General features: G+C 70.6%; 77 protein-coding genes and 1 pseudogene (1 of these 78 running past the window's edge). 36 read left to right on the top strand and 42 right to left on the bottom strand.

The annotated features are described in order from the left end of the window. A protein-coding gene (locus ABZ911_RS11465; RefSeq protein WP_358054425.1) for an AarF/UbiB family protein crosses the window boundary here: on the top strand, positions 1-1,690 show its 3' portion. 257 nt of this gene lie to the left of the window's left edge; 1,690 of the gene's 1,947 nt are visible here — the last part of the coding sequence; its start codon lies beyond the left edge, outside the window; it ends in the stop codon at positions 1,688-1,690. A gap of 5 nt (positions 1,691-1,695) precedes the next feature. Here ABZ911_RS11465 and ABZ911_RS11470 read toward each other — a convergent pair whose 3' ends face one another. Both ABZ911_RS11470 and ABZ911_RS11475 read right to left on the bottom strand, forming a co-directional pair. Continuing rightward, on the bottom strand, positions 1,696-1,998 hold the full coding sequence (locus ABZ911_RS11470) for a transcriptional regulator (RefSeq protein WP_358054426.1): 303 nt from the start codon (positions 1,996-1,998) through the stop codon (positions 1,696-1,698). Beyond that, positions 1,995-2,438 carry a hypothetical protein gene (locus ABZ911_RS11475; protein WP_358054427.1) on the bottom strand — a complete coding sequence of 148 codons (444 nt, stop codon included), beginning with the start codon at positions 2,436-2,438 and terminating at the stop codon, positions 1,995-1,997. Before ABZ911_RS11475 ends, ABZ911_RS11470 begins: the two co-directional genes overlap by 4 nt. Positions 2,439-2,616: 178 nt before the next feature. Here ABZ911_RS11475 and ABZ911_RS11480 point away from each other — a divergent pair, with 178 nt between their 5' ends. Beyond that, entirely contained in the window at positions 2,617-4,242 is a 1,626-nt protein-coding gene (locus ABZ911_RS11480; protein WP_358054428.1) for an FAD-binding protein, read from the top strand. Positions 4,243-4,280: 38 nt separating this feature from the next. Here the strand turns inward: ABZ911_RS11480 and ABZ911_RS11485 are convergent, their stop codons facing one another. Both ABZ911_RS11485 and ABZ911_RS11490 read right to left on the bottom strand, forming a co-directional pair. Further along, on the bottom strand, positions 4,281-4,874 hold the full coding sequence (locus ABZ911_RS11485) for a YdeI/OmpD-associated family protein (protein WP_358054429.1): 594 nt from the start codon (positions 4,872-4,874) through the stop codon (positions 4,281-4,283). 145 nt (positions 4,875-5,019) lie between these two features. Then, positions 5,020-5,448 (bottom strand): VOC family protein, encoded by a 429-nt coding sequence (locus tag ABZ911_RS11490; RefSeq protein WP_358054430.1) that lies wholly within the window; start codon positions 5,446-5,448, stop codon positions 5,020-5,022. A 115-nt stretch (positions 5,449-5,563) separates the two neighbouring features. On the opposite strand from ABZ911_RS11490, the gene ABZ911_RS11495 reads away from it, so the two are divergent. Next, positions 5,564-5,830 (top strand): hypothetical protein, encoded by a 267-nt coding sequence (locus ABZ911_RS11495; protein WP_358054431.1) that lies wholly within the window; start codon positions 5,564-5,566, stop codon positions 5,828-5,830. 177 nt (positions 5,831-6,007) lie between these two features. Here the strand turns inward: ABZ911_RS11495 and ABZ911_RS11500 are convergent, their stop codons facing one another. The 3 genes from ABZ911_RS11500 to ABZ911_RS11510 form a co-directional block, all read right to left on the bottom strand. After that, complete coding sequence (locus ABZ911_RS11500; RefSeq protein ID WP_358054432.1) at positions 6,008-6,448, bottom strand: DUF3995 domain-containing protein; 441 nt, start codon at positions 6,446-6,448, stop codon at positions 6,008-6,010. A 448-nt stretch (positions 6,449-6,896) separates the two neighbouring features. Then, positions 6,897-7,490: a DUF6879 family protein gene (locus tag ABZ911_RS11505; RefSeq protein ID WP_358054433.1), complete on the bottom strand. Its 594-nt coding sequence runs from the start codon at positions 7,488-7,490 to the stop codon at positions 6,897-6,899. Beyond that, positions 7,483-7,752 carry a hypothetical protein gene (locus ABZ911_RS11510; RefSeq protein ID WP_358054434.1) on the bottom strand — a complete coding sequence of 90 codons (270 nt, stop codon included), beginning with the start codon at positions 7,750-7,752 and terminating at the stop codon, positions 7,483-7,485. Before ABZ911_RS11510 ends, ABZ911_RS11505 begins: the two co-directional genes overlap by 8 nt. A gap of 344 nt (positions 7,753-8,096) precedes the next feature. Here ABZ911_RS11510 and ABZ911_RS11515 point away from each other — a divergent pair, with 344 nt between their 5' ends. After that, entirely contained in the window at positions 8,097-8,960 is an 864-nt protein-coding gene (locus tag ABZ911_RS11515) for a hypothetical protein (RefSeq protein ID WP_358054435.1), read from the top strand. Then, positions 8,954-11,689, top strand: coding sequence for a PQQ-binding-like beta-propeller repeat protein (locus ABZ911_RS11520; protein ID WP_358054436.1), 2,736 nt, complete (start codon positions 8,954-8,956; stop codon positions 11,687-11,689). Before ABZ911_RS11515 ends, ABZ911_RS11520 begins: the two co-directional genes overlap by 7 nt. Positions 11,690-11,820: 131 nt before the next feature. Here the strand turns inward: ABZ911_RS11520 and arfB are convergent, their stop codons facing one another. Then, a complete protein-coding gene (arfB, locus tag ABZ911_RS11525; RefSeq protein WP_358054437.1) occupies positions 11,821-12,228 on the bottom strand; it encodes an alternative ribosome rescue aminoacyl-tRNA hydrolase ArfB in 408 nt (135 codons plus the stop codon). A 162-nt stretch (positions 12,229-12,390) separates the two neighbouring features. Between arfB and ABZ911_RS11530 the strand changes: the two genes are divergently transcribed. The 3 genes from ABZ911_RS11530 to ABZ911_RS11540 all read left to right on the top strand — a co-directional run bounded on the left by ABZ911_RS11530 (position 12,391) and on the right by ABZ911_RS11540 (position 15,351). Then, entirely contained in the window at positions 12,391-13,209 is an 819-nt protein-coding gene (locus tag ABZ911_RS11530; protein ID WP_358054438.1) for a hypothetical protein, read from the top strand. A gap of 61 nt (positions 13,210-13,270) precedes the next feature. Continuing rightward, positions 13,271-14,782 carry an alkaline phosphatase D family protein gene (locus ABZ911_RS11535; protein ID WP_358054439.1) on the top strand — a complete coding sequence of 504 codons (1,512 nt, stop codon included), beginning with the start codon at positions 13,271-13,273 and terminating at the stop codon, positions 14,780-14,782. Further along, positions 14,779-15,351 carry an HAD-IA family hydrolase gene (locus tag ABZ911_RS11540; RefSeq protein WP_358054440.1) on the top strand — a complete coding sequence of 191 codons (573 nt, stop codon included), beginning with the start codon at positions 14,779-14,781 and terminating at the stop codon, positions 15,349-15,351. Before ABZ911_RS11535 ends, ABZ911_RS11540 begins: the two co-directional genes overlap by 4 nt. 12 nt (positions 15,352-15,363) lie before the next feature. On the opposite strand, the gene ABZ911_RS11545 is transcribed toward ABZ911_RS11540, so the two are convergent. Continuing rightward, a complete protein-coding gene (locus ABZ911_RS11545; protein WP_358054441.1) occupies positions 15,364-16,755 on the bottom strand; it encodes an FG-GAP repeat protein in 1,392 nt (463 codons plus the stop codon). A gap of 83 nt (positions 16,756-16,838) precedes the next feature. Here ABZ911_RS11545 and ABZ911_RS11550 point away from each other — a divergent pair, with 83 nt between their 5' ends. The 6 genes from ABZ911_RS11550 to ABZ911_RS11575 all read left to right on the top strand — a co-directional run bounded on the left by ABZ911_RS11550 (position 16,839) and on the right by ABZ911_RS11575 (position 23,766). Further along, complete coding sequence (locus ABZ911_RS11550) at positions 16,839-18,068, top strand: cytochrome P450 (RefSeq protein ID WP_358054505.1); 1,230 nt, start codon at positions 16,839-16,841, stop codon at positions 18,066-18,068. 103 nt (positions 18,069-18,171) lie between these two features. Next, the gene (locus ABZ911_RS11555; RefSeq protein ID WP_358054442.1) at positions 18,172-19,839 is read left to right on the top strand and encodes an ABC transporter substrate-binding protein; all 1,668 of its coding nucleotides are present in this window, start codon (positions 18,172-18,174) and stop codon (positions 19,837-19,839) included. A 37-nt stretch (positions 19,840-19,876) separates the two neighbouring features. Beyond that, on the top strand, positions 19,877-20,818 hold the full coding sequence (locus ABZ911_RS11560; protein ID WP_358054443.1) for an ABC transporter permease: 942 nt from the start codon (positions 19,877-19,879) through the stop codon (positions 20,816-20,818). Then, a complete protein-coding gene (locus ABZ911_RS11565; RefSeq protein ID WP_358054444.1) occupies positions 20,815-21,795 on the top strand; it encodes an ABC transporter permease in 981 nt (326 codons plus the stop codon). The genes ABZ911_RS11560 and ABZ911_RS11565 overlap by 4 nt, the downstream gene beginning before the upstream one ends. Further along, positions 21,792-22,736 (top strand): ABC transporter ATP-binding protein, encoded by a 945-nt coding sequence (locus ABZ911_RS11570; protein ID WP_358054445.1) that lies wholly within the window; start codon positions 21,792-21,794, stop codon positions 22,734-22,736. The genes ABZ911_RS11565 and ABZ911_RS11570 overlap by 4 nt, the downstream gene beginning before the upstream one ends. A 130-nt stretch (positions 22,737-22,866) precedes the next feature. Then, entirely contained in the window at positions 22,867-23,766 is a 900-nt protein-coding gene (locus ABZ911_RS11575) for an ABC transporter ATP-binding protein (protein WP_358054506.1), read from the top strand. On the opposite strand, the gene ABZ911_RS11580 is transcribed toward ABZ911_RS11575, so the two are convergent. The 3 genes from ABZ911_RS11580 to ABZ911_RS11590 form a co-directional block, all read right to left on the bottom strand. Further along, positions 23,748-25,151, bottom strand: coding sequence for an MFS transporter (locus ABZ911_RS11580; RefSeq protein ID WP_358054446.1), 1,404 nt, complete (start codon positions 25,149-25,151; stop codon positions 23,748-23,750). The genes ABZ911_RS11575 and ABZ911_RS11580 overlap by 19 nt on opposite strands. A 375-nt stretch (positions 25,152-25,526) precedes the next feature. After that, complete coding sequence (locus tag ABZ911_RS11585) at positions 25,527-26,120, bottom strand: TetR/AcrR family transcriptional regulator (RefSeq protein ID WP_358054447.1); 594 nt, start codon at positions 26,118-26,120, stop codon at positions 25,527-25,529. Positions 26,121-26,129: 9 nt separating this feature from the next. Then, positions 26,130-26,768, bottom strand: coding sequence for a biliverdin-producing heme oxygenase (locus tag ABZ911_RS11590; protein ID WP_358054448.1), 639 nt, complete (start codon positions 26,766-26,768; stop codon positions 26,130-26,132). A 784-nt stretch (positions 26,769-27,552) separates the two neighbouring features. On the opposite strand from ABZ911_RS11590, the gene ABZ911_RS11595 reads away from it, so the two are divergent. From ABZ911_RS11595 to ABZ911_RS11645, 11 genes are all read left to right on the top strand, one after another. Beyond that, on the top strand, positions 27,553-33,222 hold the full coding sequence (locus ABZ911_RS11595) for a hypothetical protein (RefSeq protein WP_358054449.1): 5,670 nt from the start codon (positions 27,553-27,555) through the stop codon (positions 33,220-33,222). 102 nt (positions 33,223-33,324) lie between these two features. Further along, positions 33,325-35,682, top strand: a complete 2,358-nt coding sequence (gene lon, locus ABZ911_RS11600; RefSeq protein ID WP_358054450.1) for an endopeptidase La — start codon at positions 33,325-33,327, stop codon at positions 35,680-35,682. Between the two features lie 169 nt (positions 35,683-35,851). After that, entirely contained in the window at positions 35,852-36,649 is a 798-nt protein-coding gene (locus tag ABZ911_RS11605; protein ID WP_358054451.1) for an SAM-dependent methyltransferase, read from the top strand. Between the two features lie 76 nt (positions 36,650-36,725). After that, positions 36,726-37,853 carry a Fic family protein gene (locus ABZ911_RS11610; protein ID WP_358054452.1) on the top strand — a complete coding sequence of 376 codons (1,128 nt, stop codon included), beginning with the start codon at positions 36,726-36,728 and terminating at the stop codon, positions 37,851-37,853. Positions 37,854-37,921: 68 nt separating this feature from the next. Continuing rightward, positions 37,922-39,208, top strand: coding sequence for an MFS transporter (locus ABZ911_RS11615; protein ID WP_358054453.1), 1,287 nt, complete (start codon positions 37,922-37,924; stop codon positions 39,206-39,208). Positions 39,209-39,526: 318 nt separating this feature from the next. After that, entirely contained in the window at positions 39,527-40,477 is a 951-nt protein-coding gene (locus ABZ911_RS11620; RefSeq protein WP_358054454.1) for an ATP-binding cassette domain-containing protein, read from the top strand. Continuing rightward, entirely contained in the window at positions 40,474-41,130 is a 657-nt protein-coding gene (locus ABZ911_RS11625) for a methionine ABC transporter permease (protein WP_358054455.1), read from the top strand. The genes ABZ911_RS11620 and ABZ911_RS11625 overlap by 4 nt, the downstream gene beginning before the upstream one ends. Before the next feature lie 54 nt (positions 41,131-41,184). Then, positions 41,185-41,988 (top strand): MetQ/NlpA family ABC transporter substrate-binding protein, encoded by an 804-nt coding sequence (locus ABZ911_RS11630; RefSeq protein WP_358054456.1) that lies wholly within the window; start codon positions 41,185-41,187, stop codon positions 41,986-41,988. Positions 41,989-42,120: 132 nt separating this feature from the next. Continuing rightward, entirely contained in the window at positions 42,121-42,711 is a 591-nt protein-coding gene (locus tag ABZ911_RS11635) for a hypothetical protein (protein ID WP_358054457.1), read from the top strand. A 118-nt stretch (positions 42,712-42,829) separates the two neighbouring features. After that, positions 42,830-43,042: a hypothetical protein gene (locus ABZ911_RS11640; protein ID WP_358054458.1), complete on the top strand. Its 213-nt coding sequence runs from the start codon at positions 42,830-42,832 to the stop codon at positions 43,040-43,042. A 107-nt stretch (positions 43,043-43,149) separates the two neighbouring features. Beyond that, entirely contained in the window at positions 43,150-44,688 is a 1,539-nt protein-coding gene (locus tag ABZ911_RS11645; RefSeq protein ID WP_358054459.1) for an AMP-binding protein, read from the top strand. 42 nt (positions 44,689-44,730) lie between these two features. Here ABZ911_RS11645 and ligA read toward each other — a convergent pair whose 3' ends face one another. Genes ligA through ABZ911_RS11660 form a run of 3 tightly spaced genes read right to left on the bottom strand, consistent with a single transcriptional unit; the run spans position 44,731 to position 48,945 of the window. Continuing rightward, positions 44,731-46,800, bottom strand: coding sequence for an NAD-dependent DNA ligase LigA (gene ligA, locus ABZ911_RS11650; protein WP_358054460.1), 2,070 nt, complete (start codon positions 46,798-46,800; stop codon positions 44,731-44,733). 60 nt (positions 46,801-46,860) lie between these two features. Continuing rightward, positions 46,861-48,201, bottom strand: a complete 1,341-nt coding sequence (locus ABZ911_RS11655) for a hypothetical protein (RefSeq protein ID WP_358054461.1) — start codon at positions 48,199-48,201, stop codon at positions 46,861-46,863. 42 nt (positions 48,202-48,243) lie between these two features. Then, positions 48,244-48,945: a hypothetical protein gene (locus ABZ911_RS11660; protein WP_358054462.1), complete on the bottom strand. Its 702-nt coding sequence runs from the start codon at positions 48,943-48,945 to the stop codon at positions 48,244-48,246. A gap of 295 nt (positions 48,946-49,240) precedes the next feature. Here ABZ911_RS11660 and ABZ911_RS11665 point away from each other — a divergent pair, with 295 nt between their 5' ends. Then, positions 49,241-49,804, top strand: coding sequence for a DUF4352 domain-containing protein (locus ABZ911_RS11665; RefSeq protein ID WP_358054463.1), 564 nt, complete (start codon positions 49,241-49,243; stop codon positions 49,802-49,804). Between the two features lie 154 nt (positions 49,805-49,958). Next, a complete protein-coding gene (locus ABZ911_RS11670) occupies positions 49,959-50,081 on the top strand; it encodes a hypothetical protein (protein ID WP_358054464.1) in 123 nt (40 codons plus the stop codon). An 18-nt stretch (positions 50,082-50,099) separates the two neighbouring features. Here ABZ911_RS11670 and ABZ911_RS11675 read toward each other — a convergent pair. After that, a pseudogene (locus ABZ911_RS11675) lies at positions 50,100-50,657 on the bottom strand (NAD(P)H-binding protein); the annotation flags it as partial. A 191-nt stretch (positions 50,658-50,848) separates the two neighbouring features. Here ABZ911_RS11675 and ABZ911_RS11680 point away from each other — a divergent pair. Together ABZ911_RS11680 and ABZ911_RS11685 are read left to right on the top strand one after the other, a co-directional pair. Continuing rightward, positions 50,849-51,253 (top strand): helix-turn-helix domain-containing protein, encoded by a 405-nt coding sequence (locus tag ABZ911_RS11680; RefSeq protein ID WP_358054465.1) that lies wholly within the window; start codon positions 50,849-50,851, stop codon positions 51,251-51,253. A gap of 612 nt (positions 51,254-51,865) precedes the next feature. Continuing rightward, positions 51,866-52,441 (top strand): hypothetical protein, encoded by a 576-nt coding sequence (locus tag ABZ911_RS11685; RefSeq protein ID WP_358054466.1) that lies wholly within the window; start codon positions 51,866-51,868, stop codon positions 52,439-52,441. 154 nt (positions 52,442-52,595) lie between these two features. Here ABZ911_RS11685 and ABZ911_RS11690 read toward each other — a convergent pair whose 3' ends face one another. From ABZ911_RS11690 to ABZ911_RS11705, 4 genes are all read right to left on the bottom strand, one after another. Beyond that, a complete protein-coding gene (locus ABZ911_RS11690) occupies positions 52,596-52,898 on the bottom strand; it encodes a hypothetical protein (protein WP_358054467.1) in 303 nt (100 codons plus the stop codon). A gap of 290 nt (positions 52,899-53,188) precedes the next feature. Next, entirely contained in the window at positions 53,189-54,040 is an 852-nt protein-coding gene (locus tag ABZ911_RS11695; protein ID WP_358054468.1) for a helix-turn-helix transcriptional regulator, read from the bottom strand. A gap of 9 nt (positions 54,041-54,049) precedes the next feature. Further along, the gene (locus ABZ911_RS11700) at positions 54,050-54,568 is read right to left on the bottom strand and encodes a DUF6879 family protein (protein WP_358054469.1); all 519 of its coding nucleotides are present in this window, start codon (positions 54,566-54,568) and stop codon (positions 54,050-54,052) included. Beyond that, a complete protein-coding gene (locus ABZ911_RS11705) occupies positions 54,569-54,766 on the bottom strand; it encodes a hypothetical protein (RefSeq protein ID WP_358054470.1) in 198 nt (65 codons plus the stop codon). Between the two features lie 467 nt (positions 54,767-55,233). On the opposite strand from ABZ911_RS11705, the gene ABZ911_RS11710 reads away from it, so the two are divergent. Continuing rightward, positions 55,234-56,502 (top strand): trypsin-like peptidase domain-containing protein, encoded by a 1,269-nt coding sequence (locus ABZ911_RS11710; protein WP_358054471.1) that lies wholly within the window; start codon positions 55,234-55,236, stop codon positions 56,500-56,502. A 71-nt stretch (positions 56,503-56,573) separates the two neighbouring features. On the opposite strand, the gene ABZ911_RS11715 is transcribed toward ABZ911_RS11710, so the two are convergent. The 8 genes from ABZ911_RS11715 to ABZ911_RS11750 form a co-directional block, all read right to left on the bottom strand. Continuing rightward, entirely contained in the window at positions 56,574-57,317 is a 744-nt protein-coding gene (locus tag ABZ911_RS11715; RefSeq protein WP_358054472.1) for an ABC transporter permease, read from the bottom strand. Continuing rightward, positions 57,307-58,191, bottom strand: coding sequence for an ABC transporter ATP-binding protein (locus tag ABZ911_RS11720; protein WP_358054473.1), 885 nt, complete (start codon positions 58,189-58,191; stop codon positions 57,307-57,309). The genes ABZ911_RS11715 and ABZ911_RS11720 overlap by 11 nt, the downstream gene beginning before the upstream one ends. Then, entirely contained in the window at positions 58,188-58,508 is a 321-nt protein-coding gene (locus ABZ911_RS11725) for a transcriptional regulator (RefSeq protein ID WP_358054474.1), read from the bottom strand. The genes ABZ911_RS11720 and ABZ911_RS11725 overlap by 4 nt, the downstream gene beginning before the upstream one ends. Continuing rightward, positions 58,508-59,128 carry a hypothetical protein gene (locus tag ABZ911_RS11730; RefSeq protein ID WP_358054475.1) on the bottom strand — a complete coding sequence of 207 codons (621 nt, stop codon included), beginning with the start codon at positions 59,126-59,128 and terminating at the stop codon, positions 58,508-58,510. Before ABZ911_RS11730 ends, ABZ911_RS11725 begins: the two co-directional genes overlap by 1 nt. Positions 59,129-59,209: 81 nt before the next feature. Then, positions 59,210-60,892 (bottom strand): thiol reductant ABC exporter subunit CydC, encoded by a 1,683-nt coding sequence (gene cydC / locus ABZ911_RS11735; protein WP_358054476.1) that lies wholly within the window; start codon positions 60,890-60,892, stop codon positions 59,210-59,212. Then, complete coding sequence (cydD, locus tag ABZ911_RS11740; protein WP_358054477.1) at positions 60,889-62,568, bottom strand: thiol reductant ABC exporter subunit CydD; 1,680 nt, start codon at positions 62,566-62,568, stop codon at positions 60,889-60,891. The genes cydC and cydD overlap by 4 nt, the downstream gene beginning before the upstream one ends. Before the next feature lie 7 nt (positions 62,569-62,575). Next, positions 62,576-63,340: a cytochrome d ubiquinol oxidase subunit II gene (locus ABZ911_RS11745; RefSeq protein ID WP_358054478.1), complete on the bottom strand. Its 765-nt coding sequence runs from the start codon at positions 63,338-63,340 to the stop codon at positions 62,576-62,578. 10 nt (positions 63,341-63,350) lie between these two features. Then, the gene (locus ABZ911_RS11750; RefSeq protein ID WP_358054479.1) at positions 63,351-64,520 is read right to left on the bottom strand and encodes a cytochrome ubiquinol oxidase subunit I; all 1,170 of its coding nucleotides are present in this window, start codon (positions 64,518-64,520) and stop codon (positions 63,351-63,353) included. A 69-nt stretch (positions 64,521-64,589) separates the two neighbouring features. Here ABZ911_RS11750 and ABZ911_RS11755 point away from each other — a divergent pair, with 69 nt between their 5' ends. Beyond that, complete coding sequence (locus ABZ911_RS11755; RefSeq protein WP_358054507.1) at positions 64,590-64,940, top strand: helix-turn-helix transcriptional regulator; 351 nt, start codon at positions 64,590-64,592, stop codon at positions 64,938-64,940. On the opposite strand, the gene ABZ911_RS11760 is transcribed toward ABZ911_RS11755, so the two are convergent. Together ABZ911_RS11760 and ABZ911_RS11765 are read right to left on the bottom strand one after the other, a co-directional pair. Beyond that, positions 64,882-65,568, bottom strand: coding sequence for a permease prefix domain 1-containing protein (locus ABZ911_RS11760; protein ID WP_358054480.1), 687 nt, complete (start codon positions 65,566-65,568; stop codon positions 64,882-64,884). The genes ABZ911_RS11755 and ABZ911_RS11760 overlap by 59 nt on opposite strands. A gap of 67 nt (positions 65,569-65,635) precedes the next feature. Next, positions 65,636-67,030: a pentapeptide repeat-containing protein gene (locus tag ABZ911_RS11765; RefSeq protein WP_358054481.1), complete on the bottom strand. Its 1,395-nt coding sequence runs from the start codon at positions 67,028-67,030 to the stop codon at positions 65,636-65,638. Positions 67,031-67,158: 128 nt separating this feature from the next. On the opposite strand from ABZ911_RS11765, the gene ABZ911_RS11770 reads away from it, so the two are divergent. From ABZ911_RS11770 to ABZ911_RS11785, 4 genes are all read left to right on the top strand, one after another. Beyond that, entirely contained in the window at positions 67,159-69,495 is a 2,337-nt protein-coding gene (locus tag ABZ911_RS11770; protein ID WP_358054482.1) for an ExeM/NucH family extracellular endonuclease, read from the top strand. 59 nt (positions 69,496-69,554) lie between these two features. Further along, entirely contained in the window at positions 69,555-70,337 is a 783-nt protein-coding gene (locus ABZ911_RS11775; RefSeq protein WP_358054483.1) for a nucleotidyltransferase domain-containing protein, read from the top strand. 53 nt (positions 70,338-70,390) lie between these two features. Then, positions 70,391-70,765, top strand: coding sequence for a thioredoxin domain-containing protein (locus tag ABZ911_RS11780; RefSeq protein WP_358054484.1), 375 nt, complete (start codon positions 70,391-70,393; stop codon positions 70,763-70,765). A 130-nt stretch (positions 70,766-70,895) separates the two neighbouring features. Next, on the top strand, positions 70,896-71,912 hold the full coding sequence (locus ABZ911_RS11785; RefSeq protein WP_358054485.1) for a hypothetical protein: 1,017 nt from the start codon (positions 70,896-70,898) through the stop codon (positions 71,910-71,912). Here the strand turns inward: ABZ911_RS11785 and ABZ911_RS11790 are convergent, their stop codons facing one another. The 4 genes from ABZ911_RS11790 to ABZ911_RS11805 form a co-directional block, all read right to left on the bottom strand. Beyond that, complete coding sequence (locus tag ABZ911_RS11790; RefSeq protein WP_358054486.1) at positions 71,913-72,689, bottom strand: SAM-dependent methyltransferase; 777 nt, start codon at positions 72,687-72,689, stop codon at positions 71,913-71,915. It lies immediately after the preceding gene. A gap of 119 nt (positions 72,690-72,808) precedes the next feature. After that, the gene (locus tag ABZ911_RS11795) at positions 72,809-74,146 is read right to left on the bottom strand and encodes a class II 3-deoxy-7-phosphoheptulonate synthase (RefSeq protein WP_358054487.1); all 1,338 of its coding nucleotides are present in this window, start codon (positions 74,144-74,146) and stop codon (positions 72,809-72,811) included. Between the two features lie 65 nt (positions 74,147-74,211). Continuing rightward, positions 74,212-75,411 carry an FAD-dependent oxidoreductase gene (locus ABZ911_RS11800; protein ID WP_358054488.1) on the bottom strand — a complete coding sequence of 400 codons (1,200 nt, stop codon included), beginning with the start codon at positions 75,409-75,411 and terminating at the stop codon, positions 74,212-74,214. A gap of 137 nt (positions 75,412-75,548) precedes the next feature. Beyond that, positions 75,549-76,490: a LysR family transcriptional regulator gene (locus tag ABZ911_RS11805; RefSeq protein WP_358054489.1), complete on the bottom strand. Its 942-nt coding sequence runs from the start codon at positions 76,488-76,490 to the stop codon at positions 75,549-75,551. A gap of 106 nt (positions 76,491-76,596) precedes the next feature. Here ABZ911_RS11805 and ABZ911_RS11810 point away from each other — a divergent pair, with 106 nt between their 5' ends. Continuing rightward, on the top strand, positions 76,597-78,900 hold the full coding sequence (locus ABZ911_RS11810; RefSeq protein ID WP_358054490.1) for a M64 family metallopeptidase: 2,304 nt from the start codon (positions 76,597-76,599) through the stop codon (positions 78,898-78,900). Positions 78,901-78,908: 8 nt separating this feature from the next. On the opposite strand, the gene ABZ911_RS11815 is transcribed toward ABZ911_RS11810, so the two are convergent. The 8 genes from ABZ911_RS11815 to cobF form a co-directional block, all read right to left on the bottom strand. After that, positions 78,909-79,883, bottom strand: a complete 975-nt coding sequence (locus ABZ911_RS11815) for a phosphotransferase (protein WP_358054491.1) — start codon at positions 79,881-79,883, stop codon at positions 78,909-78,911. Between the two features lie 14 nt (positions 79,884-79,897). Further along, a complete protein-coding gene (locus ABZ911_RS11820) occupies positions 79,898-80,776 on the bottom strand; it encodes an aldose 1-epimerase family protein (protein ID WP_358054492.1) in 879 nt (292 codons plus the stop codon). A gap of 47 nt (positions 80,777-80,823) precedes the next feature. After that, complete coding sequence (locus ABZ911_RS11825; RefSeq protein WP_358054493.1) at positions 80,824-81,831, bottom strand: LacI family DNA-binding transcriptional regulator; 1,008 nt, start codon at positions 81,829-81,831, stop codon at positions 80,824-80,826. Between the two features lie 24 nt (positions 81,832-81,855). After that, positions 81,856-83,253: a GH1 family beta-glucosidase gene (locus ABZ911_RS11830; protein WP_358054508.1), complete on the bottom strand. Its 1,398-nt coding sequence runs from the start codon at positions 83,251-83,253 to the stop codon at positions 81,856-81,858. Positions 83,254-83,255: 2 nt separating this feature from the next. Further along, complete coding sequence (locus ABZ911_RS11835) at positions 83,256-84,110, bottom strand: carbohydrate ABC transporter permease (RefSeq protein ID WP_358054494.1); 855 nt, start codon at positions 84,108-84,110, stop codon at positions 83,256-83,258. Then, on the bottom strand, positions 84,107-85,054 hold the full coding sequence (locus ABZ911_RS11840) for a sugar ABC transporter permease (RefSeq protein WP_358054495.1): 948 nt from the start codon (positions 85,052-85,054) through the stop codon (positions 84,107-84,109). The genes ABZ911_RS11835 and ABZ911_RS11840 overlap by 4 nt, the downstream gene beginning before the upstream one ends. Positions 85,055-85,115: 61 nt before the next feature. Continuing rightward, on the bottom strand, positions 85,116-86,441 hold the full coding sequence (locus tag ABZ911_RS11845; RefSeq protein WP_358054496.1) for an ABC transporter substrate-binding protein: 1,326 nt from the start codon (positions 86,439-86,441) through the stop codon (positions 85,116-85,118). 249 nt (positions 86,442-86,690) lie between these two features. Then, positions 86,691-87,449 (bottom strand): precorrin-6A synthase (deacetylating), encoded by a 759-nt coding sequence (cobF, locus tag ABZ911_RS11850; protein WP_358054497.1) that lies wholly within the window; start codon positions 87,447-87,449, stop codon positions 86,691-86,693. Positions 87,450-87,700: the final 251 nt, after the last annotated feature.

Consider the following 87,700-nt stretch of genomic DNA (forward strand, 5'->3'; position numbering starts at 1 on the left):
CCCCATGGTCATCCTGGTGGTCGCCGAGGCGCTGGTGCCGCCGGGCTCCATCCCCGGCCCGATCGAGTTCGCCCGCTCCCTGCGCGGCCGGATGTCCAGAGCCCGCCGCTACTCCCAGATCACCCGCATCGCCTTCAGGCACGGCCTCGGGCCGTACCTGCGCGGCCGCGGCGACCGCCTCGACGACCAGAGCGGCCGGGTACGGCTGGCACGCTCGCTGCGCGCCGCCCTCGACGACGGCGGCGTCACCTTCGTGAAACTCGGCCAGGTGCTGTCCACCCGCCGCGACCTGCTGCCCGCCGAATTCGTCGACGAGCTCGGCAAGCTGCAGGACCACGTCGCCCCCGCACCCTGGGAGCAGATCGAGCGGGTCCTCACCGCCGAACTCGGCGGCCCCGTCGACGAGGTCTTCGCCGCGTTCGACCGCCGCCCGCTGGCCGCCGCCTCCATCGCCCAGGCGCACACCGCCCGCCTGCACACCGGCGAGGACGTCGTGGTCAAGGTCCAGCGGCCCGCCATCCGCGCCGTCGTCGCCCGCGACCTCGACATCGTCGCCAGGCTCGCGCACACCCTGGAGACCAGGACCCGGTGGGGCCGCGCGCTCGGCCTGCGCGACCTGGCCGAGGGCTTCGCCACCGCCATCCGCGAAGAGCTCGACTTCAGGATCGAAGCCGGGAACATGGCCGCCGTCGCCGCCTCCGGCACTGTCACCTACCCCGCCCCGCATGTCGAGCTGTGCACCGAACGCGTCCTCGTCATGCAGCGCCTGACCGGCGGCCCGCTGTCCGGCGCGACCCGCGAGCAGGGCCCCGAACTGGCCCGCACGCTGCTCGACTGCCTGCTACGCCAGATCCTGCTCGAAGGCGTCTTCCACGCCGACCCGCACCCCGGCAACATCATGCTGCTCAGCGACGGCACCCTCGGCCTGCTCGACTTCGGTTCCGTCGGCCGCCTCGACAGCTCCGTGCGCGCCGCCCTGCAGCGCTTCCTGATCGCGATGAACCGCCAGGACCCGCTCGGGGTCACCGACGCGCTGCTGGAGGTCGTGCCCCGGCCGGAGGAGATCGACGAGGCGGCCCTGGAACGGGCCATGGGGCAGTTCATGGCCAGGCACCTGGCCCCGGGCGCGGCCAGCGTCCAGATGTTCACCGACCTGTTCAGGATCGTCACCGAGTACGGCCTGTCCGTCCCGCCCGAGGTGGCGGCCGTCTTCCGGGCGCTGGCCACCCTGGAGGGTACTCTCGTCACCCTGGCGCCCGGCTTCAACCTCATCGGCGAGGCCCGCGCGTTCGCCGGCGGCTACCTGGCCGAAAAGCTCGACACCACGTCGGTGAAGGACGCGGTCACCCACGAGATCGCCACGCTGCTGCCGATGCTGCGGCGGCTGCCCCGGCGGATCGAGCGGATCGCCAGCGCGGCCGAACACGGCCGCTTCTCGATGAACGTCCGGCTGCTGGCGGACGAGCGGGATCGGCGCTTCGTCACCGGGCTGCTGCACCAGGTGCTGCTGACGGTGCTGGGGGCCACGGCCGGGATCATGGGCGTGGTGCTGCTCGGCACGGACGGCGGCCCCTGGGCGATGGCCGGGATCATCAGCCTGTACCAGCTGATCGGGTACAACCTGCTGGTCATCAGCTCGATCCTGGTGCTGCGCGTCCTGGTCGGGGTCTTCCGGTTGAACCGGACCTGAAGGCGCTACTCTCCGACGATGGCGCGCAGGGCCGCCACATGGGCGTGGTACGCGGCGCGCCCGGACCTGGTGAGGGAGAGCCAGACGCGCTGCCGGGTCTCGCGTACGGCCTTGACCTGCTTGACGTATCCGGCCTCCATCAGCACGCTGACGTGCTTGCTCAGCACCGAGTCGCTGACCCCCAGCCGGTCCCGCACCAGGCTGAACTCGACCTGCTCCGCCGCCTCCAGCAGCGCGCAGATCCGCAGCCGGTTCGGCGCGTGGATGGTGGCGTCGAAACCGTCCTCGACGTTGTCGGTGACCGTCATGCCGGGGTCCGCGCCCGCCGGTTGTGGACGAGTCCGTACCCGATCGTCCAGCCTCCGCCCACCACGGCGGCGACCACCCAGATCCAGTCCCCTCGGGCGTCGAGGATCTCGGCGGCGACCCAGATCGCGGCCAGGGGCGTCACGAGGACCAGCTGCTGGCCGTCCGTGAGGTTCCGCGGCGCGATCCCGGACCGGTCGACCTGCTTGTTGTAGACGCGCTCGGTCACCACGTAGCCCGCCACTAACACGGCGACCAACGCCAGGCTGACGAACTCGTCCAGCGCCTGGAGGGCCAGGGCGACGGCCATCAGCAGGCCGCAGGCCGGGAAGAACCAGGCGGGGATCGGCTTGTGCCCGGCGGCGCGGGCCTGCTGGACCGCCTCCAGCGCGGCGGCGGCCTCGGTGGGGGAGGGACGCTCGAAGCTCTCGTTTGTTTCCATACCGGAAAGAGTCTCCCTGACTTTCCAAGTTGTCAAGACTAGGCTTTCCGACACGGAAACCCTCACGGTGTAGGTACCTACACCCCCGATCTGCACCTGGGTGCATTCTCCCGCCGTGGCCGCCTTCCTATCGTCGGAGAGGACGGACTTCCCGACACACACCAGGGGGTTGTGGATCATGAGTGAGGTCACCCGCCGGGCACTCATCGGCGGCACGGCGGCGCTCGGCGGAGGAGCGATGACGACAGGACTCCTCGCGGCGGGCCCCTCGGCCGGGGCCGGGGGGCCGCCGCCGCTCGGCCCCGTCGTCGTGCGCCCGGGCGACCCGCGCTACGAGGACCTGGCGGTCCGCAGGACCAACCAGCGCTTCCGCCCGGAGCCGGAGTACTTCCACCTGGTCGGCTCCACCGAGCAGGTCGTCAAAGCGGTCGGCGACGCGGTCCGCGCGAACCGGCGCGTCACCGTCCGCAGCGGCGGCCACTGCTACGAGAACTTCGTCGGCGAAGGCGCGCAGGTCGTCATCGACATGTGCGAGATGTCGGAGGTCTACTTCGACGAGAAGCGCGGCGCGTTCGCCATCGAGGCCGGCGCCACCCTGATGCAGACCTACCGCAAGCTCTACCTCGGCTGGGGAGTCACCATCCCCGGCGGCCAGTGCGGGGGCGTGGCCGCCGGAGGCCACATCGCGGGCGGCGGGTACGGCCCGCTCTCCCGGCGCGACGGCCTCACGGTCGACTACCTGCACGCCGTGGAGGTCGTGGTGGTCGACCGCTCGGGCCGGGCCCGCGCCGTGGTGGCCACCAGGAACCCTTCCGACCCGAACCACGACCTGTGGTGGGCGCATACCGGCGGCGGCGGCGGGAACTTCGGCGTCGTCACCCGCTACTGGATGCGCGACCCGAAGGCCAAGGGGAACGACCCGTCGAAGCTGCTGCCCAAGCCGCCCGCCACCGTGCTGTCCGGCGTGGCCATCTGGTCGTGGGACGGCATGACCAAGGAGTCGTTCCGCAGGCTGCTGCGCAACCACGGCGAGTGGCACGAGCGCAACAGCGCCCCGGGGACTCCGTACGCCTCCCTGTGGGGCTCGCTGCTGATCCCCGGGCGCAAGGCGGGCGCGGATCCCGGCGGGATGATCCTGCCCTGTCAGATCGACGCGGCCGTGCCCGACGCCGAGCGGTTACTGGGCGACTACTTCGCCGCCGTCGCAGAGGGCGTCACGCCCAAGGTGTTCGTCCCGCCGTTCCAGCGCGATCCGTGGTTCCACGCGGCGCGCACCCTGTTACTCGGCGAGGAGGAGGAGTCGGGCCGGTACAAGGGCAAGTCGGCCTACCTGCGCAGGCGCTTCACGGACGAGCAGGCCGACGTCGCCTTCGACCACCTCGGCACCGCCGGCGACCTCTCCTCCAGCGGCCTGCTGTGGATCCTCTCGTACGGCGGGCAGGTCAACACCGTGGACCCGGCCGCGACCGCCACGGTGGAGCGCGAGTCGATCCTCAAGGTGATCCACCTGGCCGCCTGGGACGAGACCCAGGACGGCAAGGCGCACCTGGAATGGGTACGCCGGTTCCACCGGCGGACATTCGAGAGCACCGGGGGAGTGCCGGTGCCCGGCGGCAACTGCGGCGGCGCGTACATCAACTACCCGGACATCGACCACGCCGACCCGAAGTGGAACACCTCCGGCGTGCCGTGGTCCACGATCTACTACGGCGACAACTACGCCCGCCTCCAGCGCGTGAAGGGCCGCTGGGACCCCCGCGACGTCTTCCACCACGCGCTGTCGGTCCGCCCGCCGGGCCGCTGACCCTGGCCCTGCCCGCTCGGAGGGACTGCGCCCTCGCGTCACCCCGCCTGGCTCGCCGTTCCTTCTCCCGCTTCCATCTTGGCGACCATCTTCTTCAGACGGACGGCGCGGCCTTCCGGTGTCCTCGCTTTCATGAGGTTCAGGAGCTCGGCATATCGCGCCGTCCGGCTGAGGGACTCGAAGAAGACTCTCGCGGGCTCACTGCGTTCCAGCGCCTCCGCGAGATCAGCCGGCACGGTGGCGTTCTTCTGCGAGTCATAGGCGGCGTCCCACCGCCCGTCCGCCTGGGCGGCCTCGACCTCCGCGAGACCAGGCCCCCGCATCCGCCCGGCGGCGACCAGCGCCTCAACTTTGCCCACGTTCACTTTCGACCACGAGCTCTTCGGGCGCCGACGTGAGTACCTCTGCAGGAAATACGCAGCGTCACAGGATTTGCGCTGGCCATCGATCCACCCGTAACACAAGGCGACATCAAGCGCGTCCGACGACGTCACCGAAACCCGCCCGGCCCCCTTCTTGGCGATCTTCAACCACGCACTCGTATGCGTCTCCCAGTGGTCGGCCAGCCAGCCCTCCCACTCCGCGGCGTCCTCGAAAACAATCCCGTCGGCCACGTCCACGCCTGCCTTCATGTTTTGATCCTCTCCGTGCCGGATAGTCACAGCGGACGCCCGGCCGTGCTGCGGTGGAGGCGCCCATCAGGTTCTCCCTGGGGCCGTCGCCTTCGGGGCAGCGGGTGTCGTCAGGGGCCGGCGCCGCATGGCCGGGCGGTGCGTGTCACGCCTTGTTGATCGCGTCCAGGATTTCCACATAGTGCGGGTTGTACATGATTCCGAGGACGTTCCCGAACGGATCGACCACGGAGGCCGTGACGAACCCCGCCCCACGAACCGTGAGCGGCTCGTACTCCTTGGCCCCCATGGTCAGGAGCCGATCGAGCGTCGCCTCCACATCGTCCACGTGCCAGAACAGGACAGCCCCACCCGGCTCGCCGCCCGGACCGCCGGGCGCGTACCTGCTGTCGATCAGTCCCAGCTCGTGCTGGTAGTCCCCGACGCGAAACTCGATGTACGCCGGAGGCCCCTCGACCGGACGCTGGAAGTAGGGCTCGATGCCCAGCAGCTCGGTGTACCACTTCTGCGCCGCCGCGAGGTCATCGGCGAAGAAGCTGACGGTGGCGAATCCCCGCAGGGTGTGTGTTTCCATGTCCCGAACGCTACAGACGCTTGTGGAACCTCCGGTTCCTCAATGTCGTAAGAACGCCGGGAACTTTCTCCGGGGCTCCCTCCGGCGCCTGTAGTCCGGAGATCACGCAGAGTCCATGGCGGGCCGCGTCCTGTCGGACCGCAATCTGAAGCGGATGCGGCAGGCGGTCGAGATCTTGCAGGAGATCATGAAGGAGGCCGGGGCTTGGGAGGACCCTGACGAGCACGACCCCACCAAGCACCAGCACCCCGAGATGCCGATCGAGCCGACGATCATGCCGGACTCCACCGCCCCCTCGGCGCTGCCCAGCGAACTCAAGCAGCTCACCACTGAGCAACTCGGCGCAGGGCGGGCCGTCCTCGACTTCCTGGCGAGCGCGTGACCGGGCTTCGCCTGGTCCCGGTCACCTTCGCGCAGCCCGCTCCCAGCTTGGCTCGCGCCCTTGGCTGTTCGACGGCAGGGCGGCCCGTCTCGAGTTCGGGAACGTACTTGTAGATCGTGGAGCGGCTGACACCCAGTAGCCGGGCGATGGAGGAGACGGTGTTCTCCGGCCGGGCCGCTACTTCCCCCAACGTCCGCGCGACCCGGCGGCGACCGCGGCCGAGGCCGCCAGCGCCAGGCACAGCGGCGAGTAGGCGATGCGGTCGAGGCGGCGGAAGCGGGGCGAGTCCGATCCCGGGGACAGCAGGTCCGTACGGCCCGAGAGCCCGGCCGCGCCGCGCAGAGCGAGTACGCCCGCGACACCGGCCGCGCCGATACGGGACAGTGCCGGGGTACGCCGGGGCCGGCCCGTGACCAGGAGGGCGGCGGTCCCCAGGGCGCCCGCGACGGCGAAGCACGCCCCCCGGCCGGGCAGGGACGTGGTGCCGGCCACCGCGTCGGCGAGGGATTCCCGGTCGGGCAGCGGCCACGACGAACCCAGGCCCCAGGCAACATGCAGACCAGCCAGGGTCGTCAGCGTCGCGGCGGACACCCCAGCGGTAGCACGCCCGATACTCATGCCCCTCAAGTTACACCCGCCCCGCGCCGCCCGTGATCGACGGTCCACCTCGACGATCCCCTTGGCGACCCCTCGGTGGGGCACCCGTGACGGGTGCCCGCCGCGGATCCCTTGAAGGAGACCGCGCTATCGCCCACCACGTCGGAGCACTTGCCAGTGAGATGCCATAGCGCGGCTGCTGCGGCGGCCAGCAGCCCGAGGAGCAGGAAGAGCCGGTTTGTCGGGCGAGTGAGGCGCTTCGTCGCCGAGACGGTGACAGGAGAGTTCTCCGAGCCGGAGCGAGGCGCGTCTCGGGACGGGGCGGGGACCGTCCGGTAGACGTCGTCAAGGATCTGGTGTCGTTCCCGCCGGGTTCCCGCGCTCAGCAGAACCGTGATGAGAAGCAGTGTGATGGTGAGGAAGCGGCGGCCGCCGCCGGCCATTCTGGTGAGCGTGCGCCGACCCCGCATCACCCGTCCTGCAGCGGGGGAGGGAGTGCGGCCCGGTCTCGTTCCAGGAAGGCGAGGAGATCCTCCCCGCGGGCGTACAGCTTGTCCACCTCGTGCCAGCATGACTCGATCACTTCGAAGCCCAGGAACTTACGGGCGCCGCTGAGGGTTCCGCTCTCGTCGTAGAGAACCTCGTACATCACCGACGATCCCAGGATGACCAGCTCAGGCATCGCCCGATCCTCCAGCACCCCGGAGTCAAGGACCCGGATCCGCTCGCCCGCTTCTGCTCTCAGCCGGATGAAGTGCAGCTCCCACCGCAGATAGGGAGTGTACGGCCGCGCCACCAGGCGAACCCGGCGCATCGGGAAGCCCGGGGCCTCCAGGACGGGAGCCTGGATCTCCTCCGCGGTCTCGTCGATGATGCGCAGCGCCTCGTGCCAGTCTCCCCGGTCCAGGGCCTGCCAGCTGGGATTACGCGGCTCCCTGAACGACTGGCGGCATTCGAGTTTCCAGAACACCCCTTCCATGCTCCGGAAGTACGGCCAGAAGTCGGCGAGGTATCCGTCGGCGCTGAGATTCTCCGACTGCTGTCCAATTAGATCATCAAGCATCTGGTATATCCTGTTTTGCCGAAATGAGCTGGCTTCTGGGGATGACCACGAGACGCTCGTCGCGCGAGAGACTTACTCCGTCGGGGAGTCGATTTCTGTACGATTCGGTGAGGTCGCGACCGATAATGGCGATGTCTCCGTTGGAGAGTTCCCAGATATCAAGGCAGTCCCGACTGGCAGTCGTATGGCCGAGTTCCTGCGAAGACTTCCCCAGGCGCCTGCGAAGAGCGGCGTTCGGGTCGGCTTCCCACGGACGGGGCATCGCGCACCTCGTTTCGCTGATCGCCGCCTTGGCTTCCTGATCTTTTCACGCCGCCTATGGTCCGGCTATTTTGCAGGCCGCGGCAGATATCCACCCCATCATGGGTCAGTGCGACTGCGGTGCAATTGCCGGCCCGATGACGGCGAGGAAGGCCCACGACTGCTGCGGGAGATGCAACTCCCGGCCGCCGGTGCACGCCCTCGGTGTGCCACTGCCGGTGGAGTACTAAGTGGTCTGCCTCGTAAATCCTTCGGGGGGCAGGCCCGCTTTGCGATGATCAGTAGGCGCCGAGCGGGCATACTCGTAGCGGAACCTACGCATCCACGCCCACCGGGAAGACGGTCATGGCCAGACGACGCCAGGGCAAGACACGGACGAAGGGTACGGCGAACAAGGACGGCAACCCGGCGCAGGGAGAAGCCTCAGTCAGTGGCTGGAAGGCCGCGCGTACGTGGCTGGCCGGGATCGTCAGCGCCGTGCTCATCGCCGCGATCGGCGTGGTGTTCACCGCCTGGTACACCGCCAGCGGGACCGACGCCGTCGACAGCATCGGTGGCGCACCGCCGCTGACGATCGGGCATGTGGCCGCGGACCTGAGGGAGCGTCCACTCGTGCTGAGAGAGCCCGTGACCGGCCCCCAGGACCGCGCGACCCTGCTGGGCAAGGCGGTGGACGACGCCGACGTCGCGGCCGTGCTGGCCCGCCACCACGTCGCCACGATCGGGGACATGAACGTCACCGTCGTCCTGACTGGCAACCGCAGCAGCCTGCGCATCATCGACGTCAGGCCGCGGGTGCTCCTGCGCGCGCCGCCCGCCGACGGCGCCCTGCTGCGCCAGGGCACCGCCGGGGAGGTCGGCACGGTCGAACTCGTCGCCGACCTCGACCGACGGCCGATCCACTTCGCCGCGAAGAAGGACCCGCGCACCGCGTACTTCACGAAAAAGCAGATCGACCTGAAACGGGATGAAAGAGTCACACTCAGTCTGTCGATCACTGGCAAGTCGGCCTACTACGAGTTCGATCTCGTGGCCACGGTACTGGCCGGGGACCAGTCCGAGCAGGTCGTGATCAACGGGCCGGGAGGCGTTCCGTTCCGGCTGACGGGCCCCGCCGACTCCTACCGCAGCACCTACAGCAGATTGGAGACCGGTGGCTGGGCGCCGGCCTCCACCGACCAGGTCTGCACGGCCGTGGTGGCATGCTGACCGCGCGGGCCGCCGCCGCCCTGCTGACGGCGCTGCTCCTGGTGACGCCGGCTGCCGACGCCCCCAGCGACGGTCCTGTGCCAATCGGGTGGCGTACGGCGTGGACGGCGCCCGCCGACGCCAACCCGGTGAACTGGCGCTACGCGACCCCGCACTACGGCGCATCCGCGCAGGCGCTGGCCATGGCCGCCGACGATGGCGCGGTGCGCGTCCATGACGCCCGTACCGGCACACTGACCCGCACCTTCACGACCTCCGGCGCGACCGTGGCCGGGGTGTGGCTGGCGTCCGGCACCCTCGTGGTGCTCACCGAGGACGGGGAAGGTGATGGTCAGACGCTCCAGGCGTACGACCTGGCCACGGGCGCGGCGTTGTGGCGGCACGCCGTCGGCCTCGTCGTCGAGGGGCGCGAGCCCGGCACCGGCGCCTACACCGGGCCGCGGATCATGGTGACCGAGCGCGGCGTCGTGCTCGCTGAGCGGCGACTCGAACCCCTCACCCTCCTGTCCCTGGACCTGCGCTCGGGCAGAACCCTGGCGAGCACTGTGCACGAGCGGCATTGCGACCTGGTCGCCGAGAAGGGTGCCCGCTCGGTGCTGCTGCTCGACTACTGCGCGGGCAACCGAGTCCGGCTCTCATCCGTGGATCCGGCCACACTGCGGCCCGTCTGGACGCGTACGTTGCCCCCGCCCGAGCTCACCTTCCCGACCTCGACGCAGGTCGGCGACCCGCCCAGGCTTGCCCTCACCGTCAGCGGCGACGGGTACGCCGAGGTCATGGCCGACGAATTCGCCGCGTTCTACGCGCCGGACGGCCGGCGGCTGTCCACCTTCCAGGAATCGCTGACCCCCGCCGGCTCGGTGCGGGGCGGCCGGTGGACCGAGCCGATCCACGTCGGCGGTCTCCCCGCCGAGGGCGACGGCGGCACGCTCATGATCAGGCCGATCGGGTGGCCGCTGCCGGCGTTCCTGACCTCCCTCGACCTTGCCACGGGACGCCTGCACGCCCTGCCGCTCGACGTGCCCGGTGTGGGCGCCTCCCTCGTGGGGACGGCAGGGGACCTGGCGTTCGTGCGGTCCGGCGGGCGCGTCACCGCCTACACCCTGACGTACGGGGCCGCGACGGGGCGCCATCTGTTCGGCGACGTTCCGCGCGACGCCTGGCCGGACGCGTGCGACCTGCTGAGCGCCGCCGACCTACGCCCTCTGGCAGACGGCTACGTACCCAGGCCGGTGAGGCGGGCTCTGCTCGGGTGGCCGCTGCCCAAGCCCGTCCAGTGCGACTGGATCCCGCCCACGGACGACGCCCCTGTCATCTCCGTCTCGGTGGACTGGGTGTCGCACTCCGACGCCGCCGCGCGACGGATTTTCGCCGCGGAGACCGCCTCCATCAAGCAGAATTCTGCCTACGACCCGGTCACGGAGGATCCGTACCTGCTCGACTATCTCCAGTCCACCGCCACCGGCACCGGCAGCGCGCCGGAAGCCGTCGTCGGCGTGGGGCCGGTGATCGTCCGGTTAGCCTCCGTCTCGCGCCCGGCGCTCAGGCTCCTGGCCCCGGTGGTACGGGACGAGCTGCTGGCCCGCCACGGGCTTCCCCGGCCCTCGCCGACGGCCCTTCCCCAGGTGCGCTGGAGTTTCCCCACGGACGGCGACGTGCAAGGCGCACCCGTGGTGACCGGCGACGGCGTCTACGCCTCCGGCGGCGGCCGGGTCTACGCCCTGGACGCTTCCTCCGGCCGCCCGCGCTGGGCCCGCACGATCAGCGACTTCGTGACGGCGTTTCAGGTCGTCGATGGCCAGGTCTACGTCTCGGGCGGGTCCGTCCTGCACGTCTTCGACGCCCGCACGGGCCGTCAGAAATGGCGGTACCAGGGCAAGCGGATCGACAGGTTCACCGTGGCGGCGGGACGCGTTGTCTTCTGCACCCGCAAGGAGATCGTCATGCTGGACGCGGCCTCCGGGCGGCGGCCGCGGCGTTCCGGCGAGCGCGGCTGTTTCGGCAACGAGCATCTCGCGATCGGCGACGGCGTCGTCTATGTCTCCAGCGGAAAGGGCACCGTGGACGCGCTGGAGACCGCCACCGGCCACCGTCGATGGAGCGCGCGCACCGACGCGGACGTGACACCAGCGGGGAAGGCCGTCTACGCCGTCACCGGCGGCCGAGTCCGAGCGCTGGACGCCGCCTCCGGCGCAGAACGCTGGAGCACCCATGTCGGCAACGGTGTCATCTCCGCCCCGATACTTGCCGGCACCGCCCTCTACGCCAGGGACTCGGCGGGCACCCTGCACGCGCTCGACGCCCGTACCGGCAAGAAGCGGTGGACCTTCCCGACCGGCATCACCTATCCGCTCGCGCCCGTGACCGTCTCCGGGAGTCGCCTCTACCTGGCCGGGCCCGGCGGCATCGTCCGCGCCCTGGACGCGGCCTCAGGTGTGGAACTGTGGAGTACGCCGGTGGGAGGCGACAGCGCCTCCGCCCCGATCGCGCACGCGGGCACCGTGTACGCGGAGGGCGACAAAGCCGTTCACTCACTGGACGCTGTGACGGGCGCGCGCAGGTGGCGCGTGAGCACCGGCAGCAGAACGGCGATCGGCCCCGTCGTCGCCGGCGGGCTCGTCTATGCGAGCGGCAGCGGCAACGTGTACGCTCTCGACCCCGCCGCCGCCTCGGGCACCACCCCGCCCGCATCGCGGAAGCCCAGCGCACTGCCGGTCACCTCCCCGTAGGGAGGTGACCATGCCGAACACGCCCTCGACTTCGTCTGCGATCTATACGTGGCCAACACTGACCGCTGAACCCAGCCCACCCACGCGATCGGCTCTCACGTCAATCCCCGAAGGACTTCCGAAGTCGACTACTAAGGGTCGCGGCGCAGGCGTTTGACGTCGGAGCGGAGTTTCTTGGCGGAGATCCTGCGTTCCACCGCGCCCCGGCTTGGCTTTGTCGGCCGGCGTCGCTTGGGCGGTGGGGCGATCGCCTCGCGGAGGCGCTGGGCCAGGCGCTGCTCGGCCGCCTCCCGGTTGCGCAACTGGGAGCGGAACTCCGAGGCCGCGATCGTGATGAGCGGCCCGCCGAGGCGCTCCAGGGCGCGGGCCTTGAGCGGGTCCGGCAAGGCGGTCGTGGCGGAGAGGTCGAAGGTGAGCTCCACGCGGCTGTCGGTGGTGTTCACGCCCTGCCCGCCAGGCCCGGACGACCGCGAGAAACGCCAGACGAGCTCGCCGTCCGGAATGACGACCGAGTCGTTGACGATCAGCGGCCCTGGCATGGCGATGTGCTCCTTGTCGTGAATCCGATCCTCACCGTATCCGGCCGCTCCATGCCACCGGCAACAGGATTTCCCGGCGAACCGCCCAAGAGTTGACGACAGCCCTCGGCCGACATATGCAACGATCAGCCGAAAAAGCGGGGCGAATTGTGGGGAGGGGCTGTGGGGGCCATCGTCGGCGTGCACGGCATCGGGAAGTACAAGTACTACCGTCAGGCGGGTAACTCGGCCGTGGGGGCCGCCGAGGCCATGCGGCTCAAGTGGGACCGCTACCTGGGGGCGGGGCTGGGAGGCGGCGCGGGGCCGTACATCAAGGAGGTCGCCTACTTCTCGCACCACCTCGTCGACGCCAAGGGTGAGGCGGTCAAGGCGGTGGCGAAGATGGAGGAGCCGGCCCAGCAGGTGTTCGCCGCCTGGGCCAGGGAGGTGGGGTTCGGGGAGCCGATCACCGGGGCGCTGAAGGCGTTCACGAGCTGGGTGCTGGAGCGGCTGGACGGCAGGGCGGCGGCCTTCGCGGCGCTGTTCTGCCCCGAGGTCGCCGCCTACCTCACCGACCAGGCCAGGCGCGAGCGCTGCCAGCGGGAGGTCGCCGAGGCGGTACGCCGCCACCACCCCAAGGTGCTGATCGCGCACTCGCTCGGCAGCGTCGTCGCCTACGAGACCCTGTGGGCCAACCCCGACCTCGAGATCGACCTGCTCATCACCCTCGGAAGCCCGCTGGGCATGCGCAACGTGGTGTTCGAGCGCCTGTTGCCCGCACCGATCAACGGCCGTGGCGAACGGCCCAAGGGCGTCAGGCGCTGGGTGAACATCGCCGACAAGGACGACATCGCGGCCATCCCGCCGGGGCTGCGCGACAGCTTCACCGGCGTCGACCAGGAGCTGCAGGTCAACCTCGACTGGCTGGATTTCCACACGGCGGAGAAGTACCTGGGCTGCGGCGCGCTGAACGAGCCGCTGCGCCCCTACCTGGCAGTTTGAGTTCATCCTCGCTTGACTCGGGTGTCACGACCCGGTCAGCGGGGCCGGACATACCTGGGGCGTGGAACGCAGAGCCTTTCTCGCCGCAGCCGCCGCGACCCTGTTCGTCCCCGCCAAGACCGCGAGGACACTGGCCGGCGACCCCTTCACGCTCGGCGTCGCCTCGGGCGACCCGTCCATCGGCGGGTTCGTGATCTGGACCCGCCTGGCCCTCGACCCGCTCGGCGTCAACGGCCGCGGTGGCATGCCGGTCCGCGACGTCGCCGTGGACTGGCAGGTCGCCGCCGACGAACGCTTCTCGAAGATCCTCCGCTCCGGTACGGCGACCGCCCGCTGGAAGCAGGCCCACAGCGTGCACGTCGAACTCGACGGCCTCGAACCGGGACGGGAGTACTTCTACCGCTTCAGAACCGAGGGCAGGCTCTCACCCGTGGGCCGTACCAGGACGACGCCCGCGGGAGGGCAGCCGCTCACCTTCGCCGTCGCCGCGTGCGCGCACTACGAGCACGGCTTCTACACCGCCTACCGCCGCCTGGCCGAACAGGAACCCGACCTGGTGCTGCACCTGGGCGACTACCTCTACGAGTACGGCCCGAGCGGCTACACCGCCCTGGCGGGCCGGGTGCGCACGCACACGCCCGGCAAATGCGCCACGCTGGCCGACTACCGGCTGCGGCACGCGCAGTACAAGAGCGACCCCGACCTGCAGCTCGCGCACGCCGCCGCGCCGTGGCTGGTCTCCTTCGACGACCACGAGCTGGAGAACAACTGGGCCGGTCCGGTCTCCAGCACCGGGGCGCCCGCCTTCGACCGGCGCAGGGCCGCCGCGTTCCAGGCCTACTACGAGAACATGCCGCTGCGCCGGGGGAGCCTGCGGGGCGCGGTGCTCCGGGTCAACCGGCGGGTCTCCTGGGGGACGCTGGCCCGCTTCCACCTGCTGGACACCCGGCAGTTCCGCGACGACCAGGCGTGCCTGGACGGCGTGCGGGCCGCCTGCGACGAGCGGCTGTCGGCCCGCCGTACCCTGCTCGGCGCCGACCAGTGGCGCTGGCTGGAAGGTGGCCTGGCGGCCTCGGACACCGGCTGGAACCTGATCGGGCAGCAGATCCTGATGACCCAGCGCGACTACAAGGTCGGTCCCGGCCGCGAGGTGAACCTGGACTCCTGGGACGGGTACGCGCCCGAGCGGACCAGGCTGCTCAACGGGCTGCGCGGCGTCTCCAACCCCGTGGTGCTCACCGGTGACGCCCACATGCACCACGCGGCCCAGCTCAAGCCCGACTTCGACGACCCGGACTCACCGGTGGTGGCGACGGAGCTGGTGGCCTCCTCCATCGCCAGCGACGGCGACGGCTACCGGGACCGGGCGTGGGTGGCCGAGGCGCTGGCCGAGAACCCGCACATCTCCTACCTCGACCAGCGCAGGGGGTACATCGTCTGCCACCTGACCGCCACCGAGATGTCGGTGGATTTCCGGACCCTCGACTACATCTCGCGGAAGGGAGCTCCGGCGAAGACCGCCCAACGCCTCACGCTGCCCGCGCAGGAGTCCGCGCATAGGCTGAGATCATGACTTGGGTGCTCTTCGACTACGGAAACGTCATCTCCCTCGACCAGCCGAAGGCGGAACGCGACGCCATGGCCGACACCGCCGGGGCCGACCGCGACGCCTTCGCCCAGGCGTACTGGAAGCACCGCCCGGAGTACGACAGAGGCACGCTCACCGACGCCGCCTACTGGACGTTCGTCCTCGACCGCGACGCCGAGCCCGGTGAGGTGGAACGGCTCGTCGAGCTGGACATCGCAAGCTGGACCCATCCGAACCATGACACTCTTGAGATTCTTGGACGGTTGCCCGGCCGGGTCGCCCTGCTGTCCAACGCGCCCGCCAGTATGGCCGACGGCATCGACCGGCAGCCGTGGATGGACGGGATCGCGCCGCGCTTCTACAGCGGCCGGATGGGCCTGGTCAAACCGGGCGAGGCGATCTACCGGGCGGTGCTCGAGGGGCTGGGCGCGGAGCCGGGCGAGGTGACGTTCGTCGACGACCGGCTGGCGAACATCGAGGCCGCCGAGCGCCTCGGCCTGGTCGGCATCCACTTCCGCGAGGCCGCCGACCTGGCGCCACTGCTCACGAATTAAGCGCCCTGCTGATCAGCCGCCGAAGGCGTAGCCGTACAGGCCGGGGCCGGTGCCCAGCCTGCGGGTCTCGCGCGGGCGCAGGCCCGGGTGGGGGCCCGGTTGGCGGGTGCCGGGGATGAGCGTGACGACGCCGCTGCCCGGCGCGGCGACCACCAGCGCGCCCGGCGTCCGGCCGCGGCCCGGCGAGGTGGCGAGGGAGGCGCCGAAGTCGCGGCCCCGGCCCTTGATCAGGAGGTTGCCCCGGCTGGTCAGGCCGCCCGCGCGGGTGCCCGCCAGCACCTGTACCGCGCTCTCGCCGGGCACGCCGACGGCCAGCTCGGCGTCCCCGTCGCCGTTGAAGTCGCCGGTGGCCAGCGCGGCGCCGAACCGGTCGGAGTAGCGCGGCTCGCCCTTGAGCGGGCGCTGCGTCCACGCCTCGCTGCGCGCGGTGCGCAGGCCGGTGCGCGTGCCGTACACGACGTGCACCATGCCGTCGCCGTAGTCCATGGCCCGCTGGTTCGCGCTCAGGCCCTCGCCGGGCGCGCCCACGGCCAGGTCGTCGCGGCCGTCGGCGTCGAAGTCGGCCGCCGCGAGGGAGGCGCCGAAGGCGTCCCACTTCTCGGCCACCCCCTTGATCCACGGGCTGTCCTGGGTGAGCAGGACCGCGCGGCGGCGCACCGGGTCCAGGACGGTGACCGAGCCCTGCCCGTCGGTCGTCACGCTGTCGGCGGGCGCGCCTACGGCCAGTTCGTCGCGCCCGTCGCCGTCGAAGTCGCCGGTCGCCAGCGCCGCGCCGAACTGGTCGGTGACCAGCGCGCGCTGCCCCACCCAGGAGGTCTCCTGGGTGATCTCGCGCCCTTTGCCGAACAGCACGGCCACCGCGCCGCCCCGGCCGCGTGACGGCGCCCCGGCGGCCAGTTCGTCGTCGCCGTCGCCGTCCAGGTCTCCGGCGGCGAGCGCGGCGCCGAAGCGGTCGCCGGACGGCCTGGGCAGGCTGATCACCCGGCCGGGACGCAGGCCCGCGGTCGAGCCGTGGAAGAGCTGGACGACCCCGTTGCCGTCCGCTCCCGGCCGGGCGGGGCCGGTGAACTCCTCCGACGCCCCGACCGCGAGGTCGGCGCAGCGGTCGCCGTCGAAGTCGCCCACGGCGAGCGCGGAGCCGAAGGAGTCGCCGTTCTCCGCCGCGCCGGGCACGCCGGGGGAGTCCTGGGAGAGGACCTCGTGGCGGCGCGAGCCGTACAGGATCGTGACGGTTCCGGCGCGGGTGCGGCCGCCCACGGTCGCGTACGGCGCGGCCACGGCGAGGTCGGCCAGGCCGTCGCCGTCGAAGTCGGAAGGGGTGCCGCAGACGCGGACGGCGGCGCTCGCGCCGGGGCAGAACAGGGGGAGGGTGAGGCAGGCGGCGGCGAGAATGGACATGCTCATGACTGCAAGCTGTCCAGGCCCGCTGAACTTCGGGTGACCGTATCAGCCCATCCGGAAGAACGTGCCAGGATATGTAGGTGGCAATGGACATCGACCTGGCAGATTTGGCGTTCTGGCGCAAGCCCCTCAAGGAGCGGTACGAGGCGTTCGCCCAGCTCCGGCAACTCGAACATCCGGTGTTCTTCCCCGAGAAGCGGGTGCCGCTGCTCCGCTCGGGACAGGGCTTCTACGCCCTCGTCCGGCACGCCGACGTGGTCGAGGCCAGCCGCAACGCCAAGATCTTCTCCAGCGAGCCCGCCGTCACCAACCCCGAGCCGCCCGGCTGGGTCAAGCAGGTGTTCGGCGAGTCGATGGTCAACATGGACGACCCCCGGCACGCCCGGCTGCGCCGCATCGTCACCCGCTCCTTCAGCCCGCGCATGCTGCAGAACCTGCAGGGCGACATCGACGCGGCCTGCCGCCGCATCGTCGACGACGTGATGGCCCAGGGGCCGCGCGACTTCGTCGCCCAGGTCGCCGCCCGGCTGCCCATCCACGTCATCTGCGACATGATGAACATCCCCGACGAGCTGCGCGCCAAGGTGCACGAGCACGTCGACATCTCTACCGCGTACACCGGCCTGCGCCCGAGCCTGGCGCACAGCGTGAAGATGGCGGGTCAGAACATGCTGGCCCTGTTCGCCCTGCAGCGCATGGTGATCAAGCTCGGTCACGAGCGCATGGCCGACCCGCAGGGCGACCTGGTCTCGCTGCTGGTCACCGCCAACCCCGACGGGGAGAAGCTGACCGACAAGGAGCTCGGCTCGTTCTTCTCGCTGCTGCTGGTGGCGGGCAACGAGACCGCGCGCAACACCATGGCGCACGGCGTCAAGCTGCTCACCGACCACCCGGCCCAGCGTGAGCTGCTGATGAGCGACTACGACGCGCACATCAACGGCGCGATCGAGGAGATGGTCCGCTTCGTCTCGCCGATCATGCAGTTCCGCCGTACGGTGACCGAGGACTACTCGCTGCGCGGCCTGGAGCTGAAGAAGGGCGACAAGGTCGTGCTGTTCTACGGCTCGGCCAACCGCGACGAATCGGTCTTCGCCGACCCCGACGACTTCGACATCACCCGCGACACCAAGCCGCACGTCGGCTTCGGCGGTCCGGGCCCGCACTTCTGCCTGGGCGCGAACCTGGCCAGGCAGGAGATGCGCGCGATGTTCCGCGAACTGCTCACCAGGCTTCCGGAGATCCGCTCGGTGGGCGAGCCCGAGCTGCTGGTCTCCAACTTCGACAACAGCGTGCGGAGTCAGGGCTTCACCTTCTAGAGCGGCACCAAGTCGGACACGGCTTGGTAACGCACTCTTGTCAGTACTATTTCACATTATTATGTTACGTGTCACAACACCCCCGAAGACGTGGAGTGACGATATGTCCAAGAGGACTTCCCTGCTGGTCGCCGGACTCCTGTTAGGTGTGGCCGCCTGTGGTGGCGGCGGGCAGGCTGCCGAACCGAAGAGCGGGAGCGACACCCCGGCCAAGGGCGGGACCCTGACGATCCTGTCCAACCAGGACTTCTCTCACCTGGACCCGACCCGGAACTGGACCATGCCGCAGATGGACTTCGGCATCCGGCTGCTCTACCGCACGCTCACCACGTTCAAGGCCGAGCCGGGCGCCAAAGCCTCGGAGATCGTCCCCGACCTGGCCACCGACCTCGGTACCCCCACCGAGGGCGGCAAGGTGTGGACCTTCACCCTCAAGGACGGGGTGAAGTACGAGGACGGCACACCCGTCAAGGCGCAGGACATCAAGTACAACGTGGAGCGCTCCTTCGCCCCCGAACTGCCGGGCGGCCCCAACTACGCCCAGCTCTACCTGGCCGGCGGCGAGGACTACAAGGGACCGCTCAAGGGCAAGCACCTCGACTCGATCCAGACGCCCGACGACAAGACGATCGTCTTCACGCTCAAGCGGCCCGTCGCGGAGTTCTCCTACACCGTCACGCTGCCCACCTTCGCCCCCGTGCCCGAGTCGAAGGAGGCCGGCGCGCAGTACGACAACCGGCCCTTCTCCTCTGGCCCGTACAAGATCGAGATCTACGACCGGGGCAAGGAGATGGTGCTGGTCCGCAACGAGCACTGGGACCCGGCCACCGACACCGTGCGCAAGGCCTACCCCGACCGGATCGTGGTCAAGCAGGGGCTGCGCCAGACCGTCATCGACGACCGGCTCATCGACAGCCGCGGCGAGGACTCCGCGGCGATCTCCTACTCCGACGCCTCGGCCGCCAGCCTGGCCAAGGTGCTGCCCAAGCCGGAGGTGAAGGCCCGCCTGGTCAGCGAGATCTCCGGCTGCACCGACATGCTCGGCTTCAACACCAGCAAGGCGCCCTTCGACGACCCGAAGATGCGCCAGGCCGTGCACTTCGCGCTCGACAAGCAGGCCATGCAGACCGCGGGCGGCGGCCCCGGCATGACCGAGATCGCCACCTCCTACCTGCCGCCCGCCATGTCCGGCGGCCAGAAGCAGGACGTCTACCAACTCCCGCCCAACGGCGACGTGGAGAAGGCCAAGGCGCTGCTCGGCGGCAAGACGCTGGACGTCGGCCTGACGATCTCCACCGGCGACAAGGCGCTCGGCGAGGCCGCGCAGGCCTCGCTCAAGCGGGCGGGCATCAACCTGACCCTCAACCCCGTCGACCCGTCGGTCTTCTACGACACCATCGGCGACACCGCCAAGACCCCCGACATGTTCACCTACGGCTGGTGCCCCGACTACCCGTCCGGCGCGACGTTCCTGCCGCTGCTGTTCGACGGCCGCACCATCGTGGAGAAGGGCAACTCGGGCAACGTCTGGCAGTTCAAGGACGACGCCGTCCAGAAACGGATCGACGAGATCCAGGCGATGACCGACACCGCCGCCGCCCAGCAGGCCTGGATCGACCTCGACAAGCAGGTCATGCAGCTCTCCCCGGCCGTGCCGTTCTCCTGGGACCGCAAGCCGCTGCTGATCGGCAAGGACGTCACCGGCGCCTTCGGCCACCCGGTCTGGTCCGGCCAGCTCGACTTCGCCGTCCTCGGGGTGACGCAGAAGTGACCGGATACACCGGTTTCGGCGACCGGGGTGAGCGCGCGTGACCGCGCTCGCCCCTCCCGCGGCGGCCCCCGTGGCCGCCGCGGGGCGCTCGCCCTCGCGACTGGTGTGGGAGCGGCTGCGCCGCGACCGCGCGGCCCGGTTCGGCCTGATCGTCGTCGCGCTGTTCGTGCTCATCGCCCTCAGCGCGCCACTGCTGACCAAGCTGAACGGCTGGTCGCCCTACGACTTCGACCCCACCGCCATCGACAAGGAGCTGGCCGGCGTGCCCAAGGGCGCGCTCGGCGGCATCAGCGCCGAGCACTGGCTCGGCGTCGAACCGGTCAGCGGGCGCGACATCTTCAGCCGCATCGTGTACGGCGCCCGCATCTCCCTGCTCATCTCCGCCCTCGCCACCGTCGTCTCGGTGCTCCTCGGCACCACGTTCGGCCTGCTGGCCGGCTACTTCGGCGGCTGGGTGGACGCGGCGATCAGCCGGGTCATGGACCTGCTCATGTCCTTCCCCAGCCTCATCTTCATGATCGCGCTGATCTCGGTGATCCCCGACGGCGACCGGGTGACGCTGCTGGTGTGCATCATGGGCGGGTTCGGCTGGCCGTACATCGGGCGGATCGTGCGCGGGCAGGCGATCACCGTCAAGCACCGCGAGTACGTCGAGGCGGCCCGCGTCGGCGGCGCCATGGGCGGGGGGCTGCTGTTCCGGGAGATCCTGCCGAACATCACCGCGCCGATCCTCGTCTACGCGACCCTGTCCATCCCGGCCAACATCGGCACCGAGGCCGCGCTGTCGTTCCTCGGCGTCGGCGTGCGCCCGCCGACCGCCTCGTGGGGGCAGATGATCCAGGAGTCGATGCTCTGGTACGAGGTCGACCCGATGTACTTCATCGTCCCCGGCCTCTGCCTGTTCCTGACCGTGCTCGCCTTCACGCTGCTCGGCGACGCGCTGCGGGACGCGATCGACCCGAAGGGGGCCAGGCGATGACCCTGTACCTGCTCCGGCGGCTCGGCGCCGTGGCCGCGATCCTGCTGGTCATCTGCGCGGTGACCTTCGTGATCTTCTATGTGGTGCCGTCCGACCCCGCGGTGCAGGCGTGCGGCAAGACCTGCACGCCCGAACGCGTCGCCGAGGTACGCGCCCAGATGGGCCTCGACCGGCCGGTCTGGGAGCAGTTCGGCGCCTACGTCGTCGGCATCTTCGCCGGGCGCACGCTGGCCGCCGGAGTCGAGTGCGGCTTCCCCTGCCTCGGCTTCTCCTACCAGAACTCGCTGCCGGTGTGGGACCTGCTGATCGACCGCCTGGGCACCAGCGTCTCGCTGGCCATCGGCGCCGCCGCGCTCTGGCTGGTCATCGGCCTGAGCGTCGGGGTGATCTCCGCGCTGCGCCGCGGCAGCGCCCTGGACCGGACGCTCATGGTCACCACCCTCACCTCCGCCTCGCTGCCGGTCTACTTCGTGGCGATGCTGCTGCTGCTGTTCGCGGTCAGGGTGACCGGGCTGCTGCCCTACCCGGCCTATGTCGAGCTGACCGAGGACCCGGTGGCGTGGGCGAGCAACCTCATCCTGCCGTGGGTCACGCTGGCCGCGCTGTACGCGGCGATGTACGCCAGGCTGAGCCGCGCCCAGATGATCGAGACGATGGCCGAGCCGTACATCCGCACCGCCCGCGCCAAGGGCCTGCACGAGCGGACCGTGGTCACCAAGCACGGCATGCGCGCCGCGGTCACGCCCATCGTCACCATCTTCGGCATGGACCTCGGCGGCCTGCTGGCCGGAGCCATGATCACCGAGACGGTGTTCGGGCTGCCGGGCATCGGGCGGCTGGCCTACGACGGCATCGTCAAGGCCGACCAGCCGGTCATCCTCGGCACGACGCTGCTGGCGGCCTTCTTCATCGTGCTGGCCAACCTGCTGGTGGACCTGGTGTACGCGGTGATCGACCCCCGGGTGAGGTACTCATGATTCTCCAGGTACAGGACCTGTCGGTGTCGTTCGGCGACATCCAGGTGGTCGACGGGGTCAGCTTCGGCGTGCAGCGGGGGCGCACGCTCGGCATCGTCGGCGAGTCGGGGTCCGGCAAGTCGGTGTCCTCGCTGGCGGTGCTCGGGCTGCACCGCGACGCCGCTGTCACCGGGTCGATCGTGTTCGACGGCGAGGAACTGGTCGGCGCGCCCGCCGAGCAGTTGCGGCGGCTGCGCGGCAGCAGGATGGCGATGATCTTCCAGGATCCGCTGTCGTCGCTGCACCCCTTCTACACCGTGGGGGAGCAGATCGCCGAGGCGTACCGGCTGCATCGCCGTACCTCGCGCAAGGTCGCGCGGGAGCGGGCCGTGGAGATGCTCGCCGAGGTCGGCATCCCCGAGCCGCGGCGCAGGGCCGGGGAGCACCAGCACCGCTTCTCCGGCGGCATGCGGCAGCGTGTCATGATCGCGATGGCGCTGGCCTGCGAGCCCGACCTGCTGATCGCCGACGAGCCGACCACCGCGCTGGACGTGACCGTGCAGGCGCAGATCCTGGAGCTCATCGCGCGCATCCAGGCCGAACGCGGACTCGCGGTCATCATGATCACGCACGACCTCGGCGTGGTGGCCAGGATCGCGGACGAGGTCCTGGTGATGTACGGCGGGCGGACCGCCGAGCACGCCCGTTCGCGCGCCGTCTTCAAGGACACCCGGCACCCGTACACCCGCGGCCTGCTGGACTCCGCGCCGGGCGCAGTCCAGGAGACGGGCGGGCGCCTGCGCGCCATCCCCGGCAGCCCGCCGTCACCGCTCGAGCCCCCGTCCGGCTGCCGCTTCCACCCGCGCTGCCCCTCGGCCATGGAGGTCTGCGCGGCGGAGCGGCCCGCCCTGCTCGGCGCCGATCACAAGGTCGCCTGCCACCTGGAAGGAGTCACCCTGTGAAGGCCGACCCGATGGGTGCCCGCCACCTGGAAGGAGTCATCCGATGAAGGCCGAGCCTATGGGCGCCACCGCCGAGTCGCCCGCGCCGGCCTCGGGGAACGACGTGCTGCTGTCGGTGCGGGATCTGCGGATGACGTTTCCCGGGCGGCGGGGGAACGGGGTGCGGGCCGTCGACGGGGTCTCCTTCGACCTGCGCGCGGGCGAGACGCTCGGCCTGGTCGGCGAGTCGGGCTGCGGCAAGTCCACCACCGGCCGGATGATCGTGCGCCTGCTGGAGCCCACCGGCGGCACCGTCTCCTTCGACGGCCACGACCTCACCCACCTCGGCGCCCGCGAGATGCTCCCGTTCCGCCGCGACCTGCAGATGATCTTCCAGGACCCGTTCGCGTCGCTGAACCCGCGCCAGACCGTCCAGCAGATCGTCTCGGGACCCCGGCGCCTGCTCGACCGGCAGGGCGTGGTGGACCTGCTGCGGCAGGTGGGCCTCGACCCCGCGCACATCGACCGCTACCCGCACGAGTTCTCCGGCGGCCAGGCGCAGCGCATCGGCATCGCCCGCGCGCTGGCCTCCGGCCCGCGCCTGGTGGTGTGCGACGAGCCGGTGTCCGCCCTGGACGTCTCCATCCAGGCGCAGATCGTCAACCTGCTCGCCGACCTGCAGGCCGAACTCGGCCCGGCCTACCTGTTCATCGCGCACGACCTGTCGGTGGTCCGGCACATGTGCGAGCGGATCGCGGTGATGTACCTGGGGCGGATCGTGGAGGTCGGGCCGCGCGAGTCGATCTACGCCGATCCCGCCCACCCCTACACCAGGGCGCTGCTGTCGGCCGTGCCGCTGCCCGACCCGGACCTGGAGGCCGAGCGGGAGCGGATCGTGCTGCTCGGCGACCCGCCCAGCCCGGCCGCGCCGCCGCCCGGCTGCTCGTTCAACCCGCGCTGCCACAAGGCGCGCGACCTGTGCCGGGCCGAGGCGCCGCCGCTGACCGTGGTGCGCGGGCGGGAGGTCGCCTGTCACTTCCCCGAGGGCTGAGGCTCGGGGGCCAGGACGTTGGTCCTGATGGTGAGGAAGGTGATCAGCGCCGAGACGGCCATCATCGCGGCGCTGATCAGCATCGCGTAGCGGAAGCCCGCGTCGAACAGGTGCGGCTTCTTGAAGGCGTCGCCGACCAGGCCGACCAGGGGCGGGACGGCGGCCACCGCGAGCAGGCTGCCGGTGCGGGCGACGGCGTTGTTGACACCGCTGGCCGTACCGGCGTAGCGCTCGTCGGCGGTGGCCAGCACGGTCGCGGTCAGCGGTGCGACCGCCGCCGACAGGCCCAGGCCGAACACCGTCACCGCGGGGAGCACCTGCAGCCAGTACGAGGCGCCTTCGCCGATGGTGGCCATCAGGAGGAATCCGGCGCCCGCGATCAGGATGCCGACGGTCATCGGCAGGCGCGGGCCGTACCGCTTGGCGACCTCGCCCGCGCGGGCGGACAGCAGCAGCATCAGGATCGTCGTGGGTAGCAGCGACGCCCCCGCGGCGATCGGCGAGAAGCCCGAGACGACCTGCAGTTGCACCACGAGCAGGAAGAAGACCACGCCCATCGCGGCGTACATGATCAGGGTGACCACGTTCACCGCGGTGAACACGTGGTTGCGGAACAGGCCCAGCGGCACCAGCGCGTCCGGCGACCTGCGCTTCTGCACCGCGACGAAGGCCACGCCCAGCACCAGGCCGGTCACCAGCGGCACGGCGGCGCCCTTCTGGATCAGGCCGTAGGTGATGCCGGCCAGGGACAGCGCGGCCAGCACCGAGCCGAGCACGTCGAAGCGGCCCGTGGCCTGCTCGTCCCTGCTCTCGGGGACGTGCCGCAGGGTCACGAACACGACGAGGGCCGCGAACGGCAGGTTGATCAGGAACGCCCAGCGCCAGCCCGCCGTCTGCACCAGCCAGCCGCCGAGCAGCGGGCCGATCGCGCTGGCCACGCCGCCGAGGCCGGACCAGGCGCCCACCGCCCTCGGCCGTTCGGCCCTGACGAAGGACGCCTGGATGATCGCCAGCGAGCCGGGGGTGAGCAGCGCGCCGCCGACGCCCTGCAGGGCGCGTGCCAGGACGAGCAGTTCGATGTTGGGGGCCAGGCCGCACAGGGCGGAGGCGAGCGCGAACCAGACGGTGCCGATGAGGAAGACGCGGCGCCTGCCGTACCTGTCGCCGAGGGAGCCGCCGAGCAGGATCAGGCCGGCCAGGGTGAGGGTGTAGGCGTTGATCGTCCACTGCAGGCCGGACATGTCGGCGCCGAGGTCCTCGCCGAGGGCGGGGAGGGCGACGTTGACGATCGTGCTGTCGAGCATCGCGAGGCCGGAGCCGAGCACGGTCGCGGCCAGGATCCATCGGCCGCGCGCTGACTTGAGCTCTACAAGCACGTTTTCCATGGATCAATCCTGCTTTATGGCGAAATTTCGGGGTATCTGGGGGAGGGTCATCCTGGGTCTCGTGGCTCGCCGTACCGGGAGCAGATCATGACCGCGGTGACGGACGCGAGGGCCGGTAGCGGCGCGACGTGCGGCCACAGGTGCAGCATCGGGGCGGTGACGGCCGCTTCGGCCGCCCATCGCCAGCGCGGCGACCGAGACCAGCGGCAGCCTGGGCCCGCTCGCCGCCCACCCGCCGACAAGCCGATCAACACGACCAGTCATATCACGAACACCTGAAGTGATGATCTATCCTTCTTGTCGCCGATGTCCCGTACACCGGGAGACTCCTTCTTCCATGGCTGCGTGTCTTCGAGCTGGAGGAAGGTGGCGAGTTCAGGCGCCCAGGGCCCGCAGTACGAATCCGGCCACCCGCTCCTCGGCCGCCTCGACCGTGACCGTCCCGCTGATCAGCGGCACCCGCTCGGCGCCGATCACCGCGAGGATCATGCGCGCGGTCGCCGCCACGTCGGAGACCTGGAAGTCGCCCGAGTCCGCGCCGCTCACCAGGATGTCGGCGAGGATGCGCTGCATCGGCGCCACGTGCTCGGCGAGCTGCTGGTAGGCGGCCGGGCCGAGGGTGGCGCTGAGGTCGGCGGCCCCGGGGTGCGGGTGCGCCAGCAGGCCCGCGAGCTGCAGCCGGACGAAGGCGCGCAGCCGGTCGGCGGGCGAGGCGCCGGTGGGCAGCTCGCGCTCGTAGCTCTCGATGAAGTAGCTGGTCACCCGCTCGGTGAAGGCCAGCAGGAGGGCGGCCTTGTCGGGGTAGTAGTTGTACAGGACCGTCCGGGTGATGGCGGCCTCGTGGGCGACGTCCGTCATGGAGATCGCGTCGATGCCCTGCGCGCGCGACAGCCGCGAGACCGCCTGCAGGATGCGGTCGCGCGTCTGCGCGCGGTGCTCGCCGATCGTCGCGGCGGAGATTCTGGGCATCCGTCTATGTTAGGCGGCCGCCCTCACCGTGTGCAGCAGCTCGGTCAGGACTTCGGTGTTGAGCTGGTAGGCGAGCTTGACCTCGCGGATGACGCGCTGCTGCGCCGCCTCGTCCAGGTCGAGGGCGTCCAGGCGGGCGCGGTACTCGTTCTTGAAGCGGGGCAGGCTGCCGACCTCGTCGAAGAAGTAGAAGTCGACGCCGCCGCCCTTCTGGTAGCCGTAGATCTTCTGCAGCTCCATCCGGATGAACTGGCCGCCCGACAGGTCGCCCATGTAGCGCGTGTAGTGGTGCGCGATGTAGCCGCCCGGCCAGTCGGCCACCTGCTCGATGCGCGCCATCAGCGTCCGGGTGGACTTGGAGGGGGAGACGCGCTCCCGCCAGCCGGAGCCGTAGATCGTCTCCAGGTCGCGGACCAGCGCCTCCTCGCGGTACAGCTCGGGGAAGACGAAGCCGCCCGACACAGGGTCGCCGGCCAGGCGCTTGGCCGCGCCATCGAGCGCCAGGTAGCAGAAGTAGTGCTGGGCGACCATCTCGCCGTACTCCTCGGCGCTCAGTCGCCCGCTCATCAGTTCCTTGAGGTAGCTCTCGCCTTCGGCGGACTCGTGGTCGCTCCAGGTCGCGGCTCGCAAGGTCTCCGAGAAAGTCACAGCACGCTCCGAAATTTAATGACAAGATGTCACGAAGAGCGTACCCCAGTTCTCGACACTCTGTCATTAAACCTTTTCCCGTCATCAGGCGAGAGCCCGGCGCTGCCGCGACGGTCAGCCGCGGGAGACCTCCGCCGTTCTGCCGAGGGCGATGAGGGTGAGGTTGCGCAGGGACGGCGGCCCGGCCGAGGTCATCGATCAAGCTCAGAAGCCGCCGAACCGGCGCACATCGCACCTGAGAGTGCCCCGTGCTCCCTCTCAGGCGCCACCCGAGCGGGCTCCGGGAATGGCCGGTCAGCGCCACGCTAGTCCCAATGGGCTATGGACACCTCACTGTGCGTTGCCTTAGCTTTCCGGTGACTCGGGGCTCACTCTTGAACCGCGCATGCAGGGCATGGGGGAATGGTGACCGAGGCCGGTCTCAGCGGCTCCGCGACGGTCGTGCGCGAATCCGGACGCCGAACTCTCCGGCAAGGGCTGGAACGTTCCGCCCCCCGGTCATACCGGTCTTACCCGAGGGGAAGGCTGATCCCGATGTCCCGGACGCGCCCCCCGCCCCTGTGGCAGCATCGGACCAGCCCACAGGGCTGACCCGAGATCCGCACCCCGGCCGTTCCTCCGCAGGCTCTCGCGCGGTGAGCGCGCCACAGGCGAGGCGCGGGTGGAGCACCGGTGCCTCCTGGAACGGTACGACCACGGCGGCGAGCCGCCGTCCGGCCGTGCCCTCGTCCGAGGGCCTCGCGGAGGCTGCCGATGAAGCGAACGTCGAAGACCCGGGAGGGCCATGAAGAACCCGGCGGAGCCCGCACCCCTCTACGCCGTCCGGCCGCTGCCGCTCGGCTACCGGCCCGCCGACGAGGCGGGCGCGTCGGCCGCGATCGAGGACCTGGCCCGGGCCATGAACGACCTCCCCGACCTGTGGACGAAGATCATGGCGGACGTCTCCCCGGACGACCTGCTGAGCCTGCTGACCTCCCTGGACAGGGCGGACAGGGCCAAGGTGCTCCGCTGCCTCGGCATGAAGGACATGGCTCGCTGCGGGCCGTCGCTCGGCACTCAGGTCCTCGCCCGCCTGCGCCGGGCGAGACGGCCCGAGGCGGTCGCCGCGGCCGGGATGCTCGGCCTGCCGGTCATCGAGATGCTGCTGACCCGCACGTCGGACGAGGCCGTGGTGGACGAGGCGGCCGAAGCCCGATGGCCGGCGTCGCTGCGCCGGATGGCCCTGTGGTCGGCGATGGGGGCGAGCGCGTTCGACGCCCGCGTGCTGCTGGCCGTGGCCGACCGCGGCTGGTGGATGCCCACCGGCCTGCCCATGCGGGCCGGCGACCCCGTGAAGGCTGCCGCCCAGGCCGTCGTCGCCGTGACGGGCGACCTGTCCTTCGCCCAGCCCCCGCCCGAACCGGCCGTTCAGCAGACCGGCGTGCCCGGCACGGGGGAGAGGCTGCCCGAGGAGGCGCGGCGGCTTCGCGAAGATCTGGCCGCCGCGCTCGCCGCCGCGCGGGACGCGGTGGGGCGGGCGGACACGGCCGTCCGCCGGGGCGCGGCGCCGCAGACGGCGGACCTCGACTCCCTGCGCGGGCTGGCACGGCTGCTCGGCCAGGCCGGGGAGTGGCTCGCGGACCAGGGCGCCGAACTGCGGGAACCGACCGTCCCGGCCGCCACGGAGGCGATCAACCGGGTCGAAGACGGCTGGGCCGAAGCGGCCTGGCGGCAGCGGCTCGCGGATCTGACGCGCCTCACCGGCCCGGTCAGCGACCTGGACAGGCTCGCCGCGACCGTCCGGACGCTGCTCGCGGAGCCGGTCTGGGACGACGACCGGCGGCGGACGGCGAGCGGCCTGCTGGCCGTCGGCGAGCTCGCGGACCTGGCCGGCGCGCCCGGCGGCTCGGCCGCGGCCCCGCTCCACCTGGTGGACGAGTGCTTCAGCCGGGCCGAGGCCCTCCCGCAGGACCTGCGCAGGATCACGGCCATGGCGTACGCCGGACACCTGCACCGCGTCCCGGCGGCGGCCCCGGAGGTCGCGGAGGAGCCGCCCCCCGAGGTCGTGGAGGCGGAACCGCCCGCGGAGACCTCCCCGACGGAGAACGGCGTCGCGGCGCTCATCGCGCGGGGGCGCTTCGGCCTGGCCCACGCCGTGGCCACGGCGGACGGCTGGGCCCCGCCGAGACTCTGGGCCCTGCGCGTGGCGGCCCTGGCCCAGCAGGTCCGCCCGGAACGCGGCCCCTGTACGGCCAGGCTCCGCACCGAGATCGACGGCGGCGACCTGCACCTTGAGCCGCTCACCCTGCTGCTGGCCGTCCCCGCCCTGCTCCGGGCCGCGTTGATCACCGGTGAGCCCGCCGCCGGGGCGCTGCTCGTCGCCGCCTCGACCCACGTCGAGCCGCATCTGGGCAGGACCGCGCGGGAGGTCGGCGACCGCGCCCTGCGCCAGGTGCTGCTCGCCGCCCCGCTGGTCGGCGTGCTCGCCGACGTCGGCGACCTGGAACGCCGGGTCGCCGAGGCGAGCGGTGAGGCCCGATCCAGGCTGCGCCCGCGCCGGGTGCGGTTCCAGCGCGCCGCCGGCATCGCCAAGCGCTGGCTGGACCCGGCCGGTCTGCTCGGCAAGCTCCTCACCGCCGCGGCCGACGACGACCGGACCGCGATGACCATGGTCGCCAAGGAGGCGCGCAGGCTCGCCCAGCCGGACGCGGTGAACCGGGAGATCGACGACCTCGACCGCATGTCCAAGCCGGTCGAGGGCCCCAGCAGGCAGGATCTGCTCGGGCTGGCCGCCGACACGATCTCGGTGGTCACCGAGTGGCTGGACGCCGTCGCCGCGCTCGACCGGCGGCAGGCCGCCGGGCAGACCTGGGCCATGGAGGAGATCGCCGCGCTGCGGGCCACCCTCGCCGAGCAGCGCGCGGGAGTGCTGGCCGGCCTGGCCGACCAGGCCCGGCACGCGGACCCGCTCGTGGCGTCCGCCGCCACGGCGGGTACGGCGACGATGTCGGAGATCTTCGCGCTGATGGAGGGCGACATCCGCCTGTCGCCGGGCGAGGCGCCGGCCGAGCAGGCGCTCACCGCGGAACTGCTCAAGGTGCCCGGGGTGCGCGTTGACTCCGGGCGCATCCTCGCCGGCGCGTCGGCCGGGGCGCTGCTCGACGCCGCCGCCATCGGCTGGGAGGAGGCGCTGGCCAGGCAGACGGCCGCGGAGAACTATCCCGCCGCCGGGTACCTGATCGACCTCGCCAGGGCGGGACGGCTGCCCGCGACCGGCGGCGACCCCGCCCCGCTGACCGGGGACGAGCCCGCCGAGCGGCTGACGGCGGCCGAGGACCGCAGCCGGTCGGAGCTGACGGCCACCGGCGCCGGCCTCCTGTCCGACCTGCGGCGGGCCCGCGCCCGCGACGAACTCTCCGACGAACAGGAGAGCGAACTCGCGGATGCCCTCCGGGTCGCCGACCCCGCCCAGCGCACGGATCTGTTCCGGGTACGGCACGAGCTGGAAGCGGTGGCCGCCGGCCTGTCCCGGCACCGCGAGGAGGCCGCGAACCGGCTCCGCGAACGCCTGACCGCCCTGACCACCCAGCAGGACCTCCCCGCCGACGACGTCCGGCGCGTCCGGCGGCTGATCGACGCCTGCGAGCTGGCCACGGCCGAGGAACACCTCTACCTGCTGGAGATCGGCGAGCACATGCCGGCCGACGTCCACCAGCCCGACGTCGAACGGTTCTTCCCACACGCCCCCGAGGCGCTGCCCGACGGCTTCACCGGCCGGTTCCTCGCGACCGTCAGGAACGGCGAACGGCACGCCGGGCTCGACATCCTGGACTACTCGGCGCTGTCCGCCGACGCCCGCTCCATCGCCGCCGAGGCCCTGGAGCTCTGGTACCGGCTGGGCCGTACCCGGCCCGAGGATCGGGCGAACATCAGCCAGAAGGACCTCCTGCCGGTGATGCGGCTGCTCGGCATCGAGGCGCAGCGCGCCGAACGACGCGGTGAGCTGCGCCGGGACAAGGCCCGCTGGCTCATCGAGCTGACCGGCGTCACCGTGACGGGCCAGCCCCTGGTCCCGGCGTTCGGCACCAAGCTGGGCCTGCGCGAGCCGAGGGGCGGGCGGCTGCGGGTGCTGCTCGTCTGGGACCGGCCCGCCGCCGAGCTGCTGATGGGCTGGGTCGACCAGGACAACTCCGGCGACAGCATCCTGGTCGCCCACTTCGGCACGATGCCTCCCGCGGTACGGCGCAGGCTGGCCGCCCGCGCCGTCGACACCGGCGCGCCGGTCGCCGTCATCGACGACGCGCTGATCGCCTACGCCGTCGCCAACGGCTCGGGGCGGCTGGAGACGACCATGGCGCTCGCCCTGCCGTTCTCCGCGGTCAACCCGTACGTGCGCCACAAGCGCATGCTGGTGTCGCCGGAGATGTTCTACGGGCGGGACAAGGAGCGCAGGAGCATCCTCGACCCGGACGGCACCCAGGTCATCTTCGGCGGCCGCGGGCTGGGCAAGTCGGCGCTGCTGCGGGAGAGCAGGGACCGGTTCCAGCGGGAGCCGGGACGGGTGGCGGTCCATCTGGAGCTGAACATCACCGCCGAGGCCGGAGTGCTGGGCGCGGGCGCCGTCTGGGACCGGCTGCGCCAGGCGCTCACCACCGCCGGAGTCCTCCCGCCGCCGCGCAAGGGCGGCACCAGGGACGCCTTCAAGGCGGTTCGCGGCGGCGTCCTCGACTGGCTGCGCCACGACTCGCGCCGCAGACTGCTGATCCTGCTCGACGAGTGCGACGTGTTCTTCGAGTCCGACGCGCCGGGCTTCCACGAGACCAACAGGCTCAAGGAGCTCGGCCTGGAGTCGAACGGGCGGGCCAAGGTGGTCTTCGCCGGGCTGCACTCGGTGCAGCGCTTCACCAAGCTCAACGGCAACGGCCCGTTCCGCCACCTCGGCCAGTCCACCGCGATCGGGCCGCTGAACGCGCGGCACGCCTTCGACCTCATCACCCGGCCGCTCGGCGCCCTCGGGTTCGTGTTCGACGATCCCGAGCTGGTCTCCCGCGTCCTGAACTACTGCTCCTACCAGCCCTACCTGCTGCAGATGTTCGGACATCGGCTGGTGGAGACGATGCACGCGCGGCGGGTCAAGGGGCAGGACGGCCCGCCGTACACGGTCACCGAGGCGGATGTCGGGGCCGTGGAGGCGGACGCCGAGTTGCGCCGCGACATCACCAGCGCGTTCCGGGACACGCTGAACCTCGACCCGCGCTACAGCGTGATCGCCAACGTCCTCGCCCACCACGCCTACGAGGGCGACCTGGAGACCCGGCTGTCGGACGCCCAGCTCGCCGAGGAGTGCCGGACCTACTGGCCGGACGGCTTCGCCGCCCTCGACCCGGAGGGCTTCCGTTCCTACCTGGCGGAACTTGCCGGGCTCGGGGTGCTGCGGCCGAACCACGACGGGGTGGGCTGGCGGCTGCGCAACTCCAACGCGCTCAGCATGATCGGCACGCGGGACGAGGTGGTCGCCGAACTCGTCCGCGCCGAGTCGGAGCGGGTCCCGCCCGAGGTCATCGCCCGGCAGATCCGGCGCACGCTCAAGGACGAGCGGACGCGGTGGCCGCTGACCATCGCCCAGGTGAACGACGTGCTCGGCGACCACGTCAACCAGGTACGGCTGGTGCTCGGCTCGCCCGCGACCGGGATCGACGACGTGGCGGCGACGCTGCGCGAGGTGATCGGCGATCTCGGCGACCGGTGCCGGCACCTGTCCCCGGGCGCCCGCAGGGACTTCGTCGACGCGCTGACCGGCGGCGAACCGGGACAGCGGCGGGTGGTGATCTCCGACCTCGCCTTCCTGGGGACCAAGCCCGACGGCTGCTGGGAGCACCTGCGCGGCGCGGTCGAGCTGCGCCCGGCCCGCGGCGGCGTCACCCGCTCCGTGGTCCTGATCGCGAGCCCGGCCACGCTGCCCTTCTGGCTGCGGGTCTTCGGCGAGGAGGTGCCCGAGCTCGGCGTGGTGACGCTGCGCCGCTACGACCGGCGCACGCTGGAGGTGTGGAGCCTGGAATCCGGCGGGTTCGGGACGGAGGAGGGGCGGGAGCGGCTGCTCCGGGTCACCTCCGGCTGGCCGTACCTGGTGGAGCGGGCGCTGGAGCTGGCGGCCGGGCTCGACGGCGAGGACGAGGCCCTGGACCGGGTCGAGGAGTGGCTGTCCGGGGCGGAAGGGCGGGCCGAGCTGGTCCGGATGGCCGGGGTCGCCGAGGACCGGACGATCGCGGCGGTCTACGGGCAGGTGCGCGGGCTGATGGATCCCGGGGGCATGCCCAGGCCCGATCTCGCGGCCGCCGCCTCCCTCGCGGGAGCGGCGTCGCCCCGGGCGGCGATCGACTGCCTGATGGCCCTGGGCGTCTTCGACTCCGACCAGGACGGCAAGTACCGCCTCGAACCGCTGCTGGAGCACGCCTGGCCGCACCGGAAGCGCTGACATTACATAATTACGATCGCCGTGAGCGAACACAGGCAGCTTCGGGAACATCTGGCGACTCTCTTAAGTTGAGCCCACATAACTCAACCCGTTGGAGTTCGCATGAGTGAGAGCTTGATCCTCCCGGTTCTTCCGCTCGACGACGAGGTCGTGCTGCCGGGCATGGTGGTTCCGTTGGACCTGTCCGACTCCGAGGTGCGCGCCGCCATCGACGCCGCGCAGTCGTCCGGCCTCAACAAGCCGAGCGTGCTGCTCGTTCCCCGCATCGACGGGCGCTACGGAGCCGTGGGCGTTCAGGCCGTCGTGGAGCAGGTCGGCAGGCTGCCCGGTGGCGAGCCCGCCGCCGTCGTGCGCGGGGTGAGCAGGGTGCGGGTGGGCACGGGGACGACGGGTCCCGGTGCCGCCCTGTGGGTCGAGGCCACCGCACTCGACCCGGTCGAGGTGGGCGAGCGCGCCCAGGACCTGGCCCGGGAGTACAAGGCGCTGGCGACGACCATCCTGCAGAAGCGTGGCGCCTGGCAGGTCGTCGACCAGGTCAACCAGATCGACGACCCCTCCGTCCTCGCCGACAGCTCCGGCTACACCCCGTGGCTGAGCACGGCGCAGAAGGTCGAACTGCTGGAGAACCCCGACCCGGCCGAGCGGCTGGCCCGCCTGGTCGAGTGGTCGCGCGAGCACCTCGCCGAGCTGGACGTGGCCGAGACGATCCGCAAGGACGTCCAGGAGGGCATGGAGAAGCAGCAGCGCGAGTTCCTGCTGCGCCAGCAGCTCGCCGCGGTACGCAAGGAGCTCAAGGAGCTCAACGGCGACGCCGAGACCGAGGAGGAGGACTACCGCGTCCGCGTCGAGGGCGCCGACCTGCCCGAGAAGGTGCGCGAAGCCGCCCTCAAGGAGGTCGACAAGCTGGAGCGGACCTCCGACCAGTCCCCGGAGACCGGCTGGATCCGCACCTGGCTGGACACGATCCTCGACGTCCCGTGGAACACCAGGACCGAGGACGTCTACGACATCGCGGGCGCCCGCGAGGTGCTCGACGCCGACCACACCGGCCTCGACGACGTCAAGGACCGCATCATCGAGCACCTGGCCGTGCGCAAGCGCCGCCAGGAGAAGGGGCTCGGCGTGGTGGGCGGCCGCCGCAGCGGCGCCGTCCTGGCCCTGGCCGGGCCTCCCGGCGTCGGCAAGACCTCGCTGGGCGAGTCCGTGGCGCGCGCGATGGGCCGCAAGTTCGTCCGCGTCGCGCTCGGCGGCGTCCGCGACGAGGCGGAGATCCGCGGCCACCGGCGCACCTACGTCGGCGCGCTGCCCGGACGCGTCGTCCGCGCGATCCGCGAGTCCGGCTCGATGAACCCGGTCGTGCTGCTCGACGAGATCGACAAGGTGGGCGCCGACTACCGCGGCGACCCGACCGCCGCGCTGCTGGAGGTCCTCGACCCCGCGCAGAACCACACCTTCCGCGACCACTACCTGGAGGTGGAGCTCGACCTGAGCGACGTGCTCTTCCTGGCCACCGCCAACGTGCTGGAGGCCATCCCGGGGCCGCTGCTCGACCGTATGGAGATCGTCACCCTCGACGGCTACACCGAGGACGAGAAGGTCGCCATCGCCCGCGACCACCTGCTGCCCCGCCAGCTCGACCTGGCCGGTCTCACCGCCGAGGAGGTCACGGTGGAGGAGTCGGCGCTGCGCAGGCTGGCCGCCGAGTACACCCGCGAGGCGGGCGTCCGGTCGCTGGAGCGCTCGGTCGGCCGGATCCTGCGCAAGGTGACGGCCAAGAACGAGCTGCCGGTCACGGTCGGCGAGGCCGACCTGGTCGACTACCTCGGCCGCCCGAGGTTCGTGCCCGAGTCCTCGCTGCCGGAGTCCAAGCAGCGCACCTCGGTGCCGGGCGTCGCGACGGGCCTGGCGGTCACCGGAGCGGGCGGCGACGTCCTGTACGTCGAGGCGTCCCTGGCCGACCCCGAGACCGGCGACACCGGCCTGACCCTCACCGGGCAGCTCGGCGACGTGATGAAGGAGTCGGCGCGGATCGCGCTGTCCTACCTCCGCTCGCACGGGGCCGAACTGGAGCTGCCGGTCACCGCGCTGAAGGACCGCTCGGTGCACGTGCACTTCCCTGCGGGCGCCGTACCGAAGGACGGGCCCTCGGCCGGGGTCACGCTGACGACCGCGCTGGCCTCGCTGCTGTCCGGCCGCCAGGTGCGCGGCGACGTGGCGATGACCGGGGAGATCTCGCTCACCGGCCGGGTGCTGCCGATCGGCGGCGCCAAGCAGAAGATCCTGGCGGCGCACCGGGCGGGCATCACCACGGTGCTCATCCCGGCCCGCAACGAGCCGGACCTGGACGACGTGCCCGAGGAGGTCCGCAACGAGCTGACCATCCACACGGTCAGCGACGTCCGCGAGGTCCTCGACATCGCGCTCACCCCGGCGAAGGTCGCGCAGACCACCGCAGCCTGATCCGGAGCCCCGCCGTGCGTCATCCGTACGGCGGGGCTTCGGCCTTGCATGAAAAAGTGCGGCAAAGCGCGATATATGCAGGAAATTAGGCGATCTTCTGGGTGTCGTCGCGTCTCGGAGGGGGCACGAACCTGTGCATGCAATCCCCCTCTCTCGCCGGTCGCGCCTGATGTCCGCCCCCCTCGGCGACCAGACGACCGCCAGCGCCGCCCGCATCTACAACGTCCTGCTCGGCGGCGGCGACAACCACGCGGCCGACCGTGAGGCCGCCGCCCTGCTCATGACCCACTTCCCGACCGTGCGGGACGCGGCCCGAGCCAACCGCGGATTCCTCCTGCGCGCGGTACGCGCCATGGCCGAGGCGGGGATCGACCAGTTCCTGGACCTCGGGTGCGGGCTGCCGCTCACGCCCAACACATGGGAGATCGCCCGGCGCAGGCAGCCGGAGGCGCGCATGGTGTACGTAGACAACGACGAGACCGTCGTGGCCGCCGGGCAGGCGATGATGGACAGGCCCGGCGTGATCACCGTGCACGGCGACCTGCGCGAGCCGGACAAGATCCTCGACGACCCGGCCGTGCGCGGCCTGCTCGACTTCGACCGGCCGATCGGCGTGCTCACCGTCGCCGTACTCCACTTCGTCGTCGACGACGAGCAGGCCCGCAGGGTGGTCACCACCCTGCGCGAAGCCCTCGTACCCGGCAGCAGGCTCGCGATGACCCATGTCTGCTCGGACACGATGCCGCTGGGGGAGGCCGCCGTCGGCACCGCCGTCTACAAGCGGACCAGCAATCCCGTCCGCCCGCGGAGCCGCGCCGAGATCACCGCCCTGTTCACCGGCTTCGACCTCGTCGACCCCGGCCTCGTCCCGCTCGCGGAATGGCGGGCCGAACCCGACGACATCTATCCCGAAGTGGCGCCCGAGTCCCTGGCTGGCGTCGGCGTGATCCCCACCCTGGAGCACTGACCCACTTCGACGTCGCCTATATGGACAAATCATTCAGTCGATTGACTGAATGATTCGGTCATGTTGTCATGGGGTCATGCTCTATGGCACTCCCAAGCTGGATGCGGTCGACCAGGGTGTTCTCGCCGAGATCGAGGACATGCGTAGCGATCTGAAGTTCCGGCTGGCCGAGACGCACCGGTGGGACGGGCAACTGCGGCGGCAGTTGCAGGCCAGGGCGATCCAGGGGTCCAACTCGATCGAGGGTTACCGGGCCAGCGTCGAGGACATCGAGTCGATCATGTCGGGGGAGGAGCCGCTGGAGACGCCGGCGCCGATCGCGCGCGAGATCGCGGGGTACCAGCAGGCGCTGACCTACATCAAATTGCTGTCCCGGGCGCCGGGGTTCCTGTTCGACGAAGGCATCCTCAACGCGCTGAACTTCATGATGATCGGCCACCATCTGGACAAGACGCCCGGAATCATCAGGCCTGGTGGCATCTATGTGCGCAACGCGGCGACGGGCGAGGTGGTTTACGAGGGCCCTGACGTCGAGGACGTGCCCAGCCTGCTCGGTGAACTCGTCGCTTGGCTGAACACCGGCGACCTGGACGCGCCCGGCTACGTACGCGCCGCGATGGCGCACTTCAACCTTGTCGCGATCCATCCCTGGCGCGACGGGAACGGGCGGATGTCGCGTGCGCTGCAGACGCTTGTTCTCGGCCGAGGACAGATCCTCACGCCCGAGTTCTCCTCGATCGAGGAGTGGCTCGGCACAGCCGAGAACACCGTCGACTACTACCGGGCGCTCAGAGACGTGCAGGGGGGCCGGTGGCGCCCCCACGCGGACACCCACTCGTGGGTGCGGTTCTGCCTGCGGGCCCACCACTTGCAGGCGCAGCGGGTGCGGCAGCGACTGGCCGAGGCGGGGGAGATCTGGATGCTGCTGGAGGAGCAGGTGGACGCCGACGGGCTGAACACCCGGTGCGTCTCCGCGCTCTACCAGGTCTTCGTGGCCAGGCGGCTGCGCAGGAGCACCTACCAGTCCGACGAAGGGCTCAGCCAGGGGCAGGCGGCGCGTGACCTGCGCGACCTGGCTGGCAAGGGGTGGCTGCGGCCGTACGGGGAGACCAAGGGGCGCTTCTACGCGCCGGGGCCGCGGATGGCGCGGATCAAGGCCGAGTTCGCCGAGCGGGTCACACCGCTGCGCGATCCCTACAAGTAGGCCCCTCGCCCGCGACCACTATCTCGGCAAAGAGTGAATGATCGGTCACTCTGTGTTACGTATACGTCGTGAACTCCTATCGTGACCTGGACGCCGTGCTCGCCAAGGTGCGCCGCCGGATCCTTCCCCTGGTCATCTCCTCGTACATCGTCTGTTACGTCGACCGCACCAACATCGGCATGGCGCAACTGCGGATGGGCGAGGAGATCGGGCTCGGCCCCGCCGGGTTCGGGCTGGCCGCGGGCATCTTCTTCGTCGGCTACGCGCTGTTCGAGATCCCCAGCAACCTGGTGCTGCACCGGGTGGGCGCCCGCCGCTGGATCGCCCGCATCATGATCACCTGGGGCCTGCTGTCCGCCGCGACCGCGCTGGTCACCAGCCCCGAGACGCTGTATAGCGTCCGCTTCCTGCTCGGCGTCGCCGAGGCGGGCTTCTACCCGGGAGTCATCCTCTACTTCACCTACTGGTTCCCGCAGCGCGAGCGAGCCAGGATCGTCGCGATGCTGATGGCCGGCATCCCCGTCTCCTTCCTCGTCGCCAACCCGGTCTCCGGCTGGCTCGTGGAGCACGCGAGCTGGCAGGTGATGTTCGTGGCCGAGGCGGTGCCCGCGGTCGCCCTCGGCGTGGTCGTGTGGCGGCTGCTGCCCGACGGGCCCGCGACGGCGCGCTGGCTGAGCGAGGCGGAGAAGGCGTTGCTCATCGGCGCTCTGGCCGCGGAGGCGCCCCGCGAACGCCCGGTGCGGGCCGTGCTGACCGACCCGCGCGTGCTGCTCATCGCCGTCGTCTCCAGCGGCGGCGTCTTCGGCGCGTACCTGCTCAGCCTCTTCCTCCCCCAGATGATCGCCCAGCTGTGGCCGGCGGCGGGGGAGACCGGGATCGGCTTCATCTCCACCATTCCGTACGGCTTCGCCGTACTCGCGATGATCGCCTGGGGGCGGCACTCGGACCGGACGGGCGAGCGCACCCGGCACGCGGCGGCGGCCTGTGCCGTGTCGGCGGCGGGGTTCGCGCTCGCGGCGCTGGCCGGTCAGCCGGGGCTGGTGCTGGCCGCGCTCACCGTGGCCGCGATGGGCAAGTTCGCCGCCGTCCCCGTCGTGTACACCCTGCCCACCGAGTTCCTGTCGGGCCGGGCAGCCGCGGCCGGGATCGCGCTGGTCAACGCGGTCGCGCACATCGCGGCGATCTTCGGGCCGGTGCTGACCGGGCGGCTGCGCGAGAGCACCGGCGGGTTCACGGCGCCACTGCTGGTGGCCGCCGTGTATCTCGCGCTGAGCGGCCTCATCGCCTTCGGGCTCGGCCAAGACCGCAATCGCATCCCGGACAGTGAGCCACTTCACAGGATTAATCGGGAATAGGGGGATATATACGCGTCGTTGGCACAGACGTGAACGAGGCATACGCGTACGACATGAGCGCCGGCGGCGACATCATGTGCCGCGTCATGCGTATGGGGCGAATGCCGGGCATGTTCCCGAGCTGTCGCACTCGCTGAGCCCCCGCCCCCGCCCGTTCTTCGCCAAAGGCATATCACCGTGATCCGACCCGGCTTCGTGCTGCGCCGTCTCAGCCACCTGCCCTTCCCGCCCGGCACGCGCTGACTCTTCCCCCACCTTCCGTCTGCCAACCGACCCGGCGGCCGCACCCCGCGCCCGCCCGCACTGTGGGGAAATTTCGTGATCCAGGCTTCAGGCCTGCGCAAGGTGTACGGCGAGACCGTCGCTCTCGACGGCGTCGACCTGCACGTGCGCCAGGGTGAGATCTTCGGCGTGCTCGGCCAGAGCGGCGCCGGCAAGAGCACGCTCCTGCGCTGCGTCAACGTGCTGGAGCGGCCGACCGCGGGCACCGTCACCGTGGCCGGCCAGGAGCTGACCTCGCTGACCGGCCAGGAGCTCAACCGGGCCCGCCAGCGCATCGGGATGATCCACCAGCACTTCGCCCTGCTGTCCTCGCGCACGGTCGCGGGCAATGTCGCCTTCCCCCTTGAGGTGATGGGCGTGGCCAAGCCCGAGCGCGAGCGCCGGGTGGCCGAGCTGCTCGACCTGGTCGGCCTGTCCGGCAAGGCGGGCGAGCACCCGGCCCGGCTGTCCGGCGGCCAGAAGCAGCGGGTCGGCATCGCCAGGGCGCTGGCGGGCAACCCGTCGGTGCTGCTGTCCGACGAGGCGACCTCCGCGCTCGACCCCGGCACCACCGAGTCCATCCTGGCGCTGCTCAGGCGGCTCAACCGGGAACTCGGGCTGACCATCCTGCTCATCACCCACGAGATGAACGTCGTCAAGAGCGTCTGCGACTCCGTCGCCATCATGACCGGCGGACGCATCGAGGAGTCAGGGCCGATCAGGGAACTGCTGGCCAGGCCGGGCTCGCGCCTGGCCGCCGAGCTGTTCCCGCTCCCCGTACCCGAGCCGGGTACGGTCACCGTCACCTTCACCGGCCAGGCGGACGAGCCGGTGATCTCCCACGTCGTCAGGAAGTTCGACGTCGACGTGAGCATCCTCGGCGGTGCGCTGGAGGAGGTCGCCGGGTCCTCGGTGGGCCGCCTGCGGATCGCGCTGACCGGTGACGAGTCGGGCGCCGCGCTCTCCTACCTGCGCGAGCGGGGCCTGCTGGTGGAGGTGGCGGCATGACGTGGGACGAGATGCTGCCGCTGCTGGCCGAGGCGAGCGGGCAGACCCTGCAAATGGTCCTCTGGTCCACTCTGTTCACCATCCTGTTCGGGCTGCCGCTGGGCATCGCGCTCGTCGGCACCGACCGGGACGGGCTGTTCCCCTCGCGGGCGCTGCACCAGGTGCTCGGGCTCGTCGTCAATGTGGGGCGCTCGCTGCCGTTCATCGTGCTGATGATCGCGGTCATCCCGCTGACCAGGCTCATCGTCGGCACGACCATCGGCACGATGGCCGCGGTCGTCCCGCTCACCCTGGGCGCCGTGCCGTTCCTGGCCAGGCTGGTGGAGACCGCGCTGCGCGAGGTCGGCCGCGACGTCGTGCAGGCCGCCCAGGCCATGGGCGCTAACCGGACCACCATCGTGGCCAAGGTCCTGCTGCCCGAGGCGCTTTCCGGGCTGATCGCGGGCCTCACCGTGACCGTCGTCGCGCTGATCTCCTACTCGGCGATGGCCGGCGTGATCGGCGGCGGCGGGCTCGGCGACCTGGCCATCAGGTACGGCTACCAGCGCTTCGAGACCCTCCTCATGATCGTCACCGTCGTGGTGCTGGTCGTGGTCGTCCAGCTCGTGCAGATGCTCGGCGACACGCTCGCCCGCCGGCTCTCCCGCCGCTGAGATCTCTCTTCCACTCACACAATCCCGCATTCACCCATGCAAGGAGCACGCACCGTGCGCAAGCTGTTCGGTTTTGTCACCGCCGCAGTCCTGGCCCTCGTCCTGACCGCCTGCGGCTCGTCGTCGTCGGGCGCCTCGGACACGCTCAAGGTCGGCGCGACACCCACTCCACACGCCGAGATCCTCAAGTACATCTCCACCAAGCTGGCCGAGAAGGAGGGGCTCAAGCTGGAGGTCGTCGAGTTCAGCGACTACGTGCCGCTGAATCCGCAGCTCCAGGAGGGCCAGCTCGACGCCAACTACTTCCAGCACCGGCCCTACCTTGACGAGTACAACAAGGAGAAGGGCGCCAAGCTCGCCTACGTCGAGAACGTGCACCTGGAGCCGCTCGGCCTTTACTCCGGCAAGCTCAAGGACGTCGCCGCGCTGGCCTCCGGGGCCACCGTGGCCGTGCCCAACGACCCCACCAACCTGGGCCGCGCGCTGAAGCTGCTCGCCGACAACGGCGTGATCACCCTGAAGGAGGGCGTCGGCACCGCCGCCACCGAGCGGGACGTCACCGGCAACCCGAAGAAGCTCACCTTCAAGCCGCTCGACGCCGCCCAGATCCCCCGGTCGCTCGAGGACGTCGACGCCGCGGTCATCAACGGCAACTACGCGTTGGAGGCCAACCTGAGCCCCGCCACCGACGCGCTGGTCGCCGAGAAGGCCGAGGGGAACCCGTACGCCAACGGGCTTGTCGTGGCCGAGGGCAAGGAGAACGACCCGCGCGTTCAAAAGCTGGCCAAGTTGCTGAAGAGCCCTGAGGTGAAGAAGTTCATCGAAGAGGCCTACAAGGGCGCAGTGATCGTCGCCTGAATATCATTTGGTGCAAATGATCAGGAAAAGCATCTTTCCGGCCAGGAGTATCAAGTGCATTGAAAGCGGGCGGCAATCGCGGGGGCGTACGAAGGGTGGTGTCAGAAACCCTCTTCCCGAGGAGCCCTCAAAATGCGATTCGTCACGCGAATCCTGATCGGCGCCACCGCCGCAGCGGTGCTGGCGGTCGGCGCACCCGCCGCCGCCAACGCGTCGGCGGTCACCACCGCCTCCCCCGTCGCGCCCGCCTATGAGGCGGACTGGGGTCCCTACTTCTCCGGCGACCACAAGGCCAGCGCCTCCGGCCACGTGAGCGTGGAGAAGAAGTCGTACAAGACGTGGATCTGGAAGACCTTCTACAAGAAGGTCCAGGTCTGCTGGAAGGACAAGTGGGACAAGAAGCACTGCAAGTGGGTCGTCAAGAAGTTCAAGAAGAAGGTGCCCGTGTGGAAGCACGACTACTTCTACAGCGTCGACAGCACGCTCACGAACCACCACTGGTGGGGCAAGCGTAAGTTCGTCTGCGCGTGGGAGGTCTTCAAGGTCGAGAACTTCGACGGGTCCACCTACTTCAAGTCGTTCAAGAACTGCAACAAGGGCGACGCCGACTACTCCTTCGCCGGCAAGAACGCCGAGCACATCTGGGTGAACGTGAGCCGGGGCAGCTACGCCAAGCCCAACGGTTTCTACTCCGGGTGGCAGAGCGTTTACCACGCTCCCTGATCAGTAGCGTGAGCGAGGCCGTGATCTCATCGACGAGATCACGGCCTCGCCGTGTCCGGAAGAAAGCTTGAAAACGGAATGGCGCGATATTGACCGCCCTTGAGATGGGCTGTCACTCATGCGCATTCTGATCACTCTCTTGCTGCTGATATCTCCCCAGGGCGCGGGCGCTCGTGTGGAACGGGATCCCCTTCAGGGGCAGGCCGTCTATCAGCGTCAGGTGCTTGGCGCGATGTCGCCCTTTGCCAGGAGGGGGGCCTGGGAGGTCTCGCGGTGGACCTCGCCGGAGCGGGTGATCGGGTTCGCGGCCGACGAACTGGTGCCGTCGTGAGACCTTCGAGAAGGTGTGGTTGCGCACCGGCGTCGGCACCGCGTACGTCATCCGCCCGCCGGAGCGGCCCCTTCCGGCCGGACTGCTTACCGAATAGTGTTCGGTTCATGTATCCGGGAGCCATCGCAGCCGTCACCCCCGACAAGCCCGCTGTGATCATGGCGGGCTCCGGGGAGGTCGTCACCTACCGCAGGCTGGACGAGGAGTCCAACCGCCTGGCCCACCTCTTCCGCGCCGCGGGCCTGAAACCGGGCGACCATGTCGCTTTCATGCTCGGCAACCATCCCCTGTTCCTGGTCATCGCCTGGGCGGCGCACCGCGCGGGCCTCTTCTACACCCCGGTCAGCTCCCGGCTGCAGAGCGACGAACTGGCCTACATCGTCGGCAACTGCGAGGCCCGGGTGTTCATCACCAGCGCCGACCTGGCGGACGTCGCCGTCGCCGGCACCTCCGGCGTGGAGACGCGCCTGATGATCGGCGGGACCGCCGAGGGCTTCCAGTCCTATGAGGAGGCGGTCGCCGAGCAGCCCGTCACGCCCATCGCCGACGAGTGCCAGGGCGCGGACATGCTCTACTCCTCCGGCACCACCGGACGCCCCAAAGGGGTCAAGTCGCCGCTGTCCCAGGTCGCGATGACCAAGCCCGGGGTGCTCTACAAGCTCATCGACGCCCTGTTCGCGCCGACGGGTGACAGCGTCTACCTGTCGCCGGCGCCGCTCTACCACGCCGCGCCGCTCCGGTACTGCATGACGTTCCAGCGACTCGGCGCGACCGTGGTGGTGATGGAGAAGTTCGACCCCGGGCAGTACCTGGAGTTGGTCGAACGCCACCAGGTGACGCACTCCCAGCTCGTCCCGACGATGTTCATCAAGATGCTCAAACTCCCGGAAGCCAAGCGCACGGAACACGACCTCTCCTCGCTCGTCTGCGCGATCCACGCCGCCGCGCCCTGCCCCGTGCCGGTCAAGGAGCAGATGATCGAGTGGTGGGGGCCGATCATCCACGAGTACTACGCGGGCACCGAGGGCAACGGCTTCCTGTACGTCGGCTCCAAGGACTGGCTCGCCCACAAGGGCACCGTCGGCCGCTCCCTGCTGGGCGTCGTCCACATCTGCGACGAAGAGGGCGACGAACTGCCGCCCGGCGAGCACGGCACGGTGTACTTCTCCGGCGGGCCCAGCTTCGAGTACCACGGCGACCCCGACAAGACCCGCGCCTCCCACGACCCGCAGGGGCGGGGCTGGAGCACGCTGGGCGACATTGGCTACGTCGACGAGGAGGGCTTCCTGTACCTCACCGACCGCCGCTCCTACATGATCATCTCAGGCGGGGTGAACATCTACCCGCAGGAGGCCGAGAACCTCCTGTCGGTCCACCCGAAGGTCGCCGACGTCGCGGTCCTGGGCGTACCGGACGAGGAGATGGGCGAACAGGTCAAGGCCGTCGTCCAACCCGCCGACCCCGCCGACGCGGGCCCCGCCCTGGAAGCGGAACTCATCGCCTACTGTCGCGCCCACCTGGCCCACTACAAATGCCCCAAATCCGTCGACTTCCGCGACGAACTCCCCCGCCACCCAACGGGCAAACTCTACAAACGCCTCCTCCGTGACGAATACTGGCCCTCCACACCCCCTCCTTCCGCCTAGCCCACCCGCTCCTCCCGCTCGTCCGCCACCTCGGAGAGAACGTCACAGATGGTCGGTGACCAGGTCGGCGAACTCCTCCGGGGTGAGGATGCGGATGCCCAGGTCCTCCGCCTTGGTGCGCTTCGAGCCCGCCTTCTCACCCGCGACCAGCAAGCTCGTGCGCGCCGAGACGCTGGACGACGCCTTGCCGCCGGCCCGTTCGACGAGTTCGTTCACCTGGTTGCGGGACAGGGCCTCCAGCGGGCCGCTCATCGCGCCGGTCACCACCACGGACATCCCGGCGAGCGGCAGGTCCGAGACGGCCCCGGCTTCGGCGGACTCGGTGGGAGGGATGAAGCCGGGCTCGGTCATGTTGACCCCGGCCTTGATCAGCTTGTCGATGAGCGGGCCCAGTTCGGCCAGCTCGGCCACGAGCAGCGTCGCCTTCTCCGGGCCGACACCCTCCACCGCCTGCACGCCGTCGATCCCGGCCGCCAGGATGGCGTCCATGCCGCCGAAGTGCTTGGCGATCCGCCGTGACATGGAGCGGCCGGTGCCGCGCACGCCCAGGGCGCAGAACACCCTGCTGAGCGGCCGGCTCCGGGCCTGGTCGATGGCGGCGATCAGGTTGGCGGTGCTGACGGCCCCCATCCGGTCGAGGCCGAGCACCTGGTCCTCGGTGAGAAAGAACAGGTCGGCGAAGTCGCTGATCAAGCCCGCTTCGAGGAGCTGCTGGATACGGTTCTCGCCGAGGCCCTCGATGTCGAGCTGGTCGCGGCCCACGGCGTACGAGACGGAGGCGATGGCCCGGCAGGAGCGCCCGCGCACGCAGCGCCAGCGCTCATGGCTGGTGTCGATCTCGTCGCCGCAGGTGGGGCACGCCTGCGGGAAGGCGATCGGCTGCTCCTCGCCCGTACGCAGGTGGACCACCGGTGCCTGCACGCGCGGGATGACGTCGCCCGCCTTGTAGACCGTCACCTGGTCGCCGAGCATGAGGCCGCGGCGGGTGATGTCGGCGGGATTGTGCAGGGTGGCGTAGGTGACGATGCTGCCGTCGAGCTCGACCGGTGTGAGTACGGCGCGCGGGGCGATGATGCCGGTGCGGCCGGTGTTCCATTCGACGGCCAGCAGCTTGGTGATCTTCTCGACCGCGGCCAGCTTGTAGGCGATCGCCCATCGGGGAGCCCGCGAGCTGAACCCCGCCTGCTCCTGGTCGGCCGCGAGGTCGGCCTTGATCACGATGCCGTCGATGTCGAACGGCAGCTCCGGCCGCACTGCGGCGATCTGCTCAACGCGCTCCTGCACCTGCTCCAGCGTCTCGGCGACGATCCCGGCGACCGGGGTGGCGGCGGTGGTCTGCACGCCCTGGCCGGCGACCCACGCCATGACCTCGCTGTGCGGCAACTCCCGCAGCCGCGCGGCCTGCTCGGAGGTGTCGTCGGGGTGCGGCAGCGCGCCGTAGCCGAAGAACGTCAGCTCGCACACATACGGCCGGTCCTGGGCGCGCAGCGTGCCGGCGGCGGCGCTGCGCGGGTTGGCGAACGTGGTGCCGTCGTGCGCCTGGCGCTTGGCACACGCCTCCTCGAACTGCAACGTCGTCATTTCAACTTCGCCGCGCAATTCAATGGTGACCGGCTCGGCCAGCCTGGCGGGCAGCCCCACGATGGTGCCAATCGCGTGGGAGACGTCCTCGCCTGCAGTGCCGTCGCCGCGAGTTACGAGCTGCATCAGGCGGCCGCGACGATAGCGGGCCGAGATAGCCAAGCCGTCGAGCTTGGGCTCGACGCTCCATGCCGCGACCGGGCGTCCGAGCCTGCGCTCCAACGAAGTAGCCCAGTCGGCCAGTTGCTCGGCGCCGAAGACGTTGTCCAGGCTGAGCATCGGCACGATGTGTGGCACGTCGCCGACCACGGCGCCGCCGGCGACCTTGCCCGTGGGCGAGGTGGCCAGCACTGCCTCGGGGTGGGCTTCCTCGTACGCCTGGATCCCGCGCGCGAGTCTGTCGTAGGCGTCGTCGTCGAGCGTGGAGGTGCCGTCGGCGTAGTACGCGGCGGCGGAGTCAACAGCCAGTTGGACGGCTTCGGCGTAGGCCGTGTCGTCGGCCAGGACAGCGATGGGGGGCTCCTCGGTCATGGTTCGATCATGCTTGATGGCACCGACAATTCCGTCCGGCCGTCCGAGGCCTGCGCGCGTTCAGAACGTCCGCAGCCATCGGCGGAAGCGGTCGATGGTGTGACGCGGTTGCAGCGGAGGGAGGGTGCGGCGCAGTTCCTCCTCGGTGACCGGGCGGGCGTTCAGGGTGGCCTGCCGCAGTGGCGTCTTGCCGATCCGCAGGCCGCCCAGCAGCCGCACGTTCACCTCGCCGCGCCTCATCGCGTAACCGTGCGTGTCCTCATGGCGGACGTACGTGAGGCCGACGCCATCCGGTGTGCACTCAGTGGCGCGAAAGCATACGTCTTCTCCGTCCGCGTAGGTCACGTACAACTGGATCGCGACGCTCTGCGCTCCGATGCCGGTGCGGTCCAACGGCAGGTAGATCATGCCCGCAGGGATCCCGGTCGGCTGCCCGGCGTATCCGGGAATCCTCGCCGCGTAGTAGTCGCCAGTCTGCTTCTGGCCGGCGCCCAGTTCGCGGGCGGTGGCCAGGCGCAGGTTCAGCGCCGCGGTCCGCAGCAGGTCATGGTCGACCGATGGGGTCCCCACCACCGTCACGTGCCGGCGGCCGACCGGCACCTGGTAGCCGTGCACGATCTCGTTGTTCCGGTACACCAGGCCGCCCGACTCGGCGGTGCAGGAGCCCCATGTCAGGCGGGAGTCCTGGGCGGTGGGTTGCCCGCACATCTTTTCGCCCACCATGAGCCGGTCGTACGCGGTGATCGTGATGTGCCGATCGGGCGGGATCGCGTCCGGGTTCTCGGGGAGGAAGCCGGCGTCGCCCAGCCCGCGGCCGTAGTCGCGGCCGCCGTTGGGCCGGTAGCCGGGGATGGCGACCACGTACGTGTTCTCCCTGCGTACGCCGGCGGCCGCCAGCCGTGCCTCGAACTCCTCTGGCGACTCCTGGCGCAGCACCACCACGCCGGTGCCGATCAGCACCACGCTCAGCCCCAGCGCGGTAAGGCTGAACCGCCATCCACGCAGCAACATCCCGGCCGCCAGGACGAACGGAATCCCTCCGAGAAGGGACGACAACAGCTCGCTGCGACTCACCCCGAGCCCGGCGACGTCGGTCGCCGCCCAGCCCAGCGCCCATCCGGCGGTTCCCGCGCACAGGACCATCAGCGCCCAGAGCACCCGGCCGATGACCGTCGCGCCGAGGGCCGACGCCCTGCGGGTGGCCGCGATCACCACGATCAGGTAGGCCAGGACGAGCAGTGCGCCCAGGAGGGCGACGAGGACGACCCCGCTTTCTCCACCCCCGAACGCCGCGACCGGTAGGAACCGCCACACCAGTGGCAGCGCGATCGCCCCCACTGCCCAGGTCGCACCGAGTTGGGCAGCGATGATCGCCGGCTTCGACGCCCTCAGTTCAAGCACCGCTCAAGAATGCCGTGAAAAACCGGCGCCGATCACCCTGGTCTAACCGTTCGAGCAGAGTCTGGTGGATGAGGTCGTCGGCCGATTGGGTCGGCCCGGCGACGGTGAACTGGCGGTTACCCACTCCGACCGGGCTGTCATTGCGCGCCGAGGGCCGGCAACCCCCGCCCTGCAAGAGTTATGAGGCCCTGAACAGATGAACTTGACAGGGAACATGACCTCGCCGCGCAGCTCCACCGTCACCGGCTCGGCCAGCCTGCCGGGCAGGCCGACGATGGTGCCGATGGCGTGTGAGACGTCCTCGCCCGCGGTGCCGTCGCCGCGGGTGACGAGCTGGACGAGCCGCCCGCCGCGGTAGCGGGCCGAGACGGCCAGGCCGTCGAGCTTGGGCTCCACGCTCCACGTGGTGATCGGCCTGCCGATCCTGCGCTCCAGCCCCGCCGCCCAGTCGGCGAGCTGGTCGGCGGAGAAGACGTTGTCCGGCGACAGCATGGGCACCGTGTGCGGCACGTCCCCGACCACGGCGCCGCCCGCCACCTTGCCGATGGGCGAGGCGGGCAGCACCAGGTCCGGATGCTCGGCCTCGTAGGCCTCGATGCAGCGCACCAGCCGGTCGAAGGAGTCGTCGTCGATCGGGGAATCCCCGGCGCCGTAGTAGGCGGCGGCCGCGTCGACGGCGAGCTGGACGGCTTCGGCGTAGGCGGCCTGGTCGGCTAGGTGCGTGTGCGGGGGCGCGTCGTTCATGCCTCCATCGTGCCTGGTGGGTACGACAATTCCGGGCCTCCGAGACCGGTTGTGGGCATGGTCGCGAGCATGCTGGCGTCCCCGCGCCTTCGCGCAAACGGTGCGAGCCGGGCGCTACCAGCCGACATACCAATCTCGTCTGTAACGACAGCAACGACAACCACACAGGCCTCTGGAACGTCCCAATCCTCACCCCACACCCACGCGGAGGACCTTGATGGCGCACCCCCCTTACGCTCAGCAGCCCCAGCAGTACTATCCGGGGCCGCCCCCGAAGAAGAGCAGCGCGGGCAAAGTGCTGCTGATCCTCGCCGTCGTCTTCGTGGTGCTGGTCGGTGGGTGCGCGGCCCTCGTGGTCAGCCTCGCCGGCGGCGGAGACAGAACGACGACGGCGAACGCCGACCGGGACCCCGGTGGTGCGAAGCCCGGCGACAAGCCGAAGAAGGAGAAGCCGGAGGCCCCCGGGATCGGCTCCGTCGTGAAGGACGGCGAATTCTCGTTCAAGGTCACCAAGCTGGAGAGAAAAGCCAGGGTGGGCGGCGACTTCCTCAACAAGGACGCCCAGGGAGTGTTCCTGCTCGTGTACGTCACTGTGAAGAACATCGGCGACGAGCAGCAGGCGTTCTCCAGCAGCGCCCAGAAGTTGTACGCGAAGGGCAAGGAGTACGAGGCCAGCGCCGAGGCCGCCATCTATCTCGAAAACTCCAAGAGCTTGTACGAGGAGATCAACCCGGGCAACTCGGTTAAGGGGATCGTCCTGTTCGATGTGCCGAAGACACTGAAGCCCGACAGCATCGAACTGCACGACTCGCTGTTCTCCGACGGCGTCAGGGTGGACCTCGCGGGCGCAGGCTCATGAACGGTCTCACTCATCGCCCGTGGCGCAAGTGCGATTGCTCTGCTTCGGCCATGGCTCACCGAAGCCGGAAGGCTGACATCACCGCCCACTTCGAGATACGTCCCGAATCAGCGGGCCAAGCCAATACGGCGACTCACCGCGCTTCATCCCGCTGATGGAGTCCATCCGCATCCCACATCGTGGCCTGGGCTGCCCGCGCCGCAAGCCCGGCCGCGTCTACCAGGGCGCCATCGACGTCGCCTCCATCCGGATCTGGCTACGCGACCCGGTCACATGACGCCACTTCCTAACGCAGTCATGCCACGGCCAGGTGGCCGCGGTGGTGCCGTGGGGGCTCGGCCTCGTCGAGTAGGGCGATGGCGAAGTCCGCATAGGAGATGCGCGCCGCGGTGTCGCCGTGTTCGCGGATCTCATAGTGGCCGGTGCGCTCACCCTCGTGGTCGAAGTCGCCGGCTGGGCTGACATACACCCAGTCCAGCGTGCCGCCTTCGACACGGAGCGCATCGAGACCGGCGGCGTGGGCCAGGCAGAAGGGCCGGAACTCGGCGGGGAAGCCGGGCATGTCCAGCAGGCGGGTCCCATCAGGGCCAGGCAGTAGCGCTGAGAGCCCGACCGTGACAAGCCTGTCCACTCCGGCCTGCCGCAGGCCCTTGACGAGGGCGTGCGAGGCGCCGGCGAAGAATGCCTCCGGATCGGTGCCTGCACCGTACACAGCCGCCGCGTTGATCGCGGCGTCGTGTCCAGACGCGAGGGCGGCGACATCCGCCACGTCAGTGACGTCGCCAGCGATGATCTGTACGCTGCCGTCTGCCAAGCCGCTATAGCGCGAGGGATCGCGTACCACCCCGGTGACCTGGTGTCCGCGCCGACGCGCTTCAGCGACGGCCTGCCGACCGGCTCGGCCACCTGCCCCCGAAAATCACGAACTTGCCCATCTTTGGAATACCTCCCGTTGCGTCGATGCTCCGGAAGGTATCCACAAGGGCGGTTACCTCCTGGATACCGAGACCAGCTACCGGCCCCAGCCGCGAGGCAGGAGACGCCATGACGCACCGGCAGCCGCTGCCTCCCGACATGTTCGACGAACTGTGCCCGTCCTCGCTGCTGCCGTTTCGCTTCGGCGACAAGTGGGCAGCCCTGATCATTCGCTGCCTGGAAGGCGGCCCGCGCCGATTCTCCGAGCTGCGCGTGCCACTGCACCGCGTCACCCCAAAGGTGCTCACACAGTCGCTACGCGGCCTGGAGCGAGACGGGTTCGTGTCACGTACGGTGCACGCTGACCCGAAACCGCGGGTGGAATACGCGCTGACGCCGCTGGGCCGCAGCATGCTGGAGCCATTGGCTGCCGCATGCGCGTGGGCAGCGGAGCACTGGGACGAGCTACTCGATGCACGGGAGCAGCACATGGCCCTGCAACCGGTCGGCTCACCGCAAGCAGCCATCACATGACTGATCCCGCGCCGACGAACATTCCGGAGCCGTCGGCCGAGATCTGCCGGACTGGTCCAAGCCGCCCCCGAGATCAGCGAGCACGTTTCGGGATCTCAGTCACATGATCCACGGGACAGGCCCTTAGTGTGACCAACTGCTCAGGACCCTCGTGCCCGGCCACGCAGGTGACCAGGCCAGGCACGAGCGGGATCGCGAGAGTCTCCAACCAGTCCGGCAGGAAGGCGATATGGGTCCAGGTGCCCGGGACAGTGGCGTGTGATGGGAATGGGTGGGCCGGATTTTCGGCCGCGATCAGATCTTGATCTCAGGCTGAGATGCTCACGCCGTGACCACACCGGACGACAGGTCTAGGAGGCCGCTCCCGCCGTGGAGCCCCGACGAGAGCGCACCCTCGGCTCGTTGATGATCGGCTTCGGCCTGATCGGCACTGTCGCCATACCTACGGCTACCAGCTGGGACATGCCCCTTGCGGGCACGTGCGCGATGCGCTGTTCACACTGGTGGGGATTGGCCTTCGGATCGAGGCAGCCCTGCGAGAGCGCCGATAACCCGCCGATCAGGCGGGGCGTCTCGCCCTTAGGAGCTATTTCCGTCGTTAAGGTGGCCCCCATGATGATCAAGCCGCCCGGGTGGCTGTTTCTGGCCGCGGTCTCGGCTGTGGGGTGTGTCGTCTTGTACTGGGCCAGCGTCCCCCACTGGTACGTCTTCGAGATGTTCCTGTTCACGTTCTTTGTCGGGGGCGTACTGGCCGCGTACTGGGTGATTCTCTTCGGTGTGGCGGCGGGTAGGGGGGAGCTGTCCGGGCGTTTACGCCGCTGGTTCCTGCCTTCGCTGATCCCCGTCGTCGTCGTGATCGCCCTCGTGGCCGACGTGCCCTTCTGGGTGCGGTTCACGATCTCCGAACCGAGCATGCGTGCCTTCGCGCAAACGATGTCGGTGGAGGCCTTGCGCGATGACTCCTGCCGATGGCTGGGCTTGTACCGGGTGTGCTGGGCATCCACCTACTCGACCTCGGGGGGCGAAGACGTCCCCGGCAATGCCGTACTTGAGTCCGAGGAATGGGCCATCGAGAGCAACACCGGCTTCGTCTGGCTACCCGAAGGTCAGCCTGAGGAAACCGCCGACGACAGCTACCGGCACCTGAAAGACCACTGGTACGGCTGGCATGGCTGGGACAGCTGGTGATCCGCTGATCTCCTGACCGGGCAGCGCTGTTAGAAGAATGGGCGGCCTCGCCCCACCCCTCCACGAAGGAGAGCGAGGCCGCCCCTGCCGGCGAAGGCACTCGCCGGGTCGGGCCCGGCCCCCAGATTTGCGGATCCGTTCGGGGGCCGGGGGTTCAGGGAGGATTCTGTCGGCTGGCTTTCAGCTTCCCGCGAGCCTGGATGCGGGCGGCGATGATCTGCTCGGCTGTCAGCTCGTGCTCGTGCTCGACATGCCAGGGGCGGGAGTCAGCCACGGCTTTGCTGTTCCACGCCCGGCGCCCGTCCTTGTCGAGATCTACGGGCGGCGATACGCGGACGGGTCGCGGCACCGCCATCCAGTAGGCGGAGTCGGAGGTCCCGTTGTGGATCAGCGCCCAGTCGCCGCCCACGACACGGACCGGATCCAACAAGATCTTGAGGCCCTCTGTGCCGATCACGCACGCCCTGTACACGGTGGCGCGGCACCTGGGGCAGACGTGATCGAGGTTGCTCACGCCGCGCCCTCGATCCACGGGTATGCGGTGAGACAGTCCAGCATCGCTGGTATGTCCACCTGCTCAGCGGAGTACGCGACGGCGGTCCGCCCGCTACCGCGATGTTGGAGGGTAAGCACGCCGGAGCACTCGGGGACCTGTGGAAGCGCCATGACCAGGACGTTAGGAGTCTCAGGACCCCAACCCCAAGCAGTATTCTCGAATATTCGAATTCTCTTCGACGGCCGCCGCGATCAGGAATTCTCGGGACTGACCACCAGGTCGTGAAGGATCCGCGTGATGCGGCGCCGGGCTTCGGCGCCATAGGCCGCGGCGCCGGCGAGCCGGTCGAAGACTTGCCCGTACAGCGCGATCTCCTGAGGCTGCGTCAAGGTCAGCTCGGCGCCGATCGTCTCGACGAGCACCCGCTGATCGTCGAAGATCCAGAAGCCGTGCTTGGGTGACTCGGCCAGGTCGGCGTCGAACCCGATGATCCCGACGTGGATGGTGTTCATCGAGCACAAGGCCACGAGCCGGTCTAGTTGACCGGCCATCACCTCAGGTGGGCACAGGCGGTAGCGCAGGGCCGCCTCGGTCATCACGAAGTGCAGCCGTTTGCCGGGCCTGTACAGCACCTCCTGGCGCTGCATGCGTACGCGCACGCCCTCGTCGACATCGTCAGGCAGACCATGGCGGGCGACCGACTGGGCGAGCCGATGCCGGGCGTAGTCGGGCGTCTGCAGCAGGCCGGGGATGACCGTGGTCTCGAACGCTCGAATATGCCTGGCGTTGGCCTCCAACGCGATGCTGGCTCGCTGGCGTGCCGACGTGCCCGCGCCGAGCTGCCGCCGCCATTCGGCGTACATCGTCTCCAGGACGTCGAGCCGGGCGAGGAGCGGTCTCGCCGCGGACTCGTCGCCGACCGCCTGCGTCCAGGCCCTGATGTCGTCCGCCGTTGGTGTCTGCCGCCCTGTCTCCAGCTTGCTGACCTTCGACTGCGGCCAGCCGAGCAGCTCCGCGAGTGCCGTCCCGGTGACCCCGGCATGCTGGCGGAGCTCGCGGAGCTGTCGGCCGAGAGCCTCACGGGCCTCTTGTACTCGTGGCACGAGGCGCTTCTACTCTCCCGCGAATTGCTTGTACGACATGGCGTGATGCCAGGCCGCGTCCCGCCACTGACAGTGCTGAAGCACGGTCTCGGGGTCGGTCACCAGCTCGTGTTGGAGCGGCCGATCGTGGTCGTCGAAGTTGAGCAGTACCAGGCGGGCCGAATCGAAGAGCGCGAAATCGTGGTCGGGCAGGCCGAGGTCGACGGCGCGCGGGCGGGGCAGGTATCGGATGTCCTCGCCCGCGGCCGCGTTCAGCGGGGCGCCGTCCAGGAGCCAACGCACGTAGTCGCTGTGCGGCTCGGTGACGACTCGGACGCGTTCGACGCGCTTTCCCTCGCTGGTCGCGGCCTTCATCTTGGCCAGCCAGGGCCTGGCCGCCCGTTCCGGGTCAGGTTGTCCGGCCAGGAACTTGCGCAGCGACTCGTGCTCGGTGTCCACGTCGTACCGGTCGCGGACTTCGAGCTTGAACGCGGTGTGTTGAAAGGACTCCCACAGTGTGCCGAACTCGGCCGGGGCGAGCAGGGGCACTCAGGACCCCTCTGCGAAGCGCAGCAGCTCCTTGGGGATCTCCACGAAGGTTTCGCCGGGCAGGACGTTGCGCAGCTCGGCGAGGGCTTCGGGGTCGGTGACCGCGTCGCCTTGCACGACGTAGGTGTCGCGGTCGGTCGCGTACAGGGTGGGGCACTGGCCGTCGTCCGACGTGCTGCCGAGGAGTCGTAGTTTCATGCTCGGGCCTCCCTGTATTCGAGAATTGTTGACCACCCTGATGGTGACCGGCGAATAGTACGCGGTCAATGGGATCTTCCATCCTGGGGTTGCCAACACGAATGCGAACTATGGGAAATCCCTGCAAAGCGGGTTTGCCTGCATCCATGGATGAATCCCACAATCACGGAGGACACGTGTCGTCCGGCTGCTGTTCCGCCTGGAGGTAGTCGGCGGAGCGGTGGGCGGCTCTCCTTTCTTATGGTTTCGAGGGCCGACTGAACGACGCATCACCTGTGTGCAAGCCGCCAAAGGGGATCTCAGAGCGGATTCCTCATGGTGAACCTGCCTCCGACCAGCGCTGATAAGGCGCGTGTCAGGCGTCACGTGGAACGGCGATCAGCGGCTTAACCAGCACTTACGCGCCGTTTGGCACTCTGGAGGAGCAAGGTCGCCGCTGTGGCGGCCAGGACGGCTATGGGGATGGCATGAACGCGAACGAGCCGAACGAGCAGGGCACCGGGCACACCGAGGAGCTGCCGACCGCCACCGCCGGTGGCTGGTCGCAGTTCGGGACCGAGCCGCCGACGGCGGGTGGCTTCCAGCGGCACACGCCGCCCACGATGGTTCAGCCGGTGCCTGCCGTACCGAAGCAGCGGTTCTCCGCGGGGCAGAAGGCGGTGGGCGGTCTCGCGCTGGCCGCGATGGCGCTCGGTGGCGGGGTCGTGGGGGCTCTCACCACGAACGCGCTGGCCGGTGACCGGCCGGCCGCGGTGGCGGGGCCGGCGTTCCGGAACGCGTCCACCTCGATGACCGTCGCCGATGTGGCGCAGGCGGTGCAGCCGTCGGTGGTCATGATCAAGGGTGCGACCGGCGAGGGGTCGGGGGTCGTGCTGAGCGCGGACGGGCTGATCCTCACCAACAACCACGTGGTGGTCGGCGCGGGGCAGGGCGGCGGTCAGATGACGGTGAAGTTCAGCGACGGCAAGACGGCCAAGGCGACGGTGGTGGGCACGGACCCGACCACGGACCTGGCGGTCATCAGGGCTGAGGGCGTGTCGGGTCTGACCAAGGCGACGCTCGGGGACAGCGACGCGCTGCGCGTCGGCGACGCGGTGCTGGCCATCGGCAGCCCGCTCGGCCTCGACGGATCGGTGTCCGCGGGCATCGTCAGCGCGCTGGACCGCACGCTCACCGTCGGCAACGAGCAGGACCAGCAGCAGCTACCGCCCGGCTGGGGCCGGCAGCAGCAGCCGGAGCAGCAGAACTCGGTCACCACGATCGGCAACGCCATCCAGACGGACGCGGCCATCAACCCGGGCAACTCGGGCGGCGCGCTGGTGAACGCGGCGGGGCAGGTGGTCGGCATCAACACCGCGATCGCCACCGGCGGCGGAAGCGGTAGCATCGGGGTAGGCTTCGCGATTCCGGTCAACATCGCCAAGCAGGTCTCCGACCAGCTCGTCGCGGGTGGCAAGGTCAGCCACGCCTTCCTCGGCGTCAGCCTGACCGACGCCACGGGGGACGTTCCGGGTGCGCTGATCCGCCAGGTCACGGAGGGCAGCCCGGCGGCCGTGGCGGGTCTGAAGCAGGGCGATCTCATCACCAAGATCGGTGACAAGGTGGTGGACGACGGGGACACCGTCGTCGGCGCCGTCAGAGGTTTCAAGCCGGACCAGGTGGTCAAGATCACATATGTGAGGGACGGGAAGACCGCCGAGGTCACCGTGACCCTCAAGGAGAAGACCAGCGAGTAGGAACCCCCCTCGCGAAACGGAGGTACCGTCGAGATCGCTGCGGACTCGGCGGTACCTCCCCCCATGTCGTCCTAGGTGTAGCGGCGGCCCTCGTCGCGGCGGTAGGCCCACACCGCGGCCGCCGCGGCGCCGACGGTCCAGACCACGAACATGATCAGCGCGACCGGATTGGTCCCGAAGCCGGTCGTCACGCTCCACACCATCTCCACCGCGCCCCTGCTCGGCAGGAACGGGCCGATGGCGGCGATGAACGACGGCGGGCTGGTCGGGTCGCTGAGCAGCCCGCCCAGGATGGCGATCGGGAAGAACAGCAACTGGGTGACGGGGATGGCCGCCTTGATCGGCAGCAGGTAGCCGACGAACAGCCCGAGCAGCGCGAACGGCACCGAGCCGAGGAGCACGGCGCCGATCCCGGCGATGAGCCGCGGCGGCGTGACGGTGGCGGCGGTGAGGAACGCGGCGATCAGCAGCACGGGGATGATCGCCAGCAGCATGATGGTCATGTTGGTCAGCAGCCGCGCGGCGAAGCGGGCCAGCGGCCCGGCCGGCAGCGTGCGGGTGTACGGGTCCCAGGGCTGGGCGCGGTCCTCGGCCACGCCGATGCCGAGGCCCATCAGCGCCGACGACATCACCGCGAACAGCATCATCGACCCGGTCGACATGGTCGCGGCCACGGGGTTGTCCCCGGCGTACGGCACGATGAACGCGAGCATCGCCGCGGCGGGGAAGAAGGCGCTGGCGACCAGCGCGATCGGCACCCTGATCTGCTCGATGAACTGGTACTTGGTGTGGGTGAGGATCAGGCTACGCGACATGTGCGCTCTCCTTGGCGGTGATCGCGAGGAAGGCGTCCTCCAGCGAGGTGGGCTGGATCTCCAGGCCGGAGAACGGCACGCCGCTCCGGACCAGGTCGATCACCAGCCGGTCGGAGTCCGCGGTGATCAGGTGCACGCGCCCGTCGGCGCGTTCGGTGCTGATGACGCCCGGCAGTTCGGGCAGCTCGTCGGCGACCAGCGTGACCCGGCGTACGCCGACGATCTCGCGGACGGCCTGCACGCTGTCGTCGGCCAGCACCCTGCCGTCGCCGACCACCACGACCCGCCGCGCGAGCGCCTCGACCTCTTCCAGGTAGTGGCTGGTCAGCAGTACGGTGCCGCCGTCGGCGTGGAACGCCTTGATGCCGTCCCAGAGGGAGCGCCTGGCCTCCACGTCGAGGCCGGTGGTCGGCTCGTCGAGGAAGACGAGCCGCGGGTTGCCGACGAAGGCGAGCGCGACGGCCAGGCGGCGCTTCTGCCCGCCGGACAGGCCGCCCACCTGGCGTCGCACCAGGTCCTCCAGGCCGAATCTGGCGAGCAGCTCGCCGCGTTCGACGGGGGAGGGGAAGTGGGAGCCGACGAAGTCGACGATCTCGCCGACGCGCAGGGCCTCGGGCAGGCCGGTCTCCTGGGGGGTCACGCCGATGCCGCGCCGGACGACCGGGTCGGCGGGGGAGCCGCCGAGCAGCTCGACCGTGCCGGAGGTGGGCTTGCGCAGGCCGACGAACAGGTTGATGAGGGTGGACTTGCCCGCGCCGTTGGGGCCGAGCAGGCCGACCAGCTCTCCGGCGTGGATGTCGAGGGAGACGCGGTCGAGCGCCACCACGTCGCCGTAGCGCCGGGTGACCTCGGCCGTTCTGGCCAGGACCGTCATAGGGATCCTCCTGAGGGGTCGAGTAGGGCGCGGATCGCGATGGTGTACTCCTCGAAGGCGAGCCGCCCGCGCCTGGTCAGCGCGACGTAGGTGGCCGGGGTGCGGCCGCGGTGGGTCTTGGTGATCTCGACGTAGCCGGCGTCCTCCAGCTTGGTGAGGTGCACCGACAGGTTGCCCGCGGTCATGTCGAGCAGGTCCTTGAGGCTGGGGAAGCCGAGCTGGTCGCCCTCGGGCAGGGCGTTGAGCGTGGTCATCACGCGCAGCCGGGCCTGCGCGTGGATCACCGGGTCGAGTTCGGGCAGCGCGTGGCCGGCCATCACGCCTGCCGCCGCAGCCAGACCCCCGTGGCGAAGAAGCCGCCGCCGACCAGCACCGCGATGAGCAGGGAGTGCCAGCCGGGACCGAGCGCGACGCCGACGGTGTTGACGATGGCGGTCCAGACGCCGATGAAGAACATCGACCAGGTCCGCCAGATCGCCCCGCCCGCCATGTAGAGGATCGCCACGACGAGCAGCGAGAACGAGGAGTAGAACAGGCCGATCTCGTCGACGTCGAGCATCGGCCGGAACCGGGCGGCGACCATGAACATGGAGACCATGGCGACGAACCAGGCGTAGCCATACATCATGCCGCGTTGCGTGGACTCGCCTCTGACCTGGATGTTCTGCCGCCAGATCACGTAGGCGGTGAAGGCGCCCGCGCCGAGCTGGGAGGCGACGAGCACGGCCAGCGCGAGCTTCCAGGAGATGGGCAGGATCGGCTCGCCGTCGAGGCCGTAGGTCAGGAAGAAGGCGCCGAAGCCGAGCATCCAGGCGAGCCCCCAAGGGGCGTACATCAGCAGAGGGTCGGGGGTCAGTCGCCGGGCGGCGACGGCCTGCTGGCGCTCGATCAGCTGAAGCGTCTCCTCGGGGGACAGCGCGCCGTCGTCGTCATCCAAAATGTGGGCACCCCTCTAGTTATCGCCATCAACTGGTTTGAACTATAAACCAGTCAGCGATACCAACTCAACCCTGGATGATCAGCGCCTGGTCAGCACCTCCGACTCCCACAGGTCGCGGTAGTAGCCGTCGGCGGTCACCAGGTCGTCGTGGTGGCCGCGCTGCACGACCCGGCCGTGCTCCAGCACGATGATCTCGTCGACCTGCTCCAGCCCCCTGAGCCGGTGTGTGACCAGCAGTGTCGTCCGGCCGTGGGTCACGTCCAGCAGGTCCGCCATGAGGGCGTCGGCGGTCTCCTCGTCCAGTGCCTCGGCCGGTTCGTCGAGCAGCAGCACCGGCGGGTCGTACAGCAGCGCGCGGGCCAGGGCGAGGCGCTGGAGCTGGCCGCCGGAGACGGTCCTGCCGTCCTCGCCGAGCTGCGCGTCCCAGCCGGTCCGCGCCACCCAGCGGTCCAGCCTGGCCGCGCGTACGGCCCGCTCCAGCTCCTCCTCGCCCGCGTCGGGCCCGGCCAGGCGCAGGTTGTCGCGCAGGGTGGTCTGGAAGATGTACGGGTCCTGGGTGAGGCCGGTCATCAGCTCCCTGGCGTCCGCGGAGTCGAGGCGCTCCAACGCGACGCCGTTGACCGTGACCCGCCCGGACTCGGGCTGCACCAGCCGCATCAGCGCGGCCAGCACGGTGCTCTTGCCCGCGCCGCTCGGGCCGACCAGCGCCACCCGCCGGCCGGGGGTGAGCGTCAGGCCGACCCCGTCGACGGCGGGCCTGGCGCCGGGAGTGTGCCGGACGACCAGATCGGTGACCTCCACGGTCAGCGGCGCCTGCGGCTTGGGGGCGGGCTCCGCCGGTTCGGTGACCGAGGGCGGGGTGCCGCCGACCTCCTTGAGGCGCTTCAGCGCGGCGCTGATGCCCGCGAAGCGCTCACCTGCGGCGGCCAGCGGCAGCACGGGCTCGAAGGAGACCAGCGCGGTCAGCGCCAGCACGGCGGTGCCGACCGAGCCCGCACCGGAGTTCTGGGCGAGCAGCACGATCGCGGCCACGGTCAGCCCCTGGACGAGCACGCCGAAGGCCAGCGCGGAGGCGTGCACGCGGGCCTGGCGGCGCTCCAGAGCGGCCAGGCCGGCGTCGGCGTCCAGCGCCCGGCCGAGCGCGCGGTCCTGCGCGCCGTAGGCGGCCAGGTCGGCCGAGCCGTGCACCAGGTCGGCGACCCGCTCGGCCATCGCGGCCCTGGCCGGGGCGATCCGCGCCGACCAGCGGCGGGCCGCGGCGGCCGTGGCCGAGGGGAGGACGACGCCCGCGACGGCCAGCCCGGCCAGCAGCACCAGGGCGGCGGCCGGCAGCACGGTCAGGCCGATGACGACGGCGGCGACCCCGGTGATGAGCGCGGCGGCGGCGGGCAGCAGGCAGCGGACGAGCAGGTCCTGGACGGCGTCGGTGTCGTCGACCATCCGGCTGAGCAGGTCCGCGCCGCCCTGGGCGGCGGGGCGCGGCGGGATCAGCGCGCGGTACAGCCGCCCGCGGGTGCCCGCCTGCGCCCGCAGGGCCACGTCGTGGCCGGTCAGACGCTCGGCGTAGCGGAAGACGCCCCTGCTGGTGGCGAACGCGCGCACACCCACGATCGCGACGCTGAGCGCGGCCAGCTCGGGCTGCTGGGCGGCCCTGGTGATCAGCCACGCGGCGGCGGCGATCAGCCCCAGCCCGGCCAGCTCGGCGGCGGCGCCCGCCAGCACCGCCCAGAGCAGCCGCGTCCGCATCCCTCGTTCGTTCATCGGCCTTCTCCCGCCGGTTCGAGGTCCTGCGCGGCGGAGTCGGCGACGATCCGGCCGTCGTGCACCCGGATCACCCGCTCGGCCAGCTCGATCATCGCGGGCCGGTGCGCGACGACGATCGCGGTGCGTCCCTCGCTCAGCTCGGCGGTGGCCGCGACGACGGCGGCCTCGCTGCGGCCGTCCAGCCGGGCGGTCGGCTCGTCCAGGAGCAGGACGGTGGCCTGCGGGCGGCAGAACGCGCGGGCCAGGGCCAGGCGCTGGCGCTGGCCGGCCGACAGGTTCGCGCCGCGCTCGCCGACCAGGGTGTCGAAGCCGCCGGGCAGGTCGTCGACGAACTCGGTGGCGTGCGCGGACTCGGCGGCCCGCCGTACCTCGTCGGGGGTGGCGTCGGGGGCGCCGAGCCGGATGTTGTCGGTGACGGAGGCCGCGAACAGGTGCGGGCGCTGCGGCACGAAGGCCAGCTTGGCGCGCCACCCGGCGGGGTCGAGCCCGGCCAGGTCGGCGCCGTCGACCAGCACCCGGCCCTCGGACGGCTCGACGAAGCCGAGCAGCAGGTGCAGCAGCGTGCTCTTGCCGCCGCCGCTCTCACCCACCAGGGCCACCCGCTCACCCGGCGCGATCACCAGCGACACCCCGCTGAGCGCGGCGTCGTCGCGATCCGGGTACCGGACGGTGACGTTCTCCAGCCGGATCTCCGGCGCCCCCGCGGGCACGCGCGCGCCCCCGGCCGCCTCCGGCGCCCCACCAGGCCCGTCGAGTACGGCGAAAGCCGCGTCGGCCGCCGCCACCCCCTCCATGGAGGCGTGGAACTTGGTGCCCATCATCCGCAACGGCAGATACGCCTCCGGCGCCAGCAACAGCACCAGCAGCGCCGTCGTCAGGTCCAGCGAGCCGCCCAGCAGCCGCAGCCCGATCGGCACCGCCACCAGCGCCAGCGACAGCGACGCGCACAGCTCCAGCACCAGCGACGACAGGAAGGCCACTCGCAGCGTGCGCATCGTGGCGCTGCGGTGCTGGTCGGCGACCCGCTCAATCACCGTCGCCTGGTACTTCGCCCGCCCGAACGCGCGCAGCGTGGGAAGCCCGCGCACCACGTCGAGGAAGTGGCCGCCCAGCCGCGACAGCGCCCGCCACTGCCGCTCGGTGACGGCCTTGGTGTGCATGCCGACCAGCGCGCCGAAGATCGGGATGAGCGGCAGCGTGACCAGCACGATCACCGCGCTGGCCAGGTCGGCGGTGAACAGCCGGATCAGCACGGCGACCGGCACCACGCCCGCGACCGCCATCGCCGGCAGGTAGCCGGTCAGGTAGGGGTCGAGCGCGTCGAGGCCGCGCCCGGTGAGCGTGACGAGTTCGCCCGAGCGGTGCACGCCGAGCCTGGCCGGGCCGAGCTCCTGCAGGCGGGCCAGCAGGCGGTGGCGCAGCGCGGACTTCACGCCGGTCGCGGTGCGCGCGGCGAAGATCCCCTGCCCCCAGCCGAGCAGCGCCCGCAGGCCGACCACCCCGGCCAGCAGCAGCAACGCGGCCGAGGTGAACCTGCCGGACAGCACGCCGGCCAGCAGTTCGGCCTGGGCGAGCACGAGCAGCCCCGCCGCCACCGCGACGGCGAGCGTGACGGTCAGGTGGCGGCGAAGCGAGCTCTCGGCCCGCATCAGCCGCAGGAGATCCTTGTGCACTGGGCCTCTAGAAGAACGACGGGAGTTGGTCGGCGCTCTTGCTGGGACGGAAGGTGCGCCACACCCATACTTGCGCGCCGAGCATGAACGGCGCGAACGGCAAGGCCATGATACTCAGCACATTCAGCGTCTCCGGTGGCGCGCTGTTGCCGAGCAGGTATCCGGCGGACCCGCCCAGCACGATCAGCACGGGCGTCGCGGCGGCGAGCGCGGACAGCGCCAGCGTCCGGCCCGGGCAGGGCGCGCCGAGGAAACCGGGCAGCCGCCAGGCCAGGAACGTGCGGCCGTGGACGGCGAACAGCGCGGTCACCAGCGCGCCGAGCAGCAGTCCCGGCGGGTGCAGCAGCGAGGAGGAGAAGCCGGTGGCCATCGCGTACAGCGCCAGGCCCCACCCGAAGGACAGGCCGAACGAGCCCAGCGTGATCATCAGGTCCCAGAACCGGCGCCAGCCCGCGCCGTCCAGGCGGCGGCGGAACCACAGGCCCGCGTCACGCAGCACCCAGGCCAGCAGCATCGTCACCACCAGCGGGTAGAGCCCGGCGAACACCTCGCCCTCCAGCGCCGGGTAGACGCCGAACAGCACGCCGGCCACGGCCACCAGCCACACCTCGTTGGCCAGGACGAACGGCGCCATGCCCGCGACCATCCGGTCCCGGCGCTCAGGGGTCCTGCCGAGCACCGGCAGCAGCAGCCCGACGCCCAGGTCGAAGCCCTCCAGCGCGAAGTAGCCGGCGAGCAGCACCGCGAAGAAGGCGAACCAGATCAGTTCCACGTCAGTCCTCCTAGTAGGTGAGCGCGTGGGCGCGCGTGTCGGCGTCGGGGTGGGCGCCGAGGGCGGGCGCGGCGGGGCCGCGGCGTACCGCGCGGGCGATGAGGAGGTAGTCGACGACCGCCAGCAGGCCGAGCACGGCGGTGAAGCCGATCAGCGACATCGTGATCATGCCGGGGGTCAGGCCCGGCGACATGGCGTCGGCCACGCTCAGCCGCTCCCAGATCATCCACGGCTGCCGCCCGATCTCTCTGGCCATCCAGCCGAGCACGGCGGCGAGGAACGGCAGCGGCGTCATCATCAGGAGCAGCGGGTGCGTCCATCGCCAGCGCGGCAGCCAGTAGATCACCGGCAGCATGAGGAACAGCACCACGAGCATGAGCAGGTCACCGATCAGGATCATGAAGCCGAGCCCGAGGGCCGCCCCCGTGTCGCCCTCGAACTTGCCCGGCTGCACCACCGCGAACTGCGCGTAGCCGAACCCGACGGTGACCAGCAGCCCGAGCACGGCCACGACCACGCCGGTCCGCAGCGAGGAGGTGAAGAACTCCTGCTCCGCCGTACGGCGAAGCAACTGGTAGGCGCTGGCGCCGATCATCACGAACGCCCCGGTGAACAGCCCGGCCCCGATCACGTGCGGAAAGGCGAACAGCAGCGCCTTGTTGGTGAGCAGCGCCCCGAAGTCGGTCAGCTCCAGGTGGTCCCCCCGGACGACCGAGCCGACCGGGTTCTGCAGGAAGGAGTTGGCCACCATGATGAAGAACGCGCTGGCGTAGGCGGTCAGCGTGACCACCCAGATGCAGGCCAGGTGCGCCCACTTCGGCAGCCGGTGCCAGCCGAAGATCCACAGACCGAGGAAGGTCGACTCCAGGAAGAAGGCGACCAGTGTCTCCATCGCGAGCGGCGCGCCGAACACGTCGCCCGCGTAGTGCGACAGCCCGCTCCAGCTCAGCCCGAACTGGAACTCCATCACCAGCCCGGTGACGATGCCGAGCGCGTAGTTGGTGACGTAGATCTGGCCCCAGAAGCGGGTCATGCGCTCGTGCTGCGGCCGGCCCGAGATCACCCATCGGGTGTGCATGATCGCGACCAGCGGGGCCAGGCCGAGGGTCAGCACGACGAACAGGAAGTGCAGGCTTCCCGTCAGGCCGAACTGCAACCGGGCCAGGTCCAGGACATCCATGGCGTCAACTCCATCATTGAGGCTGCCTACATATAGAGAGCCTACATGTAGACTGCCTACATGAGTAACATGGGCGGAGTGAATCCCGACGCGCTCCGCGGCCACATGGACGGCCTGCTCCTGTCCGTGCTCGAACACGAGCCGCTGCACGGTTACGCGATCATCGAGGCGCTGCAGGAGCGCAGCGGGGGAGCGCTCAGCGTGCCCACGGGCACCGTCTATCCGGCGCTGCGCAGGCTGGAGCGGGTCGGCTACCTGGCCAGCGAATGGGTCACGGTCGGCGGGCGCAAGCGGCGCACCTACCGGCTCACCGGCACCGGTCGCAAGCAGCTCGAAGGCGAGCGCTCGACCTGGCGCGCGTTCACGAACGTGATAGGGAGCGTGCTGGAGCCGCGACGGACCGAGGGCCACTCACCCTGATGCACCGCGTCGCGCAGTAGAGCTGCAGCAGCCAGACCACCAGGCTGGCCACCGACAGCAGCACGCCCGGCGGGTAGCCGTCGAACCCGGCCGGGCCGCGCGAGCCGAACTGCAGCGCCAGGCACAGTCCCAGGCCCAGCGGCAGCGACGCCCAGACCAGCACGCCGAGCGAGCGCGTCACCAGCCTCGGCCCGCGCACCCGGCGACGCAGCAGCAGCAGCCCCACCGCCCCGAACACGCCGGTGGCGAACTGCAGGATGTCGAGCGCGCGGGCGGCGGGGACGAACCAGTCCGGCTTGTGCGCCCAGTCGTTCACATCGACCGGGAAGACCTGCCAGATGAGGCTCCACAGCAGCGCGGTCGTCGGCACGCTGATGAACAGCAGGATGCCCAGGCGGCGACCGGCGACAGCGGCCAGCTCCTCCTGGTAGGCGGGGGCGATCTCGGCGACGGAACCGAACTCCAGCACCGCCAGCCGCTCGGCCTCGGCCCGGTCCAGGCCCTCGGCCTCGAAGCTCTCGGCCGCGTCGACGAGACTGTCGCGGGCCTCGACGACCAGGTCGTGCTTGGGCCCGCGCGGCCCCCTGAGACTGTCGCCCAGGTCGGCCACGTAGTCGTCGATGAGCATGCGCCCCAGTCTAAGGACCGGGAGCGACGCGCTCATCGGGGATCTCCCCGAATTTCCACTGATGTGCTCAGCGGTGGACGACCGGGGACGGGGTCGCTGGGCGAGGATGGGAGACCCGCCTGGAGGCGTGCGAGGTCGAGTTCCAGAGCAGCGCTCCCGAGGTCACGGCGGCGAGCAGGACGACCCAGGCGGCGGTGCGGCCCATGCGCAGGCCGTAGCCCGAGACCAGCCAGTACAGCGAGAGCCACCAGCGGCGGGAGGCGTGGCGGCGCATCTCCATGGCGCCGAAGGCGAAGTCGGCGGCCGTGCCGTCGTCGTCGGGGGCACCGCTCAGCTCGGCGTACAGCGAGGCGAGGCCGTCGGGGGTGGCCAGTGTGTCGGGGGTGGTGAGGGGTGGGGTCCAGCCGCGCCAGCCGTGCTCGTCGGCCAGGATCCGGCGCCGGGAGAACCAGCGCAGCAGCGGCCAGCGCAGGCTCAGCCGTACCCCGCGTGGGGTGAGGGCGAAGGTGCAGTCGGTCAGGCGCAGGCCCTCGGGGTGGGTGAGGCCGGCGAAGCGGCAGGTGGACAGGTCGAGACCGTACAGCGAGAGTTGCGGCGCGTCGGCGCCGCGCAGGGAGGTGAGCGCGGCGAACCCGCGCCCGGTCACCGTCGCGGGGCCGCGTAACACCGCCGACCCCAGGTCGGCCTGCGAGCCGACCAGTTTGACCATCGTCGTCCCGGCCACCTCGATCCTGGTCAGGTCGACGGCGCAGTTCTCCGCCACCACGTCCAGCGCGCCGTCGGCGCGGGCGCCGCTCGCGGCGAGCCTGCCGGTGCCCGACAGGTAGGCGGTCGCGGCGAAGTGCGCCGCCTCGAACCCCGCCCGGCCGCCGACCTTGCGGAACGACAGCGTGCGGCCGAAGCGGGTGCCGCGGAAGGAGGCGCCGCCGTCGATCCGCGCGCCGTCGAAGGTGGCGAAGCCGTCGAACCTGGCCCGCTCGCACGACAGGCCGTGCCCGAAGGTGGCCTGGCTGAACAGCGCGTCGCTGCCGACCACCGCCCGGTCGAAGGAGGCGTGCCCGGCGACCGCGGCCCCGTGGAAGGAGAGCTGCCGGGAGAAGCGCGCGTCCCTGAAGGAGACGTTGCCCGCGAACCGCGCGCCGAAGAACGAGGCGAGCCGGTCGAACCTGGCGCCGTCCAGTGAGACGTCGCCGTCGAAGCGCACCTCGCCGAACCTGGCCTCGCCGGTGAACCGCGTCAGATCGAGGCGCGCCCTGCCGAACCGCCCGCCCGCGGCGCTCAGCACGCGGGCCAGCAGCTCGCCGTCGAAGGTGGTGCCGCGCAGGTCGATCAGCCGTCCGGGCGCCAGCTCGCCGAGCGCTCCGGAGAGTTGCTCGGGGGACAGGTGGGACAGGCAGATACCGTACGGCTGGCGTGCGACTCCTGTGCAGCCGGGGGTATGCCGGCAGGTGACCCAGTCCATGCCATATCCATACCCGCTAGGTCAGGAGACGACAGCCGCAACCGCCCAGGATGTCAAGGTTCGATGATTTATCGGGCTATCCGCTGAGGGGGATTCACCTCGCATAACAAACCTCTACAGTGCCGGTCATGTACGCCTTATCTCGGGCAATCGCCACATTCACCGCCTTCGTCGTCGGGGCCGCCGGACTGGCGGCGCTGACCACCTCCCCGGCCTCCGCCGAGCCGGGCACGGTCGTCATCAGTCAGGTCTACGGAGGCGGCGGAAACAGCGGCGCACCGCTCAGCAACGACTTCGTCGAGCTGTTCAACCGCGGCGCCACGCCGGTCGCCGTGGACGGCTGGTCCGTGCAGTACACCAGCGCGGGCGGCGCGGGCCACTTCGCCGCCAACGTCGTCCCCCTGACGGGCACCCTGGAGCCGGGGCAGTACTACCTCGTGCAGCTCGCCGCGGGCGGCACCCCCAGCGGCCCGCTGCCCGCCCCCGACGCCACCGGCACCGTCGCCGTGAGCGGCACCGCGGGCAAGGTCGCCCTCGTCCGCTCCGCCACCGGCCTGGCCTGCAACGGCTCGCCCACCGCCTGCACCCCCGAGCAGAGCGCGCAGATCGCCGACCTCGTCGGGTTCGGCAACGCCACCTTCTTCGAGGGCGCCGCGGCGGCCCCCGGGCTGTCCAACACCACGGCCGCGCTGCGCAAGGACCACGGCTGCGCGGACACCGACGACAACGGCGCCGACCTGGAGACGGGCCCGCCCGCGCCGCGCAACACCGCGAGCGCCAAGGCCCCCTGCGACGGCGACACCGAGCCCACGCCCTCGCCGACCCCGACGGGCGACCCGTGCGAGACCGCGGCCACCCACCAGATCGCCCAGGTGCAGGGCGCGGGCGAGACCAGCCCGCTGGCCGGGCAGAACGTCCGCGTCGAGGGCGTTGTCACCGGCGACTTCCAGAAGAGCGACCAGCTCAGCGGCTTCTTCCTGCAGGACCCGACGCCCGACGCCGACCCGGCCACCTCCGAGGGCCTGTTCGCCTTCGCCCGCGACACCTTCAAGGACGTCAACGTCGGCGACCGGGTGCTGGTCACCGGGCGTGCGACCGAGTTCAACGGCTGGACCGAGTTGTCCCCGGTCACCGCGGTCGATGTCTGCGGCACCGGCGGGGTGGCGGCGCGGCCGTACAGCCTGCCCAGGCCCGAGGGTGTGACCTTCGAGCCGGTGGAGAACATGCTGCTCACCTTCCAGGAGCCGCTGACCGTCAGCGAGAACTACAACCTCGGCCGGTTCGGCGAGGTGACCCTCTCCTCCGAGGGCCGGCTGTTCCAGCCGACCGACCGGCCCGGCGTCGACGCGGCCCGCCTGGAGCGCCGCTCGCTGCTCCTCGACGACGGCTCGGGCCGGGAGAACCCGGCCACGATCCCGCACACCGTCCCGCGCGTGGTGCGCGGCGGCGACATCACCCTCGGCCTCACCGGCGTGCTCGGGTACGGCTTCGGCAAGTACCGCCTGCAGCCGACCAAGCCGGTCGCCTTCCTGCCCGCCAACCCGCGCCTGCCCAAGCCGTTCCCGGTGATCGGCAACGTCAAGGTGGCCAGCCTCAACACCCTCAACTGGTTCACCACCCTCGACTCGCGCGGCGCCGACACCGTCGACGAGCAGCAGCGCCAGCTCGCCAAGCTGGTGTCCACGCTGAAGGGCCTCGACGCCGACGTGGTCGGGCTCATGGAGGTGGAGAACAACGGGCAGACCGCGCTGGACGCCCTGGTGGACGCGCTCAACGCGCAGGTCGGCGCGGGCACCTACGCCGCGCTGACCCACCCGTACCCGGGCACCGACCTCATCCAGGTCGCCATGATCTACAAGCCGGCCCGGGTGACGCCCGTCGGCGAGGTGCGGTCGTCGGACGACCCGGTGTTCAGCCGGCCGCCGCTCATCCAATCCTTCCGCAGGAAGGCCGGCGGGCAGCCGTTCACCATGATCGTCAACCACTTCAAGTCCAAGGGCACCTGCCCGGCCGGCGGGCCCGACGCCGACCAGGGCGACGGCCAGGCCTGCTGGAACGCCACCCGCGTGCTGCAGGCCAAGGCCGTGCTGGGGCTGATCGCCTCGCTGGACCTGCCCAACCCGCTGGTGCTCGGCGACCTCAACGCCTACGGCGAGGAGGACCCGCTCGACGCGCTGGAGGCGGGCGGGCTGACCAGCCTGACCAAGAAGTTCGTGCCCGCGCCGTTCCGCTACAGCTACCTGTTCGAGGGGCTCGCCGGTGAACTCGACCACGCCTTCGTCGGCAAGCAGTTGCTCAAGCGGGTGACGAGCACGACGATCTGGCACGTCAACGCCGACGAGTCGCGGATCCTGGACTACAACATGGAGTTCAACCCGCCCGGCCTGTACAAGCCGGACGCGTTCCGCTCCTCCGACCACGACCCGGTCGTCATCGGCCTGACCCTGCCCGGAGGCCACGACTGATCACGCCGACGGCGCGGCCCCCTTTCCCGGGGGGCCGCGCCTGTGCGATCGTCGATCACATGCGCGATCCCGCCACAGAACGGCTGTTGTCCGTCTTCATCCAGGACATCGAGCCGGTCGTCCCTCTGATGGCCGTCTGGGCGCACGGCTCGCTGGCCGCGGGCGACTACCAGCCGGGCCGCAGCGACCTCGACCTGATCGCCGTGGTGGAGCGCGAGGTGCTTCCCGAGCAGGAGGAACTCCTCGGCCGGATCCACCACGACCTGATGCGCGACGACCCGCTGGCCGCCCGGCTGCACTGCAGCTACCTCACCCCGGCGGCGATGCCCGACCAGGCCCGCGACCACCTCACCTGGGCCCATCAGAGCATCCTGCGCCGCCCGGTCACGGCGGTGACCCGCCGCGAACTCCTCGCCTGCGGCCGGGTCCTGTACGGCACGCCGCCCGAGGGCACGCTGCCCCCGGTCTCCGACGCCGAGCTCACCGCCTTCATCAGGACCGACCTCGCCGAGTTCTGGCGCCCCGCCGTCGAGCGGCGATCCCTCTGGATGCGCGACATCTGGGTGGACGCGGGCCTGCTCACCTTCGCCCGCGCCGCCACCACCCTGCGCACCGGGCGGCTCATCACCAAACGCGAGGCCCTCGACGCGCTGCCCGGCCTCGGCGCGCCGGTGAGCGTCGTCGACGACATCACCAGGGGCCGCTACGGCGTCCGGAGCACCCGTGACCCGCTGTGGCGGACGCGCCGGGCGCACCTGACTCGCACTTATCTGCGGGCGGCCATCGACGGCACGCTGAGCGGCTCCCGGGGATCGGTGTCGTGGAATGCTGGACGTGGGTAGATGGTTGAAATATCGGCTGGAACGACGACACGACGACGAACGAGGAGCCACTTGTGGCGACTATCGAGGTAACTGAGAAGAACTTCAACGACATCGCCGACAAGGGGATCGTCCTGCTCGACTTCTGGGCGGCCTGGTGCGGCCCGTGCCGTACGTTCGGTCCGATCTTCGAGAAGGCGTCGGCCAAGCACGGCGACATCACCTTCGGGAAGATCGACACCGAGGCGCAGCCGGGGCTGTCGGAAGGGTTCGAGATCACCTCGATCCCGACCATCATGGCGATCCGCGACGGCATCGTGGTGTACGCCCAGCCGGGCGCGCTGCCGGACGCCGCGCTGGAGGACCTGATCGGCCAGGTCCGCGCGCTCGACATGGACGCGATCCGCGCCGAGCTCGCCGCCGAGATGGGCGTCACCGACCAGAAGTGACGCCTGGGCCGCGCGCCCCGACGCTCACGAGCCCCACGGCCCCGGCCGGCGGGGCTCGTCGCGTGTGAGGCTCGACACCGCGTTCCTCCCTCTGCTATATAGAGAATAAGCTATATAGAGAAGAGGCGATATGGAGCTGCTGGACGAAGCGCTGCTGCGGATGGAGCCCATGGGGCCGGAGTTCCGGGGCGGGCTGTCCAACCACGGGCCCATGGTGGCCGAGGCTCTCGTCCGGCTCGGCGCCGAGGACGCCGTGCCCGGCTGGGTCACCGGCTACCTGCCCAAACTCGAAGCCGCCCCCGGCGGCCGGGGACGCGTCTCCGACTGGCGGGCCGCGCTCGGCGACATGCGCAGGCTGGGCGACTGGACCCGGCTGTTCGAGGAGCGGCTGGCCGAGGAGCCGTGGCGGCGGGTGCTGGCCGAGTGGTGGCCGAGGCTGACGCCGGGCCTGGCCGCGGGCGCCACGCACGGCGTGATCAGGACGGCGCAGGCCGTACGGAGCCTCGCCGACCGGCACAGCGCCACCCGGCTGACCGAGTTGGCGCACGCCCTGGGCTACTGGGCGGCCGGCTACGCCGAGCTGCCCGGCCGGCCGGTGACGGAGGGCGTGCGGACCCTGGAGCAGGCCGTCGCCGTCCTGCCCGTTCTGCGGCTCGCGCCCACCCAGCTCATCGTCAGGCACCTCGGCCACCTGCGGGACCTGCCCGAGTTCGCCCCCGCGGTGTCCGCGCTGCGACCGCCCACCGACGTCCCCGCCGACCTGGTGGAGCTGTCACAGGTGTTCGCGCGGGTCTTCCTGACGCACGGCAGGCACCAGCCGATCGACTTCGTGCACGCCGTCACCGCGCCCATCGCGGTCTCTTCCGTCCTCGGCGAGCTGCCGAAGGAGCTGTGGCGGCCGACCTACGACGCGCTGTGGCAGGTGGCCGCCGCGCTGTATTCCGGCTTCGCCTACAACGGCACGGTCGAGCGGGTGCCCGAAGGCGAGCCGTGGACCCGCGCCGAGCTGACCGGCCAGGCCGTCGAGACGGGTGACGACCACGCCATCAAGATGACCGAGGCCGGGCTGCGCCAGCACGACCTCACAGGCGACCCGATCTTCCTGCACGCCGCCGCCCGGGCGATCGAGGTGATCGGCCGCGCCTGATCAGGCCTTGCGGCCGACCCCCGCCAGGCCGACGGACGTCGAACGCTCGCCGAACAGCGGCTGCTCCTGCGGGCGCCAGTCCTTGGGGTAGACCAGGCCGGGCTCGACCATCTCGTACCCGTCGAAGAAGTGGGCGATCTGCTCCTCGGTGCGCAGGTTCAGCGCCGCGGTGGCCTGCTTGTACACGGCCAGGGCCTCGGGGGTCGTGTCCGGGGTGGTGTCGATGGCGTGGCTGATCACCAGGTGGCTGCCCGGCGCGCTCGCCTCGCCCAGCCCGGCCACGACCGGGTAGGCCTGGTCGTCCGGCAGGAAGTGCAGCAGGCAGAGCATGAGGAAGGCGACCGGGCGCTTGAAGTCGACGTGCTCGGCGAGCGCGTCCAGCAGGTCGCCGGTCTGGCGCACGTCGGCCTGCAGGATGGTGACCTGCGGGCCGTCGGCCAGCAGAGCCCGGCCGTGCGCGCACACCACGGGGTCGTAGTCGACGTAGACGACCTTGGCCTCGGGCGCGATCTCGTGGGTGTTGCCCTGGGTGGGCAGGCCGGAGCCGAGGTCGACGATCTGGTCCACGCCCGCCTCGACCAGGTGGCGCACGGCCCTGGCCAGGAACGCGCGGTTCTCCCTGGCGGAGTCGCGGGTGTCGGGGAAGAGCCGCAGGATCCGCTCGGCGGACTCCCGGTCGGCGGCGAAGTTGTCCTTGCCGCCCAGGTAGTAGTCGTACATGCGGGCGACGTTCGGAATGTTCGGGTCGACCCCGTCCGGTGCCGGCTGATTGTCCACGGTTATCTCCCGATATTTCACGATGTGGCCGCTGGCATGATCATATGGGAGAGGTGTGACGGGCCCGTACTGGAACATGAAGAAAGGCCGCGCCCGGGGGACGCGGCCTTCCTGCAGAGCTAGCTGGGGCGGTACATCTCCGCGACGCGGAAGGCCAGGTCGAGGGACTGGCTGCGGTTCAGGCGCGGGTCGCAGGCCGTCTCGTAGCGCAGCGACAGGTCGTCCTCGAGGATCTCCTGGCCGCCGCCGACGCACTCGGTGACGTCGTCGCCGGTGAACTCGATGTGGATGCCGCCCGGGTGCGTGCCCAGCGCCCGGTGCACCTCGAAGAAGCCCGACACCTCGTCCAGCACGGCGTCCAGCCGCCGCGTCTTGTGACCGCTGGGCGCCTCGAAGGTGTTGCCGTGCATCGGGTCGCAGATCCAGGCCACCTGCGCCCCGGAGGCGGTGACCTTCTCCACCAGCGTCGGCAGGTGCTCGCGGATCTTGGCGGCGCCCATCCGGGTGATGAACGTCAGACGGCCCGGCTCGTTGTCCGGGTTGAGCTTCTCGACCAGCGCCAGCGCCTCCTCGGGCGTCGTCGTCGGGCCGAGCTTCACGCCCACCGGGTTGCGGATGCGCGAGAAGAACTCCACGTGCGCGCCGTCGAGCTGACGCGTCCGCTCGCCGATCCAGACCATGTGCGCGGACACGTCGTACGGCAGGCCGGTACGCGAGTCGACGCGGGTCAGCGCCCGGTCGTAGTCGAGGATGAGCGCCTCGTGCGAGGAGTAGAACTCCACCGTGTGGAACTCCTCGGGGTCGGCCCCGCAGGCGCGCATGAACGCGAGCGCCTGGTCGATCTCCCTGGCCAGCTGCTCGTAGCGGCGGCCCGCGGGCGACTCGAGGACGAAGTCCTGGTTCCAGGCGTGAACCTGGCGCAGGTCGGCGTAGCCGCCCTTGGTGAACGCGCGGGCCAGGTTCAGCGTGACGGCCGAGGAGTGGTAGGCGCGCAGCAGGCGCCACGGGTCGGGGTTGCGGGACTCGGCGGTGAAGTCGAGGCCGTTGACCATGTCGCCGCGGTAGGCGGGCAGCTCCACGCCGCCGCGCACCTCGACGCCGCTGGACCGCGGCTTGGCGAACTGCCCGGCCACCCTGCCGATCTTGACCACCGGCACCTTGGCGGCGTAGGTGAGCACGATCGCCATCTGCAGCAGGGTCTTGAGCTTGTTGCGGACGTTGTCGGCGGTCGCCCCGGCGAAGGTCTCCGCGCAATCACCGCCCTGCAACACGAAGGCCTCGCCCCGGGCGACGGCCCCGAGCTGACTCTTGAGCTGGTCGCACTCGCCGGCGAAGACCAGCGGGGGCAGGCCGCCGAGCTCGGCGACGACCTTCTCGAGCTCGCTGCGGTCGGGCCAGTCGGGTTGCTGGGCCGCGGGCAGCTCTCGCCAGGAATCCAGGTTGCTAATTGCGCTCACGACATACGAGGGTATTCCACTCGGCCAAAAGGGCAGACCTCATTGTCCACGTATTGAGAAGGTAATTATCCCCGGTTTTCGCCCACTTGGACGTGCTCGGGTCGGATGCCCAGGCCGATGAAGCGGCGGATCAGCCGGTTCAGCACCGGGATCCGGCTCAGGTCGGGCACCTGGGTCACCTTCGGCGAACCGGCCAGCGCCGGGCGGATGAGCTGGTTCTGCGCCACCCGCTGGGCGAACTGCGTGGCCCTGGTCGGCCACATCCTGCGCCGCTGGACCAGGCGCAGCGCCGAGTCGGGGATCGGCGCGCCGGAGCGCAGCGATCCGGCCAGGATGTTGCCGGCCGCCACCGCGTCCTGCACGGCCAGGTTGATGCCGACGCCGAACACCGGCGACATGGCGTGCGCGGCGTCGCCGATGCACAGCAGGCCGGGCCGGTGCCACCGGCGCAGCCGGTTCAGCACCACGGTCAGCACGCTGACGTCGTCGAAGCCGCGCAACAGGCCGGTACGGCCCGCCAGGTACGGCAGCAGCTCGCCGATCCGCTCGCGCAGCTCCCCGATCCCCCGGTCGTGCAGCCGCTCGAAGCCGCCCTTGGGGATGACGTAGGCGAGCTGCCAGTAGTCGCCCCGGTTGATGGAGACCATGAGGTTGCCGGCGGCCACCCTGAGGAAGGTGTCGGCGGGATCGCCGGGCACGCGGGGCAGGCGGAACCAGACGACGTCCATCGGCGCGCCCAGCTCCTCGGGCACCAGCCCGGCCGCCCTGCGCAGGGCGGAGCCGCGCCCGTCGGCCGCCACGGTCAGGTCGGCCCTGAGCTCGTGCTCGCCGGAGGGATCCCGGTAGCGCAGGCCGCGCACCACGCCGTCCTCGACGATCAGGCCGTGGGCCTCGGCCCGCATCAGCATCCGGAAGTTCGGATAGGTGGCGGCCCGCGAGGTCACCAGGTTGAGGAAGTCCCACTGCGGAACGAACGCGATGTAGTCGTAGCGGCCGGGCAGCCCGCGCAGGTTCGCCACCCGGCCGAAGCCGCGGTCGGTGAGCACGTCGAACTGGTGGGTCTTGTGGTGGGGGAGCTTGTGGAACTCCTCTCCCAGGCCGAGCTCGTCGAGCACCTGGAGGGTGGAGGGGTGGATCGTGTCCCCCCGGAAGTCGCGCAGGAAGTCGGCGTGCTTCTCCAGCAGCGTCACCTCGACGCCGGACCTGGCCAGAATCAGCGCCAGCACCGCACCCGCGGGGCCGCCGCCCGCAATCACACATCCCATAATTCATCACCTAGTGAAATAATCGCACAGGGATGCCGGGAGGTCCAGATCAGGGGGAGATCGACTTCCGGAACGAGAGCAGGCACAGGCCCAGCGACTCGTGCCGGGAGCCCTCGCCGTCGCGGATGTACTGCCGGTCAGGTTCGGCCGCGGCGCTCGGCCCAGGCGGTGAACGGGCGGCTGCGGGCCGCCAGGGCCCGGTGCGCGGCCGCCGCCACCTCCAGCATGGCGGCCGCGTGCCGGGCCACCGGCCCGGACTTGCGCCACACCAGCACGTGCCGCATCCACACCGGATCGCCGCGCAGCGGCACCACCGCGACGTGCTCGTCCGGCTCGTACAGCGCCTGGCACGCCGAGATCGCCAGGCCCGCCCCGATCAGCTCCCGGCGCACCCCCGCCTCCACGAGCTGGTACCCGGTGCGCGGCGCGAACCCCGCCTGCCCGCACCGGTCGAGCAGATGCTCGGGCCAGCCCATCCCGTCGGAGGGCGGCAGCACCCACGCCTCGCCGGCCAGGTCGGCCAGGTCCACCTCGGGCAGAGCGGCCAGCCGGTGCGCGGCGGGCAGCGCGATGAACACCGGCTCCATCGCGACCACGCCGAACCCGAGCGAGGCGTCCACCCGCAGCTCGTGCCCCGGGTAGTCGGCCACCAGCGCCAGATCGAGCCGCCCGTTGACCACCATGTCCACCAGCACCCTGACGAAGTGCTCGGTCTGCAGGGTGACCCGCGCCTCCGGCATCACCCGCGCCAGGCTGTCGACCAAGGTCACCACGACCGGGTTCTCGAAGCTGCCGACGCCCACCACCGGCCCGGCCTCGCGGTCGGGCCGGGCGGCCAGCAGGTCGTCCACATTGGCGATGATCGCCCTGGTCCTGCTGAGGACGTACTCGCCGTACGCGGTGGGCCGCACCCCCCGATGCCCCCTGGCGAAGACCGCGCCGCCGAGCAACTGCTCGATCCGGCGAAGCTGCGCCGTCAGCGCGGGCTGCGAGACGCCCAGCGAGGCCGCGGCCCTGGTCACGCTGCCCTGGTCGGCGATGGTCCGCAGCACCCGCAGATGCCTGAGCTCGAGCTGCACGCCCGCACCATAACACCGGGGTTATTCCTATATGGGATGGGACCTGGAGGGGCCGTCACGCGGATAGTGCTGGGCACATCCCGACGAACTCTCGGAGGTTGCCTCCATGCGCAGAACCGGGCCACTGGCGGCCCTGCTCCTGGCCGCCGCACTCCTGGTACCGGCCACGCCCGCCCAGGCGGAGCCCGGCGCGGCGACGGTCGTGCCGCTCCAGGTCACCGGCGATCCGGGCAAGCGGTTCAACCTGATCGTGATGGGCGACGGCTACACCGGCGACGAGCAGCGGGCCTTCCAGGCCGACGTCGACCGGCATCTCAACGTCATGTGGTCCATCGAGCCGTTCAAGTCCTACCGCAACTACATCAACGTCTACCGGGTCGACATCGTCTCGGCCGACTCCGGCATCGACTGCGACCCCGACCTCACCTCGCCGCGCAGGGACACGCCGCTGAACATGGGCTTCTGGGGCGGCTGCAACCCCTCCAGCGTGCAGCGGCTGATCACCATGAGCAACTCGGCCGCCACCCGCTACGCCAACCTGGTCACCGGCACCTCCTCGGGCAACCGCCAGATCCTCGCGCTGGGCAACAGCACGACCTACGGCGGCGCGGGCGGCTCCTACGCCACCGCCTCCGGCAGCAACGCCATGTCCGCCCTGATCAGCCCGCACGAACTGGGCCACTCCCTGGGCGGCCTGCAGGACGAGTACGACTACTACCAGCGCGGCGTCCCCGGCGGCGGCTACACCGGGAGCGAGCCCTCCTCCGCCCACCACTCCCTGCTGACCGGGCAGCAGATGCTCGACCAGCAGAAGAAGTGGTGGCGCTGGCTGGGCGAGACCAGCGAGTCCGGCGGCCCGATCGGCCGCTACGAGGGCGGCCTGTACGCCTCCACCGGCGTGTGGCGGCCCAGCGCGCACTCGATGATGAAGACGCTCGGCTACTACTTCGACCAGGTCAGCCGCGAGGTCATGGTTAGGCGGATCACCGCGAAGACCGACGTCGTCCAGGACTCCACGCCCACCGCCGCCCCCGTCGGCGCCGACCGGGTGCTCTGGGTGGAGCCCATGCGCCCCAACGGCCACGCGCTGACCACCGTCTGGAACGTCGACGGCCAGGACGTGCCCGGCGACGCCGCGAGCCTCGACCTGCGCACGCTGAACCTGTCGCCCGGCACCCACACGGTCAAGGCGACCGTCGCCGACCCGACCGGCTTCGTCCGCGATCCCGCCGTGCGCGAGGCGCTCACCAGGACCAGGACGTGGACGGTCGACACCGCCCTGACCACCCCGCCCGACGGCGTCAGCCCCGGCATCGTCTCCTCCACCCCGACCGGCAGGCCCGCCGGCGGCGAGGAGGTCGTCTACGTCGAGACCACCCACCCGGCCGCGCAGCTCCCCGCCGTCACCTGGACCCTCGACGGCCAGCGGGTCGGCGACACCGGCGCCGACCTCGACCTGGGCGCGCTCGACCTCGCCGCGGGCACGCACACGCTGACCGCCGCCGTCGGCGCCGACACCCGTACCTGGACGGTCGACGCCACCGCCCCGAACACCGCCTACGAGCTGTCCAAGCCGCTGCTCAAGTCCGGCGACCTGCACCTCTACAACGGCCCCGTGTCCATGAAGCTGACCGGCACCGACGACAAGGACGGCTACGTCGTCTCCGAGTCCCGGGTCGACGGCGACGGCTGGTTCAACTACTTCGGCTGGCCGACCTCCTCCGAACTGCCCTGGACGTTCACCGAGACCGGCACCACCATCGACCACCTCGTGTACGGCAAGCTGCCCCGCGGCGCCCACACGATCGAGTACCGCTCGATCGACGCCGCGGGCAACTACGGCCCCGCCGGAAGCTTCCGGGTCACCACCATCGCCCCGCCGCCCACCTGCACCAGGACGGTCACCGGCACCCACCGCGGCCCGCTGACCGTCGCCGACGGCGTCACCTGCCTGACCGACGCCCAGGTCACCGGCCCCGTCACGGTCCGCCAGGGCGCCTCGCTGGTGGTCACCGGCGGCCGGATCGCCGGCGCGCTGACCGCCACCAAGGCCGCCGCCGTGCAGCTGCTCAACACCAGGATCGACGGCGCCCTCAGCGTCACCGGCAGCACCTCCACGGTGCTCGTCGGCACCGAGATCCGCGGCGCCGCCGTGCTGACCGGCAACCAGGCGCCCATCGTCGCGGGCGCCACCGTCAAGGGCGCGCTGGCCTGCAGCGGGAACAGCCCCGCGCCGGTCAACCTCGGCGCGCCCAGCCGGATCGGCGGCGCGGTCACCGCCGAGTGCGCGGCCCTGACCGAGGCCGGGCAGCCGAACGCCAGGACGGCCCGGGCCGCCGACGGCACGCCGTACGAGGCGGTGGTGAACTCAGGCGAGGCCGAGCAGGGCGACGACGGCCACCGTCACTGACCCCCCGCTCACAGCCGCTCCAGGATCTTGACCAGGCACGACCAGGTCAGGTCCCGGAGCGGCGCGTAGTCGGCCTCCGGGTACTGCCGGGGGCCGTTCTCCACCAGCATGATCAGGTAGACGTAGGCGCGGTACAGGTCGATCCTGGTCCGCGCCTCGGCCGTGAGCTCCAGCGGGCGCACCTCGCGGTAGCCGGCCAGCAGCGGATCGGACTCCTCCACCTCGCCGAACAGCGTCGGCGCCACCAGCTCGGCCAGCGGGTCGCCCCAGAACGCCCGCTCGTAGTCGATGATCGCCTGGATCCTCGGCGGCCCGCCCAGGTCGAGGAAGACGTTGCCGGTCCAGGCGTCGAAGTGCACCAGGTGTGGGACGCGCACCTCGTCCAGGACGCCGGACGCGCCCTCGAACACCGCCCTGAGCTCCGGCACGGGACGGGGCAGCGGGGTGGGGTAGCGGGCCACGTCGTCGAGGATCGCGCCCGACATGGCGAGGAACGCCTCGCGCCAGGTGGAACCGGTGATACCGGCGTGCGGGTAGCCGTACACCCGGCCGGTCACCGTGTTCAGGGTGGCCAGGTGCCGGCCCAGTTCGCGTCTGACCGAGCGCTGGGCGGCCTCGTCCAGCTCGACCTGGTTCCACGGGGTGCCGTCGAGTGCGGCCATGACGAGGTAGTCGCCGCCGAGCACCGGGTCGCCGTGGCAGGCGCGCAGCACCACCGGCACCGGCACACCCGCCCGACCGGCCAGCCGGCAGGCGTCGGCCTCGGTGCGCAGCAGCTCGCGTTCGTACCTGAGCTGCTCCAGGTCGGGCGCCGGCGACAGCTTCAGCACCACCTCGCGGCCGTCGTCGAGCCGTAGCGCCCAGACCGCGTTGGCGTAGCCGTCGGTCAGTTCCTCGGCGGAGGCGAGCCCGGCGCCGAGCGCCCGGCGCGTCAGCGCGGCCAGGTCATCGGGGGAGAGGCGGCGTTTCGTCCTGCTGTCCACGCCTGATCATGGCGTCAGAGGGCGCTGATCGTCCAGCTCGTCTCATGCTTGTCGCCCGGCCGCAGCACGACCAGGTCGGTACCCGAGTTGAAGGCGTCGGGCGGGCACGTCATCGGCTCGACGGCCAGCCCCCGGTAGCCCAGCGCGGTGCTCGTACAGACCTGCACCCACGGCATCAGCGCCGGATCCCACGACAACCGCACGCCGCCCTCGGCGCCGCGCACCTCCACCACGCCCGCCGACAGGCCGGTGAAGGCGTGGTCCAGCCCTGTGCCGCCCAGCTCACGCGGCCTCCTGAAGTCGTACGGCGTGCCGGACACATCCTCCAACGAGCGGGGCAGCAGCGTCTCGTCGGTCAGCAGCACCCGCGAGGCGGGCAGGCTCACCTCGTAGGCCGCCACCTCCTCGCCCGCCAGCAGCCACGGATGCGGACCGCAGCCGTACGGCGCCGCCTCCTCGCCGAGGTTCTCGGCGGTCAGCGTCGTGGTCAGGCCCCGGGCGTCGAGCGTGTGCAGCACCCGCAGGCGCAGCGTGAACGGGTAGCCGGGCGACGGGCTGATCGTGTGCGTGAGCCGGACGAAGCCGTGGTCGTCCTCGGCGGCCAGCCACTCCGTCACCTGCCAGTCGGCGGTGGCCACCAGCCCGTGCAGCGCGTGGCCGCGGCGCGGCTCGGTGACCGGCAGCCGGTGCGTCACCCCCTGGAAGTCGTAGGCGGCGCCGCCGACCCGGTTGGGCCACGGGGCCAGGATCGTCCCCGCGAAGAACGGGACGGGACCGCCGTCCGGCCAGCCGGTGACCAGGTCGCGGTCACCGTGCCTGAGCGCCCGGACGGCGGCACCGCGCCTGCTGAACTCGGCGCGGTAGCCGCCGCCGAGCAGGTGAAGCTGGGACACGGGGAGTCCTTTCGCCAAGATCGGGATCGGACCAGGATATCGGCCGGTCAGGCGGACTCCCTGCGCACCAGATGGGTGTCCAGGATCACCACCGGCTGTCGCGGCTGCTCACCGTTGATCCGGTCCACCAGGAGCAGCGCCATCTGCCTGCCCATGGCCTCGGTCGGCTGGTGCACCGTGGTCAGCGGCGGGTCGGTGTGCGCCGCCGCCTTGGAGTCCTCGAAGCCCACCACGGCCACGTCGCCGGGGATCGCCCGGCCGGTGGAGCGCAGCACCCGCATCGCGCCCACCGCCATCAGGTCGGAGGCGGCGAACACCGCGTCGAGGTCGGGGTGCGCCTCCAGCAGTTCGCGCATCGCCTCCGCGCCGCTGTCCTCGGAGAAGTCGCCGAACGCCACCAGCTCGCGCGCCCCCGAACCGGCCAGCACGTCGCGGTACCCGGCCAGCCGGTCGACGCCCACGCCCATGTCCTGCGGGCCCGCGATGGTGGCGATCCTGGAGCGGCCCAGGCCCAGCAGGTGCCTGACCGCCTGCCGGGCACCCGCCCGGTTGTCCACGTCGACGTAGCTGTACGGGTCGAGGCCGACCGGACGGCCGCCCAGCACGGTCGGCACGCCCATCTCCTCCAGCCTGCCGGGCAGCGGGTCGGCGCCGTGCAGCGACAGCAGCAGCACCCCGTCCACATGCTGGCCGGTCAGGTAGTGCTCCAGGCGCTGGTGCTCGGCCGGAGACTGGGCCATCGCCAGGATGAGCTGCAGCCCCGTCTCGGCCAGCGCCGAGCCGATGCCGCGGATCGTGCCGGCGAAGTACGGCTCGTCGAAGACGCGCAGCTCCGACTCCGACACCACCAGCGCGACCGTGTCGGTGCGCCTGGTCACCAGGGTGCGCGCGGCCCGGTTGGGAACGTAGCCGAGCTCGTCGATGGCCCGCTGCACCGCGTCGCGCGCCTTCGCGCTCACCTTCGGCGAGCCGTTGATGACCCTCGACACCGTGCCCCGGCCCACCCCGGCCAGGGAGGCGACCGCTTCAAGGGTCGGTCGGTGATCCCCGTTCATTCCAGCGCCTTTCGACGGATTTCCCTATTCTGCCGGACCACCTCGCCTGATGGTCTCCGCGTACCACAGGGCGCTGTCCTTGAGGATGCGGCGCTGGGTGTCGAAGTCGACGTAGACGAGGCCGAAGCGCTTGCCGTACCCCCAGGCCCATTCGAAGTTGTCCATCAGGGACCAGGCGAAGTAGCCCTCCAGCGGCACGCCCGCCTCGATCGCGGCGTGGCAGGTGCGCAGGTGGGCGGCCAGGAAGCCGATCCGGTCGGCGTCGTGCACCGAGTCACCCGCCAGCACGTCCTCGAAGGCCGCGCCGTTCTCCGAGACCACCAGCGGGATCGCCGGGTAGTCCCTGGCCACCTTGAGCAGCACCTCGGTCAGGCCGTTCTCGTCGATCTCCCAGCCCATCGCCGTCGTCGGCAGGCCCGCGCCGACGAACGAGACGTGCTCGCTGCCCACCCACGGGGAGCCGGTCTCGGTAGGCGCCGCCGCGGCGGAGGTCGCGCCGCCGGGCCTGCCGGAGACGGTGAAGCGGCTGTAGTAGTTGACCAGCAGCATGTCGATGGGCGCCGCGATGGTCGCCAGGTCGGCCTGGTCGAAGAATCCGGTGCCCACGTCGTCGAGCACGTCCTGCGGATAGCGGCCCTTCAGCAGGGCGTCCAGGAAGAACCGGTTCTGCAGTCCGTCCACCCGCCGCGCCGCGTCCAGGTCGGCCGCGTCGCCGGTCTGCGGCGAGACCGCGTACAGGTTGACGCAGCCGCCGATCCTGGTGTCGCCCCGCCCCGCCCGCATGGCCCGCACGGCCAGACCGTGCGCCAGGTTGAGGTGGTGCGCGGCCCTGAGCGCGTTCTCCGGCTCGCGCCGGCCCGGTGCGTGCTCGCCGGAGGCGTACCCGAGGAAGGCCGCGCACCAGGGCTCGTTGACCGTGCTCCAGTCGCGCACCCGGTCCCCGAGCGCGTCGTGTACGGCGGCCGCGTAGTCGGCGAACCGCAGCGCGGTGTCCCTGACCGGCCAGCCGCCCGCGTCCTCCAGCGCCTGCGGCAGATCCCAGTGGTAGAGCGTCACCCACGGGTCGACGCCGTTCTCCCGCAGTTCGTCGACGAGCCTGCGGTAGAAGTCGAGCCCCTTCTGGTTGATCGCGCCCCGGCCGTCCGGCTGGACGCGCGGCCACGAGACGGAGAAGCGGTAGGCGCTCAGCCCCAGCTCGGCCATGAGCTTCACGTCGGCCGGGTAGCGGTGGTAGTGGTCGATGGCCACGTCCGCGTCGTCCCCGCCGAGCACCCTGCCCGGCCTGCGGACGAAGCTGTCCCAGATGGACGGGCCGCGTCCGTCCACGGCCACCGCGCCCTCGATCTGGTAGGCCGAGGTGGCCGCGCCCCAGACGAAACCGGCGGGAAACCGTACCGAAGGCAGGCTCTGTGCCTCTTGCATCGTCACGCCTTGACCGCACCTTCCATGATGCCGCCGACGATCTGCCGGCCGAACGCGATGAACACGATGATGAGCGGGATGACCGACAGCGCCGTGCCGGTGAAGATCTGGACGTAGTCGGTGGAGTACTTCGCGTTGAGCGACTGGATGGCGATCTGCACCGTCGGGTTGTCCGGCGTCAGCACGATCAGCGGCCACATGAAGTCGTTCCAGAGCAGCATGAAGGTGTTGATGCCGAGCACGGCCATGCCGGGGCGCACCGCGGGCAGGATGACGTTCCACCAGATGCGCAGCGTGGACGCGCCGTCCACCCTGGCCGCCTCGACCAGCTCGTTCGGTACGGCCTGCTCGGTGTACTGGGTCATCAGGAACACCCCGAACCCGTTGAGCAGGTACGGCAGGATCACCGCCTTGAGCGTCCCGGTCCACTCCAGGCTGACCATGAGCCGGTACAGCGGCACCACGCCCATCTGCTGCAACGGCACGATCATCGTCAGCAGGATGATCACGAGCAGGACCTTGCGGCCCTTGAACGTCAGCCGGGCGAACGCGAACCCGGCCAGTGTGGAGATCAGCACCACCGACACGGTGACGGTGGTCGCCACGATGGTGGAGTTCACCAGGCCGGCCACGAAGTGCGCGTCCTCGTTGGCGAGCACCCTCCGGATGTTCGCGCCGAGGTTGCCGCCGGGGAACAGCGGCGGCGGCACCGCCACCGCGTCGTCGTTGGTCCGCGAGGCGATGACGATCATCCAGTAGATCGGGAACGCGGACACCACGATGGTCAGCGCCAGCATGACCTTGGTCAGCAGCGTGGCGTTCCACAGCCCGGGAGCGCGGGCGGGCGCGACGGTCACGTGGAACCCCCGATCCGGCGGATGAGCAGGAAGTTGACCAGCGCGCCGACCAGGATGAGCAGGAACAGCAGCCAGGCCGCCGCCGCCGCGTAGCCGTAGTCGAACTCCCTGAACCCCTGTTTGACGATGAACATGGCGACCGTCTGGAACTGCCCGGCCGAGCCGCCGTCGACGTTGCCGTTGTAGAAGGTGGTGGGCTCGGCGAACAGGGTCAGCCCGCCGATCGTGGAGTTGAGCACCACGAAGATCATGGTGGGGCGCAGCATCGGCAGGGTGATCTGCCAGAACTGCCGCCGCCGGGACGCGCCGTCGATGGCCGCGGCCTCGTACAGGTCCTTGGGGATGGTCTGCATCCCGGCCAGGAAGATGATCGCGTTGTAGCCGGTCCACCGCCAGTCGACCATGGTGGCGATCGCGATCCAGGCGGGGAGGCGCTCGGCCCGCCAGTTGATCGGCTCGACGCCGAACCAGCCGAGCGCCCAGTTGACCAGGCCCCAGTCGCGGCCGTACAGCTGGGTGAAGACCACCGCCACCGCGACCACCGAGGTGACCAGCGGCAGCAGCACGCCCATCCGGATGAACAGGCGACCCCTGATGTGCTTGTTCAGGGCGTTGGCCAGCAGCAGCGCGATGACCAGCTGGGGGATCGTGGCCAGCAGGAACATGCCGACCGTGTTGCCGACCGCGTTCCAGAAGTCCTCGTCGGTGAGCAGCGCGGCGTAGTTGCCGAGCCCCGCCCACTCCGTGGTACCGGTCAGGTCGTAGTCGTAGAGGGAGTAGTAGAGGGTGAAGCCGAGCGGGAAGAGCCCGAAGACGGCGAAGAGCAGGAAGTACGGCGAGACCAGGGCGTACGGCATGGCCCGCAGGTCCAGCCAGGACAGCGGGCTGCGACGCTCGCTCTGGGGCTCCCCTGCCCGCGTGGCGGGTTCGAGGTGGAGACTCATGGATGGCCTTTCCTGAAGCGGGCACCGGCCCGCCGGTGGCGGGCCGGTGCCGGTCGAAGGGTCAGCCCGCGGCCTTCACGGCGTCGTCGACCAGCTGCTGCCAGGCCTTGTCGTAGGCGATCGACCCGTCGTCGATCCCCTGCACCACCGACTCGACCGCGTTCTTCACCTGCGCGTGCTTCACGCCGAGGAAGACCGGCTGCAGCGCCGCCGCGGACTTGGCGAAGATCTCACCCTTCGGGGCGTCGTTGAAGAACGCGTCCTTCGCGCCGAGCACGGCCGGGTCCTGCTGGGCCTTGGTGTTGCTCGGCATGTTGCCGTCCTTCTGGAAGATGGCGGCCTCCGTCGCGGCGTTCGTCAGGTAGTCGGCCACCATCGCCGCCTCCTTCGGATGCTTGGTCTGCTTGGGTACGGCCAGCCACGAGCCGCCCCAGTTGCCGCCGCCGCCGGGCACCGCCGCGACGTCCCACTTGCCCTTGCCGCTCTCACCGGCGTTGCCGCTGACCACGCCGAGCATCCAGGAGGGGCAGCCGACCGTGGCGAACGCGCCCTTCTGGGTGCCCGTCGCCCACTCGGGGGTGAAGTTGCGCAGTTTGGCGGTGAGGCCCTGCCGGCTCAGCTTGGCGGCGAAATCGAAGGAGGTCTTCACCGCCGGGTTCTTCTCGACGATGAGGGTGTTGTCCTTGTCGAAGTAGGAGACGTTGCCGTTCTTGGCCGCCTCCTGCACCAGCACCACGTTGTACAGGGTGTTGGTGCCGTCGGTGAACTTGGTGTCCTTCACCTTGGACTGGAACTTGGCGCCCACCTCCAGGAAGTCGTCCCAGGTGGGCCAGAGGGCGCCGACCTCCTCGCGGTCGCTGGGCAGACCAGCCTTCTCGAACAGGTCCCTGCGGTAGCACAGGCTCATGCCGCCGATGTCGGTGCCGAGGCCGAACAGTTTGCCGTCGGCGGTGACGCCGTTCTCCCACTTCCACGACGGGTAGTCGCCCTGGCGGCTCTTCAGGCCCTGCTCGCCCAGGTCCGCCCACCACTCGGGGTGCGCCTTGGCCAGGCCCATGCCGCCCTCGTCGATGCCGATGACGTCACCGGCGCCGGAGCCCGCCTGCAGCCACTGGATCATCTGTGGCCAGTACTGCTGCTCGAACTGGTCGGAGAGGTGGGATTCCTTGATCTTGATGTCGGTGTGGGAGGCGTTCCACTTCTCGATCGGCTCCTTGTAGCCGAAGTTCGCGCCGCCGCCGAAGGTGTTGACCGTGATGGTCACCGGCTCGGCCGCGGCCGGGGAGGCGCCGGCCTCGGGCGCTTCGGAGCCGCTGCCGCAGGCCGCGGTGACGCCGAGCGTGGCGGCCATGACGGCGGCCGCGGCGAGGCGCTTGTGGGTCGTCATTGCGAACCCCTCTCAGGGTGGGGGAGTGGATCACGGCCGTCCCCGAGAGATGGGCCGCGATGTGGGAGCGCTCCCACGAAGGGTGTCCGAGGGGGAGGGGGAACGTCAATATCCCGAAACGCAACCGTTACCGATACGGCGTTTTGACCGCCTGAACTGGGATTTAAAAGCATAAAGTTCGTGAACAGGGCTTTGGGAGCGCTCCCACCTCACCTGAGGACGACAGCCCCGGTCAGGCGCGTGTCCGCGTCAGGAAGGCGGGACGCGCCGCAGCAGGTACGTGTCCATGATCCAGCCCTTGCGCTCGCGGGCCTCGGCGCGCAGTTCGCGGATGCGGTCGGCGACCTCCGGGACCGGCCCCGCCACCAGGATCTCGTCGGGGGTGCCCAGGTAGGCGCCCCAGAAGATGTGGAACTCAGCGCCCAGGCCGGCGAAGGCGCAGTGCGCGTCGAGCATGACGACGAGGTCGTCGGCCGCGCCCGTCCCCTCCCGCGCCAGGCGGCGGCCGGTGGTGAGGTGCACGGGCCGCGCCACCCTGGTCAGGCTGGTGCGGTGCCGGGCGGTCAGCGCGGAGACGCTGGTGATGCCCGGGATCACCTCGTACTCGAACCGGACCGTGCCCCGGCCGGCGACCTCCTCGACTCCGGCAAGCGTGCTGTCGTACAGCCCCGGATCGCCCCAGACGAGGATCGCGCCGGTCTCGTCGGCGCCGAGCTCGTCACGGACGAACGCCTCGTACAGGTCGGCCCGCCGCGACCGCCAGTCCTCGACGGCGGCGGCATAGGCGGAAGCGCTCCGATCCCGCTCCGGATCGCGCACCTCGACCAGCCGGTACGGCCCGCGCGCGTGCACGTCGATCATGTCCTGCCGGAGCCGGACCAGGTCCTGCTTGACCTCGCCCTTCTCCAGCACGAGGAAGGCGTCCGCCCGCGCGATGGCCTTGACCGCCTGCAGGGTGAGATGGTCGGGGTCGCCCGCGCCGATGCCGATGATGAGGATTCGCTTCACGCGGCAAAGTCTGCCGCCTCCGCCAACGGGACGCTCCGCCGACCTGCCGGTGAACGAGCGCCACCCGGCCGGTGAGCAGGGGATCGATCAGATCCGTGCTCGCCGACCGGGTGGTGGGCCCGCCGGGGGAATCCGGCTACCTGGCGCTGGGGGAGGGGGAGGGGGGAGGGGGAGGGGCCGGCGACGGCGGAGGGGTAGGCGTAGCCCTAATCCTACTAGCAGGTGGGAGGTGGTGGGTGTTAGGCGGGAGG

Origin of the sequence: Nonomuraea sp. NPDC046570, assembly GCF_040645915.1 — a bacterium.
Classification (GTDB): Bacteria; Actinomycetota; Actinomycetes; order Streptosporangiales; family Streptosporangiaceae; genus Nonomuraea.

Coding starts and splice junctions, on each gene's coding strand:
- ABZ911_RS11470 (WP_358054426.1), bottom strand. CDS start 1,998: ATGACGGTCACCGACAACGTCGAGGACGGTTTCGACGCCACCATCCAC.
- ABZ911_RS11475 (WP_358054427.1), bottom strand. CDS start 2,438: ATGGAAACAAACGAGAGCTTCGAGCGTCCCTCCCCCACCGAGGCCGCC.
- ABZ911_RS11480 (WP_358054428.1), top strand. CDS start 2,617: ATGAGTGAGGTCACCCGCCGGGCACTCATCGGCGGCACGGCGGCGCTC.
- ABZ911_RS11485 (WP_358054429.1), bottom strand. CDS start 4,874: ATGAAGGCAGGCGTGGACGTGGCCGACGGGATTGTTTTCGAGGACGCC.
- ABZ911_RS11490 (WP_358054430.1), bottom strand. CDS start 5,448: ATGGAAACACACACCCTGCGGGGATTCGCCACCGTCAGCTTCTTCGCC.
- ABZ911_RS11495 (WP_358054431.1), top strand. CDS start 5,564: ATGGCGGGCCGCGTCCTGTCGGACCGCAATCTGAAGCGGATGCGGCAG.
- ABZ911_RS11500 (WP_358054432.1), bottom strand. CDS start 6,448: ATGAGTATCGGGCGTGCTACCGCTGGGGTGTCCGCCGCGACGCTGACG.
- ABZ911_RS11505 (WP_358054433.1), bottom strand. CDS start 7,490: ATGCTTGATGATCTAATTGGACAGCAGTCGGAGAATCTCAGCGCCGAC.
- ABZ911_RS11510 (WP_358054434.1), bottom strand. CDS start 7,752: ATGCCCCGTCCGTGGGAAGCCGACCCGAACGCCGCTCTTCGCAGGCGC.
- ABZ911_RS11515 (WP_358054435.1), top strand. CDS start 8,097: ATGGCCAGACGACGCCAGGGCAAGACACGGACGAAGGGTACGGCGAAC.
- ABZ911_RS11520 (WP_358054436.1), top strand. CDS start 8,954: ATGCTGACCGCGCGGGCCGCCGCCGCCCTGCTGACGGCGCTGCTCCTG.
- arfB (WP_358054437.1), bottom strand. CDS start 12,228: ATGCCAGGGCCGCTGATCGTCAACGACTCGGTCGTCATTCCGGACGGC.
- ABZ911_RS11540 (WP_358054440.1), top strand. CDS start 14,779: ATGACTTGGGTGCTCTTCGACTACGGAAACGTCATCTCCCTCGACCAG.
- ABZ911_RS11545 (WP_358054441.1), bottom strand. CDS start 16,755: ATGAGCATGTCCATTCTCGCCGCCGCCTGCCTCACCCTCCCCCTGTTC.
- ABZ911_RS11550 (WP_358054505.1), top strand. CDS start 16,839: ATGGACATCGACCTGGCAGATTTGGCGTTCTGGCGCAAGCCCCTCAAG.
- ABZ911_RS11555 (WP_358054442.1), top strand. CDS start 18,172: ATGTCCAAGAGGACTTCCCTGCTGGTCGCCGGACTCCTGTTAGGTGTG.
- ABZ911_RS11565 (WP_358054444.1), top strand. CDS start 20,815: ATGACCCTGTACCTGCTCCGGCGGCTCGGCGCCGTGGCCGCGATCCTG.
- ABZ911_RS11570 (WP_358054445.1), top strand. CDS start 21,792: ATGATTCTCCAGGTACAGGACCTGTCGGTGTCGTTCGGCGACATCCAG.
- ABZ911_RS11575 (WP_358054506.1), top strand. CDS start 22,867: ATGACGTTTCCCGGGCGGCGGGGGAACGGGGTGCGGGCCGTCGACGGG.
- ABZ911_RS11580 (WP_358054446.1), bottom strand. CDS start 25,151: ATGGAAAACGTGCTTGTAGAGCTCAAGTCAGCGCGCGGCCGATGGATC.
- ABZ911_RS11585 (WP_358054447.1), bottom strand. CDS start 26,120: ATGCCCAGAATCTCCGCCGCGACGATCGGCGAGCACCGCGCGCAGACG.
- ABZ911_RS11595 (WP_358054449.1), top strand. CDS start 27,553: ATGAAGAACCCGGCGGAGCCCGCACCCCTCTACGCCGTCCGGCCGCTG.
- lon (WP_358054450.1), top strand. CDS start 33,325: ATGAGTGAGAGCTTGATCCTCCCGGTTCTTCCGCTCGACGACGAGGTC.
- ABZ911_RS11605 (WP_358054451.1), top strand. CDS start 35,852: ATGTCCGCCCCCCTCGGCGACCAGACGACCGCCAGCGCCGCCCGCATC.
- ABZ911_RS11610 (WP_358054452.1), top strand. CDS start 36,726: ATGCTCTATGGCACTCCCAAGCTGGATGCGGTCGACCAGGGTGTTCTC.
- ABZ911_RS11625 (WP_358054455.1), top strand. CDS start 40,474: ATGACGTGGGACGAGATGCTGCCGCTGCTGGCCGAGGCGAGCGGGCAG.
- ABZ911_RS11635 (WP_358054457.1), top strand. CDS start 42,121: ATGCGATTCGTCACGCGAATCCTGATCGGCGCCACCGCCGCAGCGGTG.
- ABZ911_RS11640 (WP_358054458.1), top strand. CDS start 42,830: ATGCGCATTCTGATCACTCTCTTGCTGCTGATATCTCCCCAGGGCGCG.
- ABZ911_RS11645 (WP_358054459.1), top strand. CDS start 43,150: ATGTATCCGGGAGCCATCGCAGCCGTCACCCCCGACAAGCCCGCTGTG.
- ligA (WP_358054460.1), bottom strand. CDS start 46,800: ATGACCGAGGAGCCCCCCATCGCTGTCCTGGCCGACGACACGGCCTAC.
- ABZ911_RS11660 (WP_358054462.1), bottom strand. CDS start 48,945: ATGAACGACGCGCCCCCGCACACGCACCTAGCCGACCAGGCCGCCTAC.
- ABZ911_RS11670 (WP_358054464.1), top strand. CDS start 49,959: ATGGAGTCCATCCGCATCCCACATCGTGGCCTGGGCTGCCCGCGCCGC.
- ABZ911_RS11680 (WP_358054465.1), top strand. CDS start 50,849: ATGACGCACCGGCAGCCGCTGCCTCCCGACATGTTCGACGAACTGTGC.
- ABZ911_RS11685 (WP_358054466.1), top strand. CDS start 51,866: ATGATGATCAAGCCGCCCGGGTGGCTGTTTCTGGCCGCGGTCTCGGCT.
- ABZ911_RS11705 (WP_358054470.1), bottom strand. CDS start 54,766: ATGAAACTACGACTCCTCGGCAGCACGTCGGACGACGGCCAGTGCCCC.
- ABZ911_RS11710 (WP_358054471.1), top strand. CDS start 55,234: ATGAACGCGAACGAGCCGAACGAGCAGGGCACCGGGCACACCGAGGAG.
- ABZ911_RS11715 (WP_358054472.1), bottom strand. CDS start 57,317: ATGTCGCGTAGCCTGATCCTCACCCACACCAAGTACCAGTTCATCGAG.
- ABZ911_RS11720 (WP_358054473.1), bottom strand. CDS start 58,191: ATGACGGTCCTGGCCAGAACGGCCGAGGTCACCCGGCGCTACGGCGAC.
- ABZ911_RS11725 (WP_358054474.1), bottom strand. CDS start 58,508: ATGGCCGGCCACGCGCTGCCCGAACTCGACCCGGTGATCCACGCGCAG.
- cydC (WP_358054476.1), bottom strand. CDS start 60,892: ATGAACGAACGAGGGATGCGGACGCGGCTGCTCTGGGCGGTGCTGGCG.
- ABZ911_RS11750 (WP_358054479.1), bottom strand. CDS start 64,520: ATGGATGTCCTGGACCTGGCCCGGTTGCAGTTCGGCCTGACGGGAAGC.
- ABZ911_RS11755 (WP_358054507.1), top strand. CDS start 64,590: ATGGGCGGAGTGAATCCCGACGCGCTCCGCGGCCACATGGACGGCCTG.
- ABZ911_RS11760 (WP_358054480.1), bottom strand. CDS start 65,568: ATGCTCATCGACGACTACGTGGCCGACCTGGGCGACAGTCTCAGGGGG.
- ABZ911_RS11765 (WP_358054481.1), bottom strand. CDS start 67,030: ATGGACTGGGTCACCTGCCGGCATACCCCCGGCTGCACAGGAGTCGCA.
- ABZ911_RS11770 (WP_358054482.1), top strand. CDS start 67,159: ATGTACGCCTTATCTCGGGCAATCGCCACATTCACCGCCTTCGTCGTC.
- ABZ911_RS11775 (WP_358054483.1), top strand. CDS start 69,555: ATGCGCGATCCCGCCACAGAACGGCTGTTGTCCGTCTTCATCCAGGAC.
- ABZ911_RS11785 (WP_358054485.1), top strand. CDS start 70,896: ATGGAGCTGCTGGACGAAGCGCTGCTGCGGATGGAGCCCATGGGGCCG.
- ABZ911_RS11800 (WP_358054488.1), bottom strand. CDS start 75,411: ATGGGATGTGTGATTGCGGGCGGCGGCCCCGCGGGTGCGGTGCTGGCG.
- ABZ911_RS11810 (WP_358054490.1), top strand. CDS start 76,597: ATGCGCAGAACCGGGCCACTGGCGGCCCTGCTCCTGGCCGCCGCACTC.
- ABZ911_RS11825 (WP_358054493.1), bottom strand. CDS start 81,831: ATGAACGGGGATCACCGACCGACCCTTGAAGCGGTCGCCTCCCTGGCC.
- ABZ911_RS11830 (WP_358054508.1), bottom strand. CDS start 83,253: ATGCAAGAGGCACAGAGCCTGCCTTCGGTACGGTTTCCCGCCGGTTTC.
- ABZ911_RS11840 (WP_358054495.1), bottom strand. CDS start 85,054: ATGAGTCTCCACCTCGAACCCGCCACGCGGGCAGGGGAGCCCCAGAGC.
- ABZ911_RS11845 (WP_358054496.1), bottom strand. CDS start 86,441: ATGACGACCCACAAGCGCCTCGCCGCGGCCGCCGTCATGGCCGCCACG.